Genomic DNA, 112623 nt, shown 5'->3' with positions numbered 1-112623 from the left:
CGCTCGGTGAAGGGCGAGGTCGTGTCATCGACCTTCGACGAGCCGGCGGTGCGTCACGTCCAGGTCGCCGAGATGGTGATCGAAAAGGCCAAGCGCCTCGTCGAGCACGGCCGCGACGTCGTCATCCTGCTCGATTCGATCACGCGCTTGGGGCGCGCCTACAACACCGTGGTGCCGTCTTCCGGCAAGGTGCTGACCGGTGGTGTCGACGCCAACGCGCTGCAGCGCCCGAAGCGCTTCTTCGGTGCCGCCCGCAATATCGAGGAGGGCGGCTCGCTGACCATTATCGCGACCGCGCTGGTCGATACCGGCAGCCGCATGGACGAAGTCATTTTCGAAGAGTTCAAGGGCACCGGTAACTCGGAACTGATCCTGGACCGCAAGGTCTCGGACAAGCGCACCTTCCCGGCGATCGACATCTCGCGCTCCGGCACCCGCAAGGAGGAGCTCATCACCGATCCGCAGGTGCTCAAGAAGATGTACGTGCTCCGCCGTATCCTCAACCCGATGGGCACGATGGACGCGATCGACTTCCTGCTCGACAAGTTGCGCTCGACCAAGAGCAATTCGGAGTTCTTCGACTCCATGAACACCTGAGTGCAATGCAGCATGATCTCAAGGGGCGCCTTCGGGCGCCCTTTTTGTTTTGCGGCTTTGCTGCAGGAAAATCGCAACATCGGGAGTGGCCTCTGGTCGGCCTTCTAATATTCTATAAGCTGTTGGTAATTATTGAAGATACTTGATTTTTAGTTTGCGGCCTGAAGCCGCGAGGAACTTTTTTGCAGCAAACAAGCAGTTTATATTGCGATGCAATATTCGTGATTGCTGCAGAATTTTGTGCAGCAAAACAGGGTCGGATGTTGCCAAAAACAGGTGTTTGCCTTTTCCCCGCCAGCCGGACAAATAGGCCATGCACCCGAGAGACCAGACCATCTTCGCGCTGTCGTCCGGCCGTCCACCCAGCGCGATCGCTCTGGTGCGCGTCTCGGGCCCGCAAGCCAGGCGCGTGCTGACGTCGCTTGCAGGCAAGCTGCCGGCGCCACGGCAAGCGAGCCGCCGGCTGCTTCATGACGCCGCGGGTCAACCGATCGACGATGCGGTCGTGCTCTGGTTTCCAGGCCCGGCCAGCGCCACCGGGGAGGACGTCGCCGAATTCCACGTCCATGGCGGCCGCGCGGTGCTCGCCACGCTCTTCAATACAATTTCGATAATTCCGAATACACGCGCGGCCGAGCCCGGCGAGTTCACGCGGCGCGCGTTCGAGAACGGCAAGCTGGATCTCACCGAAGCCGAGGGCCTCGACGATCTCATCCATGCCGACACCGACCGTCAGCGTCGCCAGGCGCTGCGCCAGTTGCAGGGCTTGCTGGGTCACCGCGCGCGTGACTGGCGCGAGCGTATCATCGAAGCGTCGGCACTGATCGAGGCCGGAATCGATTTTTCCGATGAAGGCGATGTGCCCGCGGAATTGCTGGCGCCGGCGGTCGACGCGATCAAAACGCTGCACGACGAAATTACAAAAGTCCTCGCGGCACAGGGACATTCTGAACGACTGCGCGACGGACTGGTGGTCGCGATCGCAGGCGAGCCGAATGTCGGCAAGTCGACGCTGATGAACCAGCTCGCCCGCCGCGAGGTCGCAATCGTCTCGCCGCACGCCGGCACCACGCGCGACGTGATCGAGGTGCAGCTCGATCTCGACGGCTACCCCGTCACGATGATCGACACCGCCGGCATTCGTGAGACCGATGATCCCGTCGAGCAGGAAGGCGTGCGCCGCGCGCGGGCCCGGGCCGACGACGCTGACCTGGTGCTGTGGCTGGTTGAGGGAGAGCGCGCCGCCGATCCCGACGCGGTGCGGCTGCTTCGGAAGTCCGGAGAGGGCGATCGTCCGGAAGGACCGGTCTGGATGGTCCGCAACAAGATCGATCTCGGCGCCGCCGGGCCGCGCGGCGAATTCGCAATCTCGGCAAGCCGCGGCGATGGCATTGCCGAGCTGGTCGATGCCCTCGTTAAATTCGCCTCCGATTTCTTTGGGACCACCGAGGGCGCGTTGGTGACCCGCGCCCGCCAGCGGGATCTGTTGAGCCAGGCCTTGAACAGCTTGCGCCGGAGTCTGGAGCTTGTAGAAGAGGGCGAGGAGCTGGCCGCTGAAGAGTTGCGTGCGGCCGCCCATGCCTTGGGCCGGCTGCTCGGCCGAGTGGACGTCGAGGACGTGCTCGGGGCCATCTTCCAGAAATTCTGTATCGGAAAGTAGTGCTAGTTCTTCAATATAGAACTAGCACTTGTTCCATTGCTTGTGTTTCACGTGAAACGAGGAGTGGGCTGGTTCCGGATTGTTTCACGTGAAACGTCCCCCGTCATTGCGAGGGGTTCTCGGGATGAAGCAATCCAGGATTTCTCCGCGGGGCAGTCTGGATTGCTTCGCTTCGCTCGCAATGACGGAGCGCAGAGCGGCCACTTGGAACTCTTCTCCGTCCCCCACGAGGTCGCCCATTTGTTTCACGTGAAACAGCGGCTGCGACGTTGCATGTCTTACTGTGCATGGGGTTGCTTTCGCGAAATCGCTCGGGCCTTCGGACGCACCTGTTTCACGTGAAACCCCCGCCTCGCCCAGTTTCCACTTCCGGCTTTTCCCCCGCTGAGCTAGAAGTCCGCCCATGCGACAGGAGCGAGAGAGTTTCGACGTCATCGTCATTGGCGGCGGCCACGCCGGCTGTGAGGCCGCGGCTGCGGCTGCCCGGATGGGTGCGGTGACCGCTCTGGTGACGCACCGTTTCTCGACGATCGGCGCGATGTCCTGCAATCCCGCCATCGGTGGTCTCGGCAAGGGCCATCTGGTCCGCGAAGTCGATGCCCTCGATGGTCTGATGGGTCGGGTCGGCGATGCCGGCGGCATCCAGTTTCGGGTGCTGAACCGCCGCAAGGGTCCTGCCGTCCGGGGTCCACGGGCCCAGGCCGACCGAAAACTCTATGCCGCAGCGATGCAGGCCGCGATCCGGGCGACCGCAGGCCTGTCCGTCGTCGAGGGCGAGGCCGACGAGCTGATCGTGGTTGATGGCCGCGTCACGGGACTGCGTCTGGCTGACGGCCGGGAGCTCCGGGCAGGGGCCGTCGTGGTCACGACAGGCACCTTTCTGCGCGGTCTGATCCATCTCGGTGAGAAGAATTGGCCGGCAGGCCGGGTCGGTGAGGCGCCGGCGATGGGTCTTTCGACATCCTTTGAGCGCGCCGGTTTCACTCTCGGACGTCTCAAGACCGGGACTCCGCCACGTCTGGACGGTTCGACAATCGACTGGTCCGGCGTCGAGATGCAGCCCGGAGACGAACCGCCGGAGCCGTTCTCGGTGATGACCGAGCGGATCACGACGCCGCAGATTCAATGCGGTATCACCCGGACGACCTCGGCCACCCATGAGGTGATCCGAGCCAATGTCCATCGCTCCCCGATGTACTCCGGCCAGATCAAAAGCTCCGGTCCGCGCTATTGCCCGTCGATCGAGGACAAGATCGTCCGCTTCGGTGACCGCGATGGTCATCAAATCTTCCTGGAGCCGGAGGGGCTCGACGATACGACGGTCTACCCCAACGGCATCTCGACCTCGCTGCCAGAGGAGGTCCAGCTCGCGATCCTCGCAAGCATCCCCGGCCTTGAGCGGGTGAAGATGGTCCGTCCAGGCTACGCTATCGAATACGATCACATCGATCCCCGCGAGCTGGATCCGACCCTGCAGACCAAGCGCCTGCGTGGTCTGTTCCTGGCCGGGCAGATCAACGGCACCACGGGATACGAGGAAGCCGCGGGCCAGGGCATCGTCGCCGGTCTCAATGCGGCACTCGCCGCCAGCGGCGCCGCGCTGACCGTGTTCGACCGTGCAGACGGCTATCTGGGCGTGATGATCGACGACCTCGTTACCCGAGGGATCACCGAGCCCTATCGCATGTTCACCTCGCGGGCCGAGTACCGGCTGACCTTGCGGGCCGACAATGCCGATCAACGTCTGACCGAGAAGGGGATCGCGCTGGGCTGTGTCGGCAGTGCCCGGATCCGGCATCATCGGGCCAAGATGGACGCCCTGAACGCCGCCAAGATTCTCTCGAAGTCCCTGACCATCACCCCGAACGAGGCGATCAAGCACGGGCTCTCTCTCAACCGGGACGGTCAGCGCCGCTCGGCGTTTGAGCTGATGGCCTATCCCGAGATTGGCTGGAGCCAGGTCCGTGCGATCTGGCCGGAGCTGTCCGCCATCGATCCCGCTATCGCCACCCACCTCGAGATCGACGCCAAGTACGATGTCTATCTGGAGCGCCAAAGCGCCGACGTCGAAGCCTTCCGGCGCGACGAGGGCATGGTGCTATCGGACGTCGACTACAGCCAGGTCCCCGGTCTCTCCAATGAAGTGCGCGCCAAGCTGGAGAAGGCGCGACCGTTCACGGTGGGCCAGGCCGGCCGGATCGACGGCATGACGCCGGCGGCACTCGGCATCCTCGCGGCCTATCTTCGCCGCGAAGCGCGCAAGACATCCAAGGCAATCGCATAGGCGTTTCACGTGAAACAGCGCGGACCGGGCGGCGACAGACCGCTAACGCGACGAACCGGAGCAGGTGAGGGCACCGCCCGTCGATCCGACCCAGCACCAGCCAAACCGAAGATCGACAAGGCCAGCGCCAATGATCAGGCGCTCGACTCCATCATCGCTGCCGACAAGCGCGCGGCGCTGAAGCTCGCGCCCGTTTCACATGAAACGGAAGCGCGGCTCGACCGCTACATCGCGCTGCTTCGGGAGTGGCAGGCCAAGACCAATCTGGTCGCGCCCTCGACCTTGCCGCATCTCTGGACCCGGCACATCGCCGATTCTCTTCAGCTCGTCGATCTCGCGCGATCAGCAAAACGCTGGGCCGACCTCGGCAGCGGCGGTGGATTTCCTGGTGTCGTCCTGGCCTGCGCCATGGCCGGGACGCCGGACGCGAAGGTCCATCTCGTCGAGCGAATCGCCAAGAAGGCCGCCTTTTTGCGCGAAGCTGTTCGCGTCACTACATCTCCGGGAGTCGTACATCTCGCTGAGATCGGGGATAATGTGGATAGAATCACTGGCCCCGTCGATTGCGTCACCGCACGCGCGCTGGCTCCGCTACATCAACTCATCGGCTTTGCGGAGCCGCTGATGCGCCAGGGCGCAAAGGCGTTATTTCTCAAGGGTCAAGATGTAGAGGCTGAATTGACCGAAGCCGCTAAATATTGGAATATTCAGCCGCAACTCCACCGAAGCCGGACGGGTAACGGTTGGATCGTCGAGCTGACTTCAGTTGAACGGCGCGGGTGAGGCGCTCAGGGGTTGAGTTGGGGAATTTCGATGACCGTGATTGACGAGCCGCAGCAAGACCAGGGCGCCCAAGAAGCTGACCAAGAAGCTGACCGAGAAAAAGCTGAAGTGCCCCATGGTCACCCGCGCATCCTGGCGCTAGCGAATCAAAAGGGTGGCGTGGGAAAAACAACCACAGCGATCAACCTTGGCACCGCGCTCGCTGCGATTGGCGAGCGCGTCCTGATCGTCGACCTCGATCCGCAGGGCAACGCCTCGACCGGGCTCGGCATCGACCGCCGCAACCGCTCCTGCTCGACCTACGACGTGCTGATCGGCGAGGCTCCTTTGCGTGAGGCCGTTGTCTCGACTGCGGTGCCGCGGCTGCACATCGCGCCCTCGACCATGGATCTCTCCGGCCTCGAGCTCGAGCTTGGCACCACGGCCGGCCGTGCCTTCAAGCTGCGCGATGCGATCGCCTCGCTCAACAACAACGTCTCGCCGGATGCCGACTACACCTATGTGCTGATTGACTGCCCGCCTTCGCTCAACCTGCTCACGGTGAATGCGATGGCCGCATCGGACGCGATCCTGGTGCCGCTGCAGTGCGAGTTCTTCGCGCTCGAAGGTCTGTCGCAATTGCTGCAGACGGTGGAGCAGGTGCGCTCGACGCTCAATCCGAACCTGTCGATCCACGGCATCGTGCTGACCATGTTCGACTCGCGCAACAACCTCTCGAACCAGGTCGTCGCCGACGTCCGCCAGTTCATGGGCGAGAAGGTCTACAAGACCATGATCCCGCGTAACGTGCGCATCTCGGAAGCACCGTCCTACGGCAAGCCGGTGCTGGTCTACGATCTCAAATGCGTCGGCAGTGAAGCTTACTTGCGGCTCGCCACCGAAGTGATCCAGCGCGAGCGCGAGCTGCGCGTCACGCATTAGCGGTGCCGTAGCTTGGGTTAGCCGAAGGCGTAACCCACCAATGTCTACCTCCGCGGAAAACAGAAGAGGTGGGTTACGCCTTCGGCTAACCCACCCTACGATTCGAAAATTCAGTTCTGGAGTGCTGCAGCGTGAATCCAAGGGAGCTGGCGATGGCTGACGAAGCGCGTTCGCGACTGGGCCGGGGTCTTGCAAGTCTGATCGGTGACGTCGGCGGCGAGGCCCAGCACGTCGACCGTCCGCGCGCGCAGCGCAAGGTGCCGATCGAATTCATCAAGGCCAATCCGCGCAACCCGCGCCGTACGTTTTCGGACACCGAGCTCAAGGAGCTCTCGGAGTCGATCAAGCAGCACGGCGTGATCCAGCCGATCGTGGTCCGTCCCGTCAAGGGCGCGCAGGATCGCTTCGAGATCATCGCTGGCGAGCGGCGCTGGCGCGCGTCGCAGATGGCGGGTCTGCACGAAGTGCCGATCGTGCCGGTCGACATCAGCGACAGCGATGCGCTGGAATTCGCGATCGTCGAGAACGTACAGCGCGAAGACCTCAATCCGATGGAAGAGGCGCAGGGCTATCACGCGCTCGCCAACGAGTTCAAACGCAGCCAGGAGGACATCGCCAAGGTCGTCGGCAAGAGCCGCAGCCACGTCGCCAACATGATGCGGCTGACCAAGCTGCCGGCCGAAGTGCAAGCCTTCATCGCAACCGGTGAGCTGACCGCCGGTCACGCCCGCGCGCTGATCGGCGTGCCCGATCCGCTCGCTGCCGCCAAGCGGATCGTTGCGGAAGGTCTCAACGTCCGCCAGGCCGAAGCGCTCGCGCACGAAGAGGGCGTACCGGAGCGCAAGCCGCAAAAGCCGCGCGCCACCGGGGCCAAGGAAAAGGACCCTGATACGATCGATCTCGAAAAGCGCGTCAGCGACGCGCTCGGCCTCAAGGTCACCGTCAATCACCGCGACCCCGGCGGCTCGGTCCAGATCAACTACCGCAACCTCGATCAGCTCGACGAGGTGATGAAGCGGCTCGCGAAGGGCGGGCTGTAGGCGTCGGTGTCGTCCTGGTGAAAGCCAGCTCTATCCGCTTGTCATTGCGAGCGAAGCGAAGCAATCCAGGATCGTTCCGCGGAAAGACTCTGGATTGCTTCGTCGCGCGAGCTCCTCGCAATGCCGTGGTGAGAGTGGAAGCCTATCCCCGCCGCCTTGCATTCACGGCGATCGCCATTAGCGTGCGCTGAGCAATCGCGGCGGCGAGCGTGGATTGCTTGCGGGTGTCGAGCGCGGCCGTTGCAAGCTGTTCGATGATAGCGGCGAGCCGTGCCACGCTGAAATTGCGCAGCGCCGTTTCGACCATGGGCTTTCGTGAAAAATGTAGGCGCGGAAAGCCGCCGTCGAGCACCGCGGAGGCCGGTTGGCCGTCGGCGATGGCCAGCGCGGATTTGTGCAGCCACGCGGCCTGGCGCTGCGCGGCCGAGAGGATCACGCCGGGATAGGTGCCGGCGATCATGGCCTTTGCGAATTCGGTCTCGACGATGTCGGGCCGGCCGGCAAAAGCGCCGTCGACGATCGGATCGAGCTTGAGCTCGGACGCATCCGCGACGACGGACATCACGTCGTCCAGCGTGATCTCGCCCTTGCCGTGGGCGTAGAGCGTGAGCTTGCGCAGCTCGTTGCGTGAGGCCTGCCGGTCACCGCCGAGAAACGACATCAATGCGGCACGGGCATCCTGCGTGATGCGCAAGTTGGCGATGCGGAGCTCGTCGTCCATCAATTTCGCGAGGTCGCGCTCGGTGTCGGGATAGCAACCGATCGCAACGGCGGTCTTGGCTTTTTCGCAGGCCTTGCGCAGCGGCGATTCCGGGCGCAGCTCGCCGGCTTCGATCACGATGCGGCAATCTTTCACCGACATTTCGGCCAGGGTATCGACACCGGCGGCAAAGCTGCGCGAGCCGGCGCGGATGCGAATGGCGCGGCGGCCCCCGAACAAGGGCACGGTCATGGCCTCGTCGACCAGGCGCGACGGCTCGGCGGAGAGCTCGTCACCGTCGAGCTTCACCAGCGAGAAGGGATCATTGGGATCGTCGACGGCGGACGCAATCAGCGCGTCGGCGCGCTCACGCACGAGGCCGGCATCGGGACCATGAAGCAGGATGATCGGGCGGCCCGCATCTGGACGTGCGAGGAAGGCATCGACCTCTTTTCCGCGCAACGCGACCATCGGGCCCTCAAGCGGGAAACGAACTACGAGCCTGCGGTGAAAAACGCGGCGAGCCTCGTGTTGATATTCTCGGCAATCTCGTTGGCAGCACGATCCTCTGCGTCGCGTATCGCGCGGTTGCGGGCGAAGCGCTGATACGAGCCGGGCATGTCGTAGGACACGCGCGAGAAGGTCGAGCCGGTCATCACCGACTTGCCGCTCACCACCTCGATCAAATTGTACTGGCAGTCGATGCCGTAATTCTCACTGGTCGGCAGGCCGGTCAGGGCAGAGACGATCAGCGACGATTTGCTGGTGGTGAAGCGGATATCGAGCCGGTGTGTCGGCGGCATGCCGGTCGCCGAGCCGTAGAGCTTGAAGGCGAGGGCGTTGCGGATCTCGACGCCGACGCGGGCCTCGCGCGAGGCGTTCGCCTTCGAGATCGGCGGCAGATCGACCCCCATCAGCTTCTCACGCAAGCCGGGGGTGCCGTCGGTATGCTCGGCATACATCGGCTGGAAGCAGCCGGCCGTCAGCCCCGCCAGTGTGGCAACCGCCAGCAAGCGGGCTGCGATACGGATCCTAGCCGACAACATTCACGATCCTCTTGGGAACGATGATCACCTTGCGGACGGGTTTGCCGTCCAGCGCCAATTTTACAGCATCAAGCGCCAAAGCGGCAGCCTCGATTTCCGGATTCTGGGCCGCTGTTGCAACCGTGACCTCACCCCGCTTCTTGCCGTTGACCTGGACCACCAGCGTCACGCTGTCTTCAACCAGCAAATCGCGTTCGATTTGCGGCCAATTGGCCTCGGAAACCAGTCCGGATTGGCCCAAAACCTGCCAGCACTCCTCGGCCAGATGCGGCATCATCGGAGAGAACAGCTGGACCAGGATCTGGCTGGCCTCCTGGATCGCCCAGGCCAAGTCGGCCGCGGGCTGGCCGGGGCGCTGGAGCACCTCCGAGAACGTATTGGTGAATTCGCGGATATGGGCGAGGCAGACGTTGAAATGCAGCCGCTCGACGCCCGATGTGACCTTGTCCAGCGCGCCGTGGGCCGCCTTGCGCAGCAGGAGCGCGTCGTCGCCAAAGGACGCCGGGCGGGCAGCCGGAGCAGCCTTGCTGGCCTCCACGGCATCGTTGACCAGCCGCCACAGCCGCTGCACGAAGCGCGAGGCGCCCTGGACGCGTTCATCGCTCCAGATCACGTCGCGGTCAGGCGGGGAGTCCGACAGCATGAACCAGCGGGCGACGTCGGCGCCATAGGTCGCGATGATGTCGTCGGGGTCGACCGTGTTCTTCTTCGACTTCGACATCTTTTCGATCGGGCCGATCGCGACGTCTTCGCCGGTCGCGAGCAGCGTCGCACGGCGTCCGTTGCCGCCGACCTCGATCTTCACCTCGGCCGGCTGCACCCAGCTGCCGTCGGCCTTCTGGTAGGTCTCGTGCACCACCATGCCCTGCGTGAACATGCCGGCAAACGGCTCATCCAGCGCGAGGTGCCCGGTCGCCTTCATGGCGCGGGTGAAGAAGCGGCTGTAGAGCAGATGCAGGATCGCGTGCTCGACGCCGCCGATATACTGGTCGACCGGCAGCATGCGGTTGGCGACGGTCGGCGTCGTCGGCGCGCTCGCGTTCCAGGGATCGGTGAAGCGCGCGAAATACCAGGACGAATCCACGAAGGTGTCCATGGTGTCGGTCTCACGCTGCGCCTTGCCGCCGCATGTGGGGCAGGTGACGTGCTTCCAGGTCGGATGATGGTCGAGCGCGTTGCCCGGCTTGTCGAAGCTGACATCCTCCGGCAGCACCACCGGCAACTGGTCGTCCGGCACCGGCACCACGTCGCACTTCGGACAATGGATCACCGGAATCGGGCAGCCCCAATAGCGCTGGCGTGAAATGCCCCAGTCGCGCAGGCGGAAATTGACCTGACGCTCGCCGACAGGCGCATTGCCGCGCAGCTCGTTTTCCAGGCGCTTGGCAACCTCTTCCTTGGCTTGCTCGATGGTCATGCCGTCGAGGAAACGCGAATTGATCATGCGGCCGTCACCGTCATAGGCGGTGTCGGTGATGACGAAGGATTTGGGATCCTGGCCCTCGGGACAGACGACCGGCGTATTGCCGAGCGCGTATTTGTTGACGAAGTCGAGGTCGCGCTGGTCATGCGCGGGGCAGCCGAAGATCGCGCCCGTGCCGTATTCCATCAGCACGAAGTTGGCGACATAGACCGGCAGCTTCCAGCTGGGATCGAACGGATGCACCGCGCGGATGCCGGTGTCGAAACCCTGCTTTTCCGCGGTGTCGATGATCGACTGCGCGGTGCCGATCTTCTTGATGTCGGAGATGAACTCCGCAAGAGCAGGGTTCTTGGCCGCGGCCGCCTGCGCCAGCGGATGATCCGCAGAGATCGCCATGAACTTCGCGCCGAACAGCGTGTCGGGGCGCGTGGTGAAAATCTTCAGCTCGCTTTCGCCGGCAGGCGTGGTCGCCGCATCAAGCGCGAAACGGATTAACAGGCCCTCGGACCGGCCGATCCAGTTGCGCTGCATCAGCCTGACCTTGTCGGGCCAGCGGTCGAGCCCATCCAGTGCCGACAGCAATTCCTGCGAGTACTTCGTGATCTTGAAGACCCACTGGCTCATTTCCCGTTGTTCAACAACGGCGCCCGAGCGCCAGCCACGGCCGTCGATCACCTGCTCGTTGGCGAGCACGGTCATGTCGACGGGATCCCAGTTCAGCTTGCGCTTCTCGCGCTCGGCAAGGCCGGCGGCGAGCATGTCCAAAAACATCTTCTGCTGATGCTTGTAGTAGCTGGGGTCGCAGGTCGCGAATTCGCGGCTCCAGTCCAGCGATAGCCCGATCGAGCGGAGCTGCTTCTTCATCGCGGCGATGTTGTCGTAGGTCCAGGCCTTGGGCGCGACCTTGCGCTCGATGGCGGCGTTCTCGGCCGGCAGGCCGAACGCATCCCAGCCCATCGGGTGCAGCACGTTGAACCCCTTGGCGCGCATGAAGCGGGCCAGCACATCGCCGAGCGTGTAGTTGCGGACATGGCCGATATGGATGCGCCCGGAGGGGTAGGGGAACATCTCCAGCACATAATATTTCGGCCGCGAATCGTCGTTCTTCGAGACGAAGATCGCCTGTTCGTCCCATTTGCGTTGCCAGCGCGGTTCGGCGTCGCGGGCGTTGTAGCGTTCGGAGGTCATGGAATCGTTGCGTTTTCGTGGTTTCGGCGGCCTGAAGAGGCCGGACTAGGCCATAGAAGTCCTCGGGGGGTCAATGGGTTGCCGTGACGAGCGGCCCCTCGCAATGCTGCTCCGCAAAAGTACGGACAAGGGTATTGGGATCGGATTAAGGGGTCGGGTGCGAGGTTGGGCCAACAGCACCCCGCGTCAGGCCATGGCCTCATATTTCGACGATCCCGACTACGACTATGCCGCGTCCATCGCCGGGCGGGCGGTGCGGAGCATGGCAGAGCAGCGGATTCCGCCGACACCGACCAATTTTGCGATCTGGTTCCAGTATTACGCCGGCAGCCATAACGACCTGCGCAACGCCATTGACCTCCTGATCGACCACAACCGTCCCTTCGACAGCAGGACCAACCAAGACCTGTTCGAGACCTATATCGCGCCCCAGGTGAGCGCCGTCGTGGTCGAGACGTCCGAGCGGCTGCAGGCCCTGATGGGTGCGGCAAAGGAATTTCTGGCGACCGCGATCGCCGACAACCATTCCCAGATGCAGGCGATCAATGAGGTTGCCGACCAGGGCAAGGCCGGCGTGGATCCGAAGGCGCTGGTCGCCCAGCTCATGAACGAGCTGGCGCGGGCCGCCACCCGTGCGACGCGGCTCGAAGCCGGCTTTGAGGAAAAGACCCGCGAGCTTGACGTTATCAGGGATTCGCTGACCAAATCCGAACAGCGCGCTTTGACCGATACGCTGACCGGACTGCCCAACCGGCGGGCGCTCGACGAATTCCTGCGCAAGGCGCAAACAATGGCGGATTGGGGCGAGCCGCTCAGCGTGCTGCTGCTCGACATCGACCACTTCAAGACCTTCAACGACAATTTCGGTCACGGCGTCGGCGACCAGGTGCTGCGCTTGATGGCGAAGGTGTTGCGCGAAAAGGTCCGCCCGCAGGATCTGCCGGCGCGGTACGGCGGCGAGGAGCTGATCGCAGTGCTGCCGGATGCCGATCTTGCGGCGTGCACTGATATCGCCGAGCGCATCAGGCGCGCGATCGGCGAGTGCACCATCACGCGCCGTTCGACCGGCGAGGTTCTGCCGACCATCACGGTTTCAATCGGCGTTGCGCAGTATCGGCCCGGCGAACCCACCGCGGATTTGATCGAGCGCTGCGATCGCGCGCTCTATCTCGCCAAGGGCGGCGGCCGCAATCGCGTGGTGACGGAAAACGAGCTCGATCGCGCCGAGGCTGCCGGCTAGCGTTTTCGAGCGAAGCGAACGTCGGTTCGCGCAAGAAAGCGTCAAAACCAGAATCTAGGCGCTCGCCGCAATCATCATGCCCGCTTTGCCTTTCTCGATCGCCTGCACGCCGTGCTCGACGACATTGTTGCGGCCGCGATGTTTGGCGGCGTAGAGCGCAGCGTCAGCGGCTTCGATCAGATCGCCGGGACGCAGGGCCTCGTTCGGCCGCGTCGCCGCAACGCCGATTGAAACGGTGACGATCATGTGGGCCGAGGTAATGTGCGGCAGGCAAAGCTTCAGCACGGCCGCGCGCACCTGTTCGCCGATCGCGACGGCGCGCATCACGTCGGTGTTCGGCAGCAAGAGACAGAATTCCTCGCCGCCATAGCGCGCGGCAAAGCCCATCGTGTCGGCCGCGATGCCGGACAGCGACTCGCCGAGGCGCGTCAGGCAGGAATCGCCTTCGAGATGGCCGTAGGTGTCGTTGAACAGCTTGAAATGGTCGACGTCGATCATCAGCAGCGCGAGCTCGCTGCCATATTGCTGCGCGCGCATCCATTCGAAATCGAGCCGGCTCTGGAAGCCGCGGCGGTTGGCGAGCCCCGACAGCATGTCGATCGACGCCATCACCGTGAGGCGATCATTGGTCGCGATCAGCTCGCGTTCGCGCTGGCTGAGCTGCGCCGCCATCGCGTTGAAGGCGCGCGCCAGCGGCACGAATTCGGAGGGCAGGCTCTTGCGCGCGGCGCGGGCCGACAGATCGCCCTCGCCGAGACGCTTGGCCATGTCGGCGAGCATTTCGATCGGCTTGATCACGAGCTTCTCGGCGGCGATCAGCGCACCGAGCAGCACGAACACCACGACGAAAGCGAGCTGGAGATAGGCGGTGCGGATGTCGCGGCTCACTGCGGCGGACACCTTGTCTTCGTCGATGCTGGCGATCAGGCGGGCATTGGTGCCGGCGATGCGGATGAAGCTGACCGCGCGCTGCGAGCCGTCAGCAGCGAGGAAGGACAACGAGCCTTCGTCCTGGTCGGAGCGCAAGGCAAGATCGGCGATCGCCGACATCAGCGGCATGTCGTCGAGGGGCCGTCCGACCACGCTGTGCTGGTCGGCGGGTGCGGCCAGCACGGTGCCGGTGCTGTCGACCAGCACCGCGGTGATGCCGACGCGGCCACCAAGATTGTTCATCACCTTCGACATCCAGTCGAGATTGACGGTTGCCAGCACGACGGCGTCGGCGACGCCGCTGAACGCGGAGACCGGATAGACCGCCATGACGGTCGGTGCCTGCACGGGACGCGACAGGATGAAGTCGGACAGCACGAACCGGCCGGTCTCCTGCGCCTGCTGGAAATAAGGTCGGTCGGAGAGGTCGAGACCGACATACATGTTGTTGGTCGCACACTGGATGCGGCCATCCCGGCCGGCGATCAGGAGTGTGCGAATCCAGGGCAGGCTCGTCGGCAGGCTCGCGCGCAGCACATCGCAACTCTTGCTGACGCCGCCGGCGGAGGCGCGGATGAAGGCTTCCGATTTCAGGATGGTCTCGACCGACGAGATCACCTCGCGCTGCGCATCGGCGCTGTGCCGTGCGACGGTGGTGAATTCGGCGGTGGCCTGGGCGATCTGCTTGGTGCGGGTATCTTCCAGCGAGCGGATCCGCTCGAGCATCAGGGGCGCGACCAGAATCACCGCGAGCAATGCAAGCCGGGCCCTGATGCCGAGGACCTGCTTGAGTTTTGCGCGCTTGCGGTTGAAACTGACGTTTGCCATCTTCGTTACCCACCCCGCGCGCAAGGTAAAGCGAAGGGTTCAAAAACCCTTGCTTGAACTCGGTAAAATTGGAACTACCTCCGTTAAGGTCACGGCCCAACCGACATCATGACAGACAACGACGCCGCGCCGGTAACCGGCGATTCATCAAATGCGCTGGCCGCGGTCGAGGCGGAGATTGTGCGCGCCTGCAAGGATGCGCGGCGCGATCGCGCCTCCGTGACGCTGATCGCGGTGTCGAAGACGTTCTCGGCGGATGCGATCATGCCTGTTATCGGCGCCGGACAGCGCGTGTTCGGAGAGAATCGCGTGCAGGAGGCCAAGGGCAAGTGGCCGGCGTTAACGTCTGCTTACCCTGATATCGCGCTGCATCTCATCGGACCGCTGCAATCCAACAAGGCGAAAGAGGCGGTCGCGCTGTTCGATGCGATCCATTCGGTCGACCGTCCGAGCATTTGCCAAGCGTTAGCCAAAGAAATCGAATCCCAGAACAAGCACCCGCAACTCTTCGTCCAGATCAATGTCGGCGAGGAGCCGCAGAAGGCCGGCGTCGCGCCCGGCGAGGCCGACGCCTTCCTCAAGAGCTGCCGCGACACCTATGGCCTGACGATATCAGGCCTGATGTGCATCCCGCCGGTGGACGAGCCGCCCGCGGCGCATTTCGCGCTGACCGCCAAGATCGCCGCGCGCAATGGACTTACGAACCTGTCGATGGGCATGAGCGCGGATTATGCGACCGCCATCATGCTGGGCGCCACGCATGTGCGCGTGGGGAGTGCGATCTTCGGGCATCGGTGATTTGCCGTTTGCAACGGCCGTGCCCGGCAAAGGCTCTCGATTTCGTCGTTGCGAGCGTAGCGAAGCAATCCAGGATCTTTCCACGGAGAGACTCTGGATTGCTTCGCTACGCTCGCAATGACGCGTGGAGAGAGTTTCGCTCGCCACGACGACGGTGATTACACGAACCTCACCGACACCTTCCCCAGTGCACCAAAGTCCGCCGCAAAGAGATCGCCGGCCTGAATCGGCAGCGGCGGATGGCAGGTGCCTGTCGTCACCACCTGCCCTGCCCGCAAGGTGATGCCGAGCTCGCGCAGCTCATTCGCGAGCCAGGTCAGCGCCATCAGGGGATCGCCGAGCACATTCTTGCCGTGACCGATATAGCGCTCGCCGCGCAGCGTGATCACGGGCCGCTCCTCGATGAGATCGATCGCGCGCCAATTCGCAGTCGTTGCCGGCCCCAGCACGAACAGATGCGCGCAGGCATTGTCGGCGATCAGCTGCGCTTCGCCGGCGCTGGTGAAATCGGTGAAGCGTGAATCCGGAATCTCGATGGCGGGGTGCAAGGTGTCGACGGCGGCAAGGACTTCATCGACGCCAAAGGGCGAAGACCGCGGTGCCAGGTCGCGTCCCATGCGGAAGCAGAATTCCGGCTCGCCGACGCGCATCGCGTTACCTTTCATCGAGGCGGTGCCGCCGTCGGCGATGACGGTGTCGCTCATGATGCGACCGGCCAGCGGTCCTGAGACATTGATGTGCTTCTGCCCGGCTTCGCTCGTGGCCGCGATCTTCCAGCCGAACAAATTTCCCAGCGACTGGTTTTCGAGAACGGCCTGCACCGCGTAAGCCTCGCCGCGGCTCTGCGGCCGTAACGGCGCCTCAAGAGCGTCGAATTTGCTGCCGTCGCGCCAATGTTGAACGAGAACTCGCGAAGCCGCGACGATCTGATCCTTGTCGAGCATGCGTCCTCACCCGATGATGATTCTTGTTCTTGGTCCTATCCGCCGCAGCAGCTGTAGCATCGCGGCCTTGGTCATGGAGACGCAGCCTGCAGTCGGGCCGAAATTGTCGCGCGCCAGGTGCAGGAACACCGCACTGCCGCGGCCGGCAATGCGCGGGCGCGTGTTGTGATCGATCTCGATGATGAAGTCATAGAGATGGTCCGCGCGCTTCAGCCGGTCGCCGCCCTCGCCCTGCCCGCGCCGAATCCGCTGGTTGTAATGGCGGTCGCCGGGATCCTCGCACCAGGCGTCCGTGTCGGTGATGATGCGCGCCGGCAGAAACGTCCTGGGGCGGCGGTGCCGGTCGCCCCGCCACCACAATTGCCGGGGCCGAAAGCTGCCCTTGGGGGTGCCGCCATCGCCCTCGCGCTTGTTGGCCAGAATGCCGCCGCGCCCCAGCGCCACTGGAATGGTCAGGTGGCCTGCCGTCAGCCAGCCCCGGCGCGGATTCCCGGCGGCAGGCTTAACGCGGATCGCGGATAGCGGTCCGTTGCCTCGATTCCCGGTGTAACTGACTGACACGGCTTTGTTTTTCATGTGAAATCGCGATGTCGAATTCATTACAGGACATTCATCAAACCGTCCTGCTATTCTAGGTTAGAGTGCTTCCGGCTTGTGAATCGGTAACAGCCCACTACTTCAACACGAACAACAATAAGAATGACGACCCCTAAACTTTCCCATCACGGCTGGGTGCGGCATGCATGCGCGCCTCGCCGGACTCCAAAAGGATGATCCCCTATGGCCAATGCCCGCAAGATCCTGATCGTGGATGACGATACCGATCTGCGCGATACGTTGGTGGAGCAATTATCGCTACACGAAGAATTTGAAGCCTCCGCCGTCGATACCGGCGCCAAGGGCGCCAGCGCCGCAAAGGCCAATGCCCCCGATCTTGTCCTGATGGATGTCGGCCTCCCCGACACTGATGGCCGCGAAGTGGTCCGCTCCCTGCGTAAAGGCGGCTTCAAGGCGCCGATCATCATGCTGACGGGGCACGACACCGATTCCGACACGATTTTGGGCCTGGAATCCGGGGCCAACGACTATGTCGCAAAGCCCTTCCGCTTCGCCGTGCTGCTCGCCCGCATCCGCGCCCAGCTGCGCCAGCACGAGGCCAGCGAGGACGCGGTGTTCTCGGTCGGCCCCTACTCCTTCCGTCCCGGCTCCAAGATGCTGACCGCGGCCAATGCCCGCAAGGTCCGCCTCACCGAGAAGGAAACGGCCATCCTGCGCTTCCTCTACCGGGCCGGCCAGATGCCGGTGTCGCGCGAGACCCTGCTCCAGGAGGTCTGGGGCTACAATTCCGGCGTCACCACCCACACGCTGGAAACCCACATCTACCGCCTCCGCCAGAAGATCGAGAAGGATGCCGCCAACCCGGAAATCCTGGTGACGGAAGCCGGTGGCTACAAGCTGGTGCCGTGATACGTTCCAGGAACGCGCGATTCGTCGTAAATTAGCGCGTTCCTCGAGCCTCGGACCGGAATGTCAATCGACGATGACGTAGCGCTGCTTGAGCGTGTCCCGACACTGCGCTTGTTGGGAGACGCCTCGTTGCGCATGTTGGCGATCGGCTCCGAGCAACGTGACTTCGTCCGCGGCGACATCCTGTTCAATCTCGGTGACGACGCCGACGCCGGCTTCGTGGTCCAGCGCGGCGCCTTTCGCGTCGATGACGGCGCCGGCGCCGAGATGATCGCCGGTCCCGGCACGCTGATTGGCGAGCTTGCGCTGGTGGTGCCGATGAAGCGGCCGTCCGGCGCGGTGGCGCTGGAGCATTCCTCCGTCATCCGTGTCGCGCGCAGCCTGTTTCAGCGCGTGCTCGAGAGCGATCCTGCCGCCGCGGTCCGCCTGCGTGACGAATTCGCCATCCGCTCCAGCCAGATCGCCAGCGATATCCTGATGGCGGGTTCGAAGCTCAGCACCTAAGTCCCCTTTCTGGCGAAAGGGCGACGTCAGATCTCCAGCGTCACCGTCACGGGCACGTGGTCCGACGGCCGCTCCCAGCTGCGGGCATCGCGCAAAATCTTGAAATCCTGCACCGCGTCCTTCAGCGCGCGCGAGACCCAGATGTGGTCGAGCCGCCGGCCGCGGTCGCCGACGGTCCAGTCGGCGGAGCGATAGCTCCACCAGGTGTAGACCTTTTCCGACATCGGAATGCGGTCGCGTGCGACGTCGACCCATTCGCCGGCTTCCAGCGCGGCCTTCAGCTTCTCGGTTTCGACAGGTGTGTGCGAGACGACCTTGAGAAGCTGCTTGTGCGACCACACGTCGTTCTCGTGCGGCGCGACGTTGAGGTCGCCGACCAGGATGTGGCGATCTTCGCCGCGCGGGTGCAGCGGCTCGCAGGCTTTCATCTCGTCGAGGAAGCGCAGCTTGTGGTCGAACTTTTCGTTCAGCGCGGGATCGGGAATGTCGCCGCCGGCGGGCACGTAGAAATTATGCAGCACCAGCGGCTTTGCGATTGCAGCCTTCTCGCCGAACGACACCGAGATATGGCGCGAATCCACCTTGTCGCAGAAGGTGCGGATGTCAGTGGACTCGAACGGAATCTTCGAGACGATGGCGACGCCGTGGTAGCCCTTCTGTCCGTTCAACGCGACATGCTCATAGCCGAGCCGCTTGAAACGCTTCAGCGGAAAGGCATCGTCGATGCATTTGGTCTCCTGGAGACACAGCACGTCCGGCCGCGCGCTCTTGAGGAATTTCGCGACCAGGTCGATGCGCAGCCGCACCGAGTTGATGTTCCAGGTTGTCAGGGAAAGACGCATGGGAGTTGCGTCTTAGCATGGATTGGCATGGGCGAAATGCCTGTCCACAGGGTCGCTGCCGTGGGGTGGGGTTAGCCGAAGGCTAACCCACCCTACGGCACCGTCAGCCCGGCGATGGCACGTTGTAATTGGTGAAGTCGATCTTGAACATGTTTGGATCGAGCTTCTTGGTCGTGTCCAGATTATAAACCGCGAATGTGGTGTCGTAACCTTGCGGATCGGTCACCGTCCATTGCTTCAACTGGCCGTCCTTGGCGCCGAGCATCAGCAGGAGCCGGCTGGTGCCGACCAGCGCCTGCTTCTCCTCGATGGTGACGCTGATGAAGAGGTCGTCGGCGGAGACGTTGACGACATTGGTGTCCTTCATCAGGTCGATGCGATCGGACAGCAGGAAGCGGAGCGGCGTCTGCGACAGCGGATAGACGTCTTGCGTGGCGAGCTTGCGATCGCGCACCACGACGGAGGATCCGTCGGCGACGATATCGATCGGGCTCGGCGGATCATATTCGACGCGCATCTTGCCCGGCTTCTGGATGTAGAAATCGCCTTGCGTCTTGCTGCCGTCGGGGCCGACCTGGACGAAGTTTCCGACCAGCGTCGACAGCGACGACAGATAGGCGCTGACCTTGGCCGCCTGCGCCTTCTGCTTGTCGTCGAAGGTCTGGAAGATGCTGCTCGGAACGTTACGGCGCGGATCGGGAATGATCGGATTGGGCGGCGCTTGCGTTGCCCCCGTGATGGCCGGTCCGCCCGACGGCGGAGCAGCGTCGCGCGCTTTCGGTGCCGGCTTCGGCACGGGGACCGTCTGCGCGACTGACGCTACGGTCATCGTTACGGCGGTGACGAGAAGCACGCCTGCCACGAGCGCGCTGCGCGCGGCGAAAGAGGCTGCGAATCCAAGGTCCGGATGTCTGGTCAACGCGTCGTCCTGTGTGGCTGGGCGCCGTTTTAGCGTGATTTCGGGCAAAAGCGGAGATCGAATTTGCGTGAGAATAGCATTCCGAGGCGGGTCAGTAGCTCCTTGCCTCACATATGACTGTCTTCTTCCTCGACCAAAATCTCGCGCTTGCCGGCATGATTGGCGGGTCCGACAATGCCTTCCAGTTCCATGCGCTCCATCAAGGATGCCGCACGATTGTAGCCGATTTGCAGGCGGCGCTGGATGTAGCTGGTCGAGGCCTTGCGGTCGCGCTTGACGATCGCAACGGCCTGCTGGAACAGATCGCCGCCACCATCCGCGCCCATTCCGCTGGCGTCGAACACGGCGCCGCCATCTTCGTCCTCGGTCGGCTCTTCCGCCGTGACCGCTTCCAGATATTCCGGTTGGCCCTGCGTCTTGAGATGGCGCACCACCTTCTCGACTTCCTCATCCGAGGCAAACGGTCCGTGCACGCGGCTGATGCGGCCGCCGCCGGCCATATAGAGCATGTCGCCCTGGCCGAGCAGCTGCTCGGCGCCCATCTCGCCGAGGATGGTGCGGCTGTCGATCTTGGAGGTGACCTGGAAGGCGATGCGGGTCGGGAAGTTCGCCTTGATGGTACCGGTGATGACGTCCACCGACGGACGCTGTGTCGCCAGAATCACATGCAGACCGGCGGCGCGCGCCATCTGCGCGAGGCGCTGCACCGCGCCTTCGATGTCCTTGCCGGCGACCATCATCAAGTCGGCCATTTCGTCGACGATGATGACGATGTAGGGCAGCGGATCGAGCGAGAGCTTCTCTTCCTCGTAGATCGCCTTGCCGGTTTCCTTGTCGAAGCCGGTGTGCACCGTGCGCGTGGGCTCTTCGCCCTTGGCTTTCAGCTCCAGCAGGCGCGTGTTGTAGCCGTCGATGTTGCGCACACCGAGCTTGGCCATGTTCTTGTAGCGCTCTTCCATCTCGCGCACGGCCCATTTCAGCGCGACCACCGCCTTCTTCGGATCGGTCACGACAGGCGTGAGCAGATGGGGAATGCCGTCATAGACGGAGAGCTCGAGCATCTTCGGATCGACCATGATCAGCCGGCACTGGTCCGGGCGCAGCCGGTAGACCAGGCTGAGGATCATGGTGTTGATCGCAACCGATTTGCCCGAGCCGGTGGTGCCGGCGATCAGCATGTGCGGCGTGCGGGCGAGATCGATGATGACGGGATCGCCGCCGATGGTCTTGCCGAGGCAGAGCGGCAGTTTCGCGACCGTGTCGACGGTTTCCTTGGCGACCAGCAGCTCGCGCAGATAGACCTTTTCACGATGCGCGTTCGGCAGCTCGATGCCGATGGCATTGCGGCCGGGAACGACGGCGACGCGCGCCGACAGCGCACTCATCGAACGCGCGATGTCGTCGGCAAGCCCGATCACGCGCGACGACTTGATGCCGGGAGCTGGTTCGAGTTCGTACAGCGTGACGACAGGGCCCGGATTGGCCTTCACGATCTCGCCGCGCACGCCGAAATCCTGGAGGACGCCTTCGAGCGAACGCGAATTGGCTTCCAGCTCGGCCTTGCTGAGCGGCTGGCGATCGCCGGCCTTGGGCGCAGCCAGCACGGACACGGATGGAAGCTCGAACTTGTCGGAGGATTTCTTGGAAGCGGCTTTCGGTGCGGCCTTCTTGCGTGGAGCACGCGCGGCCGGCTGCTCTTCCTCCTCTTCGTCTTCCTCTTCTTCCTCGTGCTCGTCCTCGTAATCCTCGTCCTCGGACTGCGGCGAGATCGAAGGGGCGGCGCGGCCGCCGAGATTGGGCTCTTGCCGGCTGAACGAAACTGCCTTGGTCTTCGATCCGCTCGAGACCAGCGAGCGGTAGGCCGCGCCGAACAGCCAAATCAACCGCGCCTTGGTGCTCATCAGCGCGTGGAATAGCCAGCCCAGCGACACCGAACCACGATCGCTGTCCTCGTCGTCATCGAGCGGCTTGTCATCATCCTCGATTTCCGCGAGCTCATCGTCATGCTCGCGTGCGCCGAGGCCGCAGGCAATCAGGAAGGTTGCGGCCAGCGCGACGAACAGGATGGCGCCGAGCACGATGCGATAGATCGCGCCGGGCGGCCCGAAGATCACCGCAGGCGCGCGCACTAGCGCATCGCCAACCACGCCGCCGAGCCCCGTCGGCAGCGGCCAGGCGCCGCCATGCGGCCAGCAACTGACGAAGCCAGCCGCGATCACCGTGCAGAGAATCCAGGAGCCGAGCCGCAGCGCCTCGCGATCGAACGGGCGGTGGGTCATCATGCGCCAGCCCCACACCGCAACCGTCAGGATCAGCATGATGGCGCCGAGCCCGAGGATCTGCATCGCGAGGTCAGCGCCGATGGCGCCGGCATAACCGAGGACATTGTGGATCGGCCGCGAGGTCGCGTGGCTGAGGCTCGGGTCCTGGACGGACCAGGTCATCAGCGCGGCGGAGGCGACGCCCGAGAGTGTGACGAGGCCAAAGCCTGTCAACTCGCGCAGGCGGCGGCTCAGCGCATCGCGGATCGAGGGCGGCAGATGGCCGACCAGGGGAATGACACGTTCGATTGCCGACATGCTCATGGGCCCCGCCTAACCCAGAGTTTCAACCAGCCGGTGCAGCGCCTGCGCCGTGGTCTCACTATCCTGCACCAGCGCCAGGCGGATGTAGCCGGCACCGGGATTGAAGCCATCGGGCTGAAGCCGCGCCAGATAGGAGCCGGGCACCACGCGTACGCCGGCTTCCTTGAAGAGCTTCAGAGTCACCGAGACGTCGTCGCCGATCTCTGACGTGTTGAGCCAGACGCAGAAGCCGGCATCGGGCCGGCGGTAGCCGTAACGATTGCCGATGATCTGGTCGGCGAGATCGAACTTGATCCGGTAGAGCCTGCGGTTCTCCTCGACATGCGCCTCGTCGCCATAGGCAACGGTCGCGACATGCTGGAGCGGCACCGGCACCTGCGGTGCGGCGATGTTGCGCAGCTCCAGGAACTTGCCGATGAACGTCTTGTCGCCGGCGGCGAAGCCGACACGCAGGCCCGGCAGGTTGGAGCGCTTGGACAACGACTGGAACGCAGCCACGCGGGTGAAATCGGGCCCTGCGCATTCGAGCGCGCTGCCCGGTGCTTCGCGCGTGTAGATCTCCGAATAGCACTCGTCGCTGAGGATCATGAAGTTGTGGCGATCGGCGAGGCTTTTCAGGCGGGTGAAATAAGCGCGCGAGGCGACCGAGCCCTGCGGATTGGCGGGCGAGGCCAGATAGAATGCAACGGTGCGCGCAAGCGTTGCCTCGTCTATGGCATCGAGATCGGGCAGGAAGCCGTTTTCGACCGTGGTCGGCAGATAAACCGGTTCGCAAGCCGCTGCGCCGGCGCCGGCCCCATAGACCGGATAGAACGGGTTCGGCATCAGGATCGCGGGCTTGCCGGGCTTCGGCCCGACATAGCGAGCCGCTGCGATCGCGGCGAGGAACAGCCCCTCGCGGCTGCCATTGAGCACGAGAATCTCGCTCTTGGAGTCGAGCGCGCGCGGCAGCTTGAAACGCGACGACAGCCAGGCGCTCGCAGCGTTGCGGAACGGCTCGGTGCCCTGGTTCATCGGGTAACGGCCGAAATCGGCGATGTGCTTGGCCAGCACCGGGCCGACGAAGTCAGGTACCGGATGTTGCGGTTCGCCGACAGCCAGCGAAATCAAGGGTTTGCCGGGCTGATGCGGCGCCAGCAGCTCGTTCAGCCGGACGAAGGGCGAGCGGTGGTTGTCGGAGCTTCCACTGGCCTGCGGCGCACGGGATGAAGCGGTCATGACCATTCTGGGCGCCAGTACTCTCGGAACGGCCGGTCGCGCGCGGGCGCCGGCGGGAAAGCGGTTCAGTTCACCATAGATAGGGCGAGGTTAAGACGCGATTAACCATCGGCCGGCCGGTCCGTCCAGAGCCGGAAAAATGAGGCCGGATAACAACGGGATGGCGGGGTGAAGTCGAAATTGAGTTCGGTCGAGAGCAGCGCTCTCTCCGTTCCCTCCCCCACAAGGGAGGAGGGAACGCACCTCTAGCCGAGTTCCATCCTTTAGTGTCCCGGCAGCTTCTCGAATGTCGGCATGCCCGCAGGGATCGTGTGGAACTCCTGCTTGTCGCAAGTGTAGATCGCCAACTGGGGATGGAATTGCTCGGGCTCGTCCAGCGTGCCGACCTTGACCACGACGGCAGGCAGGCCGGGTATTTTCGTGACGAGATGGGTGCCGCATTCGGCGCAGAATTCGCGGGTAACGGCGCGTTCGAGATCCTTGCGGGTGAACTGCTTGGGGTGGCCGATGATGTAGGTGAAGCCGTCTGCCGGCATCGCGATGAAGGCGTTGGGTGCGCCGCCCGAGATGTACTGGCACTCGCGGCAGTGACATTGGCCCTGCATCATCGGATCGCCCTCGGCCACGTAGCGCACCTCGCCGCAATAGCATCCGCCTTCCAAACGCATGACGACCTCCATTGTTGTTGTTCGTTGTGGTCGATATCTCTGCGCCGGCAATCAGGAATGGCAATCCTTTTTTCGGTCCCACACCAAAAAGGAATCTTGCAAAAAGAAAGGGGCTCCAACTTGCGCTGGAGCCCCTCAACGGTCGGGGCATTGCCGGGTATGTGCCCAAACCGTAGGAGTGGCCGCGATCTCCGGAGGAGATCGCGGCCGGGAGGAGGACGTTACATGTTGTAGGCGCGCTCGGTGTGCTCGGTGATGTCGAGGCCCTCACGCTCGGTCTCGACATTGGCGCGGAGGCCAACGATCACATCGACGACCTTGTAGAGGATCGCCGAACCGATGCCCGACCACACCAGCGTGGTGCAGACGGCTTCGATCTGCGAGATCATCTGCGCGGCGAAGTCGTAATCGGCAACCTTCGGCGGGATCGCGGTGTAGTCGATGATGCCGGCGCCACCGAGGGCCGGGTTCACCAGGATGCCGGTGCCGAGGGCGCCGACGATGCCGCCGATGCAGTGCACGCCGAACACGTCGAGCGAGTCATCGTAGCCGAGCGCGTTCTTCACCACGGTGCAGAAGAACAGGCAGACCACGCCGACCACGAGACCGAGGACGATCGCACCCATCACGCCGGAGAAGCCGGCGGCAGGCGTGACGGCCACGAGGCCCGCGACAGCGCCGGAGATGACGCCGAGCACCGACGGATGGCCCTTCACGATCCACTCCGCGAACATCCACGACAGCGCGGCGGCTGCGGTGGCGACGAAGGAGTTGGTCATGGCGAGCGCAGCGCCGCCGTTGGCTTCGAGGTTGGAGCCGGCGTTGAAGCCGAACCAGCCGACCCAGAGCAGCGAGGCGCCGATCATCGACATGGTCAGCGAGTGCGGAGCCATCAACTCCTTGCCGTAGCCGACGCGCTTGCCGATCAGCAGAGCGCCGACGAGGCCTGCGATGCCGGCATTGATGTGCACCACCGTGCCGCCAGCGAAGTCGATCGCGCCCTTCTTGAAGATCCAGCCGGCGTCGGCATTGATCTCGTCGAGCTTGGCCTGAGCCGCGGTCTTCGCCGCCGCATCACCCGCAGCAGCCAGAGCCTTGGCAGCGTCCTGGATCGCGTCCGGGCCGGGCCAGTACCAAACCATGTGCGCGATCGGGAAGTAGATCAGCGTGACCCAGAGCGGGATGAAGAGCGCGATGGCCGCGAACTTCATGCGCTCGGCGAAGGCGCCGACGATGAGGGCGGGCGTGATCGCCGCGAAGGTCATCTGGAAGCACACATAGACGAGCTCCGAGATGTTGGCGTCGACCGAGAAGGTCGCGGCCTTCGAGTCGGTGGTGACGCCCATCATGAAGGCCTTGGAGAAGCCGCCGATGAAGTCGGAACCGCCGGTGAAGGCGAGGCTGTAGCCATACACGGCCCAGATCACGGTGACGACGCAGACGGTGTAGAACACCTGCATCAGGACCGAGAGCATGTTCTTGGAACGAACGAGGCCGCCGTAGAACAGCGCGAGACCCGGGATCGTCATCAACAGCACGAGGACTGTCGATGTCAGCATCCAGGCGTTATCTCCCTTGTTGACCGTTGGCTCGGCATAGGCTGCGGTCGCAGCGAAAAGGCCGACTGCGAGAGCCGCCAATCCCGCGCCATAGGGACGCTTAAACGTCATTTCATTTACTCCTGATTGAATTTTGGTTGAGCGCGAAATCAAAGGGCCGCGGCGTCGGCCTCGCCGGTGCGGATGCGGACCGCATGGTCGAGGTTGATGACGAAGATCTTGCCGTCGCCGATCTGTCCGGTTTTCGCAGCCGACGTGATGGCGTCGATGGTCTTGTCGACCTGCTCGGAGGCGACAGCGACTTCGATCTTGATCTTGGGCAGGAAGCTCACGGCATATTCGGCACCGCGATAGATTTCCGTATGGCCCTTCTGACGGCCATATCCCTTGACTTCCGTCACCGTGAGACCGTGAACGCCAATGGCGGTCAGGGCGTCACGGACTTCTTCCAGCTTGAATGGCTTGATAATCGCCATAACAATTTTCATGGGTCCTATCCCCGCTTGGGCCCGGTCCGGACGTGGCCGGGCGTTTCTCGACTGGTTCGCCACGAGGGAGAAGTTTCACTACGCGGGCACAGCCACGCCCCCTAGAATCAAATGCCGTGCCAGATCGGGCGCGTTGCCTAACGGACTATGAAAACGGGTGTTTTCGCGCTCAGCTTGCATCGCGCTGCACTGCGCTAATACGTCGCGCTCAAAAGGTGGTCATGGCTGATCAAAATGCAGGCACGACAGGCTGCCGACACAATGTTGCTCATGTGTCGGGCAGCAGAAAGGTATCGTATTACAGCGAAGGCTCGCCGAAGGGCGCCGCTGCGGTGCAAAAGATAGAGCATGACCCTCGGCTGCTCACACGATGGTCGCAACCGACCGTGACCCTCCTCAGGCCGCGTCGCGTTCCACGAACACCCGGTCGACCAGGCCCCATTCGACCCCCTGCTGCGCAGTCATGAAGTGGTCGCGGTCCAGGGTCCGTTCGACCTCCGCTTCCGTCCGTCCGCAATGCTGCGCATAGAGGCGGATGATGCGCCGCTTGGTTTCCTGCATCTCGTTGGCGTGGATCAGGATGTCGGACGCCTGGCCCTGGAAGCCGCCGAGCGGCTGATGCACGTGAAGGCTGGCATTGGGCAGCGCGGCGCGGTGACCGGGCTCGCCGGCCATCAGCAGGAACGAACCCATCGAGCGCGCGGTGCCCATGCACAGCGTATGCACCGGCGCCTTGATGAACTGCATGGTGTCGTACATCGCGAGACCAGAGGTGACCACGCCGCCGTAGGAGTTGATGTAGAGGTTGATCGGCCGGTTCGGATTCTCTGCTTCCAGGAACAACAGCTGGGCGCAGACGAGGCCGGACATCGCATCGTTGACCTCGCCATTGAGGAAGATGATGCGCTCGCGCAGCAGGCGCGAATAGATGTCGAAGGATCGCTCTCCGCGCGCGGATTGTTCGACGACCATAGGGACGAGCTGAAGCATGTCGCGCATCGGCGACCTCCATGTCTGCAGGTGATGAAGTCGTGTGGGTGCTCTTACGTGAGCATGATCTCCGCGCAAACGCGTTCCGCGTTTGTCGCGAGGGAAAACCGCTTCACATTTTTCCGGATCATGCTCTAGGCCGCCGCGCGCATCACGCTGCAATTGCTGTTGGCGGGCTGCGGCAGCTTCACGCAGGCTTGCTGGATGATGCGAAAGCGCGTGCCGCCCGACACGTTCGGCTCGATCCTGAAGATGACCTGGCTCTCGCGGAAAGGTGGTTCGGAATCGCGCATCCGGTAGCGCACCTCTTCGCCGGGGATCGATGTCTCAGGCTCGGCGCCGGCTAGGTCGCAATCCGGCAACCAGCGCTCGCGCAATTCAGGAATGGTCACTGCGCGCCAGACTTTTGCAGGCGGCGCATCGAATTCAAATTCGAGCACCAAAGGTTCTTCGACCATTAAGGGTTCATTGGAGGGATCAGGCTTCGCGGCGTCGTTCATTGATCCATCTCCTTCAGGAGGTCGGCGAGTGCGTCCATGCGCTTCGGCCAATAGGCGCGGTAGCGCGCAAGCCAAGTCCCGATGGCAACGATTCCTTCGGGATCGACTTCGTAATTCACAAAGCGGCCCTGCCGCTGCTCGCGCACGAGACCTGCCTCGCGCAGCACCGACAGATGCTGCGACATCGCCGGCTGGCTGATCTCCAAGCCGTCGCGCAAGGCGCTTGCATTCAGGCTGCCGCCGGCAAGCTTTTCAAAGACCTTGCGGCGGGTCGGGTCGGCGAGCGCCTTGAAGATGTCGGCTTCGATCATGGCAACACATAAGCATGTACTTATGTGTTGCGCAAGCCCCTCCCGACAAGCCCCGATTACTGAAGCGCCTCGCCATGCTGCGAGATATCGAGGCCCTCGAGCTCGTGCTCCCGCGAGACGCGCAACGGCACGAACAGGCCGACCAGCTTGAGCAGGATGAAGCTCACCCCCGCCGACCAGACGAAGGTGACGGCGACGCCGTAAAGCTGGATCAGCAATTGCCGCGGATGGCCCTCGAGCAGGCCGGCAGTGCCGCCGATCGCGCTGGTTGCGAACACGCCCGCGAGCAGCGTGCCGGTCAGTCCGCCGATGCCGTGGACGCCGAACACGTCGAGCGAGTCGTCGTAGTTGAAGCGGTGCTTCAGCCAAGTGCAGGCCCAGTAGCAGATTGCGCCGGCGGCGATGCCGATAACGATGCCGTGCCACGGTGCGACGAAGCCCGAGGCCGGCGTGATGGTGCCAAGGCCAGCCACTGCGCCCGAGATCATGCCGAGCACGGAGGGCTTGCGCCGCGCATACCATTCGATCGCGCCCCAGGTCAGCGCGCCGGAGCAGGCTGCCAGATGCGTTGCGATGATCGCCATCACCGCGCGCGAATTGGCCGCGCCTGCCGAGCCACCGTTGAAGCCGAACCAGCCGACCCACAACAGTCCGGTGCCCATCACCGCGAGCGACAGATCGAACGGCGAGAGATTTTCGGTGCCGTAGCCATGACGGCGCCCCATCACCTTTGCGGCGACGAGGCCGCCGGTGCCGGCCGAGAGGTGCACGACGAGGCCGCCGGCGAAATCCAGCACGCCCATGCTGTTGAGGAAGCCGCCGCCCCACACCCAATGCGCCAGCGGAATGTAGACGAAAATGAACCACGCGACGGAGAACAGGAGATAAGCGGAGAACCGCATTCGGTCCGCGACCGAGCCCGCGACCAGCGCCACCGTGATGATCGCAAACGTCATCTGGTACAGCATGAACAGCGCTTCGGGGATCGTCTTCGCCGCCGGGTTGACGCTGTCCATGGTCATGCCGGCGAGGAACCAGCGGTCGAGCGTGCCGAGCCACGGGCCGTCGCCGACGAAACACAGCGAATACCCGAACGCGACCCAGAGAATGGAGATCAGCGTCACCGCGGCAAGGCTCTGCGCCATGGTCGCGAGCACATTCTTCTTGCGCACCATGCCGGAGTAGAACAGCGCCAGTCCCGGGATCGTCATCATCAGCACCAGCGCGGTGGCGACGATCATCCAGGCGGTATCGGCGGTGTTGATCTCGCTCGTCGCGGCATGCGCCGGCGCAGTCACGCCCAACGCAACTCCAATCGGCGCAGCCATAGCGGCTACGCGGCGCAACAATCCCGCCATGTCATTTCCCCCCGGCATAGTGATGGCGTCGCACGCGATGGCGTCGTTGCCCGGTGCGATCTACGAAGTGGAGTTTAGAGAGCGTCGCTGTCGGTTTCGCCGGTGCGGATGCGTAGCGCGTGGTCGATCGGCGTGACGAAGATCTTGCCGTCGCCGATCTGGCCGGTGCGGGCGGTCGCGGTGATCACGCTGACCGCCTTGTCGGCGACGTCGGAGGCCACCGCGATCTCGATCCGCAGCTTGGGCAGGAAATTCACGACATATTCCGCACCGCGATAGATCTCGGTGTGACCCTTCTGGCGGCCGTAGCCCTTCACCTCGGTCACGGTCATGCCGTGGACACCGATCGCCGTCAGGGCCTGACGGACTTCATCGAGCTTGAAGGGTTTGATGATGGCGACGACGAGTTTCATGATTAGGCCTGTTCCCCGGGGACGCGCCCGCCGTGTGTCCCCGGCGCTGCGTCAATCTGGCATCTTTCCGGGCAAATGGCACAAAAAACTTGCACATTGAAGCGGAAAAACGTTTGGCCAAGGGCGATCATGTGAACGGCCGCCTCTGTACAGGGCATCCGTTCATCCCTCACAATGCATTTTTGGCATGGATGCGGTGAACCCGCGACGGCCGAGCGGTACATAAGTATTTTGGGGGACGCGTCATGGCGAGTTGGTTCTACGCAGCCGAGGGCAAGCAGCAGGGGCCTTATCCGGACGGGCAATTCCGCGACCTGATCGCGCAAGGTGTCGTGCGCGGGGACACGCTGGTGTGGTCCGAGGGCATGGCCGGCTGGCAGAAGGCCGCCGAAATTCCCGGACTGATCTCGGGCGGCGGGGCGCCGCCGATCATTCCAGCCGGGGGCCCGCCGATGATGGGCGGTGGCGCCTATACCGGCGCCGGCAGCGCGGCCGGCGGATCGCTGTCGGTCGATTTCGGCATTCTCGACTTCACCTGGCGCACGCTGGTGATGCTGATCCTCTCGGTCCTCGTCATCCCGGTGCCGTGGGTGTTCGTCTGGTACACGAAATGGATCGTGTCCTGTGTCAAGGTCCCCGGGCGGCCGAACCTGTCCTTCACCGGCAATGCGATGACGATGGTGCCCTGGTTCTTCGGCTTCATCGTTCTGGCCGTCGTCGTCGGTTACTCCGGCGTCCAGGTGCTGAACCTTGCGCTCTTCATTGTCGAGATCGTCCTCTACTGGATGCTGATCAAGTGGATGATTGCCAACCTCGCCTCCAACGGGCAGCCGCTCGGCCTCAGCTTCAACGGCTCGATCGTGGGCTATATCGGCTGGAACCTGTTGTTCGCGGTCTCCATGATCACCATCATCGGATGGGCCTGGGTTGCCGCCGCCCAGTTGCGCTGGATCTATCGCAACATCGAGGGCACGCGCCGCGAGATCATCTTCAGAGGCACCGGGCTCGGAATCCTCTGGCGCGGAATCGTGGCGGCGATCCTGTGCAGTTTCCTGATCCCGATCCCGTGGGTCTATCGCTGGATCATGAACTGGTTCGCTTCGCAGACCGAGCTCGCGCCGCGCCGCGCGATGTAAGCACGATCAGAACATCTCAAGCGCGATGAACTCGCGCTTGGGATATCAGCTCCTCCGCTCGCGCACGGAGCCTTCCTGCGCGACGGAGGCGATCAGCGTCCCGTCCGGCTTGAAGATCGAGCCGCGGGTCAGGCCGCGGCCGCCTTGCGCGCTCGGCGAATCCTGCGAGTAGAGCAGCCATTCGTCGGCGCGGAACGGGCGGTGAAACCACATCGCGTGGTCGAGGCTTGCCGGCATCATGCGCTTGTCGAACAGCGTGCGGCCATAGCGCGCCATGATCGCATCCAGCAGCGAGAAGTCCGAGGCATAGGCCAGCGCGCACATGTGCAGTGCCGGATCATCGGGCAGCTTCGCCGCGGTCCTGATCCAGACGTGAATGCGGCCGTCCTCGATCTTCTGGCCGAAATAGCGGCCGAGCTCGACCGGGCGCAGCTCGATCGGCCGATCGGATTCGTAGTAGCGGCGGATGAACTCAGGCATCTCGCGGAACATCGGCTGCTTCGCCACCTCCTCCGCGGTCAGCTTGTCCGGCGGCGGCACGTCAGGCATCTTGTCCTGGTGGTCGAAGGCGCTCTCTTCCTCGGCATGGAACGACACCATGATCGAGAAGATTGCATTGCCATGCTGGATCGCGGTGACCCGGCGCGTCGAATAGCTCTTGCCGTCGCGCAAGCGTTCGACCTGGTAGATGATCGGGATCTGCGGATCGCCGGGCAGGATGAAATAGCAATGCAGCGAATGCGGCAGCCGGCCCTCGACGGTGCGGCAGGCCGCGACCATCGCTTGCCCGATCACCTGCCCGCCGAACACCCGTTGCCAGCTCGTCTTCGGGCTGTTGCCGCGGAACAAATTCACCTCGAGCTGCTCGAGATCGAGGATCGAAATCAGGTCGATCAGGCTTTTGGACATGGTGGTGCTTTCTTGCCGTCACGTCGGCGCGAACAATCGCCCCGGAATGACACATCAGGCAGTTTTTTGCGGGCCGTTCCGCCCTTGTTTCACCGCACTGTTTCGCCCAGCTCAAGTCTGCTAGCAAGACCCAGAGTTAGACGGGAATTTTGGTATGTCGGTACAGGGTCACATTGTCATCGGTGGCGGCGCGTTTGCGGGCCTGGCGCTCGCGCTGGCGCTGCGCCAGGGGCTCGGCCCCGAGATTCCCGTCATCGTCGCCGATCCCGCGCTCAGCTCGCGGCCGAGCCGCGATCCCCGTGCGACCGCGATCGTAGCCGCCTGCCGACGCCTGTTCGAGGCGCTCGGCGTCTGGGACGATGTCAGGGCCGAGGCGCAGCCGATCCTCGACATGGTTGTCACGGATTCGAAGCTCGAGGACGCCACGCGTCCGACGTTCCTGAATTTCGCCGGCGATGTCGCACCGGGCGAGCCCTTCGCGCATATGATCGAGAACCGCCGCCTGATCGATGCGCTGGTCGTCCGTGCCGAGGCTGCCGGCATCGAGCTGCGTGCCACCACCGTGTCGTCTTACGACGCGCGTGCCGAGGGGATCGATGTGACGCTCGGCGATGGCAGCGTCATTGCGGCGAGCCTGCTGGTCGCTGCCGATGGCGCGCGGTCGAAGTTGCGCGAGCGCGCCGGCATCGCCACCCATGGCTGGGAATACGATCAGTCCGGCATCGTCGTCACCGTCGGCCACGAGCGTGATCACGAAGGCCGCGCCGAAGAGCACTTCTTGCCCGCGGGGCCGTTCGCGATTTTGCCGCTGACCGGAAAGCGCTCGTCGCTGGTGTGGACCGAGCGCCGCACTGAAGCCGCGCGCATCATTGCGCTCAGCGACGAGGACTTTCACGCCGAGCTCGAGCAGCGCTTTGGTTTGCATCTCGGCGAGATCAAGGCGCTCGACAGGCCGCGCGCGTTTCCGCTGTCGTATTTCGTGGCGCGCTCCTTCGTCGCCGAGCGCCTCGCGCTGGTCGGCGATTCCGCGCACGTCATTCACCCGATCGCGGGGCAAGGCCTCAACATGGGGCTGAAGGATGTCGCCGCCTTGGCCGAGGTCGTGGTCGATGCCGCGCGGCTCGGCATGGATCTCGGCGGCGCCGACGTGCTCGAGCGCTACCAGCGCTGGCGCCGCTTCGACACCATGGCGATGGGCGTTGCCACCAATTCGCTGAACTTCCTGTTCTCGAACCAGTCGAGCCTACTGCGCACCGTCCGCGACATCGGCCTCGGCATCGTCGACCGCACCCCGCCGCTGAAGAACCTCTTCATCCGCCAGGCGGCCGGCCTCACCGGCGAGATCCCGCGGCTGCTAAAGGGCGAGGCGTTGTAGGGAAAGGCGCTGCTGCAAACTCCGTTCGCCGGGACGACACGGGGTGTGTCGCACGGTCATCGCGCAGCAACAGCCACCCTCAATCGATCTTCCTCGCCTCTTCCGGCAGCATGATCGGAATGCCGTCGCGGATCGGATAAGCGAGTTTTGCAGACCGCGAGATCAGCTCCTGCTTGGCCGAGTCGAACTCCAGCGGTCCCTTGGTCAGCGGGCAGACCAGGATCTCCAGCAGTTTCGGATCGACGCTGTTTTCGGGGCGTTCGGTGGGCGCGTTCATTGGGGTCTCCGGCATTCGTTTGCCTCTATCATAGAAATTCGCGGTCGCCCATCAACTCTAGCCCGAGACCATCTGCTGGATCTCGTCGAGCAGGCCCTGGAGCCGTGCGGTCGGTACCGGTGCGGCTGATAGCGCAAAGCCGAGAAACGTCCAGTACAGGATCTGCGCGCGCGCCTGTGCCGTTGCGGCGTCGAGCCCCCGCTTCTCCAGCAGTGCCTCGATATAATCGAGCCTGCGGCGGTCGATGGCGCGGACCGCCGCCTGCGCCGCCGGATCGAATGCGGCCCAGTTGCGCACAGCGCGCTCCAGATCGAGCCGGGCGCCAAAGGTCCTGCGCAGCAGCGCCTTCAATGGCTCGTCGCTGTCGGCCTCGACGCGCGCGATGATCTCCTCGGCTGCGATCTCGCGCCAGCGCCTCAGCACGGCGGCGTGGAACGCGCCGAGATCGGCAAAATGCCAGTAGAAACTGCCGCGCGAGACGCCCATGGCCCTTGCCAATGGATCGGCCTTCAGCGCGGTAAAGCCGCTTTTGGTCAGCGCCTTGATGCCCTGGCTGATCCAGTCGTCGGCGGTGAGCTGCTCGGTCATGTCGGGTTCCGCTCTCGGACCATACACTAGTGTATTGACAGCCGGCAGGCCAGCCTCTATCTCACCATACACAGATGTATGGAGGCCTTGATGCGTGATCTGTTGCTCCAGTGTGCCGGCGTCGGCGCCATCATCGTGGCGCTCATCCATGGCCTGCTCGGCGAAACCAAGGTCTTTCCCCGCGCCACCATCGAGCCACCGCGGCTGCGCACCTTGATCCGCCTGGTCTGGCAGGCTTCGACGGTGGCCTGGATCGGCTGCGGTGTGCTGCTGGTTGCTACGCCCTGGATGGACTCGGCCTCGGCGCGCCGCTGGATCGTGCTCACCATGATCGGCGTGTTCGGCTTGTCCGCCTGCGCCAACGCATGGGCGACGCGTGGCCGCCACTTTGGCTGGATGGCGCTCACTGCAGTCGTGGTCATGGCAGCGGCCGGTTACTGATCGTCGAAACGACAGGCCACGCATTCAAGCGGAGTGACGCCATGGAAGGTCGTGTTCGGTTGACCATCGCAGACGGCGTAGCCCATGTCCGTCTCAATCGCCCCGACAAGATGAATGCCCTCGACCCCGCCATGTTCGAGGCGCTCATCGCCGCCGGCACAAGACTCGGTGCGCGCAGGGATGTTCGCGTCGTCATTCTCTCCGGCGAAGGACGGGCGTTCTGTGCCGGCCTCGATCTGGATCGCCTTCTCGCGACGACCCGAGGCGAATCGCTGATTCCGTCGGTCGACCTCATGCAGCGAAGCCATGACATGGCAAACTATGCGCAGCACCTGGTCTGGCTCTGGCGCGAGTTGCCGGTGCCCGTCATCGCCGCAGTCCATGGCGTCGCCTTCGGTGGAGGCTTCCAGCTCGCGCTTGGTGCGGACCTTCGCTATCTGGCGCCGGCGACGAAGCTTGGCGTCATCGAGGCCAAATGGGGTTTAGTGCCCGACATGGCCGGCACGTTATTGATGCGCCACCTTGCACGCGAGGACGTCGTGCGCGAGCTGACCTATACCGGCCGCGTGTTCTCGGCCAGCGAAGCGCTGGCCTATGGCTTTGCGACGGGATTGGCCGACGATCCACTGGCGGCGGCGCAGTCGATAGCCCACCAGATCGCCACCCGCAGCCCGGATGCAGTTCGTGCCGGCAAGCGTCTGCTCAATCTCGCCGCGACCTCTGACGTCGCCACGGGTCTTGCCGCCGAGACCGCCGAGCAGGCCGCACTGCTTGGCACCCCCAATCATATCGAGGCCGTGAGCAGCAATCTCGAAAACCGCACACCGCGATGGAGCCAGGCATGAGCGCCCAAAGCTACAGTGTCCAAGGCTTCAGCGTCCAAGGCTTCGATCTCCAGGCTCTCCGGGCAGTCAATTCGTCTGCCGCCTTCAATCGCATGGCGGAGTTTGATGTCGCTGCGGCCGGTCATGGCGAGGTAGCGATCCGAATGACATGGCGCGACGATTTCGCCCAATATTCCGGACACCTCCACGCCGGCATCATCGCAGCCCTTCTCGACACCGCCTGCGGCTTTGCCGCCGCGACGCTGGTCGGCTCGGTTACTGCATCGCATTTTGCGATGAACTGTCTTAGGCCGGCGATCGGCCGTCACTTCATCGCCAAGGGGACAACAGTGCGCGCCGGGCGCCGGCAGGTGTTCGCACGTGCCGAGTTGTTGGCCGCCGATGAGCAGGACCAACTGTCCCTCGTCGCAACCGGAGAAACCGTGCTCGTTCCTACCGGCGGACCATCGCGCAAGGCCGACGGGAGCTGAAGCATGGCGTTGACGCTCGTCACCGGAGGCACCGGCCATCTCGGCCGCGACATCGTCGATCGTCTCGTCGGCGACGGCCATCACGTCCGGTTGCTTGCGAGATCTCGGGGCACGCGCGCGGATGTCGAATGGGCCGTCGGCGATCTCGCCACAGGCGCCGGCTTGCGGGAGGCCTTGCACGATGTCGACACGGTCATCAACGCGGCGACATATTCGCCGATCGCGCGGCGCGGCGGCGTTCGGCCGGTCGATTTCCTCAGGTCGCCTTCGGCGGTGGACGTCGAGGGAACGGAACGTCTGCTGTCGCTCTGCGAGCAGCAATCCGTCCGGCATTTTCTGCATGTGTCGATCGTCGGTCTCGATGACGCGACATTGCCTTATGCACGGGTCAAGCTCGCCGGGGAAAGGCTGGTTCGCGCCTCCGCACTGTCCTGGTCCGTCGTTCGCGCGATGCCGTTCTATTATCTGCTCGACAAGATGCTTGCGGGCTTGGCCTGGCTTCCGCTGTGGCCAATGCCGACGACGTCCTTCAATCCCGTCGATACCAGCGATGTCGCCGATCACATCGTGGCCTGCGCCTTTGACGGGATCTTTGGCGAGCGCGCCGAGATTGGCGGTCCCCAAGACATTAGCATTGCCGCGCTTGCCGGCCAGTATCGGGATGCGCGAGGGCTGCATCGAAAGATCCTTCCGATAGCGATGTCGGAGGCCAAGGCGCGCGGCATGGGCTTTGTCGTCAGCCGCGGCGTGCGTGGACGTCTAGCCTGGGCGGATTGGCTGCAGCGCCGGTATTCCGTCACACGCCAGGTGGCGTAGCATTCGCGACGCTCGCGGACGAATCCGGCCGTGAGGCTTAAGGCCGCAGCGTGCCGCCAAACATGCGTTGCGCACGGAGCGCGCTGATGTTTTGGCGGCGGCTAGAATATCTCTAACGCCACGCTGATCCGAACCACGATTGACTTCGCCTCGCCCTTGGCTTCCTTCGGCCCGCGCTTCGCGCGCACGACAGAGGAGAGATATCAGTGAGAGTGATTCGTGTTCTTGCCATCGCAATGACGGTCGGGATCGGCATGGGGTCGACGGCAATGGCCGATGGTTTCAAGGATTGCACCAAGCTCGACAAGGCCTCGTGGAAGCCGGCGGGCGATGCCGAAGCAAAGGCCAAGGCGGCAGGCTATGAGGTGCGCCGCTCCAAGATCGAAGGCTCGTGCTATGAGGTTTACGGCGTCAAGGAAGGCAAGCTCTACGAGCTGTTCTACAGCCCGGAAGATCTCAGCCTGAAGCACACGATCGCCAAATAAATTTGCCAAGTAGGGCTTTTGCCTTGAAAGTGGTCCCGGCTTGAGCGGCAACGCGGTATCAGACGCGCGCGGGGTATCCGTCAGACGCCCCGTTGATCGGACGGTCGCGGTCTGGGATCTTCCGCTGCGGCTCTGGCACTGGGTCCTCGCGGCGTGCGTCCTGGCCGCGTGGTTCACCCCCACCGTTTACGACAGGCTTCACCGCATCGTTGGCTATGCGGTGATCGCGCTTCTTGTCTTCCGCCTGGTCTGGGGCTTCCGGGGCAGCCGCTATTCGCGCTTTCGCATGATCGGCGTCAGGCTGCGTGTGGCGCCCTCCTACCTCTGGAATCTCCGCCGCGGCATCACCGGCCGCTATATCGGGCTCAATCCTGCCGGCACGTTGATGCTGGTGGCGCTGCTGCTGTCGCTCGCCGTCTCGGCGATCACGGGTGCGCTGTCGGTAACCGTCACCTTCTTCGGCGTCTGGTGGATCGAGGATACGCATGCCGTCGCATCGGACGCCGTCATGATCCTGGTCGTGCTGCACGTCGCGGGTGTGATCGGAATGGGCTGGCTTCAGCGCGAGAACCTGATCCGCGCCATGATCACCGGCCGCAAGCGCATCCGGTCTCACACCTCTCCCGAAGGGAGAGGTGAACAACAACGCGGCGATGGCTCGGGCTTTTACCTGACTTCGACCGACTGATCGGAGGGCTTCGCGCCCCCTCACTGCAACGGCGGATCGCCGCTGGTGCGCTTCTTGGCGAGGTCCATCTCGGTGACCGCGATCAGGATCTCGGCGCGGGTCTTCAGGTCGGGCGCTTCCAGCATCGCCTGCTTCTCGGCGGGGCCATAGGGCGACATCATCGCCAGCGCATTGACCAGCGCCTCGTTGGGCGCGCTCTCGACGCCTTCCCAGTCGACCTTGAGATTGTTGGCCTTCAGAAAATCCGCCAGCGCCACCAGCAGCGCCTCGCGGTTGACCGCCTCCTCCCCGAGGCGCGCCTTGAAATCGTCGGCGAAGGCGAAGAAATCGACCTTGCACTGCCGGTAGGCGGTCAGCACATCGAGCTCCTCGAGCACCCTGAAGCGGGCAACGCCGGTCAGCTCGAGGATGTAGCGGCCGTCGCCGGATTCGGCGAGCTGGGTGATGCGGCCGACGCAGCCGACGCGGAACAGCGCCGGCTTGTCGGAATTTTTCGGCGAATGCGCCACGTCAGGCTGGATCATGCCGATCAGGCGATGGCCATCGCGAAAACTGTCGTCGACCATCGCCAGATAGCGCGGCTCGAAGATGTTGAGCGGCATCTGGCCGCGCGGCAGCAGCAGCGCACCCGGCAGCGGAAACACCGGAATGATTTCGGGGAGGTCCGCTGGGCCGCGATATTCGATGTTGATCGGCATCTGCTCCCCGCGGCGATTTTGCGACCTGCGCTTACGAAAACAGGATCGTAGACAAGCGCTTGCGTCCCTCGACGGTTGCATCGTCCGCACCGCCCCAGGCTTCGAAGAACTGCACCAGCTGCTTGCGGGCGCCGTCGTCGTTCCATTTGCGATCGCGCCTGACGATCGCGAGCAGCTGCTCGGTCGCGGCTGCCCGGTCGCCCTTCGCATTCAGCGCGGTGGCAAGGTCGAAGCGGGCCTGATGATCGAGCGGGTTTGCGGCGACTTTCTGTTCCAATTCAGCAATCGGCCCGAGCTGCTCCGCCTGCTCGGCGAGATCGATCGCGGTCTGCACCGCCTTCACGGCCGGGTCGTTGCGCTTGGACTCCGGCACCATGGCCAGCGTCTGCTTGGCCTGCTCCATCGCACCCGACGCGGCGTAGCACTTGGCGAGGCCGGCAAGTGCGGGGATATTGGTCGAATCATACTGCAGCACTTCGGCATAGATCTGCGCGGCCGCAGCAGTGTCGCCCTCGGCGAGCACGGCCTCGGCCTCCTGCAGGATCTCGGCGATGTTGGGCTCGCCCGGCGCAGTCACGCCCTTGGTCAGCTTCTCGATGAAGGCGTTGACCTGGCTCTCGGGCACCGCGCCCATGAAGCCGTCGGCGGGCTGGCCGTTGATGAAGGCGATCACGGCCGGGATCGACTGGATGCCCATCTGGCCGGGGATCGCCGGATGCTGGTCGATGTTCATCTTGACCAGCTTGACCTTGCCCTTGGCCGCCTTGACGGCCTTTTCCAGCACGGGGGTGAGCTGCTTGCAGGGACCGCACCACTCCGCCCAGAAGTCGATCAGCACCGGCTGGCGCTTCGATTCCTCGATGACGTCCTTCACGAAGGTCTGGGTGGTGGTGTCCTTGATCAGATCGGCCGCAGCCGGGCCCGCTCCGTTACCCTGGTCGATGATCGTCACGGGATCCCCTCGTCAGATGTCTGGAATGGCGGCTCTTTAGCACGTCGCCGCCACATGTGCTTCGTTTCAGGCCCTAAAATTGGGCCGGGGCGGCCGAATTTCAATCCGTCGCAGCCGATTCGACAGTTCCGGGCCATTTTCGGTCGATTCGGCGGTTTGAGGGCTCCATATTGGGGCTCTGAATGCGCATCTATGCTGCCGGTAGCTGTTGCATTCGCCTCCCGCTTTTGGCATACGACAGCCGTTGCCGGCGCGTCACGCGACCGACACAGGATGCGGGTGTAGCTCAGTGGTAGAGCACGACCTTGCCAAGGTCGGGGTCGAGGGTTCGAGCCCCTTCGCCCGCTCCAATTTTTCCCAGCCAGTTTGATGGCCTACGGAAATGTCCGCTCCTGTCAACGCTGTCGAGCAAATACTAGGAAAACCATCTTTCACTTTTCGCTACCATTCCGGGAGCTTTTGCCTTGGAGCCGATATGTTTCGTGAGCTGTGCCTGCGCGGCCTCGATAAGGTTTAGGGGGTACTCGGCCGCGTTAGAACAAATTTTCCTCGCGGTCGGCAAGGGAATCTGCACCTGTGCATGTCCATGCGCGAAAAGCGAGTACGGAGCATTGAGGCCTCGGCTATAGGCATGGCGCAGCCTGGGCAAATAGGAGCTCCATCTTGTTGGATTCTCCAGAACAAGAGTGGCTCCCCGTTCGAGACCAAATCTCAAGATACGGCGGTCGTCACCTTGATACTCCGCGAGCTTAGTCGTCGCAATTTGAGTTGCCATTTCATCAGGAAGGCGCATTCCCAAAGCGACCGCAATTCGCAGGTCACAGCCCGCCAAGGCACTCTTAATTGATTGCTCAGGAATAAACTTGTCTACAAAATTGGATCGCTCCAACCGCGAAGATAGAACTTCCCAGTGACTCTCGCTGAGCATCTCTAGACGGGGGGAAATCGACGCGGCCAACGCGAGTACCGTTCGCGGAGTAGCCCATACGAGGAAGACCGTAAGGACGAAGTAAAGCAGGTCATCGTCCTCACCTGCTTGAGCGAACTGTGTCTCCCACCATGATGGAGATCCTGATCTCAAGCGAGCGTAGCGAATCCGTTGGCATAAAGGAACGCTATTATCGAGCAGCCCTTCTCCAATTTGGCCACTTTCGGTTTTCGAGATAATGCCCGCTGCCACTAGAGCGATATCAAAAAATACGGTCCTTCTTCCAAAAAGACCAACCCCCGAATCCACAAGCTCAGACCACGGCTCCAGACTTGATTTCCAATTCCGAATGTCTCGATCCGATACCTTCAAAAAGATCTTTAACAACGCCTCACAACGCTCCAAGAATTCGCCGTCCACTCTATCCCTTAAGTATGCAGAACCCTTGAATAGCATTGGATTGAGGGGGTTGCGGTACGTTAAAGCCTCCTTGAGAGATAGGCCTCGCTCCAGCGCGCGCTGTGTTCCAGGGAAGTCTCGGAAGATGGATTGAAAATTGCCTATGTCGAGAGAGAACCCAAAGATCGAAACGAACGAAGGGTTCTCTGTGGGTGGCGATCTGGTGTGCAACAAATGCCCGTTGCCACGGAGCACAAAATCGATCGTCGCGGAAAAAGTTGCCTGATTTGCCTCCAAAGTCTCGAAACAATTCGCCATCGCAAGTTCTAGAACAGCCGGTCGTCCAAAATCACTCAGTAAAGTTTCGACGGAAGGGATGTCGAGCGTGGGAAGCAGCCCAAGTATTCGTCCAGTTCTCAACCAATCGGTCGGCGACATGGCAATCCTGAGCGAACTCCAGATCCGTTGAAGTTCAGAATTTGGGAGAGCCGCTTGGAGCGCGAACGCGATCGCAGCCAATACGTCGTACTTGGGGGAATTGGCGAGGATCGTCTTACATCCTTCCAAGATTTCTGAACGTCCGCATCGCTCTGGCGCAATCAGCGCGGTCGAATCGTCCCTCTGCAGACCTGAGAGCAAAATCTTGAGGCCGGACTCATCAAGTAGCATTTTTACAAGGCGCTCGATCGTAAGGGGTTGTTGCGCAAAGACCCAATCGCCGAGCAGCATTAGTGTTAGCAATCGTGGATAGCTAGTTTCTCTGTAATTGTCAGACTCAGCGAGTTCGATAAGTCCGTCCGCCAAAGAGGATAGCTCGCCGCGGCTGTAGCACCCGCAGAAAAATCGGGTAACGTTGAGCCAATAGAAATTCCGCGAAAGAACCTCGAAACGTTCGGGATTAGTACCTCGTTTCTCACGGCCTGGTGGAGAATATGGTGCAGTCTCATAAAGATACCGAGCGGCAAAATATTCGCGCAGTGGCTGAACTTCAAATTCGAATGTTCCCTGTACTCGCGAAACGAGCGCAACGACTCGCTCAATCATTCCGACGAAGAGATCATCGACAAGAGACGGTCTGTGCCCCTGCTTAGCCAGATACTCGCGAAGAACTAATTTCAACTTTTCTTCTGTGATACTGCCTTTACTGTTTATCTCTTCGGCCTCAGTCTGAATGATCCAGGCCAGATATTGATGCAGTGTAATTAGCAAATCACGGTGCTCTCGAACAATCGCACTCTTCTCTCCTTCTCTGTTGAAGAAGAGCTCCATGTAACTATCGTATAGTGCTGTCCGCTTATCGGGCAGGGATAGCCCCCTTGTTTGAATTAAGCTTAGCAAGATGGCTAACTGCATAGGATTTCTCGCCAAATCGCGCATATGCGGTTGATCGAGTTTCTGTCCAAGCACCTTTAGAAGTTCGGAGCGTTCCTGTGGTAGGAGATAACGAGCCCGCATCCAGTTTTCTGCATACTCGTTGATCTGGCTCGATTCCATCGATTGGAGTGACAAGTACGTCCAGTCTCGATGGGGGAAACCCGGTGACTTCGCGAACGCGGCGGGTCGGCTCGTAACGAGCACTTGCAAAGAGCGGGCGGCCAACCGGTTCGACGCTTTGGTAATCTCTCTTACGATCTGTTCCCGCGTCGGAATGTCCGCCACTTCGTCAAAGCCATCTAAGACAATCAAGATGTGACTCGCTTTGGCGAACAACGTGAGATCCGCTACCGAAAAGGTGTGACCTCCTGAAACGTGAGAAATCTGGAATGCGAGAAAACTCTCAAGGGAGTTTTGCGCGTCATTCGGTCTCACTGCGTTTGGATCGGCGGCGTAAGGATTCTTCCCTGCAATCCAGCTAGCGTAATCTCGGAGGTCAACTCGCATGGGGAAACGTAGCAACCCTTCCAGATGTTCCGAGGGAATCCGGTCGAGGGGCTTATCGAGTAACCTCATTCGGTGGATTGGCAGATATACTGAGAAATCGTCGATTTACCTTGGCCGGGAGCACCCTCAAGAACGGATTTCAGAAATGGGCTTGTGACGTCGGACTTAAGGAAGAAATGTGCTGCGAGCACGTTTCCTGAATGTCGGGCCGTATAGTGGTTGAAAATTGCGTGGCGATCGTAAGAAGCATGTCGAATAATCTTCTCGTCATTTTCCGTAAAAGAGAGCGAGGTATCGACAAAAAGGTCGAGCAGACTATGCGATAGATCGACCTGCTTGAATTTTACTTCCTTGTCGTCGTTGAACTGCGCTGCAAGATATGCGTGCAGAGCATTGTCCCGGCGGCGACTATCTTCGCCAAGAGCCCCTTCAAACAAGGCTTGAAGTAAATCACTACCCCGAATGATTTCTGGGTAACTCCATTTGATGTCGGCATGGCCGTCTACTCTGCGATCCAGGTCGTCGCGCCACCAACAGAAGGCCGGTACGTCCAGATGCGACTTTAGTAGCTCGTTCATTTTGTCGATCGAGCCAACATCGAGGTGCGCGGAACCGGCTACGTTGGTCAGCAAATAATAAGCGCTCAGGCCTTTCTGCTTTAGAAGTTCGACCTTCGGAAGTTCTAAGTCCGCAATAACTTGCAGAAATTCTGAATCCGCCTTTTGTGGAGATCTACTGAACTTTACTTGAAAAACGATCAGGTCCTCAGCGCGTCCTTTCGGGCCTTGTACGGACCAAAGATAAGCGTCACGGCCACCATCTGGCTGCGCTACGGGTAGGCATTGAGCATTGGGGAACTGGGCGGCCAAAAGAGATTGGCAGAATTGCTGAAACCTATCCGGGGTCAACTGCTCGTATAAATATGTCATGTGCAATTCCGAACATTGAAAATTGGGATACTGCCGGTAGTTCGAAATGAACTTCAATCTTAACGAGCATCGGTGGCCCCGTGAATCCCCATTAAGTTGCTGGTGCACTGCAGCAAGGCTGCAAAGATGACAATCCTCGTCACCGGCAGCGCCGGCCACCTCGGCGAAGCCCTCCTCCGCACCCTCCGGCGCCGCGGCTCGCCCGCGCGCGGGCTCGATCTGAAGCCGTCGCCCTTCACCGATGCCGTAGGCTCGATCGTCGATCCCACCTTCGTCCGCGCACAGATGGACGGCGTCACCGCCGTGATCCACACCGCGACGCTGCACAAGCCGCATGTGGCGACCCACAGCAAGCAGGCGTTTGTCGACACCAACGTCACCGGGACGCTCAATCTGCTCGAGGCGGCGCTGGCTGCCGGCGTGAACAGTTTTGTCTTCACCAGCACCACCAGCGCGTTCGGCGCGCAGCTCCGGCCCGAGGCGGGACAGGCGGCGGTGTGGGTGACCGAAGAGCTGGCGTCGGTGCCCAAGAACATCTACGGCACCACAAAGCTGATGGCGGAGAATCTGTGCGAGCTGTTCTTTCGCGAGCGGGGCGTGCCGGTCGTCATCTTGCGGACCTCGCGGTTCTTTCCGGAGGATGATGACGATCCCGCCATGCGGTCGGCCTACGCGCTGGACAACGCGCAAGCCAACGAGCTGCTCCATCGACGGCTTGATATAGCGGACGCGGTCAGCGCCCATCTGCTCGCCGTCGCGTGCGCGCCCGAGATTGGCTTCGGCCGTTACATCGTATCCGCGACCAGCCCGTTCGCGCAACATCACCTCGCCGCGCTCGCCCGCAATGCTGCCGGTGTCGTGCGCGAGCTCTACCCTGAATGCGCCGACCTCTATGCCGCGCGCGGTTGGCGGCTGTTCCCCGAGATCGACCGCGTCTATGTCAACGAGCGCGCACGGCGCGAGCTCGGATGGCATCCCGAGTTCGATTTCGCCCATGTGCTGCGCAGCCTTGGCGCTGGCTCGGATTTCCGCAGTGCCCTGGCGCGCGAGGTGGGGTCGAAGGGCTATCACGACACACCGTTTGACGACGGGCCGTACCCGGTCACCCCTTAGTTACCTCTTTTGTCAAATTGCACGATCTTTCAAACGTGTGGCCGGTGCCGCCGCGCGCGATCCGCACCTCGCCGTTCTACTGTGCATGGGGTTGTTTTCACGCTCTTGGATCGGCCGGCTTCCTCCTGCTGCTCGTAAATGAGGCGGCGCCATCCCGATTCCGCGTTGCAGCGAGAACGTTGTCGTCGTCGCTTGCGACGATGTGAGATGATCCGTCTCAATTTTGATTGAGCGCAACTGCCGCGCACGCGACGCGCTTCTCACCGCCCGCAGATGTGCTAACCTTTTTGCGTCTGCCTCTCGGGCAGACTTCGAACTTCGCCTACTCACACAGCAAAACAAAGAACGTGCAGCCCCGACGGCTGCCTTAGGGGAGTGACGCGATGAAATCGATCATCCATCGATCCGTGTTGGCGCTTGCAGCGGTTGCCCTTCTTGCCGGGACCAGCGTTGTCAGTGCACAACAACAGCAGGACAAGAACCGTGCGTTGAAGAAGTACGAATCCGGCACCAAGGAATTCTGGACACATCCGCCGGATGACTGGTTCCTTGGCGATGAGACCGAAGCGCAGAAGGGCCTCGCGCCGCCCTCGGGTCCGCCGACCGGCGCCTCCGATGCCGAGCTCGCCAACATCATCAAGAAGGTGAAGCTGCCGGCGGGCTTCAAGATGGAGGTCTACGCCTCAGGCGTGCTGGCCGCGCGGCAGATGGCCTGGGGTGACAAGGGTACGCTGTTCGTCGGCTCGTTCGGCCTCGGCAACGTCTATGCCATCAAGGACAATGGCGGGAAGAAAGAGGTCAAGACCATTCTCAAGGGGCTGAACATGCCCACGGGTCTCGCCGTCAAGGATGGCGCGCTCTACGTCATCGCGGTCGACAAGCTGATCCGCTACGACGACATCGAAAACAAGCTCGACAATCCCGGTGAGGGCAAGGTCGTCTATGACGACATGCCGTCCTACGCCGCGCATGGCTGGAAATATCTCGCCGCCGACAAGGACGGCTGGTTCTACATTCCGTTCGGACCGCCCTTCAACGTCGGCATTCCCCCGACCAGCGTTTCGCAGATCCGGCGCGTCGATCCCAAGACTGGCAACGCCGAAGTCTATGCGCTCGGCGTTCGCAACTCGGTCGGTGGCGACGTCGATCCGCGCACCGGCAAGTACTGGTTCACCGAGAACGCTCGCGATTGGGTCAGCGATGACCTGCCCTCAGACAAGCTGAACATGATCAGCAAGCTCGGCGAGCATTTCGGCTATCCCTACTGCCACCAGGGCGATCTTCCCGATCCGAAGTTCGCAATGGGCCACAAATGCTCCGAGTTCACGCCGCCCGTGCTGAACCTCGGCGCGCATGTCGCTCCGCTCGGCATGAAGTTCTATACCGGCGACCAGTTCCCCGCCGAGTACAAGAACAACATCCTGATCGCCGAGCACGGCTCCTGGAATCGTCACAAGTACCAGGGCGGCCGCATCATGCGCGTGATCGTCGGGCCCGACGGCAAGAACCCCAAGCAGGAGGTGTTCGCCTCCGGCTGGATCGAGGGTGACCAGGGCTATCTCGGCCGTCCCGATGACATCGTTCTCGCCAAGGACGGCTCGATCCTCGTCGCCGACGACTGGGCTGGCGCGATCTACCGCATCAGCTACAGCAAGAAGTAGCGCGATCTGACCAGGAGGCTGCGGTGGCCGAGAGGCACCGCAGCCTCTTTCATTTGCAAGCGTCAATGTCGTTCCGGATTGTGCGCCTCTTGCGCGCAAGTCCGGAACCCATCACCCCGACCCGTGGTTATGGATTCTCAGATGCGCAATTGCGCATCATAGCTCGTGCTCCGCACGCCCCCGAATGACGAGTTCGATAGATCGGAATTCCCACCATGCGCCGGCAGTTCATCTCGCACGCAATCAGCGCGGCTGCGCTCCTCGCGCTCGGCGCGCTCTCCGCCAGCGCCGCCGACAATGCCGCCGTCCAGGAGAAGGCTGCCGTCTGCTCCGGCTGCCACGGCGAGAACGGCATCTCGCAGACCGAGAACATCCCGTCGCTGGCCGGCCAGCCCGATCAATTCCTGCAATGGCAGCTCGTGTTCTTTCGCGCCGGCTCGCGCAAGAACGAGCAGATGCAGCCGATCGCCGAAGAGATCACCAATGAGGACGTCCGCAGTCTCGGCGCCTATTTCGCGGCGATGACGCCGCCAAAGCCCGCCGAGGACGGGGATCCGGATCTGTCGAAGAAAGGCGCGCAGGTTGCCGTCGGCCGCCGCTGCGCCTCATGTCACACGGATAGCTTTACCGGCACCAAGGCCGTCGCGCGGCTCGCAGGTCAGCGCGAGGAATATCTGATCAAGGCGCTGCACGACTACAAAGCGGGCCGGCGCGTCGGCGGCGGCGTCGCCGCGATGGCTGACGTCGCCTATCACATGAGCGATGAGGAAATCACGGCGGTGGCGCACTATCTGGCGTATTTCAAATAGCGCTACCTACCCCGCCCGCTGCTTCTCATACGCCTTCAGATGCGTATACGCGATGCGCAGCTTCGGCACCGGCACCTTGGCCGCGTCGGCGCGCGCGATGAGGTCGCCGATCACGTGATCGGCTTCGACAGGCAAACCCGCGTTGATGTCGCGGAACATCGAGGCCGTCATCGGCGAGCCCTCGGTGGTCAGGTTGCCCTTCACGCGATCGAAGAACGGACCGCCCGGCGGATAGCCGGATGCAGTCGCGATCGCGCTAGTCTCGTCGAGCATGCCGAGCAGAAAGTCGCGGCCGCCGGGCGCGGCGAGAATGTTGCCGACGGACGTGCGCATCAGGCTGGTGGAAGCCGCGAGCGAAGACAGGAACACCCACTTCTCCCACATGTCCTGCATGATGTTCTGGCTGGCCGTGGCACCCTTGATGCCGCTCTTGAAGGCTTCGTCGATCGCCTTGACGCGATCCGACATCGTGCCGTCTCGCTCACCGTAATTGATCGACTGCATTGGCTGGAGCTGCACCACTTCGCGCTTCTCGTTCAAGGTTGCGGCGATGGCACAGAGACCGCCGAGCACGCGCTCCTTGCCGAAGACGGCATCGAGCGTGTCGAGATGTTTCATGCCGTTGAGCATCGGGATGATCGCGGTGTCAGGCCCGACCGCCGGTGCAAACGACTTGATGGCATCGTCGAGATCGAACGCCTTGCAGCTGAGCAGCACGACATCGAACTTGTCCCTGATGGCGTCGGCCTGAACGGTCGGCGGATTCTTCAATGTCACATCGCCATTCGGACTCCTGATGACGAGGCCCGCGCTCGCAAGCTCGCTGGCGCGCTTGGCGCGGACCAGGAAGGTGACGTCGCGGCCGGCCTGCAACAGCCTGCCACCAAAATAGCCTCCGATGGCGCCGGCGCCGACCACGAGGATACGCATGGGAAAGTCCTTATTGTTGTTTCTTCCGTTGTCCCGGAGCATGCCAGAACGACCTCAAGGAGACCACCCGGTTTCTGGAGGATGCCGGATCACTTCCCAAGCACCATCTCCTCGACCTCGCGCAGCTGTTCCTTGCCGAAGAACATCTCATTGCCGACGAAAAAGGTCGGCGAGCCGAAGGCGCCGCGGGCGACCGCCTCCTCCGTGTTCTTGATCAGCTTGCCCTTCACCTCGGGCTCCTGGGCGCGTGCGAACAGCTTTTGGGCATCAAGGCCTGAAGACGCCAGCGCCTTCGCCGCGATTTCGGGGTCATCCATCTTCTTCGGCTCGCGCCACATGTGGTGGAAGGCGGCATCGACATATTTTTCGAACACGCCCTCGAGTTGCGCCGCGATCGCAGTGCGCATCAGGTTCAGCGTGTTGACGGGAAAGTGTGGATTCCAGACATAGGGCTGAACCTTGAAGCGCTTGAGGAAGCGTTCGGTCTCGACCTGCTGGAATTCGCGCTTGTTCTTGATGCCGGCCAGCGTCTCGGCAGGCGACTTGTTGTTGGTCGACTTGAAGATGCCGCCGAGCAGGATCGGCACATATTCGAATTTGACGCCGATCCGCTGTTCGATCGCCGGGATCGCGAGATGGCTGAGATAGGCGTTCGGGCTGCCGAAATCGAACAGGAATTGCGGAGCTGTGCGGGTCAAATTCGTTCTCCCTGACGTCACTTTTGGCCCATTGTGGCGCAGGGTGCGCCACAGGTCCACCGTTTAATGATGGTCATAATATCTTGATGATCAGACCATGCGTCGGATCGCCTGCTTGCGCCACACCAGGATGTAATAGCCCATCTGCAAGAGGAACATGGTGCAGAACACGATCGGATAGGCGGCCCATACGCCTTGGAGGCCGATCGCGCGGCTGAGGATCACCGCCGACGGCAGCTCGATCGCGACGATGGCAAAGATCGACAGCAGCATCGGCGTCAGCGCCACACCGGCAGCACGCATCGCGCCGGAGAACGTGGTCGCAAGGCCGAACGGCACCGAGCTCCACAAGGCGACGAAGAGCAGCCCCTTCGCCAAATCGAGCACGGTGCCGTCGGTGATGAAAATGCCGAGCACGGCGCGCGGCACCATATAGATCAACGCCACCAGCCCGCCGGTCAGAACGAGATTGAACGCAAGACCGGTGCGGACGATGCCGTCGAGCCGCGCCCGGTCGCCGCCGCCGACGGCCTGCGCGCCGAGGATCGAGACCGCGATCGAAATCGACATCGCCGTGAACTGCGTGTAGCCCATCACTTGATTGACGGCACCATAAGCAGCTGTCGCATCAGATCCAAAGCTGTTGACGAGGCCGAGCAAGACCAGCTCGGCGATCGCCATCACGACCATACCGACCGCACTGGGCAATCCAATGCCGAGGATTTGCCCGATCACGGCGCGGTTGAGCCTGATATGGCGCAGCAGTGCGGCATCAGGCGCGAGCGCGTGCTTCCTCCGCAGCAGGTAGGCGCCGAGCGCGAGCAGCGTCACGGCATTGCAGATCGCACCCGCCCAGGCCGGGCTGGTGATGCCGAGCGCCGGCAGGCCGAAGGCGCCGTGGATCAGCATCGGTGTCAGGATCAAGCCGATCGTGGTCGACAACGCCAGCGCCAGCAGCGGTGTCACGGCATCACCGACGCCGCGGATCATCGCCGTCATCAGCAGGAAGGTGAAGCCGAGCGGCATCGTCAGCAGCATGATGCGCGCATAAGCGCTGGCAGGAGCGAGAATATCCGCAGGCGTTGCGAGCGCCAGCATCAATTGCCGGCTGAAGAGGCCGCCGATCAGCGCCACCGAAATCGAGAGCAGCAGGCCGACCGCGAGCGTCGTGCCTGCGACAATCTTGATCCTGTCGTGCTTGCCCGCGCCGAAGGCCTGGCCGATCAGCACGGTGGCGCCCGTGCTCAGGCCCATGACGAAGGCGAACAGGAAGAAGAACACCGGAAAGAACGTCGAGACCGCTGCGAGTGCGTCAACGCCCATCATCTGGCCGAGATAGACGTTGCTGACGGTGCCGAACAGCGATTGCAACGCGTTCCCCAGCATCAACGGCGCGAGGAAGCGCAGGAAGTTTTTCCAGAGAGGCGCTGGGACGGACATGAGTTTGCCTTTCATCATGGCGAGCAAAGCCGTTGCCGCGCATGGCGCGGCTCGGCCGTTGATGGGGTGGTTGGAGAACGGTGCGCGGCTTAGGCGCGGTCGCCGTAGGCGAGCTTGACGATGTGGTCGCGGATGTCGGCCGGCCAGTCGGCAATCAGTTCGGTGAAGCGCCGCCGGTCATCTGCGAACAGTGCGCGCGACGCTTCCTCGAACTGTGCGAGATTGCCGGCCATGGTCGACATGAAGTGATAGGCGGCATCGCGCGCCTGCCGCTCGCGGTCCTTGTCGCCGCTCGCGCGCCTGGCTTCCTCGACGAGTTTTCGCAACGCGACCGATGCGCCGCCGGGCTGTGCATTGAGCCATTCCCAATGTCGCGGCAGCAGCGTCACCTCGCGCGCGACCACGCCGAGCTTCGGCCGGCCGCGCCCGCGCGGCTCGGCCGGTGCGGAGGCTTCCTCGATCGGCGGCGGGATCTGCTTGGCCAGCCGCGCCAACACCTCGCGATCCCCGCCGCGCAGATCGAAGTCGATCGATCGCCCCGTGGCGTCCGAGAAGATGATGATGGCCTCGTCCGGCCGCGGCGCGACCCGCTTGACGACCAGCGCGACCTCTCCAGCCGGCCCGGACACCAGGCGACGCTGCCCCTGGAAGGCGGTGAAAATCTTCTGCATTGAAATCATTGCCATATTGACCATGTTGGCGCCTTAATACCCGGGTAAATAGCTGTCGTCAATATACCCGGGTGAAAATATCGGACGAGCCGGCTCGACATTGTGTTCCCGGGCTGGCAGGTACACGGCCGACCGATCACCCGCTCCTTAAGGATTTCGCGATGCTGACCGTCCACCACCTCAACAATTCGCGCTCGCAGCGGGTGCTGTGGCTGCTCGAAGAGTTGGACGTGCCCTACGAGATCGTGCGCTATCAACGTCAGCCTGACATGCGCGCGCCGAAGGAGTTGCGTGCGATCCATCCGCTCGGCAAGTCGCCCGTCATCACCGACAACGGCAACACCATCGCCGAGTCAGGTGCGATCATCGAATATCTCGTCGCGACCTACGGCAATGGCCGGCTGATCCCCCCGCCAAACACGCCGGAGCGGCTGCGCTTTGCCTACTGGCTGCATTACGCGGAAGGCTCTGCGATGACGCCGCTGCTGCTCAAACTGCTGTTCACGCTGATGCCGAAGCGCGCACCCGCGCTGCTGCGTCCGCTGGTACGCAAAGTCTCGAACCAGGCGCTGACCGCGCTGGTCAATCCGCAGCTCAAGCAGCACATGGATTATTGGGAAGGCGAGCTTGCGAAGAGCGAATGGTTCGCCGGCAACGAATTCACTGCCGCCGACATTCAAATGAGCTTTCCGCTGGAAGCCGCGCAAGCGCGCGGCGGGCTCGAACAGGGCCATCCCAAGGCGATGGCGTTCCTCGAGCGCATCCACGCGCGGCCGGCCTATGCGCGAGCCCTCGAGAAGGGCGGGCCGTATCAGGTGGGGCGGTAAATTTCCTCACCGCCCGCCATGATCTGTCAGTTAGCGTGCAGCACGCGCCCGCGTGTCTCCGGCAATGCGAACGCCGCGATGAAGAACAGCGCGTAAGCCACCACCGCGAAGATCGCGATCGCATTGGCCAGCGACGTTGACGCCGACAGCGCGCCGACGAGGAACGGAAACAGCGCGCCGATACCGCGGCCGAAATTGTAGCAAAAGCCCTGGCCCGAGCCGCGCAGCCGCGTCGGATAAAGCTCGGTCAGGAACGCGCCGACACCGGAGAAATAGCCCGAGGCGAAGAAGCCGAGCGGAAAGCCGAGCACCCACAGGATCTCGTTGGTGAGCGGCAGCTGCGTGTAGAGCAGCACCACGGCGATCGCGCCGATCGAGAAGATCAGGAACAGATTGCGCCGTCCGATCCGGTCGGCAAGCCAGGCGCCGGTGAGATAGCCGATGAACGAGCCGATGATCAGCGTCGAGAGATAACCGGTCGAACCGACAACCGAGAGGTGCCGCTCCTTGGTCAGGAACTGCGGCACCCAGAACGTGATCGCGTAATAGCCGCCCTGGCAGCCTGTCGCCATCAGGGATGCCAGCACCGTGGTCTTCACGATCGGGAATGTGAAGATTTCCCAGAGTTTCGGATGACTGCCCGTCTCCGCGTGCCTGGCACGCGCCTCTGCCGCGATTTCCGGCTCCGTAACGGAGCGGCGGATGTAGAACACCAGCAAAGCCGGCAAGGCGCCGATCACGAACATCCAGCGCCACGCTGTCTCAGCCGGCATCAACGAAAACAGGATCGCCTGGGACAGCACCGCAAGACCCCAGCCGACGGCCCAGCCCGATTGCACCGAGCCGACCGCGCGGCCGCGATATTGCGGACGGATCGCTTCGCCCATCAGCACGGCGCCCGCGGCCCATTCGCCGCCGAAGCCGAGGCCGAGCACGGCGCGTGCGATCAGGAGCTGCTCGAAATTCTGCACGACTGCGCAAACCAGCGAGAACACCGAGAACCAGATGATGGTGATCTGGAGCGTCTTGACCCGGCCGATATGGTCGGAGAGATAGCCGCCGAGCCAGCCGCCGATAGCGGAGGCGAGCAGCGTCACCGTGCCGGCAAGACCGGCCGAGGCTGCATCAACCTTCCACAGCGCGATGATCGTGCCGATCACCAGCGGGTAGATCATGAAGTCCATGCCGTCGAGCGCCCAGCCGGCCGCGCAGGCCCAGAAGGTTCGGCGCTCGGCGACGTTCATGTCGCGATAGAAAGCGAGAAGGCTGGTGTCCTCGATCTCAGCACGTTCGATGCGCTGGAGCGGATCGGCTGTCGTCATGTGCGTTCCCGGGCAAATTCTTGTGGCTCGCCGGTGGTAGCACGCGCGGCGGTCGGCGCAAGCCGGCGCGCGCCCTCTTGCCCTGCAGCGTCAGGGTTACTGTCCAGCCGCCTCCGCCCCACGCGTTCGCGGATCGGGCGCTCCGAGGGGGCCGTTCGGCGTCACGGCAATCGAATTGGCCGACGTCTGTCCCATCGGCTCGACGATCAGATGGTCCATTGCCTTCAGCTCGAACAGCACGTCGTCGGGAAAGCCGCGCTCGACGCGCACTTCATCCGGGAGCCATTGATGATGCAGCCGCGGCGCAGCCACGGCGGCCGCGACATCCATCTTGTAGTCGAGCACATCAACGATCACCTGGAGCACGGTCGAGATGATGCGGCTGCCGCCGGGCGAGCCCGTCACCAACACCGGCTTGCCGTCCTTCAGGACGATGGTCGGCGACATCGAGGACAGCGGCCGCTTGCCGGGCCCGGGTAAATTGGCCTCATAGCCGACGAGACCGTAGGCATTGGAGGCGCCGACGGCAGCCGTGAAATCGTCGAGCTCGTTGTTGAGCAGCACGCCGGTGCCGTCGGCAACGAGGCCGACGCCGTAGCTGAAGTTCAGCGTGTAGGTGTTGCTGACGGCGTTGCCGCGGCTGTCGACGACAGAGTAGTGAGTGGTGTTGCTGCCTTCGCGCGGCGCGGGCAGAGCGGAAACGATCTGCTTCGACGGCGTGGCGCGATCAGCGGATATGCTTGCGCGCAGCTTGGCGGCGTAGTCTTTCGCAATGAGCGTATCGATCGGTGCGTTGACAAAGGCCGGATCGCCGAGATAGCGCGCACGGTCCGCGTAGGCGCGCTTCATGGCCTCGATCAGGAGATGCAGCGATGCCGGCGAACCCTGCTTCAGATCAGCCAGCTGGAAGCCTTCGAGAATGTTGAGCGTCTCGACCAGTACCACTCCGCCGGAGGACGGCAGTGGCATCGAAACGATGTCGTAGCCTCGGTAAGTGCCGTGCACCGGAGTGCGGATCACCGGTTGATAGGCCTTCAAATCGGCCGGCGTCATGATGCCGCCGGCATCGGAGAGGGCCTTGGCGATCTTCTCCGCCACCGGGCCTTCATAGAATCCGCGTGGGCCTTGCGCCGCGACACTCGCCAGCGTGTCGGCGAGGTCGCGCTGCACCAGCCTGTCGCCTTCGCCAAGCGGCGTGCCATCAGCCTTTGCGAAAATCCTGGCTGAAGATGGAAAGCGTGCCAATCGCGGATACCAACCCGGCAGCGTATCGGCGATGTCGTCGGTGACGATGAATCCATCGCGGGCGAGTGCGATCGCGGGTTCGAGCAATTGTGCGAGCGTGAATTGTCCGGAGCCGTATTTTTCGAGTGCAAGCGCCAGGCCTGCGACGGTGCCTGGCACGCCGGTGCCGAGTCCGGAATCGCGCGACTTGGCGGCATCGGGCTTGCCGTCGGGGCCGAGGAAAACTTGCGCCGTCGTCGCCGCAGGTGCGGTCTCGCGATAGTCGATTGCGACGTCCTCATTGCGTTCGGCGGAATGGATCACCATGAAGCCGCCACCGCCGATATTGCCGGCGCGCGGATAGGTTACCGCCATCGCAAAGCCGGTTGCGACGGCTGCGTCGACGGCATTGCCGCCGCGCCGCAAGATGTCGGCGCCGACTTGCGCCGATATCTTCTCTTGCGCCACCACCATGCCATGCTCGGCGGGGACGGCGTGAACGGTGTCGAGCGCGGGCGGCACATAAGCCCGCCGCGCATCCTGAGCGGTTGCCGACGCGAGGCCAAACGCCAGAGTGGCGATCAGTGCGAAAAAAGCACGCCGTGTCGAAAATGACGCCATCATCAAATTTCCGCCAAGCCTTCAGGCCAATTCAAACGCGTCGCAACAATGCTATACGGTTTGCGCCAAGACAGGCAAAACTGTTTGTGATGAGGATTGCGTGATGACGACGATCGCCCCGGCTGCGCGCTTGGCCGGCGCCCCGCGGACTTATCCGCCGCGCGCCGCCGTCATCAGCTGGATCTTCTTCGATTGGGCCGCGCAGCCCTATTTCACGCTGATCACGACCTTCGTGTTCGCGCCCTATTTTGCCACCAGCATCGCACCGGATCCCGCCACAGGGCAGTCGTTGTGGGGGTTTGCGATGGCAGCGGCTGGCATGGCGATTGCGCTGTTGTCCCCGGTACTTGGCGCCATCGCCGATGCTTCGGGCCGCCGCAAGCCGTGGATCGCTGCGTTCGGCGCAGTCCTGGTGGTGGCTTCGTGTACGCTGTGGATCGGCAAGCCCGGCGATCATGCCATCATTCCGCCGTTGCTGATTGCGGTTGCGCTCGCCAGTGTCGGTGCCGAGTTCGCGACCGTCTTCAACAATGCGATGATGCCGACGCTGGTGCCGCCCGAGCGCATCGGCCGGCTCTCCGGCACCGGTTGGGCCACGGGTTACATCGGCGGCATCGTCAGCCTGATCATCGTGCTCGGCTTCCTCGCCGCCAATCCCGAGACCGGTCGCACGCTGCTTGGCTTCACGCCGCTGTTCGGGCTCGATCCCGTCACCCACGAAGGCGATCGCGCTGCGGGACCATTGACCGCACTTTGGTTCATCGTCTTCGTGACGCCGATGTTCCTGTTCACGCCGGATTATCCGGCAAAGCGTCCGGTCCGAGAGGCGCTGCACGAAGGACTGGCTGATCTGAAGCAATCGCTGAAGGATCTGCCGCAGCAGAAATCGCTTGCCGCGTTTCTGCTGGCCAACATGATCTACACGGATGGGCTCGTTTCGCTGTTCGCCTTCGGCGGCATCTATGCGGCCGGCACCTTCGGCTGGCACACAATCCAGATCGGCACGTTCGGCATCATCCTCGCCATCGCCGGCACCTTTGGCGCCTGGCTTGGCGGCAAGCTCGATGATTACCTCGGTCCGAAGCGCGTTATCGCGGGGAGCATGCTGATCCTGCTGCTATCGGTGGCGGCGATCCTGCTGGTCGACAAGGACAGCGTGTTGTTCGTCAAGGTCGCGCCGCCGGTGCCGGGCGGGCCACTGTTCGGCGCTGCCGCGGAGCGTGCCTATATCGTGCTCGGCTGCCTGATCGGCGCCGCCGGCGGTCCGCTTCAGGCGGCGTCACGCACGCTGCTCATCCGCCTCGCGCCGAAGGATCGCATCGCGCAGTATTTTGGCCTGTTCGCGCTGACCGGGAAGGTGACGTCCTTCATCGGCCCGCTGCTGATCGGCGTGATCACCGCGGTCACCGCGAGCCAGAAGGCCGGCATGGCCGTGCTCGTCGTGTTTTTCGTGACGGGGTTTGCGCTGTTGATGCGGGTGCGGGAATAGCATCTCCACCGTCATTCCGGGACATCGCGGAGCGATGAACCCGGAATCTAGAGGTTGTCGAGCGAGATTCCGGGTTCGCGCTGTGCGCGCCCCGGAATGACGGCAAACTCAGTGCCTGAAGTGCCTTGTCCCCGTGAACACCATGGCGATGCCGTGCTCGTCGGCAGCCTTGATCACCTCGTCGTCGCGCATCGAGCCGCCGGGCTGCACCACGGCGGTGGCGCCGGCTTCGATGCAGGCGAGCATGCCGTCCGCGAACGGGAAGAACGCATCCGACGCCACGACAGAACCCTTGGTCAGCGGCTCCGCGAGCTTCAGCTCGTTTGCCGCGTCCTGCGCCTTGCGCGCCGCGATCCGCGCTGAATCCACGCGGCTCATCTGGCCCGCGCCGATGCCGACGGTGGCGAGATCCTTGGCGTAGATGATGGTGTTGGACTTGACGTGCTTTGCCACGCGGAACGCGAATTTCAGGTCGCGCATTTCAGCATCATCAGGCGCGCGCTTGGTGACGACCTTGAATGTCATGTCGTCGACCACGGCATTGTCGCGGCTCTGCACCAGAAGGCCGCCCGCGACCGTCTTGGCGGTCAGGCCCGGCGCACGCGGATCGGGCAGGCTGCCGGCGAGCAGCAGGCGGAGATTCTTGCGTGCGCCGATGATGGAGATCGCTTCCTCGCTCGCGTCGGGTGCGATGATCACCTCGGTGAAGATCTTCGTGATCTCACGTGCGGTATCGGCATCGAGCGGCCGGTTCATCGCGATGATACCGCCGAAGGCGGAGGTGGAATCGCAGGCCAGCGCCTTGCGATAGGCCTCGACCAGATTCGTGCCTTCGGCGACGCCGCAAGGGTTCGCGTGCTTGACGATCACACAGGCGGCGGTGCGCTTCGCATCGAACTCGCCGATGCATTCGTAGGCCGCATCGGTGTCGTTGATGTTGTTATAGGAGAGCTCCTTGCCCTGGAGCTGCCGTGCGGTCGAAACGCCCGGACGCTTGTCGGGCGTGGCGTAGAACGCCGCGGTCTGGTGCGGGTTCTCGCCATAGCGCAGCGACTGGATCAGTCTGCCGCCGAAGGCGCGGAAGTCGGGTGCGTCGATCTCGAGCTGCCGGTTGAACCAGTTCGAGATCGCGGCGTCATAGGCTGCGGTGCGTGCATAGGCCTTGGCGGCAAGCCGCCGGCGCAGCTTCAGCGTGGTCGCGCCGTTGTTGGCGGCGAGCTCGTCGAGCACGGCCTTGTAGTCGTCGGCCTCAACCACGACAGCAACGTCGTCATGGTTCTTCGCCGCGGCGCGGATCATCGCGGGGCCGCCGATGTCGATATTCTCGATGCAGTCCTCAAAGCCCGCGCCTTTGTCGACGGTCGCTTCGAACGGATAAAGATTGACGACGAGGAGGTCGATCGGCGCGATGCCGTGCGCCCTCATCGCCTCCGTGTGCTCCTTGTTATCGCGGATCGCGAGCAGGCCGCCATGCACCTTCGGGTGCAGCGTCTTGACGCGGCCGTCCATCATCTCAGGGAAGCCGGTCAGCTCCGAAACGTCCTTCACCTTGAGGCCGGCCGCGGCGATCGCCTTCGCGGTGCCGCCGGTGGAGACCAGCTCGACATCATGCGCGGCAAGCGCCTTGGCGAACTCGATCAGGCCTGATTTGTCGGAGACGGAGAGAAGCGCGCGGGTAACGCGGCGGGGATGGTCAGTCATGAGCAAGATCCTCTGTTCAGGGAGTGTCTATGCCCAGGCGCGCGGCGGATATGTGTCGCGCTTCCCGATGGTGCTCCATCCAAGGTCGCCAGTCGCGCGAACGAGCGCTCGATAGCAGCTTTCAGCCGATTTCACAACGACGAGATAGGGCCGGATCACGCCTGTTTACAGCGGAAGTTCCGGCTCGCGCCGCGCATTGCGGCGGGCGTTGGTGACCGCCGGCGAGGCGGTGGAACGCACAAAGCTCCAGCGGATCGAGGGTGCCTGGCGCGCATCCTGGCGGATCACGATCTGGGCGGTGCGGCGGGGGCCGTCATTGCCGGCCAGGAACACGCTGTCCTCGAGGTCGACCTTGTCATCGAGGGCCTCGAAGGTCCAGACGTCGCGGTTCGGCAGCACCAGCATCACGCCGCGCGCATCCGACAGCCGGCTCGCCTTCACTGCCGGATGCAGATGGAAGCGCAGCGCGAAATCGGCATCGGTGCCCTTGAGCCGCGCCCCTTGCGGCGGCGACAGCGAGTCCTCGCCGTCGATCCGTGCGCCGTCATTGGCGACCATCAGCACGCGGCGATGGATCACGCCGAACTTGGCGAGATAGCCGTCATGTGAGGTCGTCAGCAGCGTGCCGCCCTCGACCACCTCGCGATAGCTCTCGACCTCATGAGGACCGCTGATGATCGGTGCACCGTGCAGCAGCCGCTTCATCGCCGACATCTCGACGAACTGGCAGGACGAGGTGTCGTGATAGGTCAGCGTCGAATGCGCCGCGGTGCTGCGCGCGAACGGCCGCCAATTGTCGCGGCCCGTGGTCGGCATGCCGCAATTGGTGACGATACGGCTGATCCCGGAGGACAGCTCGAACGACAGGCAGCCGGCATGCGCGTCATGGCTGACGCCGGGCGGCGGCGGCGGGCCGGTGTCGATGATCACGGTGGTCGGCCCGGCGTCGAGGCGCTGGAAGCCGGTATGCGGCATGTTCGCCATCGGCGCGCCATGTGCATCGTCATAGGCAAGCAGCGTCGCGAGCAGGTCCGATGACGTCGCGCTCATGCCGTTGAACAAAGCGAAATTGCCGTCGCCGTGGCGGAAGAAGCGCAGCATCGGCATCATGCGGTCGATCGCATTGAGCAGCGCGGGCGGCGGCGCGATGTTGCGCGCGGCAAAGGTCTGCCGCAGCGGCAACAGGTCGATCAAGAGCTCGATCAGCGCACCGGGATTGCGCGAGATGTGGCCGCCGTCGGGGAGAATCTGCCGCTGCAATTCCTCGGAGAGCTTTTTCGAGGCGCTGCGGATATGGCGCGCCTGGTTGGCGAGGCAGAGCGTGGTGTAGCACAGCGCGATCTGCACCTGGAGCTTCGGCACCCCGTCGGGGATGTTGACCATGGTGAAGCGCAGGAAGCGGATTTCGCGCGCGAGTGCGCGCAGGTAACGGCGGTAGAATTTGTTGTCGGTGTCGTTGAGCACCAGCGGTGCTTGCGACAGCAGCGAGATCACGCGTCGCGCCAGCACGTCGGCGCGGCGCGCCAAGGGGCGGCGCTTGTTGGCGGGGTTGCTGATCCAGTCCTCGACCAGCGCGCGCGCATTCGCCCGGGTCAGCGCGGTGTCGGCGGCGCGCAGGTGCCGCAGCCAGCCGAAGCCGAGCAGCGCGACCTCCCAATCCTCCGACGGCGGATCGAGATCGAAGATCGAGCGGCCATGGCAGTTGACGATCTTGCCGGCGAAGACGAAGCGGCCGGCATAGATCTCGGCGGCGCGCGTCGCATCCGCGGTGCGCAAATCATGCGGCGCGATGATCAACCGATCGGTCCGGCCCGGCCAGACCCTCGACAGCGCAACGGAACCGCCGCTCGCGCGCGCGAGCATGTTCCGCGCGAAGCGGTTCATGACCAGCGTCGAGATACGTCTGCGTTGAGCGACCGACACGCCTTGCCTTGAAGGGGGAGAGGATTCCGACGAATCCTTATTAATCCCAAAATCGGACGGCCGACACCACCTTGAAAGGCCTCGAATCAGGGTGGCGGTAGCAAAATCCGGTGCAAAATCAGGATTTAACGAGCCGGGCCGCAAAAAATCCGTCGAGCCCGCCGAGCTTCGGGTCGGCATGCGGCAAGTGGCTCGGCAGGGTCCGGAGATCGCCGTCGGCCGTGATGATCTCGCTGAGCCCGGAGACCTCGCTGGCGTCGATCGGAACACGGCGCAATGCAGGCTCCGCGGCCAGCAACGTGGCCACGGCTTGCTCGCCTTCTTCGGGTTCCAGCGAACAGGTGCAATAGACCAGCGTTCCGCCCGGCTTGAGCAGCGAGACGGATTTCTGCAGCAGCCGCTGCTGGAGAATGGTCATCGCGGCGACGTCGGACTCCTGCCGCAGCCAGGCGACGTCAGGATGCCGGCGGATCGTCCCTGTCGAGGTGCAGGGCGCATCGACCAGGATTCCGTCGAAGCCGTCCGCCGGCCCCGTCCATTCCACGGCGTCAGCAACGACAGTCTCGGCCTGAAGCGACAGGCGGTTCAGATTTTCGCGCAGGCGCGCCACCCGGGCGGGCGAGCGGTCGAGCGCGGTGACGCGAGCGCCCGATAGCGCCAGCTGTGCGGTCTTGCCGCCGGGCGCCGCACAGAGGTCGGCGACGGATTTGCCCTTGATATCGCCGAACAGCCGGACCGGCAGCGCGGCGGCTGCGTCCTGTACCCACCATTGTCCTTCGGCGAAACCCGGCAGCATGGTCACCGAGCCGTGCAGCAGCGTGCGCACGGAGCCGGTCGGCAGCACTTCACCATGCAGACGGCTCGCCCATTGCGCGGCATCGGACTTCACCGTCAGGTCGAGCGACGGTTCGTGGCCGAGAGCGAGCGCCATGTCCCGCGCGGTCGCCTCGCCGTAATGCGCACTCCAGCGCGCCAGCAACCAGGGCGGCAGGTCGAGCGATTGCGATGCGACCTCCTCGACCAGCGCCTGGCCCTCGCGCGCGCAGCGGCGCAGCACCGCGTTGACGAGGCCGGCATAACGCGCGGCGCGCCGGTCGGATTGCACCAGGCGAACCGAGAGATCGACCGCGGCGTGATCGGGCACGTCCATCCAGAGAATCTGGGCGGCGCCAATCAGCAGAGCGCTTTGCGCGCGTGGTGCGTCGGAGGGAATGCCCTTGTCGAGCAGGCGCGAGAGCACGTGGCCGAGCGTGCCGAGACGGCGCAAAATGGTTGCGACCAGACGCCGCATCAGTGCGCGGTCGCGGTCAGCGAGCGTCTTCAGTCCGGGATGGGCACCAGAGCCGTCGAGCTGGTCATCGAGCGTGCGGTGCTTGTGCAGGACGCCGTCGACGATATCGGCAGCGATCCGCCGCGCCGCAAGACCGGGCACTTCGGACGGAGGGGCAAAACGTTGAGATGGCATGCGGACGTAAGGTTCTGAGCGAGGCGGCAGTTCCGCCGTTATGGGCGCATGCCTTGAGAACACATTCTTTGGCATGCGAATATGCCAAATGTAAGAATGCCTCTGGCGATTTCAGCCCTTAGCTGCCATTTCAGCAATGCGCTATTGGACGTCGCGCGCGTGACGATCCTGCGCTAGGACCCCGAACGATGAACGACCAACCTCCCGCCCCCGATCGCAAGCCGTTGCCACCGGCGGCCCAGCGCGCGCTGGCCGAAGCCGAGGCACGCCGGCGGGCCGCGGCCGCCGCGGCCGCGCATGCTGAAGCGGCGCCGAAGGAGTTACAGGGACCGAAAGGACCTGAGCCCACGCGCTTTGGTGATTGGGAGCGCAAAGGTATCGCCTCGGACTTTTGACGCTCTCTTGCGGGCTCCGCCGACTCAGCCCTAGCCTGCGCGGATGTCGCGCTTCGACCCCGGTCATCCATATCGTCCATCCTACAGTGGCTCGCCATTTGGCCGCCGCTTCGCCGGCGTCTTGCCGTGGATGTTCGTGATCGGCGTCGCCGTCGTTGTCGTGCTCACCTTCCGGCACGGGAAGAACTGGCCGGTTCCGCATCCGGCCGATGAGCGCGCGCAGGACGCCGAGATCATCCTGCAGCACTCAGGCAATCCCGACGATCGCCTGCAAGTCGATGTCGTCCGCACCATCGATGGCGACACTTTCCTGGCGCGTGTGCGTCAGCGCGACGGACGCGATCTCGTCGCGCGGATTCGCCTGCGCGGCATCGACGCACCCGAGATGAAGGCATCCTGCCAGGACGAGCTGAACAAGGCTGAAGCGGCCACCGATGCACTGCGCAACTTGCTCGGCCAGGGCGGTGTCACGATCTACAATCTCGGCTCGGAAAAATACGGGCGCGTCCTCGCCGATGTCGGGACCAGGCGCACAGCCAATGTGTCAGCCGCGATGCTCGCGGGTGGCTATGCGCGCAGCTACAATGGCGGCCATCGCGATGGCTGGTGCACGCGCGGCTGGCGCTTCTGGTAACAAAAAAGCCGCGTCTGACGGCGCGGCTTTTTCAATCTCTGTTTTGATCTGTTCGATCAGCGCGTCACGACCACCGTCGTGCCGACCGAGACGCGGCTATAGAGATCGGTGATGTCGTCGTTGAGCATGCGGATGCAGCCATAGGAAACGAAGCCGCCGACCGAGCCCGGCACATTGGTGCCGTGGATGGCATATTCGCCACCGGCCAGCGTCATCGCCGCCACGCCCATCGGGTTGCGCGGCGAGCCGCCCGGGATCACGTCGGGAAGCTGCGGCTTGTCGCGCTTCACTTCGGCGGGCGGCGACCAGGCCGGGTTGCGATACTTGCCATCGATGCGGGTGGTGCCGGCCCACTGCTTGCCTGATTTGCCGACCCCGACGGGGTACCGCACGGCGTGGCCGTCATCGAGGATCAGATAGAGCCGACGCTCGTTGGTTTTGACCACGATGGTGCCGGGCGAATAATTGGCGACGTGCGTTCCAACCATCTCCGGCCGCGCCTCGGCCGCCGTCGACATCAGGGCCCCTGCCCCGACGGTGGCGGCCAGCGCCAGTGCAATCTTCATCGACATCGATTTTCCCCTCAGCCCAAAACGGATCGTCCAAATTCACGCAAAACCGGCAATCGCTGCCTGCCCAGACATTCTTAACCGCGCTTGTTAACCGGACAGTTTCCACGCGCGACCGCAAAAGGCGAGCCAGCAGGGGGAAGAAAGGAAATGTTCGAAATAAAGTAAATGACCTGAAAACAACACTTGGCGGGAAAGATGCGGGCACGGCCGCTCGCCCGCTGACAAGCGCGTGAGGGTGTGAACAGGGGTTGTTTTAGGCAACGTTGGCGCAGAAGCCGGTCTTGTGTCCCCGACGCGCTGCAGCGTGCAACGCTGCTGCGCAGAGCCGGGACCCAGAAAGCCGGAGGGTGCGTTGCGGATGGGTAGGCCCCGGCTCTGCAGCGCACCGCCAACAGAGGCGCTGCGCTGCGTCCGGGGCACGAGAGCTCAGGCCGACTTCTTGTTCTGCCGGTTCTTGACGAGATCGTCGACGACGGCGGGATCGGCCAAGGTCGAGGTGTCGCCGAGACTACCCGGCTCGTCCTCGGCGATCTTGCGCAGGATGCGGCGCATGATCTTGCCGGAGCGGGTCTTGGGCAGGCCGGGTGCGAACTGGATCTGGTCGGGCGATGCGATCGGTCCGATCTCCTTGCGCACCCAGGTGACGAGTTCCTTGCGCAGATCCTCGGTCGGCTCGATGCCGGCCATCAGGGTCACATAGGCATAGATGCCCTGGCCCTTGATGTCGTGCGGGAAGCCGACGACGGCGGCTTCCGACACCTTCTCATGTGCGACCAGCGCGCTCTCGACTTCGGCGGTGCCCATGCGGTGGCCGGAGACGTTGATGACGTCGTCGACGCGGCCGGTGATCCAGTAATAGCCGTCGGCGTCGCGGCGGCAGCCGTCGCCGGTGAAGTACTTGCCCTTGTAGGTCGAGAAGTAGGTCTGCTCGAAGCGGGCGTGATCGCCATAGACGGTACGCATCTGACCGGGCCAGGAGCGCGTCAGACAGAGATTGCCAGATGTCTCACCCTCCAACACCTTGCCGTCGGCATCGACGATCTCGGGCGCCACGCCGAAGAACGGCTGTGTCGCCGAGCCCGGCTTGAGCTTGGTCGCGCCCGGCAGCGGCGTGATCAAAATGCCGCCGGTCTCGGTCTGCCACCAGGTGTCGACGATCGGGCAGCGGTCGTCGCCGACGACGCGGTGATACCATTCCCAGGCTTCCGGATTGATGGGCTCGCCGACCGAGCCGAGCAGACGAAGCGAGGCCCGCGAGGTCTTCTTCACCGGCTCGTCGCCGCCCTGCATCAGCGCGCGGATTGCGGTCGGCGCGGTGTAGAAGATGTTGACCTTGTGCTTGTCGATGACGCTCCAGAAGCGCGAATTGTCAGGGTAGTTCGGCACGCCTTCGAACATCAGCGTGGTCGCGCCATTGGCGAGCGGTCCGTAGAGAATGTAGCTGTGGCCGGTCACCCAGCCGACGTCGGCGGTGCACCAGTAGATGTCGCCGTCGTGATAGTCGAACACGAGTTGATGCGTCATCGACGCGAACACGAGATAGCCCCCCGAGGTGTGCAGCACGCCCTTGGGCTGGCCGGTCGAGCCCGACGTATAGAGGATGAACAGCGGATCCTCGGCATGCATGTGCTCGACCGGGCATTCCGTCGTCACCATCGCCGCGGCCTCGTGGTACCAGAGGTCGCGCGTCGGGTTCATGTCGATCTTGCCGCCGGTGCGTTTGACCACGACGACCCAGTCGACGCCGTCGGCCTTGGCGAGGGCCGCGTCGACATTGGCCTTCAGCGGCACCTTCTTGCCGCCGCGCAGGCCTTCATCCGCGGTGATGATGACCTTGGACTGGCAGTCGTTGATACGTTGCGCGAGTGAATCCGGCGAGAAGCCCGCGAACACCACGGAATGGATCGCGCCGATCCGCGCGCAGGCCAGCATCGCATAGGCCGCTTCCGGAATCATCGGCAGATAGATGGTGACGCGATCGCCCTTCTTGACGTTGCGGGTGCGCAGGATGTTGGCCATCCGGCAGACCTCGTCGTGCAACTCCTTGTAGGTGATGTGCTTGGACTGCGAGGGATCGTCGCCTTCCCAAATGATCGCGGTCTGGTTGCCGCGCTTGGCGAGATGGCGGTCGATGCAGTTATGGGCGACGTTGAGGATTCCATCCTCGAACCATTTGATCGAGATATTGCCGGGCGCGAAGGAGACGTTCTCGATCTTGGTCGGCGCGTGCATCCAGTCGATGCGCTTGGCCTGCTCGGCCCAGAAGGCGTTCGGGTCCGCGATCGAGCGGGCGTACATGTCCTTGTACTTGGCCTGGTCGACCCAGGCGCGCTTGGCCCATTCCGCGGGGACGTCGTAGATCTTCTCGGACATGCTTCCCTTCCCTCCACATCCGGCAAGCCGAGCACAGCTGACTGGCGAGCCGACTTCATCGTTGAACGATTATGCGTCGGGCTAACCGCCCGCGACAAGGATCACAAGCTGGACCTTCGGTGAGCGGCAGGCCATGCGGAAGATCAAGCTGCAAAGGCCTGATGTCGCAAATCTGAAACAGGCCGGGGCAGCGGTGTTTGGCTCTTTACCCAAATCCCGGGAAGAGGCTCGTGCAGGGCGCCCATGCGCCGCAGGAGGTATTTAGTAACCTCTTCTCACTGATTCGGGACTCGCAATGCCGTTCGGAACACCCTAAGTGGCTAACCCGGGTCCCAAGAGACCCTCCAGGCGACGCTTGGAACAAAAATCAGAACAGCGGCATTGAACGGTAACAGACAGGGCCAAGGCATAAGACTATGATGGATCAGCAGAATCTCGGGACGATGCGGCCTGCCGCGGCGGATCCTGCTGCCATTGCGCTGGCCAAAGCCCTCGGACAATGGCCGAAACCGGCAGGTTCCACCCGTCCCAGCCCCAAGAAAGTGTTCGATCAGGCGTCCCTGGCGACGGTCGAGGCCCTTGCGAAGGAGCTGGGCCTGCGGCTCGGCGATCAGAACGAGCTGACCATCCGCCGTATCCGCCGCGGCAAGGGCTATTCATTCGTCCGCCCCAACGGCGCCCATATCCGCGACGCCCGCACCATCCGCCGGCTGCACGCCATGGCGGTGCCGCCCGCCTATCGTGAGGTGCGCTACTCGGCCGATCCGAGCTCGCATCTCCAGGCCGTGGGCCGCGATGCCGCCGGCCGGCTGCAATATCGCTATCACGCCGATTGGGAGAAGGTCCGCGAGCACCGCAAGGCGCATCGCCTGGAAAAGCTCGTCGGTGCGCTGCCAAAGATCAGGCGGAAGGTCTCGGCGTTCCTGTCGGGCGAGGAGCCGACGCGCGAATTCGCGCTCTCGGCCGTGATCGAGCTGATCGCGCGCACGGCGATCCGTCCCGGCAATGAATCCTATGCACGTCTCAACGGCACGCGCGGTGCCACCACGCTGCTGAAGTCCAATGTCACGCTGGAAGACGACTGCTTCGTGCTGACCTTCAAGGCGAAGGGCGGCAAGGCCGTGCGCAAGGAGTGCGATGCGGCCAAGCTGGTGCGCGCTATCGGCATTTTGCAGGGTGTTCCCGGCAAGCGCATGTTCCAGTATCGCGACGCCTACGGCATCGTGCGCGCCGTCAGCACGACCCAGGTGAACGCGTTCCTCCGCGAGATCGCCGGCATCAAGATCTCGCTGAAGGATTTCCGCACGCTGATGGCGTCCGCCGTCGTGGTGGAATCGCTGTCGCGGATCACGCCGGCGACCAGCCAGCGCGGCCGCAAGAAGCAGGTGCTGGACGCGATCCGCGCCGCGGCCGACAAGCTCTCCAACACGCCGGCGATCTGCCGTAAGAGCTACGTCCACGATACCATCGTCACTGCGTTCGAGGACGGCATTTTGGAGCGCTTCGCGGCGACCATGAAGGGCCAGCGCTCGCAGGCAAGGCGCGAGCAGCTGCTGGCGCAGGTGGTGGCGACCGCGGCGGTGTAACCCGCCGCATCGCTACATATTGTCTGAAAGACCCCTGTCCGGACCAGGATCGCGGCCTGCGGCGGCGCTCGTGAGCCGGCTCAGATAATGCGCCCAGCCTTTGGCGTGCGCGGCCATCTGTTCCTCCGTCGGCAGTCCGCTATGCGTCATGCGCATCAACGTGCCTCCGTCGCGTTCGATCAGGTCGATCTCGATCAGGCTCGAGCCGGGCGGCACTTCCTGACCGCCCTCCCAGCCGAACGTATAAGCCAGGCGATGCACCGGCACGACCTCACGGAAGGCGCCGCGGGCGACACTGCCGCGTGGACCGATACCCTTGAGCAAATAGAGCCCGCCGGGATGCGGCTCGGTGGTCGCATCCGATCCCATCCAGCTCAGGATTTTCTCAGGGTCGGTCAAATAGGCGAACACGGTGGCGCGCGGGGCGGCGATCTGGGTCTCGCGACGCAATACGAATGGCTCGGTCATCGGCGATCATCCCTGGGGTTCATGGGCAGATGGCGGCACCAAAGCGGCTCGTCAAGGATTGCCCGTGACAAAGGCGGCTCTCCTTCGCCATCATCGGATCATGCAACTCTCCCCGACCCTCGCCTGGCTTGTCGATGCCGCCTCAGACAGTGCCGGCGCCGATCGCCTGCTTGCGGAACTCGGTGCGCATCTGCTCGCCGATGGCGTGCCGCTTGCGGCAGGCGCGCTAACCCTGGAGGTGCCCCACCCGCTGATCGCAAAGCGGACATGGCTGTGGCGTGCGGACAATGGCCGGGTGATCGAGGCGCTCGGCTTTGCGCCAGGCGGGCTGGCGCCCGATTTGCCTGACGATAGCGGTCGCCGCTGGTTGCGCGGCTTCGCTGATGGCAACGTGCACGAGGATGTAGTCGGGCGCGATGGGCCGCTGCTCGGCTGGATCGGGCCGCGTCCGTTCACACCAGACGACATCGAGCAACTGCGCCAGGCCGCACGCTTTGCAGCGACACCGCTCGCCGCGCTCGCGGCGCGCGCCACGTTGCGGGCGACACTGGAGGCCTATCTCGGCAAGCGCAGCGCCGAGCGAGTGCTGGCGGCACCCCTGCGGCGCGACCTCGGTGAGACCATTCAGGCAGCGCTGCTCTATGCCGACCTGCGCGGCTTCACCACCTTGTCGGAAACCAGTCCGCCGGCTGACATCATCGCAGCACTCGACGCCTGGTTCGATCGCATCGCCGGTGCTGTTCATGCCTTCGGCGGTGAGGTGCTGAAATTCATCGGCGACGGCGTGCTGGCGATCTTTCCGGTGGTCGAGGGGTCGCCGCGTCGTGCTTGCGAGGCAGCTCTCCGCGCCGCAGGCGCAGCTGAAGCTGGGATGGCGTATCTCAACGCCGAGCGCGCTGCGCAAGGATTGCCGCCGCTGGCGTTCGGTGCCGCGCTCCATCTCGGCGAGATGCTCTGGGGCAATATCGGCGCCGCTAATCGGCTCGACTTCACCGCGATCGGCCCCGCCGTCAATCTCGCCAGCCGGCTCGAAGGCCTGTGCAAGCCCCTCGGCAGGACCGTGCTGGTGTCCGGCGCGCTCGCGGCAGAGACAGACATGCCCCTGGTCGCACTCGGACTGCACAAGCTGCGCGGCATTGCCTCGCCCTGCGAGGTCCTCACGCTGCCGGAGGCGCCAGGACCAGCCTCTTAGCGCCTACATCCCGCCCATCTTGCAGACGAGCTTCCACTCCTCCGCGGTCACCGGCTGCACCGACAGGCGTGAATATTTCACCAGTGCCATGTCGGCGAGCTTCTTCTCGGCCTTGATGGCCACCATCGTCACTGGCGTCTTCAAGGGCTTGTCGGCCTTGATGTCGACGCAGACGAACTTTTCAGTCTTGTCGGTCGGATCCGGATAGGCCTCCTTGATAACCTCCGCGATGCCGACGATCTCCTTGCCTTCGTTGGAATGGTAGAAGAACGCCTTGTCTCCCTTTTTCATGGCGACGAGGTTTTGGCGCGCGGTGTAGTTACGCACGCCGGTCCAGGCTTCGCCCTTGGCGCCCTTTGCGACCTGCTGGTCCCAGGACCACACCGACGGTTCGGATTTCACCAGCCAGTACGCCATGTTCATTCCTCTGCCTTGAAGGGGCGGGTCAAGAGCCCGGAGATCGCTGCGTCGATCGTGCTTCGGCCGGCCAGGATCGAAGCGACCGCTTCTGATACCGGCATCTCGATGCCTTGCGAAGCTGCGAGTTCGATCAGCACCGGCGCGGTGAACTCGCCCTCGGCCAGCTTGCCGGCAGGTGGCTGCTCGCCACGGCCGAGCGCGAGCCCGAGCGCGAAATTGCGCGATTGCGGGCTCGAGCAGGTCAAGATCAGATCGCCGAGACCGGACAGGCCGGTGAGCGTCTCGCTGCGCGCGCCGAGCGCGCGGCCGAGACGTGTCAGCTCGGCGAAGCCGCGGGTCGTGAGCGCAGCCTGCGCGGAAGCACCGAGCTTCCGCCCGACCGCAATTCCGACCGCGATCGCCAGCACGTTCTTGGCCGCGCCGCCGATCTCGACGCCGCGGATGTCGGTGGAGTGATAGGGACGGAATGTCGGGGAGCCCAGCGCCTGCACAAGTCCGCTCGCGAGCGCATCATCCCTGGCCGCGAGTGTCACGGCCGTCGGCAATCCGCGCGCGACGTCGTCGGCAAAGCTCGGACCCGACAGGATCGCAGGCTGCGCGCGGGGCGCGGCTTCTGCGATCACATCGGTCATGAATCTGTGAGTGCCGTGCTCGATGCCCTTGGCGCAGGCGATGATGGGCACGGGCGTCGTGAGGTGCGAGGCCAGCATGTTGACCACGCCGCGCAGATGCTGCGCCGGCGTCGCGATCAGCAGCATCTTCGCGCGCGACGCCGCCGCAAGATCGCTTGTCACCACGATGTCAGATGCCAGACGCACGCCCGGCAGCCGCGGATTGTCGCGGGTCGATTGGATGCGCGCGGCGTGCTCGGCGTTGCGCGCCCACAGCGTCACGTTCCGTCCGGCGCGCGCGGCCACCGTCGCCAGCGCCGTGCCCCAGGCCCCGGCACCGATCACCGCGACGGAGCGGAACGCAGTCATGGTCAGTACCCCGCCCGCGTCTTGCCGTAGCCATCAGGCGCCGTGGCGTTGGCATCGAGCAGCCATCGCGCGCGCGGCTGCGCCTCCAGCGTATCGGTGATACCGAGGGCGAGGCGTTCGGCGCCGGCCCATGCGATCATCGCGCCATTGTCGGTGCAGAGCGCGGGCGGCGGCATGATCAGCCGCGTTCCAGCTTGCCGCGCGACATCAAACAGCGCGCCGCGGATCGCCTGATTGGCGGCGACACCGCCGGCCGCGACCAGTGCGCGCGGCGCGCCGAACTGTTCGCGGAATAGTTTCAAGCCAACGTTCAAACGATCGGCCGTCGAGTCCAGCACCGCAGCCTGAAAGCTCGCGCAGAGATCGCTGATATCCTGCGGCGTGATCTCGGTGAGCCGGCTCGCCTCGGTGCGCACGGCCGTCTTCAATCCCGATAGCGAGAAATTGGCATCGGGACGATGCTGCATCGGTCGCGGGAAAGCGAAGCGCGTGGCATCGCCATTCGCGGCGGCGCGCTCGACCTCGGGGCCGCCGGGATAGGGCAGGCCCAGCATCTTCGCGACCTTGTCAAAGGCCTCGCCGATCGCGTCGTCGACCGTGGTGCCGAGCCGCACATATTGGCCGACGCCGGTGACCGCGACGATCTGGGTGTGGCCGCCGGAGGCGAGGAACAGGCAATAAGGAAATTCGACGCCGTCGGTCAGGCGTGGCGTCAGCGCGTGCGCCTCGAGATGATTGACCGCGATCAGCGGCGTGTCGTGCACCATCGCAATCGCCTTTGCGGTGGTGAGCCCGACGATGACGCCGCCGATCAGGCCCGGCCCTGCAGCGGCCGCGACACCGTCGAGCTGGGCGAAGCCGATGCCGGCATCGGTCATGGCGCGATCGATGATGCCGTCGAGCAGGTCGACATGGGCACGCGCCGCGATCTCCGGCACGACGCCGCCGAAGCGGGCATGTTCCTCGACTTGCGATCGCACGACATTGGACAGGATCCTGCCGCTGCCGTCAGGCGCGCGCTCGATCACGGCCGCCGCGGTCTCGTCGCAGGTGGTCTCGATACCCAGTACCAGCATTGGCGAATTGTTATCCAATTTGCGCCCTTGCGCTCATTCGCAAAGCAGAGTTCTGCTAACGCGGTAGCATTCCGGGGTTGGCTTATGCAATCGTCACGCGCTGCCATCCCGCGCGAATGCATCACCGCCAAATGGTTCGGGAACAGCAGCGATGTCCATTCTTGTCACACGGCCGCATCCCGACAACGTGGCGACGGCGGAGAATCTGCGCGCGCGGGGACATGTGGTGCTGCTCGCGCCGTCGCTCAAGTTCGAGCCGGTCGCTTTCCATGACGAGAGCGAGGCCGGCTACGGCGCCATCATCGTCACATCGGCCAATGCGATCCGTGCCGTCGCGCCGCAATTGCGCGACCTTGGACTCGTCGAGGTGCCGCTATTCGCGGTCGGCGAGCACACGGCTGCCGTGGCGCGCGAATTCGGCTTCACGGATGTGATCGTCGCCGGCGGCGATGCGGCATCCTTGCGCGACAAGGTAATGCAGGGTGTCCGTGACAAGATCCTGAAGAAGAAGAGCACGCTGCTCTATCTTGCGGGAGCGGATCTGTCGCGAGATCTCGGCGGCGAGCTCGGCGCAGAAGGGTTTAACGTGGTCACGCTGACGACCTATCGCATGGCTCCGGTCAAGATTCTGCCGCGCGAGGTCTGCGAAGGTTTCGCCGCACATGGCATCGAGGCGGTGCTGCATTACTCCAGGCGCAGCGCACGGGCCTTCCTGGACGCGGCCCGGGACGAGGGTGTCGAAATTTCGGCGCTGGCGGTCCCGCAATGCTGCCTGTCCGAGACGGTCGCAAGCGTGCTGCGCGATGCCGGTGCGTCGCGGGTCCTGGTCGCCGCGACCCCGGACGAAAATGCCCTATTCGACGCCTTGGAGCGTGCTTTGCGGACCCGTTTGGCGTAAGAGGACGGGCCGAATCCGACGCAATCGGGCTCGGCCCAAGGATTTGCGCAAGGTATGCAAGTGTGAGGAACCGTCACGATGGCCGACGACAAGCCTGAAGACGCAGGCAAGCCTGAAGACGGAGGAATGCCTCCCGAGTCCGGCCGTGCCAAGCGCACCCCACCGACCATCGACCTCGAGGCGACCGAAGTCTCCACGCAGCCCCAGGATGTGGCGGTCGAGCCGGAGGCGGCGCCATCGGTCGAGCAGACCAACGCCGGGCAGGCCAGTGCCGAGGACGCCAAGGTCGAAACCACCAAGGCGGAGCCGGAGCGCGATGAGGCTCAGCCCGCGGCTGCGTCGGCCGCCATTTCTCCCTGGGTCATCGCGCCATTTTCCGGCGCCGTTGCAGCCGCGGTCGTGATTGCGGTCGGCTGGGTGCTGGGCTGGCCCGCGGTGCAGGCGCCACCGGCCGCGCCGCAGGTGACGAGTGCGACAGTCGATGCGCTGAGCGGACGTGTCGCCGCGGTCGAAGCCAAGGCGGGCAAGCCCGCTGCCGATCCGGCTGTTGTCGCGCGGCTCGATGCGCTGGAAAAATCCGTCGGCACCTTGCGCGGCGACATCGCCAATTTGCGCGCGCAGTCCGACAAGACCGCGAGCGCATTGAACGATGCCAAATCCACGCCGCGCGATACGACAGCTTCGTCCGGCCTCGCCGCTCTCGACGCGCGCATTTCCCAGCTCGAGCGTGCCAGCACGACTGCCCGCGCCGAGCTCGCGCAGCAGGGCGAAAAGATCGCCGACGCGAAGGTGATGGACGACCAGCCTTTGCGCCATGTGGTTGCCGCCACGCTGCTCGACGTTGCCGTTCGACATAACGATCCCTATGAGGCGCAGCTCAAGGCTGCTCGGTCATTTGCGGCGAAGCCTGACGTGCTGAAGCCGCTCGATGCTTTTGCCGCGTCGGGCATTCCGACGCCGGTCGCGCTGACCCGCGAGCTCCTCAACATCGTGCCGAAGCTGTCGCCGCCGCCTGAGGCGCCAGCCGCTGGTGCCGGCATCGTCGAGCGCCTTCAGGCGGGCGCGTCGAAGCTCGTTCGCATCGAGCGCACCGACGGGGTCGGCAACGACCGCGGCGCTGTCGTTGCGCGGGTCACGGCGGCCGCGCTGCGCAATGATTTCGCCGAGGCGCGCCGCGAATTGAAGGCACTGCCCGAAGCCGATCGCGCGCCGGCGCAGGCCTGGCTCGACAAGGCCGACGCCCGCGACGCCGCGCTCGCGGCCTCCCGGAAATTCGCCGACGACGCTCTGGCTGGTCTCACCAAGCCTGCTCAATAAGACTCGCGCAACACTCCGCGCGTATAGGGATAGAAATGCTTCGCATCGTCCTCTTCCTCGTTCTGATTGCGCTTGCAGGCGCCGGCGCGGCCTGGGTCGCCGATCAGCCCGGCAATGTCGTGCTGACCTGGGGCGGCTGGCGAGCCTCGCCGAGCATTCCGGTGTTCGTGCTCTGCCTCGGCATCTTCGCGGTCCTGATCGTGTTCCTCTGGAGCATCCTGACCATGATCGGGCGTATGCCGGGACGGGTGCGCCGCCGAAGGCATGAGAAGCGTCAGGCGCGGGGGCGCCACGCCATCACCCATGGCCTGCTCGCGATCGGCCATGGCGACACCGCGCTGGCTCGCCGTCATGCCGAAGCGGCGCGCCGGCATGCGCCCAATGATCCGCTCGCGCTGCTGCTGCACGCGCAGTCGGCCCAGCTCGACGGCAATCGCGACGAGGCGCAGCGCGCTTTCCGCGCCATGGCCGAGCGCGAGGATACCCGGCTGCTCGGCCTACGCGGCCTGTTCATCGAGGCGCAGCGCGCCGACGATGCGGTCGGTGCTGTCATGATCGCGGAGGAAGCGATCAAGCTGTCGCCGTCCTCGACCTGGGCCTCGCATGCAGTGCTCGGCTTCCGCTGCGCGCGCGGCGACTGGAGCGGCGCGCTCGCGATCCTGGATTCCAATCTGTCGGCGGGCCTGATCGACAAGCAGGCCTATCGCCGCCAGCGCGGCGTGCTGCTCACGGCGCGCGCGCTGGAACTGGAGACCATGGACCGCGACGTCGCGCGCGAAAGCGTGATGGAAGCGGTCAAGCTGGCGCCGACGCTGGTGCCGGCCGCCGTGCTCGCCGCGAAATTCGAGAGCGAGGCGCATCAGGTGCGCCGTGCCATGAAGCTGGTTGAGGCCGCCTGGCTCGCCAATCCGCATCCGGATCTCGCCGATGCCTACGCGCATGTGAAGCTCGGTGATGCCGCGCGGCAGCGCCTGCAGCGGGTCGAGACGCTCGCGGCCAAGACGCCCGCCGACAAGGCCGGCCATGTCGAGGGCCAGCTTGCGATCGCGCGCGCCGCGATCGATGCCTCCGAATTCGCCCGTGCGCGCGAGGTGCTGTCGCCTTACGTCAACGATCCGACCCAGCGCGTGGCGCTGCTGATGGCCGAGCTCGAGCGCGCCGAGCACGGCGACAGCGGCCGTGCCCGCGCCTGGACCTTGCGTGCGGTGCGCGCCCGCCACGATCCGGTCTGGACCGCGGATGGCTATGTCAGCGACCGCTGGCGTCCGGTCTCGCCGGTCACCGGCCGCCTCGACGCTTTCCAATGGCAGACACCGGTGGCGAGCCTGCCTTCGGACAAGGGCACGACGATCGAATCCTCGGCCTTCGAGGAAGCCATGCTCGCTGCCCCGCCGCCAAAGCGGGTGACGGTAGCCAATGAGGCGCCTGGGGAATCGGTCGTGATCGCGCAGGCCTCAACCCCGGCCTCTGCTCCGGCCGCGCAGGACAACGCACCGCCGGTGGCCAAGGAAGAGCCGGCAGTGGCGCCTGCGGAGCCGGTCAAACCGGCCCCGGAAGCTGCCGAATCATCGCCAGTGGCGGAAACCCCGGTGTTCCGCACCCGCGCCGATCTCGGCAAGCCCGCGCAGGCGCCGATCCAGACCGTCATCCCGATCGTTCGTGCGCCCGATGATCCCGGCATCGATGACGAGGGTCCGAGCGATGAATTTACGGAACAAATCGGCACGCCAAAGGCCCAGGCCGGCGGCTGGCGGGGATTCTGGTCCCGCTGGGGGGCTTGAGCCGCATTTCGCCCGCCGCTTGTCCTTGCCAATTCGGGCCATGCCCGATATCAGGAGCGCGTGTATCGGGGCCGGCTTTGTCCTGGCTCCGGCAGGGTTCGCCGCAATAGCTCAGTCGGTAGAGCACGTCATTCGTAATGACGGGGTCGGGGGTTCGAATCCCTCTTGCGGCACCAGCCTTCGCAGGCTGCGCCTGCTTCGGCTCGGCAAGCCGCTTCGTAGTGAAGGCTGCCACGCCATAGCCCGAAGGGCGACGGCGGGCTCCCCCGTTTTGCTCGATTGGTACAGGCCAGCTTCAAGGCCGTGCTTAAGCTCCACGTGATTCTCCTCACATAATCTCGCGCGTCTCTCCCCTAGTGTCCCCTCACGCAAACACGGGGAGATTTCACATGCGCAAGATCATTCTGGTTGCGGCCATGGTTCTGGTCTCTGCATCGGCCCAGGCGGGCGGCGCACGCAGCCTCTCGCTGGCCTCGGCCAACGATCAGGCCCCGGCACCGCAAGGCACTGTCGCGCCGCCGGCCAACACCACGCAGGTGAGCGAAGTCGCTCCGGTGGCTACGGCTCCGACCTATGTCGATCGTCCGACGGCGGTTTCGACCACCGCGCCAGCTGCGACCACAACCACATCGACATCATCGCCTGCTGCGGCCCAGCCTGCGCCGAAGACGACGAAGGTGGACAAGCCCAGGCATCACAAGACCTGGACCGAAGGCCGGATCATCAGCGAACTGCATCGCCACGGCATCTACTGGTAAGCGACGGCGCTCCTCCCAAAACAAAATGGCCGGGCTGAGCCCGGCCATCGCATTCTCGACGAACCTCAAAACGCCTAGCGTTGCGAGACGGTCTGCACCACGCTCGACACCGGGCGCGCATTGGTCGCACTGCTGGACCCCGGCACCTTCAGCTCCTTGAGGATGGCTTCGTCATACTCAGGAAGCGATTCGAACGTCGTCTTCGCCTTGATCTGCACGACCTTGTAGCCACCGGCCTTGAGGCGCGCGAGCAGCGTCGGCAGTGCTTCGCCGGTGCGCTTCTGGAAATCGTGCATCAGGATGATGCCCTTGCCGAGCTTGTCGAGCTTGGTCATCACGTTGCTGATGATCTTGTCCGGCGTGCTCTCCTTGCGGAAGTCGAAGGAGTCGAGGTCGGTCGAGAAGATCCCGACATTGCGGGTGCCGAGATAGCTCACCAGCGCCGGATTTTGCGACAGCTGCGGGAAGCGGAAGAACGGCGACGGATTGGTGCCGAGCGCCCATTTCACGGCGCTGAAGCCCTTCTCGATCTCATCCTTGGCCTGCTGCTCCGTCATCTTCTTGCCGGCGAGATTGACGTGCGACCAGGTGTGCGTGCCGACCGTGTGGCCCTGGGCCAGAACCTGGCGCAGGATTTCCGGATGCCAGCTGGCGTGCTTGCCGACCGAGAAGAACAGGCCCTTGGTGCATTCATCGGCCAGAGCCTTCAGCACCGCCGGCGTGTTATGCGGCCAGGGGCTGTCGTCGAAGGTCAGCACGACCTCCTTGTCGGCGAGGAAATCAAACTGCTTGTACTGTTCGAAGCCGAAACCCGGGCCGCCGGTGGTGTCGATCTCGACCACGCGCGAGACGCCGAGTGCATTGGGATTGGTGCAAGTCGTGTCCTGAACTGGTGCCACCGCCGGTGCCGGCGCGGGAGCAGGCGCTGCGGCAGGAACGGCAGGCTTGCCCGCGATCGCCGCGGTGGTCTCGACATCATCCTTGGCGGCAAGCTTGACCGGCGCCGGCAGAGGATCGGCGGCACGGGCGGCTGTTGTTTTGGGGGCGCCCTGGTCGGCGCGCGCGGAATAAAAGTACCAACCTCCGGCGATCACGATCGCCGCAACCACACTGGCCAGCATCAGGCCCAACGCATTACGCATCGCTACTCTTTCCAATTACGCAACCAAACCAGCGGAATTTCCCGCGTCGCGAGCCATTAATGCGAAGGAACAGTTAACGTGACACCAACACGACAGCGGTTGCAGAGGAATTTCAGGCGGGTGCGCCAAAGTGACCGAGGTCACAGTGGGTGGGCCGCCCGTGACCGTCATCACAGTGGAAACTGTTTTGCTGGAGCATCGTAGTTCCCATCGACAACGGGCCCGCCGCGGCGGCGCCAATGGGAGCTGCAAATGACCAAGTCGTTCACTGCCAAGATCACTGCAAAGATCCGCGACACCAGCCTGGCTCTGGGCTTTGCCGCCATCGTCTCGATCGTCTCGACGACCTCGAGCTTCGCCTTCTCGGCCGAGGCGCAGCAGATGTGCACCGGCGACGCCTTCCGCCTGTGCTCGTCAGAGATCCCCAACATTCCGAAGATCACGGCGTGCATGATGAAGCATCGCACGGACCTGAGCGCCGGCTGCCGCGCGGTGATGGACAAGGACCTCGCCAAGGGCGCGTCACGCAAGGTTGCTGACGCTCAGGACGGTCAGTAAGCGCGCAGCGATCGCGACGTTTGCGTCGTTAGCTCCCTGCCGATGTGCCCCGGCGCCATGCCGGGGCCACGCGGTGGTGCCAGTCGACCTGCGCCATCCGTCTGCCAATAAAGCCGTTGCGGCCTTGGGATCGTCGCACTAGCTTCGCCCGCACATCTTGAGGGTATGAGGCATTCCGCGATGGCCAGATTTCTTTTCATCATTCCTTTGGTCCTGTGCGCTTCCGGCGCCTCGGCGCAGCAGCAGCCCGGTCACGATGCCTGCGCGCGCGACGTCACGCGCCATTGCCGCGCCGTGATGAGCAATGGCGATAGCGCCGTGCTCGCCTGCCTGAAAGAGCACCGCGCGCGCCTCAGCAAGGCCTGCGACAAGATGCTGACGGATCACGGTCAGTAGCGATCGGGGCTACGAAGCGTCTAGCGACTGATGCTGCTCCCCGCAGCGGTCGCGACAACGGGCAGCACTTCGCTTGCCGCGCGATCCGGCGTCTCTTCCTTCCAGCGTACCGAGCCGAATGGCCGCTCCAGCATGCGGCGGATCCGCACCGGATCAGGGCCGATGTGGAAATCGATCGCCTGCTGATGCAGCGCGCGTTCGGACTGGGTCGAGCGGTTGCGCTGGCGCAGATAATCGAACCAGGTCGGGCAGTGATAGCGCTCGGTCCACAATTCGGGATCGGCAATGTCGCGCGCGATCGACCAGCCATAGGCGCCGTTGCGCTGCCGGGAGAGCTGCACGTCCTGCATCACATTGTGGAAGGCGCGCGCGTTTTCCTGGGCGACGCGATATTCGATCTCGACCACCAGCGGGCCGCTGCGCCCGGTGAGCGACAGCTTGACTTCAGGATCGGCCAGCACGTCGGCATCCTCGTTGCGGGCGCCGACGCGCGGCATTGCAAGCCAGATCCCCAGGAGCGGCGAGACCAGCATCAGGCTGGCGGCCGTGAGCAGCGCGACCTCGACGCCGGCATAGTCGGTGAGATGGCCCCAGCCCCAGGCGCCGATCGCGATGCCACCGGAAATCGAGGCCTGAAACGCGGCGAGCGATCGACCGGCGACCCAGCGCGGCGCCGAGAGCTGCACACCGATGTTGAACAGCGCCACCGCCGCCATCCAGACCGCGCCGGCCAGCACCAGCGCGGCCGCGGTCAGCACCGGCTCGGTGCTCAAGGCAATCGCAGCCATCGCAAAGGCCATGGAGATCGTGCAGGCGCGGATCGCAGCCTCGCCGCTCATGCGCTTGCGCAGCTCGTGGATGTTGAGCGCGCCGACCACCGCGCCCATGCCGAATGCGCCCAGCATGATGCCGTAGGTTTGCGCGCCGCCATGCAACAGATCGCGCGCGACCAGTGGCATCAACGCCATGATCGCGCCGCCGATCAGTCCCATCACCAGTGTGCGCAACAGCACGATCTTGATCGGCGGCGAGTTGGTGATGTAGCGGAAGCCCGAAACCATCGCGCGGTTGAGCTTCTCCCGCGGCAGCCGCGATGGCTCGGTGGTGCGCCGCCAGAGCAGCAGCACCACCAGCAGCGGCAGATAGAGGATCGCGTTGCAGGCGAAAGCCGCGACCGAGCCGGCTGCGGCCACGATGACGCCGCCGACCGCGGGACCGAAGCTGCGCGCGATGTTGTAGCTGATGCCGTTCAGTGCCACCGCCGACGGCAGTGCGTCCGGCGGCACCTGCTCGCTGACCGAGGACTGCCAGGCCGGGCCGAACAGCGCATTGCCGCTGCCGACCACGAAGCAGAAGGCGAGCAGCGATTCCGGGGCGATGAGCTTGAGCCCGGCCAGGATCGTGAGGGCGGACGCGCCCGTCAGCGCGATCATGAGGGCCACCAGCGTCACGATGCGGCGGTCATACATGTCGGCGATGGCGCCGGCCGGCATCGAGATCAGCATGATCGGCAGCATCAAGGCGGTCTGGACCAATGCCACCTTGTCGGCGGAGGCCGCCATCTGCGTCATCGCCCAGGCCGCGCCCACGCCCTGGATCAGGAGGCCGAGATTGGAGAGCAGGCTGGCGAGCCAGATGCGCCGGAATACGGTGTACCGCAGGGGGGCGGTGATGCCGTCGGCGGAACGTCTCTGACGGTTCGTCTGCTCGGTCATATACCCTTCCAAGTCGTCTGGCAGAAATGGCTTGAATAATTCCGGCAGGCCCAGTGATGCCTGCGAAAGTCCTTCGCTGTCCAGTGGTTAGGCCGCTATAAGCAGTGCAAAGACATGGTTTTATCGGGGAGGATCGGATGAGGCTGTCACGACGGACAATTCTGCAAGGTGCGGCTAGCGTGCCTTTCGCGGTTGCGAGCTTGCGGATGGGGGCACTGGCGCAAACATCGTCCACGACCAGCAGTTCTGAAGTGCCGCCGATCCTGTTCGTCCATGGCAATGGCGATTACGACGCGCTCTGGATCACGACGTTGTGGCGGATGGAATCCAACGGCATCGCGCGCGACCGCATGATGGCGATCAATTTCAACAGCCCCAGCGCGCGTGCCGATGACACGGTCGAGCAGGCCAACCGGTCCTCGACCGAGGACCAGCGCCGGGAGCTTGCCGCTGCCATCGCTGAACTGAAACGCCGCACCGGTGCGGCGCGCGTGGCGCTGGTCGGCAATTCGCGCGGCGGCAATTCGATCCGCAACGTCATCAAGAATGGCGGCGCCGGCGATGTCAGTCACGCGGTGCTGTGCGGCACGCCCAATCACGGCGTGTTTGCGCTCGACGCGCTGCTCGGCAGCGAGTTCAACGGACGGGGGGCCTTCCTGCGCGGCTTGAACGAGGGCGAGAGCGAGGTGACGCCGGGTGTCGCCTTCCTGACCTTGCGCAGCGACGGCATGGACAAATATGCGCAGCCCGACGGCCGCTTCATGGGCAAGCCGGGCGTGCCGACCAATGTCACCGCCGAGGGGCCGGAGCTGAAGGGCGCGACCAATCTCGTGCTCGGCACGATCGATCATCGCGAGACGGCGTATCATCCGCGGGCGTTCCGCGAGATCTACAAATTCATCGCCGGTCGCGAGCCCGCGCGCATCGCGATCACACCGGAGCGGACGGTCCATATCGGTGGACTGGTCACGGGCGCCGCGGATGGTGCGCCGACCAATCGCCCGGTGGCCGGCGCAACTGTCGAGATCTATCATGTCGACCGCGAGAGCGGGGAGCGCAAAGGCGAATTGCTGTATCGCTTGATCACGGCGGCCGACGGCCGCTGGGGGCCGGCCGAGGTCGATCCCGCCTCTCCGCTCGAGATCGTCCTGACCTCGCCGGACGCCCCGACGACGCACTTCTACCGCTCGCCTTTCCCGCGTTCCTCCAATGTCGTGCATTTGCGCGCCGCGCGGCCCTTCCTTCCGGCAGAGAAGGATGCCGGCGCGGTCGTGATCATGTCGCGCCCGCGCGGCTATTTCGGGCTGCCGCGCGACACCGTCCTGCTTGATGGCCGCGAGCCTGCCGATGTCACGCCGGGCGTGCCCACGGATGCGACAGCAACCCTGCGCCTTTCGGCCAGCGAGGTTGGACGTAACATCGTGGCCCAGTTCAACGAAGAACGAATCGTGGCGCGCGCCTGGCCGGCCTCCGAGAACAGGATTGCGGTTGCCGAGCTGACTTACTAGCTATTTGCTTGCGTCAGGTCTGCGGGAGAGAGCCATGAACATCGCCAGCGTGCGCCGGCCCATCATCCCGCCGACCCCGCCGCGCGCGCCCGACAACATGTCGTTGTTCGGCCGTATCGCGGTGATCAAGCAGAACATGATCGCGACCTGGGGGCAGCGTGCCTATGAGGAAGAAGTCATCCAGGGCCGCTTCTTCCTGCACAAGAGTTTCATCCTGAACCAGCCGGACGCAATCCGGCACGTCCTGCTCAGCAACTACCAGAATTACACGCGGACGCCGGCGGGCATCCGCATGCTGCGTCCGGTGCTCGGCGAGGGTCTCCTGCTCGCCGAAGGCCACGCCTGGACATTTCAGCGGCGTACGCTGTCGCCGGCCTTCACGCCGCGTGCTACCGCCAATCTCGTGCCACACATGACGGCGGTGCTCGACGAGACCATCGCGAAGCTGGAGGCACGCACCAGTGAGCCGGTCGATCTGCGCGAAATCATGCAGCGCATGACGCTCGAGATTGCCGGCCGCACGATGTTCTCGTTCGGGATGGATCAGCACGGTCCGACCTTGCGCAACTTCGTCATGGAATATGGCGAGCGGCTCGGGCGGGCCCACTTCCTCGACATGGTTCTGCCGGTGTCATGGCCGACGCCGATGGATCGGGCCCGCGCCCGCTTCCGCAAGCGCTGGGTCGAATTCGTCGCGATGCTGATCGCCGAACGGCGTGCGGTGGGCAAGAAGGACGGCGCGCCGCCGCGCGATCTGTTCGATCTCATGGACGAGGCGCGCGATCCTGAAACGAGCAAGGGCTTTTCCGACGGGCAACTGGTCGACGAGGTCGCGACCATGATCCTGGCGGGCCATGAGACGACCGCGACTGCGCTGTTCTGGGCGCTCTATCTGCTGGCGCTCGACCCCGACACGCAGGAGGAGGTCGCGTCCGAGACGCGCGGCGAGCATCTCGACAGCATGGCCGATATCGACCGGCAGAAATTCACCCGCGCGGTGATCGACGAGACCATGCGGCTCTATCCGCCGGCCTTCCTCGTTGCGCGCGCCGCGCGCGACAAGGACATCGTGGCCGGGGCCGAGGTCAGCAAGGGCGACATCATCATGATCGCCCCCTGGCTGCTGCACCGGCACGAGAAGCTGTGGGATCAGCCCAACGCGTTCATCCCGAAGCGCTTCATGTCGAAAGAGCCGCCCGATCGCTTTGCCTATCTGCCATTCGGTGCCGGCCCGCGCGTCTGCATCGGTGCGCCGTTCGCGCAGGCCGAATCCGTGCTGGCGCTGGCGCGGTTGATCGGGGCGTTCCGCATCGAGCTGGCGGACGCAACGCCGGTCATTCCATTCGGCGTCGTCACGACCCAGCCGGACCACTCACCCATGTTCCGCATCACGCGCCGGTGACAGGCCCGCGTCTGGCCGCCGGCGTGATCCACCCCACATAGAGTTGCACCATGAGCAACATCCAGGCCCAGATTTCCGTTCTGAAGCAGACCGCAGATCCTGCCGTCGTCGAGGCCATCGCGCAGCTGATCGCGAGTGGTCCCGATCGCGACCTCAACCGCATCAACGCATTGGATTTTGCCGATCGTACCGGGCTCGATCAGGAAAAGGTCATTTCCGGATTCCTGCATGCCTCGCGGCTCGGCCTGTTCGACATCGGCTGGAACGTGCTGTGTCCGGGCTGCGGAGGTGTTCTGGGTGCACACACGACTCTGAAATCACTGAAGCACGAAGACTACAATTGTGCGCTTTGCGCGGCCGGATACGAGGCGTCGGTCGACGAGATGGTCGAGGTCGCTTTCACCGTCAGCCCGCAAGTCCGCCGCATCGGCGCTCACGATCCCGACACATTGCCGATCTGGGAATATACGCGACAGATGTTCTGGAGTTCCGGCGTCGACATCAACGAAGAGGCTTTTTCGCGCCTGATCAACGAAGTGACGTTGGAAGCGTTGGAATTGCCTGCCGGCGAAAAGGCGATCCTCTCGCTCAATCTGCCGAGCCAGTTCATCATCGTCTTCGAGCCGGTCACCCATTCCGCCCATTTCCTGGATGTCCAAGGCGAGCCGACCAGCGAACGCCAGCAGTTCTCGATCATGTTCAACAATCTGGAAGCGCCGACGGGGACCACAGTGATGCGCCCCGGGCCGTTGCGACTGACACTCGAAAATCAATCGAGCAATCGCGTGTTGCCCTCGGTCTGGATTGCCGCCGACGCGCTGCACGAGATAATCGGCAAGCGCAAGCCGATCCTGACCGCCAAGAGAATGTTGTCGAACCAGACGTTCCGCGACGTCTTCAAGGCCGACAATCTCAATGTCGATCAGCGATTGAAGATCACGTCGCTGACGTTCCTGTTCACCGACCTGAAGGGTTCGACGGCATTGTACGAGCGGGTCGGCGACCTCAGCGCGTTTGATCTCGTGCGCGCGCACTTTCGGGCGATACTGGAGATCATCGCCGCCGAGAAAGGCGCCGTCGTGAAGACGATCGGCGATGCCGTCATGGCGACCTTCGTCAGGCCCGAGCACGCGATCGCTGCGGGTCTGCGCATGCGCGCGGCCATGGATGATCTGAACAAGCAGCGCGGCGCCAACGATCTCATTCTCAAGATCGGCATCCATGAAGGCCCGTGCCTTGCCGTGATGCTCAACGAGCGGCAGGATTATTTCGGCCAGACCGTCAACATCGCCGCCCGCGTGCAGAGCCTGTCGACCGCGCAGGAGATCCACATCACCGGTCCGGTGCTGGATGCGCCGGCGGTTGCCGAGATCCTTCAGCGGCGCGAGATCAAGCCGATCCAGAAGCAGGCGGCTCTGCGCGGCATCGCCGACAAGATGGTGGTGTATGAGATACCGTGAGGCAACCGCGCGTTAACGCCGCCCACATTGCCGAAACGTAATGCAGCGCGCGGAACTGACGCACGTTGCGCCGGTTGAGTTTCCCGCTCATATAATGCTGGTAGCGGCCCCGCTTCCCCGCGACGTCATCGATTTCGGTAGGACCTTATGCTCGACGGCTTGCGTCAATTCATCGCCGACATTATTGCCCCTCATGCCGGGGATCGCGCCTTTGGCGACAGCGATTACCGGCTGGCGGCAACCGCACTGCTCGTTCACGTAGTTTCGCTGGACGGCCAGCCGACGCAGACCGAGCAGCGCAAGCTGCACAGCCTGATCGAAAGCCATTTCGGGCTTGACCGTGGCACGGCTGACCGGTTGATCGCGGATGCGACGGAGGTCGAGGGCGAAGCGGTCGATCTCTACCACTTCACCAGCGTGATCATGCGCTCGCTCAACGAAGACGCCCGCAGGCGCATCGTCCAGATGATGTGGGAGCTGGTCTATGCCGACGGCCAGGTCACCGAGTTCGAGGACAACGTCGTCTGGCGCGCCTCCGACCTGCTCGGGATATCCCAGCGCGACCGGATCGATCTCAAGCACGCCGTCGCGGAGCGTGCCGGCGGTCAAGTCAAGGACGGTGTGCTCGGCGGCTGAGGGGTCGCCGGCGCGGCGTGATTGCTGGTTGTATCGATCACATGACGAAACTTTAATGTAGCCGCCGGAGCGTCCCGGTTCCGGATGTCCCTGTAAATTCGGGGTTTTCTCGCCCTCCCTGTTAGCTGCTCAGGCAGCCATGCTACGAGCGCCGCTTGCTTGTCGCGCGTAGCCTATGCTCCAGTTCCGCTGTTTCGGGGCCAAAAAACTTCAATTCAAGAGACTGCGATCGTGACTGAGCGGGTAACGTTGATCACCGGTGCGTCGGCGGGCATCGGCACCGAGCTGGCGCGTGTGTTTGCCGCGAACGGACATCGTCTCGCGCTGACGGCGCGACGCGCGGACCGGCTCGAGGCGCTCGCGAACGAGCTCGCTACGACATGCGGCAAGAAGCCGATCGTGATCGCCTGCGATCTCCAGCAAGCCGATGCCGGCGAGCGGATCGCCGCCGCGCTTGCCGCGGAAGAGGTCGAGCTCGACAACCTCGTCAACAATGCCGGTTTCGGTGTATTCGGTGATGCGATCGAACGCGACCGCGACGAGCAGGTCGGCATTGTCGACGTCAACGTCCGCGCGCTGACCGATCTGTCGCTGCGCTTTGCCGACCAGCTCGTCAGGAACAAGGGCGGCCTGCTCAATGTCGGCTCGGTCGCGGGCTTCCTGCCCGGTCCCGGCATGGCCGTCTATTACGCGTCGAAGGCCTATGTGATTTCGCTCACCGAGGCATTGCGGGCAGAGCTCGCGCCGCGCGGCGTGCGCGTGACCGTGCTGTGCCCGGGTCCGGTGCAGACTGAATTCCAGGGGCGCGCCGGCGTCGGCTCCGGGCATGACACGGCGATGCTCAACGTCCCTGCCGCCGACGTTGCGCGGCAGGCTTATCGTGGGCTGATGGCGAACAAGCGGGCAGTGCTGCCGGGTCTCGGCATCAAGATTGTGCCGTTCGCGCTACGCTTCTTCCCGCGCGGCTTCATCCTGTCCGCTACCAGCCGATTCCAGCGGCAGCGGCACTGAAGCAAGCCCGAAGCACCCGTGGTGGCCCGGAGCTTGCTTAGTAGGGCTGCGTGTGTGCGCAAACTCACACGATGTTAACCTACGCTTAGCTATGCTGGCGGCTTGAACCGATAGCACTCGTAAAAGGCCATGTCGTTTCGGACGGACAGGTTTGGTGGCGCAGAAGTGGTGCCCTTCCCCGGAAGGACGCCAGGCGCGGCCGCCTCCGAGCCGCTCCGGCCGGTTCTGATCGTGCTGCACCAGGAATCCTCGACACCCGGCCGAATCGGCAATGCGCTGCGCGCGCTCGGCCATCGCCTCGATATCCGCCGTCCGCGATTCGGCGATCCCCTGCCCGACACACTCGACCAGCATGCCGGTGCAGTCGTGTTCGGCGGTCCGATGAGCGCAAATGATTCGGAAGATTACGTCAGGCGCGAAATCGACTGGATCGAAGTTCCGCTTCGCGAGCAGCGGCCGTTCCTCGGCATTTGCCTGGGCGCGCAGATGCTGGCGAAGCAGCTTGGCGCGCGGGTCGCACCGCATGCGCAGGCGCTGACCCAGATCGGCTATTACCCGATCCGCCCGACCGCGGCAGGTCGCGCGCTCTGTCCTGACTGGCCGGCGCAGGTCTATCATTGGCATCGCGAAGGCTTCGAGCTGCCTGACGGCACCGAGCTGCTTGCCGAGTGCGATGACTTTCCCAACCAGGCATTCCGTGCCGGCAACGCCTTCGGCGTGCAGTTTCATCCTGACGTGACCTACGCCATGATGCATTGCTGGACCACGCGTGGCTATGACGGTCTCAGCGCGCCGGGCGCCCGCGAGCGGCATCATCACTTCGCGGACCGTGCCGTTTACGATGCCGCGGAACGCGCCTGGCTCGATCATTTCGTCGACGGCTGGCTGGCGCGCCGGCCGCTTCTGGCGCAAGCCGCCGAGTAATCGCGCCTCCACGCAAGCCCTCGCCTCATCCCTGACTATGCTAGGCTCGCTGCCGTTGAGCGCGCGCCAACGCGTGCCGGCCAATACAGGGAGAGCGCGATGGCCTATGAGCACATTCTCTATGAGGTGAGCGATAGAATCGCGACCATCACGCTCAATCGCCCCGACCGCATGAATGCGTGGACGCCGACCATGGAGCGCGACGTGCGTCACGCGATGGAGGCGTCGAGCACTGATGACAATGTCCGCGTCATCGTGCTGACAGGTGCAGGCCGGGCCTTCTGCGCCGGCGCCGACATGGATGCGCTGAAAGGGCTCGATCCCAACGATGTCAGGCGCGCTTCGAATCTGCCGCCCTTCGACATGAACCGCCGGCCGGATTGGCAGACGCGCTACGGCTTCTATCCGTCGATCGGCAAGCCTGTCATCGCCATGCTCAACGGCGCGACAGCCGGCATCGGCCTCGTCCATGCGCTCTATTGCGACCTGCGCTTTGCCGCCGACAACACCGTGTTCACCACGGCCTTCGCGCGGCGCGGCCTGATTGCCGAGCACGGCATCAGCTGGATGCTGCCGCGCATCGTCGGTCACGCCAACGCGATGGACCTCTTGCTCTCGGCACGGCGCGTGGGAAGCGACGAGGCGCTGCGAATCGGGCTGGTCAACCGGCTCTGCTCGCCGGACAAGCTGCGCGAGGAAACCTACGCCTATGCCCGCGATCTCGCCGATCTCGTCTCGCCGAGCGCGATGGCCGTGATCAAGCGCCAGCTCTGCGAGGTGCCGTTCCAGACGCTGGCCGAGGCGACGATCGAGGCGAACAGGGAGATGATGGTGGCGCTCAACGGCAGCGATTTCCGCGAGGGGGTCGCGAGCTTCATGGAGAAGCGGCCGCCGAGGTTTACGGGGAAGTAGGGGAAATGGTCCGCCGTCGCCCTTCGGGCTATGGCGGGACAGCCTTCGCTCACTTCGCTACGAGAGAGCACGGCTGGCTTGCCTAGCCGAAGCTCGCGAAGCGGGCGAAGGCTGGTGGAGCCAGGCGGGATCGAACCGCCGACCTCGTCATTGCGAACGACGCGCTCTCCCAGCTGAGCTATGGCCCCTTTGCTGGCCGCTCTGGTCAAACGCGGCCGACAACCGGGCGCCATTTAAGTCCCCGCCAAGGTCAAGTCAAGGACGGGTGTAAGGGGGTTTTAGCGCCGACTTCCCTTGTTTGGGCCGGGGGGAACCGATATCTAGCCAAGAGAACCGCAACACCACCCCAAACACTGCCCAACGACACTGGCCCGGAGAGTGTTTCGCTGATGCGCCCGATAGTCTTCATTCTGATCCAGATCATCAATCTCTACATCTATCTGCTGATCGCATCGGCAATCCTGTCCTGGTTGATCGCGTTCAACGTCGTGAATACCCGCAACCAGTTCGTTGGCGCGATCGCGGAGTTTCTCTATCGGATTACCGAACCGGTCCTGGGGCCCATCAGGCGCCGGCTGCCCAGCATGGGCGGGCTCGACATCTCCCCGATCGTCGCCTTTTTCATACTCTGGTTGATCCAGCTTTATCTCGCCGAATACGTTTACCCGAACGTACCTTAAGGTCGGTGGAACCGTGATGGAGCTTTGACGGCGCCTTGACCGAACCATGGCGCATCTCCACCACGGGGGTCAGCATCGCGCTGCGGGTGACGCCGCGCGGCGGGCGTGACGGCATCGACGGGATCGAGCAGCTATCCGACGGCCGCAGCGTGCTGAAGGTGCGTGTGCGGGCCGTCGCCGATGGCGGCGAGGCCAATCGTGCGGTGCTGGCGCTGCTGGCGAAATCGCTCGGCGTGCCCAAGGCCAGCGTCAGTCTCCTGTCGGGAGCGACGTCGCGGTTGAAGCAGGTCGCCGTCGAAGGGGATCCGGCGAGGCTTGCCCAGGCGTTGCGCGAGCTCGCGCCAGTCAAATCGACAGACGAGGGGAACTGACATGACGGCCAAGATCATCGACGGAAAAGTCATCGCAGCCGACCTTCGCGCCCGCGTCGCCGACGAGGTCGCCCGCGTCAAGCGCGAGCACAATCTGGTGCCTGGCCTTGCCGTGGTCCTGGTCGGCAACGATCCCGCCAGCGAAGTCTATGTCCGCTCCAAGCATACGCAGACCCAGGCTGCGGGCATGGCCTCGTTCGAGCACAAGCTGCCCGCGGACGTCTCGCAAGCCGAACTGATGGCGGTCGTTGCCAAGCTCAACCGCGATCCCGCCGTTCACGGCATTCTCGTGCAATTGCCGCTGCCCAAGGGGCTGAACACCGAGGCCGTAATCAACGCCATCGATCCCGCCAAGGATGTCGATGGCCTGCATCCGAACAATGCCGGCCGGCTCGCCGGCGGCTTCGAGGCGCTGTCACCCTGCACGCCGCTCGGCTGCATCATCCTGACCAAGAGCGTGCACCCGTCCCTCGAAGGCATGAACGCCGTCGTGATCGGCCGCTCCAATCTGGTCGGCCGCCCGCTGGTGCAATTGCTGTTGAACGAGAACGCGACGGTGACGATCGCGCATTCGCGCTCGCGCGATTTGCCTGGAATCGTGAAGCGGGCCGACCTCGTCTATGCCGCGGTCGGCAGGCCCGAGATGGTGCGCGGCGATTGGCTGAAGCCGGGTGCGACCGTGATCGACATCGGCATCAACCGTATTCCGAAGGAAGACGGCAAGACCCGTCTCGTCGGCGACGTCGCCTATCAGGAAGCGCTTGGTGTTGCCGGTGCGGTCACGCCGGTGCCCGGCGGCGTCGGCCAGATGACGGTCGCCTGCCTGCTGGTGAATACGCTGCGCGCGGCTTGCGGGATCGCAGGTTTGCCGAAGCCGGCGGTGTAGTTGTCATTCCGGGGCGATGCGCAGCATCGAACCCGGAATCTCGCGCCATAACTTCTGGATTCCGGGTTCGCGCCAAGGCGCGCCCCGGAATGACGATCACGCCTTCTTTTTCTTCTCGCGCTCGATGCCTTCGAGGATCAACTTCTGCGCGTCCTCCGGGCCGCCCCAGCGCAGGATCTTCACCCACTTGCCCTTCTCGAGATCCTTGTAGTGCTCGAAGAAGTGCTGGATCTGCTGCAGCGTGATGTCCGGCAGGTCGGCATAGGACTTCACCTTGTCGTAGCGCTGCGTCAGCTTCGACGACGGCACCGCCAGAATCTTCTCGTCGCCGCCGGCCTCGTCTTCCATGAACAGCACGCCGACCGGGCGCACGCTCATGACGGCGCCGGGAATGATGGCGCGGGTGTTGACGATCAGCACGTCGCAGGGATCGCCGTCGTCGGACAAAGTGTGCGGGATGAAGCCGTAGTTACCGGGGTAACGCATTGGCGTGTACAGGAAGCGATCGACCACCAGCGTGCCCGCCTCCTTGTCCATCTCGTACTTGATCGGTTCGCCGCCCACGGGGACTTCGATGACGACGTTGACGTCATGGGGTACGTTTTTTCCGATCGAGATAGCATCGATACGCATTAGGCAGGCTCCGTTGTCGCCGAGGTTAAATCGCGCCCGGCAGCGATTTTGGCGCTGTCATACGCGGGCTTGGCCCCCCGATCCATCGTGTTTTTACGAAATAATGAATCCCGCGATCACCGGCTCAAACGCTGGCGGTATCGACGGGTGGAAAGGCTGCCGGCTAAGATTTCAGCAGCTCAATTGGTCCAGGCGAAGGCAACCTTGTCGAGCGACTTCGGCCCGAACCGCTCCGAGGAGCGCGCCACCATGCGGCCGCCCAAGGCCCGATAGAACTCGGTCGCCGGATCGTTGTCCGAGAGCGCCCACACCACCATGCTCTTCAGATTGCTCTGCATGAGGTCGCGGCGGGCAGCGGCGAACAGGCGGCGGCCGAAGCCGAGGCCCTGAAATTCGGGGCGCAGGTAAAGCTCGTAGATCTCGCCGTCGAAATGCAGGCTGCGGGCGCGGTTGCGGCCATAGTTCGCATAACCTGCGATCTTGTCGCCGAACACGAGCACGCTGACGCGACTGCCCTTGCGGATCGCACTGTCCCACCACTGCGGACCGCGGCGGTTGATCAGCTTCTCCAGCTCGGCGCCGGGAATGATGCCCTGATAGGCGGAACGCCAGGCTTCGTCATGGGTGGACGCCACTGCAGTTGCATCTGCAGCTTTGGCCGGCCGAACCTCGATCAGGGTTGTGCTCATGAATGCGATCAAACCAAGTCGCCGCGCCGGCGGCAAGACCTATCGTTAATTATCAGTTAACCTGTGGACTTTCTGCATCAGTATTTTAACCATGTTGTGCCGAAAAAAGACAAGACGCCACTTCGAACGGCACCGGCGTGCCATGCGTCGGTGCAAAATTGCTTCGCGGCAACGAATGAACGGGAATGGCAGCGCAAAAAGTCCGCCCCGAATGATTCGTTCCTACTAGTGTTGCCATCGCCGTCCCTGCTCGCTCCCGGCAACTCATGCGACTGTTCAACATCCTTGCACGCTTACCTCTGCTGGTTCTGCTGACCGCGTCGCCTGTGTGCGCGCAGGTCACGTTCGGGGCATCGGGACCGGAAGGCGAGCCGTTTCGCCGACAAGAGTGGCGCGTGCCGTCGCCGGATACCGATATTGCTGCGCGCGCGCTCTTGTTTCGCCCCTCGGGCGCCGGTCCGTTCCGGCTTGCGGTGATCGCACATGCCTCGACGCAGAACGTGCTACGTCGTGCGCAAATGCCGCAGCCGGAATATCGCGCACTCGCAGCCTTTCTCGTCGCGCGCGGCTTTGCCGTGCTGGTGCCGGAGCGGCTCGGCCATGGCGCGACCGGCGGTCACTATGTTGAAGACCAGGGCGGCTGTGACGAAGCGGATTACGCGCGCGCCGGTCGTGCCACTGCGGAGGAAATCTCGGTCGCGCTGGACTATCTGCAGAAGCAGGATTTTATTCGCAGGGATGCCGCGGTCGTGATCGGGCATTCCGCGGGCGGCTGGGGTGCGCTGGCGCTTGCGAATGCCGATCCGAAAGCGATTGCCGCGATTGTCGCTTTTGCACCGGGGCGCGGCGGTCACGCCAATGACGAACCGAACAAGATCTGCGCACCGCACACGTTGCTTAGCTCCGCGGCCGAATTCGGCAAAGCGGCGCGCATTCCCGTGACATCGCTGGTCGCAGCCAATGACAGCTATTTTACGCTGGCATTTTCGAAGGCTTTGGCCGATGCGTTTCGCAGCGGCGGCGGCAAGGATGATTTTCGCGCGTTGCCCGCCGTGGGCAGCGAGGGTCACTGGATGATCGAGACCGAAGCCGGCGTCCAGGCCGCAAGCAGCGAGCTTGCGCGTGCGCTGAACCTGCCAAAGCCCGTGGCGACCAAGAAGCCATGATGCTGTATTTCCTGGTCAAGTATCTGCACGTGCTCGGCGCCATCACTATCCTCGGCACCGGAACCGGCATCGCCTTCTTCATGCTGATGGCGCATCGCACTGACAATGCGGAGTTCATCGCACGCACGGCATCCGTGGTGGTGATTGCGGACGCGATCTTCACGCTGTCGGCCGTGGTCCTGCAACCGGTCACGGGCGGCCTGCTGATGATGCTCTCGTCCACGTCGATCATGGAGCGCTGGATCCTCGCCTCGCTCGTGCTCTATGCGATCGCAGGCCTGTTCTGGATTCCCGTTGTCTTCATCCAGATCGAGATGCGCGACCTCGCGCGCAAGGCCGCTGAGCGACACGCCGCACTGCCGGAACGTTACTTCGTTCTGTTTCGCCGCTGGTTCGCGTTTGGCTTTCCCGGCTTCGGTGCGACGATGGCGATCCTCTGGCTGATGATCGCAAAGCCGTTCTGAGGAATCCGATGAACCAGCGAACCATTTTGGTGCTCGGCGCCTCCGGCCTGATCGGCCGCTTCGTGACAGACGATCTGCGCACACGAGGCTTTCGCGTGGTCGGCATCGCGCGAAGCCTGTCGCCGGCGCAGAGGATGAGCGCGCTCGATCTTGAGCTGCCGATCATGTCGCTCGATGTGGCCGCGCTGACGCGCCTGCTGAGCGCGCACGAAGTAGACGTTGTCGTGAATTGCCTCGGCGTGCTCCAGGATGGCCCGGGCAGCGACACCAATGCCGTGCATCGCGATTTTGTCGCGCGCTTGCTCCAAGCGATTGCCGATAGCGGTCGTGCGATCCGTCTCGTCCACATCTCGATTCCCGGCACCGCTGAAACCGATCGCACCGCCTTCGCCACGACCAAGCGCGAGGCCGAGCGGCTGATCGCAGCCTCCGGCATTCCCCACGCCATCCTGCGGCCCGGCTTCGTGGTCGCGCCGTCGGCCTATGGCGGCAGCGCCATGCTGCGTGCGCTCGCTGCTTTTCCCATCAATCTCCCTGTCAAGGTGATGGCAACGCCGTTCCAGCCGGTTGCGGTCGATGATATCGCCGCTACCATCGCCTGCCTCGCCGCGCGCGAGATCGACGATGCATTCGTGAGAGCGGTGAGCTGGGACCTCATGCAATCCGAGCCGGTCACGATCGCCGGCGTCATCAAGCAGTTCCGGCTCGTATTCGGCACGGCCGGCTGGCCTGATATCGCGATGCCGTCCTTCATGCTCGATCTCGGCGCAAGACTTGGCGATCTCGCCAACATGCTGGGCTGGATGCCGCCGATGCGCTCCACGGCCATCGCCGAGCTTCGCCGCGGCGTGCGGGGCGATCCCTCCGCATGGATCGCCGCGACCGGTATCGCGCCGAAGACCCTGACGGATACGATCGGACGTCATCCCGCCACCATCCAGGACGTCTGGTTCGCGCGGCTGTTCCTGATCAAGGCGTTGATCTTCGCGAGTCTGGTCGCGTTCTGGCTCGTCTCCGGCTTCATCGCCTTGTTCGTGTCCTACCGCGCCGCCGCCGGCATTTTGACGGCGCACAATTTTCCGCCGGCGCTGGTCGATCCGGTCACCATCGGCACCAGCCTGATGGATATGAGCATCGGTGTGCTAATCGCCTTCCGCCGCACCGCTGCGTTTGGCCTGGTGGCAGGCATCATCGCCTCGCTCGGCTACATGTTCGGCGCGGCGATCCTGACGCCTGATCTCTGGATCGAGCCGCTCGGCGCGCTGGTCAAGACAGGGCCGGCGATCGTGCTGATGCTGGTTGCGCTTCTGATACTGGATAACCGCTAATGCCCAAATGGCCTGACGATGATGTGATCCTGTTCGACGGCGTCTGCATCTTCTGTTCGCGCTGGGTGAGGTTCGTCGCAGAGCGCGACACCGCGAAGCGGTTTCGCTTCACGCCAATCCAGTCGGATTATGGCGCGAAGCTCGCGCGGACCTTCGGCATTGATCCCGAGGATCCCGACACCAATGCCGTCGTCCACGGCGGCGAGGCATTTCTCAAGTCAGATGCCGCACTGACGGTGTTGTCGCATCTCCCCGGCTGGGGCTGGGTGCGCGTTCTGTTCGTCGTGCCGAAGCCGTTGCGGAACGCGGTCTACAGCCTCATCGCGCGCAACCGCTACCGCATTTTCGGCAAGTACGACACTTGCTTCGTGCCGGATGCCGATTTGCGGGCGCGGGTGATTGAGTGACTCGTCATTGCGAGCGCAGCGAAGCAATCCAGAATCTTTCTGCAGCGGCAATCTGGATTGCTTCGCTGCGCTCGCAATGACGGAGTGTGCGGTTACGGCTCTCCAATTGCCGCAAGCACTTCCTTTGCCGCCCGCTCCCCACTATCCCGAGCCCCATGCGCCGTCGTGAAGAAATTCGGCGACGTCGCTTCTCCCGCAAAGAACAGGCGTCCATCCACCGGCGCGGCAAGCACGGCGCGGTCGCCGGCATGCCCCGGAAGCGCGTGCGAATAGGAGCCTCGCGCAAACGGATCATGCCCCCAGCGCGACTCGTATAACGGCTTCAGCTTGCGGCGGATGTCGTTGCCGAGGAAGCCTGATATCTCGTCGATGCTGTGTGCAGCGATGGCGCCATCGCCGGCTGCTTCCAGCGCGCGGGCGAAGCTGCCGCCGAAAAAACCTTCAATGCAGGGCTGGCCGAACGGGCGGATGTGATAGGTGCCCATCTCGGTTTTCATGGTGGCGCCGCGCAGATTTCCTTCCCTCGGAAAGGCCTCGGCGCCGTCGAGCGCGAGCGTCACCTTGTCGTCGACGCCGAGCGGCAGGCCGGCCGCGGCATCGACCTTGGTTGGCAACGGCGGCGAGAAGCGGATCGCCTCATCTGCGATCAGATTGGTCGGCACGGTGACGATCACCTTGTCTGCGGTCAGCGTGCCCAGCGATGTCTCGATGCGGACACGCTTGCCGGAATGATCGATCAGCGTGACGTTGCAGTTCAGCGCCACAGGGCAGGGCGCGCCATAGGCCGCGATCAGCGCACCATAGCCGCGGCGGACGCGCCAGTTGAGCTCGCTGTCCTCATAGGCGTCCCAGTCGAGCGTCGACATGTCCTTGAGCTCGCAGCCGTTGATGTAGGTCGAGATCGCGTCGATCATCGGGTTCCAGCGATTGCCGGGCTCGAGGCTCAGGCTCGCGGGCTCGTCCTTGCCCTTCTGCGCGGCCTGCCACAGCCGGTCATAGAAGGCGTCCATCGCGCGCATGAAATCGTCGCGCTCGGCTTGCGGAAAGGCATTGCCATAGGCGCGCTCGCGCCAGGGCGGCAGATCCTTGTTGAGCTCAAAGTTGAGTTGCCGCGCGATCGGCACGAAGGAATTCTTGTCGGCAGAATGCAGCCAGCCGCACCCGACGTCGAAGGTGACCTCAGGCGAGGCCTGCACCGTCCAGGCGCGGCCGCCGAGCCGGTTGCGCGCCTCCAGCACGATCACCGAGAGGCCAGAGTCTCCCAGCGCATGCGCCGCGCCGAGGCCGGCGGCACCGGCCCCGATGATTGCGACGTCGACGGAGGAGGGGAAGGACATGAGCGCGAATAGTGAGTGGCGAATGGCGAGTAGGGTACAGTAATCCGTCGTCGGGGCCAAAGGCCCCTATTCGCTACTCGCCATTTCCTATTCGCAGCCTTACGCCACCGCTTCCTTGGCCTTTTCCGCGCGCTTGCGCTCGTTGGGGTCGAGGTGCTTCTTGCGCAGGCGGATCGACTTCGGGGTGACCTCGACGAGCTCGTCGTCCTCGATATAGGCGAGCGCCTTTTCGAGAGTCATACGGATCGGCGGGGTCAGGCGCACGGCTTCGTCCTTCGAGGTCGTGCGGATGTTGGTGAGCTGCTTGCCCTTGAGCACGTTGATCTCGAGGTCGTTGTCGCGGGTGTGCTCGCCGACGATCATGCCCTTGTAGACCTTCCAGCCCGGCTCGATCATCATCGGGCCGCGGTCTTCCAGCTTGAACATGGCGTAGGCCACCGCCTCGCCCTGGTCGTTGGAGATCAGGACGCCGTTGCGGCGACCCTGGATCTCGCCCTTGTACGGGGCATAGCCGTGGAACAGGCGGTTCATGATCGCGGTGCCGCGGGTGTCGGTGAGCAGTTCGCCCTGATAGCCGATCAGGCCGCGGGTCGGCGCGTAGAACACCAGGCGCAAGCGGTTGCCGCCGGACGGCTTCATCTCGACCAGCTCGGACTTGCGCTCGCTCATCTTCTGCACGACGACGCCGGAATGCTCCTCGTCGACGTCGATCACGACCTCCTCGATCGGCTCCAAGGCGCCGCCGGTGGCTTCGTCCTTCTGGAACACGACGCGCGGGCGCGACACCGAGAGCTCAAAACCCTCGCGGCGCATGGTCTCGATCAGGATCGCGAGCTGCAATTCGCCGCGGCCGGAGACTTCCATCGCATCCTTGTCGGCGGCCTCGACGACGCGCAGCGCAACGTTACCCTCGGCTTCGCGCAACAGACGGTCGCGGATCATGCGGCTCGTCACCTTGTCGCCTTCGGTGCCGGCGAGTGGCGAGTTGTTGACGATGAACGACATCGACACGGTCGGCGGATCGATCGGCTGGGCCGGCAGCGGCACCTCGACGGTCGGATCGCAGAAGGTGTCGGCGACGGTGCCCTTGGTGAGGCCCGCAATCGCGACGATGTCGCCGGCTTCGGCTTCCTCGAGCGGCGTGCGCTCGAGGCCGCGGAAGGCCAGGATCTTGGTGATGCGCCCGGTTTCGACCAGCTTGCCGTCGGCATGCAGCACCTTCACCTGCTGGTTCGGCTTGAGCACGCCCGACGAGATGCGGCCGGTGATGATGCGGCCGAGATAGGGGTTGGCCTCGAGGATGGTGCCGATCATGCGGAACGGACCTTCCTCGACCTTCGGCGGCGCGACGTGGCGCAGCACCAGGTCGAACAGCGGCTCCATGCCCTTGTCCTGCGGACCCTCGGGGCTCTCGGCCATCCAGCCCTGCTTGGCTGATCCATAAAGAATGGGGAAGTCGAGCTGCTCCTCGCTGGCGTCGAGCGCCGCGAACAGGTCGAACACCTCGTTGATGACTTCGGTCGGACGTGCGTCGGGACGGTCGACCTTGTTGATGACGACGATCGGCTTGAGGCCGACCTTGAGCGCCTTGGAGACCACGAACTTGGTCTGCGGCAGCGGGCCTTCGGCGGCGTCGACCAGCACCAGGGCGCCGTCCACCATGTTCAGGATGCGCTCGACCTCACCGCCGAAATCGGCGTGGCCTGGCGTGTCGACGATGTTGATGCGGGTGTCTTTCCACTGCACCGAGGCCGCCTTGGCCAGAATGGTGATGCCGCGCTCGCGCTCCAGATCGTTGGAGTCCATGGCGCGATCCGTCACCTTCTGGTTCTCGCGGAACGTGCCGGACTGCTGGAGGAGCTTGTCGACGAGGGTCGTCTTGCCGTGGTCGACGTGGGCGATGATGGCGACGTTGCGGAGATTCATGAGTGAGCTTCTTTGCGGTCGGACAATGGGTTAAGCGCGATCTCGCCGGTCAAGCCGGGACCTGTTCACGGACAACGCTGGAAACGTGGAAAACGGGGCCTGCTACGCCCAAAAAGGAAACCCGGCCATATCGACCGGGTAGCCTATGCGTTTGCGCCGCAATATAGGCAAAAAACGCCAAAAAACAATGCGTTCTTTCAGGGTTGGTTGATTGAATTTTGCCCGGGAATCCCCGGGGCTTAGGGGTATCCCGGGCCAAACCGGCCCTTGTCCGCGAGCCGGCCGTCCCGATCAGCTTGCGCGGCTCTCCGGCTCCTCGGTCGGATAGACGCCGCGCAGCACCTCCTCGAAGTGCAGCTTCACGGCATCGTTGCAGAGGCAGGCGCGCAGGCGCAGGCCATCATGATTGCGGACCAGGATCGCGCCGCGCCGCGTGTCGAGCACGCCTTCGGCCTTGAACGATTGCAGCACGCGGCTGGCATAGCTTCGGCCGACGCCGAGCAATGTGGCGAGCTGCTCATGTGTCAACGGCACGCTGTGCTCGTCGCCGGTTCGCTCCATCGCCGCCACGATCCATTTCGCCGTGCGCTGCTCGATCGAGTGGATCGCGTTGCAGGCGGTCGACTGGAAGATCTGTGCCAGCATGCAGTCGGCGTAGCGGGCAAAGATGTTGCGCAGCGACGGCGAGCGCGCCTTGGCCGCCTCGATCTTGCCGACGTGAACACGTGCGAATGGTCCGCCGAATTTCACGCAGATGCGGGTATAGGCCGGCAGAAATCCTTCGCTGACGATGCCGCCGACGGCGCCTTCGCGGCCGACCAAAATGGTCTCGACGTCGCGGCCGTCCTCGTTCGGAACGAGGAACGTCGCGAGCGATGGTCCGCACGGAAAGTGCACGACCTGGACATCGTCGCCCGGGCTGTAGAGCAGATGGTTCGGGCCGACCTCGTCAACGGTGACATGTGGTGCGAGCAGCGCATAGTCCGCCGCATTCAAGCGCCGCAGCAGATTGTTGGCTGGGCGGCTGTCGATCTCGCTCGTCTTGCTGATGCGTGCATCCATCGTGAAATCCCCCGTCCTCCTCTCCACACTAGCGATCTCCGTCCACGGCCTGTGTGCACATGTGGACAGACGTCAAAACTGTTCTGTGGTGAGTTTCGTTCCGGGAACCCTCCGATGCGCTGGGCGCAGGCGTCGGCCAGAGGCTGTCCAGATCGGTAGAAAAATGCAGCCCTCGATAGCCAGGATCATGATACCTGTTACCCCGGCCGGCGCGGCCGACACCCCCGCTGATGTGCTGATCGTCGAGGACGATCCGATCATCGCGATCGATTTCGAGGATCGCCTGTTCGGATTCGGCGTGACAAGCGTGCGCACCGTGGGCTCGGTCGCGCAGGCGCTCGATGCAATCGCAAGGCGCGCGCCCGATTTCGCACTGCTTGATGTCGAGCTGATCCGCGAGAAGAGCTTTGCGATCGCCGAGCGGCTCGCCGCGCTGGACATTCCATTCGTCTTCGTCACCGGCTACGGCGCCGAGACAAGCATTCCCGCGCAGTTCGCTGCGCGTCCGCGACTGCAAAAGCCGTGCTCCAGCGATGCGCTGGAGGCGGCGTTACGGGCCCGCGGCAGCTAAATCAGCTTCAGGCGAGCCTCGGATCGAGCGTGGTCGACCACAGCGCGACGTCGGCGCGGTCGCGCAACGTGACTGTCATCTGGCCGGAGGCGCCGTCGATCTTGACGTGACCGAAGAACTGCATGCCGGCGGATGGCGGCAGGTTCTGCCTGTCGAGACCGGGCGCCTTGACGAAGCGCACCTCGGGTCCAAACGTGTTGTCCATCTCGCCAGGCCCGAACGTTCCCGCATGTAGCGGACCCGACACGAATTCCCAGAATGGCTCGAACTCCTGGAACTGCGCCTTGTCCGGGTTGTAATAGTGCGCGGCGGCGTAATGCACGTCGGCGGTCAGCCAGACCGTGTTGTTGATCGGCGCCATCTTGATGAAGCGCAGGATGTCGGCGATCTCGAACTCTCTCCCGCGCACCGGGCCGTCGCCCTGCGCGAAAGCTTCCGACCCCTTCTTGTTCGCCGCATCGTCGTAAACGAGGATGCTGAGCGGCATGTCGGAGGCGATCACCTTCCATGTCGCGCGCGAGTTGAGCAGGCCGCGCTTCAGCCAAGCCATTTGCTCCGGCCCGAGGAAATAGCTGGCCGGACCGTACTCGGTCTCGAGATTGGCGCCGTTCGGGCCGCGATAGCTGCGCTCGTCGAGCACGAACACGTCGAGATGCGGACCGTAGGAGATCTTGCGATAGACCCGGCCCGGCTCAACGATGCTCTCGCGCATCGGATACATTTCGTGGAAGGCGCGGCCGGCGCGCGCGGCGAGCAGCGAGATGTCACGCACCTTGTAAGTCGACGGCAAGTCCTTCGACAGCGACCAGTTGTTGGTCACTTCGTGATCGTCCCACTGCACGAAGATCGGGACTGCGGCATTGAAGGCGCGGACATTGTCGTCGGTGAAATTGTATTTGTGCGCGGCACGGAACTCGTCCAGCGTCTCCGCGACCTTGGCCTTCTCGGGGATGGTGACGTTCTTCCAGGTCTTGCCGTCGGCAAGCTTGACCTCGGAGGGGATCACGCCGTCGGCATAGATCGTATCGCCGGAATGCAGGAAGAAGTCCGGGCGGTGCTTGTGCATCGCCGAGAAGGTGAGCATGCCGCCGTCATCGGGATTGATGCCCCAGCCCTGGCCGGCAACGTCGCCACCCCAGACGAAGCTGACGTCGCGGCGGTCGGCCGGCGCGGTGCGGAAGCGGCCGACCACCGGCTCGCCCTCGATCGCAGTATGGGAGAGGTCGCGGAAACGGACGCGGTAGAAGATGTCCTGTCCGCCGGGAAGATCGTCCACCAGCATCTTCGCGGTGAAGTCGCTCTCGGGCAGCGCCGCGATCGGCGGCAGCGCGCGGGCGTCCTTGAAGGTATCAGTCGTCGCCACCTCGACCAGCATCTGCGAGGGCCGATCGGACCGTGCCCAGATCACGCCGCCGTCGACGGTGACGTCGCCGGACTGCACGCCATGGGTGACCGCGGGCCGGTCGGCCGCGCGCGACAGATGCGGCATCGCGATCGCGCCAAGCGCACCGGCGCTGGTGGTGAGAAATTTGCGACGGGAGAATTTGATCTTCATGGCGATGCTCTCGATATCGCGCGGCGCCGCCGAGGCGGCGGTCACGTGGATGAAGTCAGAGGCTATATTGAGACAATGTGACGCGACAATTACGCGCGCAAGCCGCTTATGCGTTGCCGGCGGCCCGGAATTGCGCACCCGCGCGTTGCAGGTTCTGCGGCAGGCTGGACAACACGGCTTTGCGATCGGCGACCGCGGCGTGGAATTGGTCGAGCGCGATATTGAAGGCGGCGAGTGCGCCCTCCTCGATGGCGCCGTGATCGTAGCAGCGCAAGGTGTCGCGCAGGATCCCGTCGGCCTCGGCCTGCATCTGGTCAAGTTCGTCGATCGTCTCGCTCTTGCGGGCCGCGGTGAGCATGTCGAGCAGACGTTCGCGTAAGTGACTGTTGTTGTCGCGCTCGTCCTTCTTCAGATAGCCCGCGAACCAGGCGCCGAGCGAGCCCGTCGCCGAAAGCGCCATCAGGCTCCACCAGATGTAATCGCTGTATTTGTCGAGGAAGGTCTTCTCCTCGCCGTCGACGAAGGCGGCGGCGCCCGGATGCACGGGGATCACCGCGTCCTTGTCGGTGTCGGGCGTCTCGATCTTCGCGGCCTGCGGGAAGTCGGTCAGCAATTGCTGGCGCACGGCGAAGAGCTGCCGGGTGAAGGCCGCAACCGTGGTTTCGGACAGGCCTTTGCGCGCCACGACGTGGTGCGAGAAGCTGATGGTCTTGACCTCGTCCTCGGGACGATCGGGTGAGCCGCCATAGGTGCCGGCGGGAATTTCCGAGGCTTCATAGACCGGATGGTTCTGCGCGATGGCGTCCGCCGAATCGATCGCGAGGAAGGTCGGCGAGCCGCCGTCCTTGGCGGAGGCGGCGATCGCATCCGCTGTGATCTTGCTGTTGACGGGGCCGGCCGCGAGATAGACGTCCGCCTTCTGCGCCTTGATCGCCTCGGCGACTTCGCTCGCCGGGAATTGCACGATCTCGACCTTGGCAGGATCGACGCCGTATTGCTGCAGGATCACCTTGAGCAGATTGACGTTGGCCGCCGTGCGACCGACCACGCCGACGCGGTGACCGGCGAGCTGCGAGATCTTGGTGATCTTCGCGCCCTTCTTCTTGCCCTTGCCGGGCACCGACCACAGCACCACGACGTTCTTGCGCAGCGTTGCGACGGCTTGCGCGTTCTTGGGCACATCGAGATCGCCGCGCACGATGGCAAGATCGACCTTGCTTTCGGCGAGCTGGTCCGCACTGGCGGTGGCGCCGTCGGTCTGGACCGGCCGCAGCCGCACAAAACCTTTGCTCTGCGCGAAGGCCTGCGTCAGCGCCTGCACCACCTTGACGTCGTCGCTGTTGGCGGGGCCGACCGCGATCCTCAAGGTCACCGGTCGCATCGCGAAATAATAGCCGCCGGCGAGCGCACCGACGATGGCGAGCACCAGCGCCAGAGACACGAGCGCTGTCTTCCGCGCCGCGGATCGCGGCGAAGGCGGAGGGGGCGCTTCGGCCAGGTTTGAATCCCCGGTCATCGATCTCCCAAACAGGCGCTTCAGGCTCAGCTTCATCTTGGCCAGCGATTTACGCCCGCAATTGTAGCAAATTTCTTGTCCGCCGGGGTTACATCTCCGTCATGGTTAGCGGATCGGCCAAACCCGAGGGTGAACCCCGACGTAAGCACGGTGTTAGGGTAAAGTTCCCCTGAAATGGAGGTCATCATGGCAGAACGTCTATTGGCGGACGCACGCAAGCAGGCGCTGGGCACCCTCCCCGGCTGGGCCGAGGTCCAGGACGGCAAAGGGATCGGGAGGACCTTTGTCTTCAGGGATTTCAACGAGGCCTTCGGCTTCATGACCCGGGCGGCGCTGGTCGCCGAGAAAATGGATCACCACCCGGAATGGCGCAATGTCTACAAGACGGTGGAGGTGGTGCTGTCGACCCATGATGCCGGCGGTGTCACCAAGCTCGACATCGAGCTTGCCACCACGATGAACGCAATTGCCAAGCTGACGCAGGGCTGACGTCTTGCGGGTCCGGGCCGCATCCCCATCTTGTGATCGTCACCGGATGCGGCCTTCGGTCGCGCCGCCCTAAGCGGGAGTTCTGAGAGATGGCTGCCGAACACAGCGTCGGCTTCGAGCCGGCCGATCGGCTCGCGGAAGATCGTGAAAGCGTGCGCCGCCGGTTCTGGCGCAAGCTGAAGCGCGTCGCTGCGCATCTGCCGTTTACGGAAGATCTGCTCGCCGCCTATTACTGCGCGTTCGACCGCCAGACCCCGCGCCATGTCCAGGCGTCGCTGTTGGGTGCCATCGCCTATTTCATCCTGCCGTTCGATTTCATTCCGGACGTAATGCCCGTCCTCGGCTTCACCGATGACGCCGCCATTCTGGCCACCGCCATCCGCATGGTCGCCAGCCACATCACATCAGAGCATCGCAAAGCCGCGCGTGCGGCGCTGAAGCGCGGCGTGGATGAGGCGGAGGAGAAGGCGGAAGCGGCGTAGCAGCCGCCCTCACTCCGGCGTCGTCCTGGCTTTCGCCAGGACGACCCGTTGATAGAGTCTGCGATCTCACGTCACGGATGCAGGATCACCTTGCCCATGGCCTGGCGTCCCGCCAGCACCTTCAGTGCGTCGGCGGTCTGGGCCAGCGGGAAGGTGCGGTCGACATGCGATGAGATCTTGCCTTCCGCCGTCCACTTCACCAGCTTCTCGAGATTGGCGCGGTTCTTTTCCGGATTCTGCCGGGTCCATGCGCCCCAGAACACGCCTCTGATATCGCAGCCTTTCAGCAGCGCGAGGTTCAGCGGCATCTTCGGAATGTCGCCGGCGGCAAAGCCGATGACGAGGAAGCGTCCTTCCCAGGCGATCGAGCGCAACGCCTGTTCGGCATACGCGCCGCCCACCGGATCGAAGATGATGTCGACGCCCTTGCCGCCGGTAAGCTTGCGCAAACCTTCCTTGAGATCTTCCTTGGCGTAGTTCAGCGTCAGCTCGGCACCGTGCGCTTTGGCGAATTCGAGCTTCTCCTCGGACGAGGCGCAGGCGATCACCTTGAGGCCCATCAGCTTGCCGAGCTCGCATGCGGCAAGACCGGTGCCGCCGGCCGCGCCCAACACTGCGAGGGTCTCACCCGGCTTCGGGCTCGCGCGGTCTTCCAGCGCATGCAGCGCCGTGCCGTAGATGATGATGATGCCGGCCGCGCGGTCGTAATCGAGATTGTCGGGAATCTTCACGATCCCTGCCGCCGGCAGCGCGATCTTTTCGCGCGCGCCGTTATGACCGCAGGAGGCGACCACGCGATCGCCGACCTTCAGATCGGTGACGCCGGGGCCGATGCTCTCGATCACGCCGGCAACTTCGGCGGCCGGTGAGAACGGGAACGGCGGCTTGATCTGGTACTTGCCCTGGATCATCAGGATGTCGAAGAAGTTAAGCGCCGCTGCCTTGATCGCGATCACGGCTTCGCCGGGACCAGCCACCGGATCCGGCACATCGGCGAGCACGAGATCGTCGGGCTGGCAATATTGCGAGCAGAGGATGGCTTTCATGGCGACACCTTGGGGCGTTCGGGGTGGAATGAATGTTGGGCCGTTTCTGCCGGATTTAATGCAACCGGACAATCCGGATTCTTTGTCTCGGATGGCGCGACGTCCTATCCTCGCGTCATTGCGAGCGCAGCGAAGCAATCCGGAGTCCGTGCCGCGGAAATAGTCTTGATTGCTTCGCTGCGCTCGCAATGACGAAACCCGCGGAGAAAGGGATTCAAACGATGTTTGAAACAGGTCTGCTTAGGGGCAAGCGCATCCTCGTCACTGGCGGCGGCTCGGGCCTTGGCGCTGCGATGGGACGCCGCTTCCTCGCGCTCGGCGCCGAACTCGTGATCTGCGGCCGCAAGCTCGACCGTCTCGAAACGACCGCAGCTGAGATGCGCAAGGAGACTGGCGGGAAGGTTACGACATCAGCATGCGATGTTCGCGATGGTGCCGCGGTCGATGCGATGATGGATGCGATCTGGCGCGAAGCGCCACTCGATATTCTCGTCAACAACGCTGCCGCGACCTTCATCGCGCAAAGTGAGCATCTGTCGTTCCGCGCCGCCGATGCGATCCTGGCGCCGACGCTGCATGGCGCGATGTACTGCACGCTCGCTGCCGGCAAGCGCTGGATCGAGGGCAGGCACAAGGGTGTCGTGCTATCGATCCTCTCGACCTCGACCATCACCGGCCGCGCCTTCACGGTTCCCTCGGCCATGGCGAAATCGGCGGTGCTGGCGATGACCAGGAGTCTCGCGGTGGAGTGGGGCCCGAAGGGCATCCGCACCGTCGCGATCGCGCCGGGGCCGTTCCCCACCGCCGGCGCATCGGGGCAACTGCGACCCGAGGGCCGGGACGAAGGCTGGACCACCCGCAACCCGTTGGGACGCGTCGGCGAGCACAGCGAGCTTGCCGACCTCGCCAGCTTCCTGGTCTCGGACCGTGCCGGATATATCAACGGCGAGATGGTGGTGATCGACGGCGGCGCGCATTTGCGCAGTTCCGGCGCCGAGGATCTGTTGCGATGGACTGATGCGCAATGGGCGGAACAGCGCGCCGCGCGGTCGAAAAGCTAACCGTGATTGCCCGTTAACTGCCTTCCCAAACTGGACTTTCCCGGTTATCCCTGCACGGGGACAAATCGCCGCCGGGCCATCTTCCAGTCACAATATTGAGGGAACCACTCCAGCATGTGGCGGGCGCTCTTTTTGGCTTTGATGACTGGCGTGGCGGCGTGGGGATTGAGTGAGTCCGCGCGCGCCCAGACGACGCAACCGGCGCCGAAGGCAGCGGCAAAGCCGGCCGCGACGGCCGCCAAGACGGCAACCAAAACGGCAGCCAAGCCCGAGAGCAAGCCGGCGACCCCCGCCGCGGCCGTTGCGGGTGGCGCGGAGCCGACGCTGATCGGCCAGTTCGGCACCTGGGGCGCCTATGCGGCGACACCCAATGGCAAGAAGGTCTGCTTTGCGCTGGCAAAGCCCTCCTCGTCGAAGACAAATCCGCCGAACCGGCCGCGCGATCCCGCCTATGCCTTTGTCTCGACCCGGCCGGCCGAGAAGGTGAACAACGAAGTGTCTGTCATGATCGGCTACGCGCTGAAGCCGGGCTCGGAATCGACGGTCGAGGTCGGCGGCGCCTCCTTCGCGATGTACACGCAGGGCGACGGCCTCTGGATCAAGAATGCGGCCGAAGAGGAGCGGATGGTGGAAGCCATGCGCAAATCCGCCGATCTCGTGGTCAAGGGCACCTCGGCCAAGGGCACGGAGACGACCGATACGTTCTCGCTGAAGGGTCTCGCCCAGGCCCTGGACAAGATTGCGCAGGATTGCCGGCATTAAGGCTGCGGGCGGGAAGGTCGCAATCGGCGGACCCGGTTGCTATATAAGGCCGGTTCCAGATTTTCTTTCGTCATTCCGGGACGATGCGCAGCATCGAGCTCGGAATCTCGAGGTTCCGGGTTCGACGCTTCGCGCCGCCCCGGAACGACAACATCATCAGGCCTATTCAATGCAACCGACGACCGAGCCGCGCGACGCAATCCTGGTGGAGAAGACTCCGCTCGAAACCTATGTGCCGCCGGCCAAGCCGTCGCTGATCGGGCTGTCGCGCGCCGAGCTTGCCGATCGCCTCGGCGAGATCGGCGTCGCACCGGCGCAGCGCAAGATGCGCGTGCAGCAGCTCTGGCACTGGCTCTATTTCCGCGGCGCCCAGAGCTTCGACGACATGACCTCGATCTCGAAGGGCATTCGCGCCGAACTCGCCCAGCATTTCACCGTCGATCGACCCGAAGTCGTGGCCGAGCAGATCTCCAACGACGGCACCCGCAAATGGCTGCTGCGGCTGCCGAGCGGCGACAATGTCGAGAAGGCGCATGAAGTCGAGTGCGTCTACATCCCCGAGACCGATCGCGGCACGCTCTGCGTCTCCTCGCAGGTCGGCTGCACGCTGAACTGCTCGTTCTGCCATACCGGCACGCAGCGCCTGGTGCGCAACCTCACCGCCGGCGAGATCGTCGGCCAGATCATGGTCGCGCGCGATCGCCTGAACGATTGGGCTGACCGCGAGGACGGCACGCGCCGCGTCACCAACATCGTGATGATGGGGATGGGCGAGCCGCTCTACAATTTCGACGCGGTGCGCGATGCGCTTTTGATCGTCGGCGACAACGAGGGCATCGGCATTTCCCGCCGCCGCATCACGCTGTCGACCTCCGGCGTGGTTCCGAACATCGTGCGAGCCGGCGAGGAGATCGGTGTGATGCTCGCGATCTCGCTGCATGCGGTGCGCGATGAGCTGCGCAACGAGCTGGTGCCGCTCAACCGCAAATATCCGATCAAGGAATTGCTGCAGGCCTGCCGCGATTATCCCGGCGCCTCGAACGCCCGCCGCATCACGTTCGAATATGTGATGCTCAAGGGCGTCAACGATTCGCTCGACGATGCAAAGCTCTTGGTGAAGCTGCTCAAGGGCATTCACGCCAAGATCAACCTGATTCCGTTCAATCCCTGGCCCGGCACGGCCTATGAATGCTCGGACTGGGACCAGATTGAAAAATTCTCCGAATACATCTTCAACGCCGGCTATTCCTCGCCGGTGCGCACCCCGCGCGGCCGCGACATCCTCGCCGCCTGCGGCCAGCTCAAGTCGGAGACGGAGAAGCTCAGTGCACGCGAGCGCCAGGCGCTACGCGCCATGGCGATGACGGATTGAGGATGACCGTCCGCGTTCTCGCATCCCTGTCATTGCGAGCGCAGCGAAGCAATCCAGAGTCTTTCCGCGGCGGCAGTCTGGATTGCTTCGCTGCGCTCGCAATGACGACTACGGTGGCTTTCCCCGCATGTCCCTGATCGGCCGCCTCATCGTTATCTTCATCGCCTTTCTCGCCGCCTGTTTCGTCGGCGGCATGATCGTCGTCGGTGCGCTGCTGTTTCCGGAGTTTTCCGATCTTGGCGCGGGTCCGGTCGATCAGGGCACGATCGACATCCTGCTCGGCTTCGGCTTCATCTTCGTCTCGGGTTTCGCGCTGGTGCCGGCGGCGGTGATCGTTGCGATCACCGAGGCGCTCTACATCCGCAGTGCGCTTGCCTATGCGGTCGGCGGTGGCCTTGTCGGGCTCGCTTGCTATCTCGGTCTCATCCCGTTCCATACCGATACGTTTCAGTTCGAAGGCGTCGTGCGCCGCCATCTGGAGATCATGACCGGTGCCGGCATCGTTGCCGGCGCCGTTTATTGGTTGATCGCCGGCCGCAATGCCGGCGCCTGGCGCATCCCGCCGGCCCCGCGCCGCCCGCCTCCGCCACTGCCGTCGCATTCAAGGCCGGATGCGCGGTGAGTTTAAGCGACCGTGCCTGAGTGGCGCAGAGCTGCGCCACTCATTCAGTGTCGTTCCGGCCTTCGCCGGGGCGACATTGTTGAAGCATTGCGTTTCGACGGCATCGTGATCGCCCGCGTCCCCGGCCGAATCCAGGGTTTCCATCCCCCTCCCACTCCGCTAAACCGCGCGTCATGAACCGGACTGGACTCTTCATCGCCCTGGCGCTGTGGCTCGTGATCGGCGTGGTTTTCGGCCTCTATCCCGAGCTTGATCTCAAGCTCGCCGCGTTGTTCTTCGACCCCGCGACAAAAACCTTTCCGCTCAAGCTGAACGACTGGGCCGGGATCGCGCGAGATGCTGCGATGTGGGTGTCCTGGGCGTTCGTGCTGCCGTCGCTGGTCGCGCTCGTGGTCAAGATGATCAGGCCCGACCGTCCCCTGATAGTGTCGGGACGCGCGATCGTGTTCCTGCTGGTTACGATCACACTGTCGGCGGGCATTCTCACCAACCTCACCTTCAAGTCCTATTGGGGCCGGCCGCGACCGGTGGTGGTGACCGAGTTTGCCGGCGATCAGCAGTTCGTGGCGTGGTGGGATCCGCGCGGCGATTGCGAACGCAATTGCTCGTTCTTCTCCGGCGAAGGCGCGACCGCGTTCTGGACGCTGGCGCCCGCTGCCCTGGCACCGCCGGCGTGGCGGCCGCTCGCCTATGCGGGCGCGGTGGTGTTCGGTCTCACGACCAGCGGGCTCCGCATGGCCTTCGGCGGCCACTTCTTCACCGATGTCGCAACCGCCGGCCTCGTCACCTTCGTCGTGATCTGGTTGGGTTTCGCGCTGATCTACCGCTGGCCGCGGACCCGGTTTTCGGACGAGGCGGTCGATGCGGCCCTGACCCGGCTGAACATGCCCGCCTATAGGCTCCGCAAGCGCCTGTTCGGCCGCAAGACCGGTCCCGCACCCTCGATTTGAGCCATTAAATGGGTGCCGAGGCGTGCGAAATTTGATATTCGCGCGGTCACGCCACACCAGCCAATAGCCCCCTGAGACCCGATTGGAAGCCCCATGACCACGATCCTGAAAAGCCTGCCCAAGGGCGAGAAAGTCGGCATCGCTTTTTCGGGCGGCCTCGACACGTCGGCGGCGCTGCTCTGGATGAAGCAGAAGGGCGCGCGCTGCTACGCCTATACCGCCAATCTCGGCCAGCCCGATGAGGCCGACTACAACGAGATCCCGCGTAAGGCCGAAGCGTTCGGCGCCGAGAAGGCCGTGCTGGTCGATTGCCGCACGCAGCTGGTGCACGAAGGCATCGCCGCGATCCAGTCCGGTGCCTTCCACATCTCGACCGGCGGCATCACCTATTTCAACACCACGCCACTGGGACGCGCGGTGACCGGCACGATGCTGGTCGCGGCGATGAAGGAAGACGGCGTCAACATCTGGGGCGACGGTTCGACCTTCAAGGGTAACGACATCGAGCGCTTCTATCGCTACGGCCTGCTGACCAATCCAAGCTTGCGCATCTACAAGCCCTGGCTCGACCAGCAGTTCATCGACGAGCTCGGCGGCCGCGCCGAGATGTCGGCGTTCATGACCGCGCAGGGCTTCGCCTACAAGATGAGCGCCGAGAAGGCGTATTCGACCGACAGCAATCTGCTTGGCGCCACGCACGAGGCCAAGGATCTCGAAAGCCTCGACAGCGGCATCAAGATCGTCAACCCGATCATGGGCGTGCCGTTCTGGCGCGACGATTGCGTCGTCAAGGCCGAGAAGGTCGTCGTGCGTTTCGAGGAAGGCCAGCCGACGGCGCTGAACGGCAAGACCTTCTCCGATCCCGTTGCGCTGTTCCTCGAAGCCAATGCCATCGGCGGCCGCCACGGCCTCGGCATGAGCGACCAGATCGAGAACCGCATCATCGAAGCCAAGAGCCGCGGCATCTACGAGGCGCCCGGCATGGCGCTGCTGCACATTGCCTATGAGCGTCTCGTCACCGGCATCCATAACGAGGACACGATCGAGCAGTACCGCATCAGCGGCATGCGCCTCGGCCGCCTGCTCTATCAGGGCCGCTGGTTCGATCCGCAAGCCTTGATGCTGCGCGAGACCGCGCAGCGCTATGTCGCTAGCGCCGTCACCGGCGAAGTCACGCTGGAGCTGCGCCGCGGTAACGACTACTCCATCCTCAACACCGAGAGCCCGAACCTGACCTACGCACCTGAAAGGCTCAGCATGGAGAAGGTCGAGGACGCCGCCTTCACGCCGGCCGATCGCATCGGTCAGCTCACCATGCGCAATCTCGACATCGCGGATACCCGCACCAAGCTCGGCCTCTATTCGAAGACCGGCCTGCTGTCGGGCAGCGAAGGCTCGCAGATCTTCAAGCTCGAGAGCGACAAGGGCTGAGGCCCACCCCACGAATGCACGACGTGTCGCGCCATCGCGTGCAACAACCAAAACAAAAATGGCCGGGATCGCTCCCGGCCATTTTCTTTTTTCGATGTTCTTACTGGCGCGGCGGAGGCGGCGGCGCTGCGTTGGCCTGGCCGCCATTGAGCAGCGGCGTGATGCGGCGGACGGTGACGCGCCGGTTGATCAGGCTCGGGCCGTCGGTCTGCTCCTTCAGGTACTGCTTGCCGTAGCCCTGTGAGGTCAGGTTTTCCGCGGGCACATTGAACTGCTGCGTCAGCAATTCGGCCGCCGCCTGCGCCCGGCGATCCGACAGCGACAGATTGTCGACGTCGTTGCCGACCGCGTCGGTGTGGCCCTCGATCAGGAACACCTCCTGCGGGTTGGCCTGGATCGCCTGGTTGATACCGTCGGCGATCACCTGCAACCGCGCCGCCTGGTCCGGCGGAATGGTCCACGATCCCGTCGCGAAGTTGATCGTGTTGACGTCGATGCTCGGCATCTGCATGCGAACGTTCGGCGAGTAGCGGATCTCGTCGAGCGAGTAGCGGCGATCGATCCGCTGCACCGGCGGGGCCCGCATGGTCTCGTAGATCACGTCCGGCGACGCTTCCTGGGCGTCGACGATGTAGCGATCATAGGGGATGCTGACCACCGGCGGCGGCACGTCGACATAGAAGCCGCCGACCGCGCGCGGATCGCGGTAGGTGTTGTCGATGATCACGATCTCACGCCCGCGCTGATCCCTGCGGATACGGCGCATCAGGCTGCCGTCCGGACCGACCACCGTGATGATTTCGGTGCCATCAGGACGGATCACGACGGTGCGGGTTTCGCCGCCGATCGTCTCGGTGCGGATATCGCGGGCGCCGTAGCGGAAGCGATAGAGATCGTTGCCACGGACATATTCCTGCCCGCCCGGGTCGCGGATGATGATGCGATCCGGCTCGGTGTAGATGGTGCGGCCGCCTTCGACGACCTCCTGCCGCTGGTTGCGGTAGTCGGCGATGGTGGCGCCGATCACGGCACCGGCCACGACGCCCGCACCGATGGCCAGCGGCGTCAGGTCACGCTGCGGCGGACGCGGCGGCGGCGGCAGTGGCGTGGTGGTCGTCGGTGCCGCGCGGAAGGCCGAACTGACTGTCGGCGGAGCGTTCTGCGCCTTGTTGGGCGGGACCGTGGCGGCCGCCGAACCAGGGACGATAGACGGCGCTGCTGCGCCAGCGGGTGGCGCGGGTGGTCGGGGCGGGACGCCTGCCTGCGGCGATGCAGGCGTTGTGCCGGCAGCAGGCGCGCCTGCGGGCGGCGCTCCACCCTGACGTCCGGGAAGCGGCGTCGCGCCGCCGGGCGCCGGCGTTGCTGTTGGAGTCGGGGTTGGAGCCGTTCCTGCAGCCGGCGGAGCGCCGGGACGTCCGGGCGGCGTTTTGCCAGGCGCTGGCGTTGCCCCCCCCCCCCCCCCCCCCCTGGGTGTGGCTGTCGGGGTCGGAGACGGCCGGGCCGCCGGTGCTGCAGGTGTCGGCGTCGGCGCAGGCGTGGCTGTCGGGGCCGGAGACATCGGCCGAGCCGCGGGCGTTGCGGGCGTCGGCGTTGGGGCAGGCGTAGCCGTCGGCGCAGGCGTTGCCATGGGCCGGGCCGCGGACGGCGGTGTGGTTGGGGGTGGCGGAGGTGTTGGTGTTGCGGCCGGACGAGCCGGGGTCGCGGTCGGCGCCGGGAGCGGTGCAACGGGAGCGTGCTGCTGCGGAGGCGGCGGGGGCGGCGTCGGGGCGTGCTGCTGCGGCGGTGGAG

Annotated in this window: 107 protein-coding genes, 3 tRNA genes and 1 riboswitch (1 of these 111 only partly in view); of the genes, 58 read left to right on the top strand and 52 right to left on the bottom strand. The window is 64.0% G+C overall.

From position 1 onward, the window contains the following. The 6 genes from rho to XI06_RS37750 form a co-directional block, all read left to right on the top strand. Window positions 1–597: the 3' end of a transcription termination factor Rho gene (rho, locus tag XI06_RS37775; RefSeq protein WP_008133567.1), read on the top strand. Its footprint begins 669 nt before the window's first position; 597 of the gene's 1266 nt are visible here — the last part of the coding sequence; its start codon lies off the left edge, out of view; the stop codon is at window positions 595–597. A 313-nt stretch (window positions 598–910) separates the two neighbouring features. Beyond that, a complete protein-coding gene (gene mnmE, locus XI06_RS37770) occupies window positions 911–2257 on the top strand; it encodes a tRNA uridine-5-carboxymethylaminomethyl(34) synthesis GTPase MnmE (protein ID WP_271607658.1) in 1347 nt (448 codons plus the stop codon). A gap of 403 nt (window positions 2258–2660) precedes the next feature. Then, window positions 2661–4541: a tRNA uridine-5-carboxymethylaminomethyl(34) synthesis enzyme MnmG gene (gene mnmG / locus XI06_RS37765; RefSeq protein WP_271607657.1), complete on the top strand. Its 1881-nt coding sequence runs from the start codon at window positions 2661–2663 to the stop codon at window positions 4539–4541. A gap of 9 nt (window positions 4542–4550) precedes the next feature. Continuing rightward, entirely contained in the window at window positions 4551–5324 is a 774-nt protein-coding gene (rsmG, locus tag XI06_RS37760; protein ID WP_377803037.1) for a 16S rRNA (guanine(527)-N(7))-methyltransferase RsmG, read from the top strand. A 108-nt stretch (window positions 5325–5432) separates the two neighbouring features. After that, on the top strand, window positions 5433–6245 hold the full coding sequence (locus XI06_RS37755; protein ID WP_271607817.1) for a ParA family protein: 813 nt from the start codon (window positions 5433–5435) through the stop codon (window positions 6243–6245). A gap of 152 nt (window positions 6246–6397) precedes the next feature. Then, entirely contained in the window at window positions 6398–7285 is an 888-nt protein-coding gene (locus tag XI06_RS37750) for a ParB/RepB/Spo0J family partition protein (protein WP_271607656.1), read from the top strand. Between the two features lie 142 nt (window positions 7286–7427). Here the strand turns inward: XI06_RS37750 and holA are convergent, their stop codons facing one another. From holA to leuS, 3 genes are read right to left on the bottom strand one after another with little or no spacing between them, the layout of a single operon-like run. Beyond that, complete coding sequence (gene holA / locus XI06_RS37745) at window positions 7428–8456, bottom strand: DNA polymerase III subunit delta (RefSeq protein WP_237860942.1); 1029 nt, start codon at window positions 8454–8456, stop codon at window positions 7428–7430. 23 nt (window positions 8457–8479) lie between these two features. Continuing rightward, window positions 8480–9031, bottom strand: a complete 552-nt coding sequence (locus tag XI06_RS37740; protein WP_237860944.1) for an LPS assembly lipoprotein LptE — start codon at window positions 9029–9031, stop codon at window positions 8480–8482. Next, entirely contained in the window at window positions 9018–11642 is a 2625-nt protein-coding gene (gene leuS, locus XI06_RS37735; RefSeq protein WP_271607655.1) for a leucine--tRNA ligase, read from the bottom strand. The genes XI06_RS37740 and leuS overlap by 14 nt, the downstream gene beginning before the upstream one ends. Before the next feature lie 262 nt (window positions 11643–11904). On the opposite strand from leuS, the gene XI06_RS37730 reads away from it, so the two are divergent. Beyond that, window positions 11905–12882: a GGDEF domain-containing protein gene (locus XI06_RS37730; protein WP_237861312.1), complete on the top strand. Its 978-nt coding sequence runs from the start codon at window positions 11905–11907 to the stop codon at window positions 12880–12882. Window positions 12883–12936: 54 nt separating this feature from the next. On the opposite strand, the gene XI06_RS37725 is transcribed toward XI06_RS37730, so the two are convergent. Then, a complete protein-coding gene (locus tag XI06_RS37725; protein WP_237860948.1) occupies window positions 12937–14640 on the bottom strand; it encodes a sensor domain-containing diguanylate cyclase in 1704 nt (567 codons plus the stop codon). A 108-nt stretch (window positions 14641–14748) separates the two neighbouring features. On the opposite strand from XI06_RS37725, the gene XI06_RS37720 reads away from it, so the two are divergent. After that, window positions 14749–15438 (top strand): YggS family pyridoxal phosphate-dependent enzyme, encoded by a 690-nt coding sequence (locus XI06_RS37720; RefSeq protein ID WP_237860950.1) that lies wholly within the window; start codon window positions 14749–14751, stop codon window positions 15436–15438. A gap of 158 nt (window positions 15439–15596) precedes the next feature. Here XI06_RS37720 and XI06_RS37715 read toward each other — a convergent pair whose 3' ends face one another. Next, on the bottom strand, window positions 15597–16382 hold the full coding sequence (locus XI06_RS37715) for a 2-keto-4-pentenoate hydratase (protein WP_271607654.1): 786 nt from the start codon (window positions 16380–16382) through the stop codon (window positions 15597–15599). Window positions 16383–16388: 6 nt separating this feature from the next. Next, complete coding sequence (locus XI06_RS37710; protein WP_237860955.1) at window positions 16389–16958, bottom strand: L,D-transpeptidase family protein; 570 nt, start codon at window positions 16956–16958, stop codon at window positions 16389–16391. A gap of 204 nt (window positions 16959–17162) precedes the next feature. Here XI06_RS37710 and XI06_RS37705 point away from each other — a divergent pair, with 204 nt between their 5' ends. Next, window positions 17163–17849 carry a response regulator transcription factor gene (locus tag XI06_RS37705; RefSeq protein ID WP_007598630.1) on the top strand — a complete coding sequence of 229 codons (687 nt, stop codon included), beginning with the start codon at window positions 17163–17165 and terminating at the stop codon, window positions 17847–17849. A 60-nt stretch (window positions 17850–17909) separates the two neighbouring features. Further along, complete coding sequence (locus XI06_RS37700; RefSeq protein ID WP_188107196.1) at window positions 17910–18353, top strand: cyclic nucleotide-binding domain-containing protein; 444 nt, start codon at window positions 17910–17912, stop codon at window positions 18351–18353. A 26-nt stretch (window positions 18354–18379) separates the two neighbouring features. Here XI06_RS37700 and xth read toward each other — a convergent pair whose 3' ends face one another. From xth to XI06_RS37640, 12 genes are all read right to left on the bottom strand, one after another. Next, window positions 18380–19195, bottom strand: coding sequence for an exodeoxyribonuclease III (gene xth / locus XI06_RS37695; RefSeq protein ID WP_237860958.1), 816 nt, complete (start codon window positions 19193–19195; stop codon window positions 18380–18382). 103 nt (window positions 19196–19298) lie between these two features. Next, window positions 19299–20057: an outer-membrane lipoprotein carrier protein LolA gene (locus XI06_RS37690; protein WP_237861313.1), complete on the bottom strand. Its 759-nt coding sequence runs from the start codon at window positions 20055–20057 to the stop codon at window positions 19299–19301. Window positions 20058–20221: 164 nt separating this feature from the next. Next, window positions 20222–22699: a DNA translocase FtsK gene (locus XI06_RS37685; RefSeq protein WP_237860960.1), complete on the bottom strand. Its 2478-nt coding sequence runs from the start codon at window positions 22697–22699 to the stop codon at window positions 20222–20224. Between the two features lie 9 nt (window positions 22700–22708). Then, complete coding sequence (locus tag XI06_RS37680) at window positions 22709–23923, bottom strand: aminotransferase class I/II-fold pyridoxal phosphate-dependent enzyme (RefSeq protein WP_271607653.1); 1215 nt, start codon at window positions 23921–23923, stop codon at window positions 22709–22711. Between the two features lie 257 nt (window positions 23924–24180). Continuing rightward, window positions 24181–24585, bottom strand: a complete 405-nt coding sequence (locus tag XI06_RS37675; RefSeq protein ID WP_237860964.1) for a GFA family protein — start codon at window positions 24583–24585, stop codon at window positions 24181–24183. A gap of 221 nt (window positions 24586–24806) precedes the next feature. Continuing rightward, the gene (locus tag XI06_RS37670) at window positions 24807–26255 is read right to left on the bottom strand and encodes an ammonium transporter (protein WP_271607652.1); all 1449 of its coding nucleotides are present in this window, start codon (window positions 26253–26255) and stop codon (window positions 24807–24809) included. Between the two features lie 38 nt (window positions 26256–26293). Next, a complete protein-coding gene (locus XI06_RS37665) occupies window positions 26294–26632 on the bottom strand; it encodes a P-II family nitrogen regulator (RefSeq protein ID WP_027535364.1) in 339 nt (112 codons plus the stop codon). A 396-nt stretch (window positions 26633–27028) separates the two neighbouring features. Beyond that, entirely contained in the window at window positions 27029–27631 is a 603-nt protein-coding gene (locus XI06_RS37660) for an ATP-dependent Clp protease proteolytic subunit (protein ID WP_271607651.1), read from the bottom strand. A gap of 125 nt (window positions 27632–27756) precedes the next feature. Beyond that, entirely contained in the window at window positions 27757–28122 is a 366-nt protein-coding gene (locus XI06_RS37655) for an SRPBCC family protein (RefSeq protein ID WP_271607650.1), read from the bottom strand. Continuing rightward, window positions 28119–28433 carry an ArsR/SmtB family transcription factor gene (locus XI06_RS37650; protein WP_271607649.1) on the bottom strand — a complete coding sequence of 105 codons (315 nt, stop codon included), beginning with the start codon at window positions 28431–28433 and terminating at the stop codon, window positions 28119–28121. Before XI06_RS37650 ends, XI06_RS37655 begins: the two co-directional genes overlap by 4 nt. Before the next feature lie 56 nt (window positions 28434–28489). After that, the gene (locus XI06_RS37645; RefSeq protein ID WP_271607648.1) at window positions 28490–29791 is read right to left on the bottom strand and encodes an ammonium transporter; all 1302 of its coding nucleotides are present in this window, start codon (window positions 29789–29791) and stop codon (window positions 28490–28492) included. A gap of 74 nt (window positions 29792–29865) precedes the next feature. Then, window positions 29866–30204 (bottom strand): P-II family nitrogen regulator, encoded by a 339-nt coding sequence (locus XI06_RS37640; RefSeq protein ID WP_028176997.1) that lies wholly within the window; start codon window positions 30202–30204, stop codon window positions 29866–29868. A 245-nt stretch (window positions 30205–30449) separates the two neighbouring features. Between XI06_RS37640 and XI06_RS37635 the strand changes: the two genes are divergently transcribed. Next, on the top strand, window positions 30450–31340 hold the full coding sequence (locus tag XI06_RS37635; protein ID WP_271607647.1) for a DUF4339 domain-containing protein: 891 nt from the start codon (window positions 30450–30452) through the stop codon (window positions 31338–31340). A 45-nt stretch (window positions 31341–31385) separates the two neighbouring features. Here the strand turns inward: XI06_RS37635 and tesB are convergent, their stop codons facing one another. After that, window positions 31386–32249 (bottom strand): acyl-CoA thioesterase II, encoded by an 864-nt coding sequence (gene tesB, locus XI06_RS37630; protein ID WP_237860979.1) that lies wholly within the window; start codon window positions 32247–32249, stop codon window positions 31386–31388. A gap of 154 nt (window positions 32250–32403) precedes the next feature. On the opposite strand from tesB, the gene XI06_RS37625 reads away from it, so the two are divergent. Next, a complete protein-coding gene (locus tag XI06_RS37625) occupies window positions 32404–33624 on the top strand; it encodes a ubiquinone biosynthesis hydroxylase (RefSeq protein ID WP_271607646.1) in 1221 nt (406 codons plus the stop codon). A gap of 79 nt (window positions 33625–33703) precedes the next feature. Here XI06_RS37625 and XI06_RS37620 read toward each other — a convergent pair whose 3' ends face one another. Both XI06_RS37620 and XI06_RS37615 read right to left on the bottom strand, forming a co-directional pair. Further along, window positions 33704–33901 (bottom strand): Trm112 family protein, encoded by a 198-nt coding sequence (locus XI06_RS37620; protein WP_092232493.1) that lies wholly within the window; start codon window positions 33899–33901, stop codon window positions 33704–33706. 57 nt (window positions 33902–33958) lie between these two features. Next, window positions 33959–34489, bottom strand: a complete 531-nt coding sequence (locus XI06_RS37615; RefSeq protein ID WP_271607645.1) for a TetR/AcrR family transcriptional regulator — start codon at window positions 34487–34489, stop codon at window positions 33959–33961. A 90-nt stretch (window positions 34490–34579) separates the two neighbouring features. On the opposite strand from XI06_RS37615, the gene XI06_RS37610 reads away from it, so the two are divergent. From XI06_RS37610 to XI06_RS37585, 6 genes are all read left to right on the top strand, one after another. Further along, complete coding sequence (locus tag XI06_RS37610) at window positions 34580–34930, top strand: hypothetical protein (RefSeq protein WP_271607644.1); 351 nt, start codon at window positions 34580–34582, stop codon at window positions 34928–34930. Between the two features lie 41 nt (window positions 34931–34971). Further along, window positions 34972–35775, top strand: coding sequence for a crotonase/enoyl-CoA hydratase family protein (locus XI06_RS37605; RefSeq protein WP_271607643.1), 804 nt, complete (start codon window positions 34972–34974; stop codon window positions 35773–35775). Beyond that, complete coding sequence (locus XI06_RS37600) at window positions 35772–36245, top strand: PaaI family thioesterase (protein WP_271607642.1); 474 nt, start codon at window positions 35772–35774, stop codon at window positions 36243–36245. The genes XI06_RS37605 and XI06_RS37600 overlap by 4 nt, the downstream gene beginning before the upstream one ends. A 3-nt stretch (window positions 36246–36248) precedes the next feature. Further along, window positions 36249–37061, top strand: a complete 813-nt coding sequence (locus tag XI06_RS37595; RefSeq protein WP_271607641.1) for an SDR family oxidoreductase — start codon at window positions 36249–36251, stop codon at window positions 37059–37061. 206 nt (window positions 37062–37267) lie between these two features. Next, complete coding sequence (locus tag XI06_RS37590) at window positions 37268–37546, top strand: PepSY domain-containing protein (RefSeq protein WP_237860992.1); 279 nt, start codon at window positions 37268–37270, stop codon at window positions 37544–37546. Between the two features lie 40 nt (window positions 37547–37586). Further along, a complete protein-coding gene (locus XI06_RS37585; RefSeq protein ID WP_271607640.1) occupies window positions 37587–38234 on the top strand; it encodes a cytochrome b/b6 domain-containing protein in 648 nt (215 codons plus the stop codon). Between the two features lie 20 nt (window positions 38235–38254). Here the strand turns inward: XI06_RS37585 and XI06_RS37580 are convergent, their stop codons facing one another. Continuing rightward, on the bottom strand, window positions 38255–38932 hold the full coding sequence (locus tag XI06_RS37580) for an LON peptidase substrate-binding domain-containing protein (protein ID WP_237861014.1): 678 nt from the start codon (window positions 38930–38932) through the stop codon (window positions 38255–38257). A gap of 31 nt (window positions 38933–38963) precedes the next feature. Beyond that, window positions 38964–39884 (bottom strand): thioredoxin, encoded by a 921-nt coding sequence (gene trxA, locus XI06_RS37575; RefSeq protein ID WP_237861016.1) that lies wholly within the window; start codon window positions 39882–39884, stop codon window positions 38964–38966. 275 nt (window positions 39885–40159) lie between these two features. On the opposite strand from trxA, the gene XI06_RS37570 reads away from it, so the two are divergent. Continuing rightward, window positions 40160–40234 (top strand) — tRNA-Gly (locus XI06_RS37570). A 65-nt stretch (window positions 40235–40299) separates the two neighbouring features. On the opposite strand, the gene XI06_RS37565 is transcribed toward XI06_RS37570, so the two are convergent. Together XI06_RS37565 and XI06_RS37560 are read right to left on the bottom strand one after the other, a co-directional pair. After that, window positions 40300–43161, bottom strand: coding sequence for an NACHT domain-containing protein (locus XI06_RS37565; protein ID WP_271607639.1), 2862 nt, complete (start codon window positions 43159–43161; stop codon window positions 40300–40302). After that, entirely contained in the window at window positions 43158–44021 is an 864-nt protein-coding gene (locus XI06_RS37560) for a hypothetical protein (RefSeq protein ID WP_271607638.1), read from the bottom strand. Before XI06_RS37560 ends, XI06_RS37565 begins: the two co-directional genes overlap by 4 nt. 126 nt (window positions 44022–44147) lie before the next feature. On the opposite strand from XI06_RS37560, the gene XI06_RS37555 reads away from it, so the two are divergent. From XI06_RS37555 to XI06_RS37545, 3 genes are all read left to right on the top strand, one after another. Beyond that, on the top strand, window positions 44148–45134 hold the full coding sequence (locus tag XI06_RS37555) for an NAD-dependent epimerase/dehydratase family protein (RefSeq protein WP_271607637.1): 987 nt from the start codon (window positions 44148–44150) through the stop codon (window positions 45132–45134). A gap of 383 nt (window positions 45135–45517) precedes the next feature. After that, window positions 45518–46795, top strand: coding sequence for a PQQ-dependent sugar dehydrogenase (locus XI06_RS37550; protein WP_271607636.1), 1278 nt, complete (start codon window positions 45518–45520; stop codon window positions 46793–46795). Window positions 46796–47010: 215 nt separating this feature from the next. Further along, window positions 47011–47604 (top strand): c-type cytochrome, encoded by a 594-nt coding sequence (locus XI06_RS37545; protein WP_271607635.1) that lies wholly within the window; start codon window positions 47011–47013, stop codon window positions 47602–47604. Between the two features lie 6 nt (window positions 47605–47610). Here the strand turns inward: XI06_RS37545 and panE are convergent, their stop codons facing one another. The 4 genes from panE to XI06_RS37525 all read right to left on the bottom strand — a co-directional run bounded on the left by panE (window position 47611) and on the right by XI06_RS37525 (window position 51358). Then, complete coding sequence (gene panE / locus XI06_RS37540) at window positions 47611–48534, bottom strand: 2-dehydropantoate 2-reductase (protein WP_237861024.1); 924 nt, start codon at window positions 48532–48534, stop codon at window positions 47611–47613. Window positions 48535–48623: 89 nt separating this feature from the next. Continuing rightward, on the bottom strand, window positions 48624–49232 hold the full coding sequence (locus XI06_RS37535) for a 2-hydroxychromene-2-carboxylate isomerase (protein WP_271607634.1): 609 nt from the start codon (window positions 49230–49232) through the stop codon (window positions 48624–48626). A gap of 90 nt (window positions 49233–49322) precedes the next feature. Further along, window positions 49323–50672, bottom strand: a complete 1350-nt coding sequence (locus tag XI06_RS37530) for an MATE family efflux transporter (protein WP_237861028.1) — start codon at window positions 50670–50672, stop codon at window positions 49323–49325. Window positions 50673–50761: 89 nt separating this feature from the next. After that, a complete protein-coding gene (locus tag XI06_RS37525) occupies window positions 50762–51358 on the bottom strand; it encodes a DUF2239 family protein (protein ID WP_271607633.1) in 597 nt (198 codons plus the stop codon). Between the two features lie 146 nt (window positions 51359–51504). On the opposite strand from XI06_RS37525, the gene XI06_RS37520 reads away from it, so the two are divergent. Next, window positions 51505–52170, top strand: coding sequence for a glutathione S-transferase family protein (locus tag XI06_RS37520; RefSeq protein WP_271607632.1), 666 nt, complete (start codon window positions 51505–51507; stop codon window positions 52168–52170). A gap of 26 nt (window positions 52171–52196) precedes the next feature. On the opposite strand, the gene XI06_RS37515 is transcribed toward XI06_RS37520, so the two are convergent. Next, window positions 52197–53492: an MFS transporter gene (locus tag XI06_RS37515; RefSeq protein ID WP_271607631.1), complete on the bottom strand. Its 1296-nt coding sequence runs from the start codon at window positions 53490–53492 to the stop codon at window positions 52197–52199. A gap of 96 nt (window positions 53493–53588) precedes the next feature. Further along, window positions 53589–55340 carry a gamma-glutamyltransferase gene (ggt, locus tag XI06_RS37510; RefSeq protein WP_271607630.1) on the bottom strand — a complete coding sequence of 584 codons (1752 nt, stop codon included), beginning with the start codon at window positions 55338–55340 and terminating at the stop codon, window positions 53589–53591. A gap of 100 nt (window positions 55341–55440) precedes the next feature. Between ggt and XI06_RS37505 the strand changes: the two genes are divergently transcribed. Beyond that, the gene (locus tag XI06_RS37505; RefSeq protein ID WP_271607629.1) at window positions 55441–56826 is read left to right on the top strand and encodes an MFS transporter; all 1386 of its coding nucleotides are present in this window, start codon (window positions 55441–55443) and stop codon (window positions 56824–56826) included. Window positions 56827–56934: 108 nt separating this feature from the next. Here the strand turns inward: XI06_RS37505 and purH are convergent, their stop codons facing one another. From purH to XI06_RS37490, 3 genes are all read right to left on the bottom strand, one after another. After that, on the bottom strand, window positions 56935–58527 hold the full coding sequence (gene purH, locus XI06_RS37500) for a bifunctional phosphoribosylaminoimidazolecarboxamide formyltransferase/IMP cyclohydrolase (RefSeq protein ID WP_271607628.1): 1593 nt from the start codon (window positions 58525–58527) through the stop codon (window positions 56935–56937). A gap of 24 nt (window positions 58528–58551) precedes the next feature. Then, a riboswitch (ZMP/ZTP riboswitch) is annotated at window positions 58552–58633 on the bottom strand. A gap of 59 nt (window positions 58634–58692) precedes the next feature. Next, window positions 58693–60411 (bottom strand): heparinase II/III family protein, encoded by a 1719-nt coding sequence (locus XI06_RS37495; RefSeq protein WP_271607627.1) that lies wholly within the window; start codon window positions 60409–60411, stop codon window positions 58693–58695. A gap of 157 nt (window positions 60412–60568) precedes the next feature. Further along, window positions 60569–61915: an RsmB/NOP family class I SAM-dependent RNA methyltransferase gene (locus XI06_RS37490; RefSeq protein ID WP_237861044.1), complete on the bottom strand. Its 1347-nt coding sequence runs from the start codon at window positions 61913–61915 to the stop codon at window positions 60569–60571. A 188-nt stretch (window positions 61916–62103) separates the two neighbouring features. Here XI06_RS37490 and XI06_RS37485 point away from each other — a divergent pair, with 188 nt between their 5' ends. Next, window positions 62104–62310 carry a DUF1674 domain-containing protein gene (locus XI06_RS37485; RefSeq protein WP_271607626.1) on the top strand — a complete coding sequence of 69 codons (207 nt, stop codon included), beginning with the start codon at window positions 62104–62106 and terminating at the stop codon, window positions 62308–62310. Window positions 62311–62353: 43 nt separating this feature from the next. Beyond that, window positions 62354–62944, top strand: a complete 591-nt coding sequence (locus XI06_RS37480) for a thermonuclease family protein (RefSeq protein WP_237861047.1) — start codon at window positions 62354–62356, stop codon at window positions 62942–62944. 56 nt (window positions 62945–63000) lie between these two features. Here XI06_RS37480 and XI06_RS37475 read toward each other — a convergent pair whose 3' ends face one another. Together XI06_RS37475 and acs are read right to left on the bottom strand one after the other, a co-directional pair. Further along, window positions 63001–63516, bottom strand: a complete 516-nt coding sequence (locus tag XI06_RS37475) for a L,D-transpeptidase (protein ID WP_237861049.1) — start codon at window positions 63514–63516, stop codon at window positions 63001–63003. 426 nt (window positions 63517–63942) lie between these two features. Next, entirely contained in the window at window positions 63943–65889 is a 1947-nt protein-coding gene (acs, locus tag XI06_RS37470; protein WP_237861051.1) for an acetate--CoA ligase, read from the bottom strand. 416 nt (window positions 65890–66305) lie between these two features. Here acs and XI06_RS37465 point away from each other — a divergent pair, with 416 nt between their 5' ends. Further along, a complete protein-coding gene (locus XI06_RS37465; RefSeq protein WP_237861052.1) occupies window positions 66306–67475 on the top strand; it encodes a DNA topoisomerase IB in 1170 nt (389 codons plus the stop codon). 12 nt (window positions 67476–67487) lie between these two features. Here the strand turns inward: XI06_RS37465 and XI06_RS37460 are convergent, their stop codons facing one another. Then, entirely contained in the window at window positions 67488–67943 is a 456-nt protein-coding gene (locus XI06_RS37460) for an SRPBCC family protein (protein ID WP_237861054.1), read from the bottom strand. Between the two features lie 100 nt (window positions 67944–68043). On the opposite strand from XI06_RS37460, the gene XI06_RS37455 reads away from it, so the two are divergent. Then, window positions 68044–69135, top strand: coding sequence for an adenylate/guanylate cyclase domain-containing protein (locus XI06_RS37455; protein ID WP_237861314.1), 1092 nt, complete (start codon window positions 68044–68046; stop codon window positions 69133–69135). Window positions 69136–69138: 3 nt separating this feature from the next. Here the strand turns inward: XI06_RS37455 and XI06_RS37450 are convergent, their stop codons facing one another. Genes XI06_RS37450 through tsaD form a run of 3 tightly spaced genes read right to left on the bottom strand, consistent with a single transcriptional unit; the run spans window position 69139 to window position 71611 of the window. Further along, window positions 69139–69552: an EVE domain-containing protein gene (locus XI06_RS37450; RefSeq protein ID WP_271607625.1), complete on the bottom strand. Its 414-nt coding sequence runs from the start codon at window positions 69550–69552 to the stop codon at window positions 69139–69141. Window positions 69553–69554: 2 nt separating this feature from the next. Then, complete coding sequence (locus XI06_RS37445) at window positions 69555–70535, bottom strand: NAD(P)H-dependent glycerol-3-phosphate dehydrogenase (RefSeq protein ID WP_237861058.1); 981 nt, start codon at window positions 70533–70535, stop codon at window positions 69555–69557. A 2-nt stretch (window positions 70536–70537) separates the two neighbouring features. After that, complete coding sequence (gene tsaD / locus XI06_RS37440) at window positions 70538–71611, bottom strand: tRNA (adenosine(37)-N6)-threonylcarbamoyltransferase complex transferase subunit TsaD (protein ID WP_271607624.1); 1074 nt, start codon at window positions 71609–71611, stop codon at window positions 70538–70540. A 151-nt stretch (window positions 71612–71762) separates the two neighbouring features. Here tsaD and XI06_RS37435 point away from each other — a divergent pair, with 151 nt between their 5' ends. The 5 genes from XI06_RS37435 (at window position 71763) to XI06_RS37415 (ending at window position 76365) form a co-directional block, all read left to right on the top strand. After that, on the top strand, window positions 71763–72509 hold the full coding sequence (locus XI06_RS37435) for a uroporphyrinogen-III synthase (protein ID WP_271607623.1): 747 nt from the start codon (window positions 71763–71765) through the stop codon (window positions 72507–72509). Window positions 72510–72587: 78 nt separating this feature from the next. Then, window positions 72588–73826: a COG4223 family protein gene (locus tag XI06_RS37430; RefSeq protein ID WP_237861064.1), complete on the top strand. Its 1239-nt coding sequence runs from the start codon at window positions 72588–72590 to the stop codon at window positions 73824–73826. 35 nt (window positions 73827–73861) lie between these two features. Further along, window positions 73862–75607: a heme biosynthesis protein HemY gene (locus tag XI06_RS37425; RefSeq protein WP_271607622.1), complete on the top strand. Its 1746-nt coding sequence runs from the start codon at window positions 73862–73864 to the stop codon at window positions 75605–75607. A gap of 100 nt (window positions 75608–75707) precedes the next feature. Beyond that, window positions 75708–75783 (top strand) — tRNA-Thr (locus XI06_RS37420). Window positions 75784–75996: 213 nt separating this feature from the next. After that, window positions 75997–76365 carry a hypothetical protein gene (locus XI06_RS37415; RefSeq protein WP_237861112.1) on the top strand — a complete coding sequence of 123 codons (369 nt, stop codon included), beginning with the start codon at window positions 75997–75999 and terminating at the stop codon, window positions 76363–76365. A 74-nt stretch (window positions 76366–76439) separates the two neighbouring features. On the opposite strand, the gene XI06_RS37410 is transcribed toward XI06_RS37415, so the two are convergent. Beyond that, window positions 76440–77507, bottom strand: coding sequence for a polysaccharide deacetylase family protein (locus tag XI06_RS37410; protein ID WP_237861113.1), 1068 nt, complete (start codon window positions 77505–77507; stop codon window positions 76440–76442). A gap of 252 nt (window positions 77508–77759) precedes the next feature. Between XI06_RS37410 and XI06_RS37405 the strand changes: the two genes are divergently transcribed. Further along, entirely contained in the window at window positions 77760–78065 is a 306-nt protein-coding gene (locus XI06_RS37405; RefSeq protein WP_237861115.1) for a hypothetical protein, read from the top strand. 180 nt (window positions 78066–78245) lie between these two features. Beyond that, window positions 78246–78461 carry a hypothetical protein gene (locus XI06_RS37400; RefSeq protein WP_237861117.1) on the top strand — a complete coding sequence of 72 codons (216 nt, stop codon included), beginning with the start codon at window positions 78246–78248 and terminating at the stop codon, window positions 78459–78461. Window positions 78462–78481: 20 nt separating this feature from the next. Here the strand turns inward: XI06_RS37400 and XI06_RS37395 are convergent, their stop codons facing one another. Beyond that, entirely contained in the window at window positions 78482–80176 is a 1695-nt protein-coding gene (locus XI06_RS37395; protein WP_271607621.1) for an MFS transporter, read from the bottom strand. A 137-nt stretch (window positions 80177–80313) separates the two neighbouring features. On the opposite strand from XI06_RS37395, the gene XI06_RS37390 reads away from it, so the two are divergent. From XI06_RS37390 to XI06_RS37360, 7 genes are all read left to right on the top strand, one after another. Next, on the top strand, window positions 80314–81684 hold the full coding sequence (locus tag XI06_RS37390) for a hydrolase (RefSeq protein ID WP_237861119.1): 1371 nt from the start codon (window positions 80314–80316) through the stop codon (window positions 81682–81684). 34 nt (window positions 81685–81718) lie between these two features. Further along, the gene (locus XI06_RS37385) at window positions 81719–83086 is read left to right on the top strand and encodes a cytochrome P450 (protein ID WP_271607620.1); all 1368 of its coding nucleotides are present in this window, start codon (window positions 81719–81721) and stop codon (window positions 83084–83086) included. Window positions 83087–83136: 50 nt separating this feature from the next. After that, window positions 83137–84546: an adenylate/guanylate cyclase domain-containing protein gene (locus XI06_RS37380; protein ID WP_237861123.1), complete on the top strand. Its 1410-nt coding sequence runs from the start codon at window positions 83137–83139 to the stop codon at window positions 84544–84546. A gap of 147 nt (window positions 84547–84693) precedes the next feature. Continuing rightward, complete coding sequence (locus XI06_RS37375) at window positions 84694–85182, top strand: tellurite resistance TerB family protein (protein ID WP_237861125.1); 489 nt, start codon at window positions 84694–84696, stop codon at window positions 85180–85182. 231 nt (window positions 85183–85413) lie between these two features. Then, window positions 85414–86193, top strand: a complete 780-nt coding sequence (locus tag XI06_RS37370; RefSeq protein ID WP_237861126.1) for an SDR family NAD(P)-dependent oxidoreductase — start codon at window positions 85414–85416, stop codon at window positions 86191–86193. A 129-nt stretch (window positions 86194–86322) separates the two neighbouring features. Then, complete coding sequence (locus XI06_RS37365) at window positions 86323–87117, top strand: glutamine amidotransferase (protein WP_271607619.1); 795 nt, start codon at window positions 86323–86325, stop codon at window positions 87115–87117. Window positions 87118–87216: 99 nt separating this feature from the next. Further along, window positions 87217–88029: an enoyl-CoA hydratase gene (locus tag XI06_RS37360; RefSeq protein ID WP_271607618.1), complete on the top strand. Its 813-nt coding sequence runs from the start codon at window positions 87217–87219 to the stop codon at window positions 88027–88029. A 112-nt stretch (window positions 88030–88141) separates the two neighbouring features. Here XI06_RS37360 and XI06_RS37355 read toward each other — a convergent pair. Continuing rightward, window positions 88142–88217, bottom strand: a tRNA-Ala gene (locus XI06_RS37355). A gap of 201 nt (window positions 88218–88418) precedes the next feature. Between XI06_RS37355 and XI06_RS37350 the strand changes: the two genes are divergently transcribed. The 3 genes from XI06_RS37350 to folD are packed head-to-tail and all read left to right on the top strand — an operon-like array spanning window position 88419 to window position 89966. Further along, window positions 88419–88709, top strand: a complete 291-nt coding sequence (locus XI06_RS37350) for a YggT family protein (protein ID WP_057740594.1) — start codon at window positions 88419–88421, stop codon at window positions 88707–88709. Between the two features lie 35 nt (window positions 88710–88744). Continuing rightward, window positions 88745–89080: a DUF167 domain-containing protein gene (locus XI06_RS37345; RefSeq protein WP_237861129.1), complete on the top strand. Its 336-nt coding sequence runs from the start codon at window positions 88745–88747 to the stop codon at window positions 89078–89080. 1 nt (window position 89081) lies between these two features. Further along, complete coding sequence (gene folD / locus XI06_RS37340; RefSeq protein ID WP_271607617.1) at window positions 89082–89966, top strand: bifunctional methylenetetrahydrofolate dehydrogenase/methenyltetrahydrofolate cyclohydrolase FolD; 885 nt, start codon at window positions 89082–89084, stop codon at window positions 89964–89966. Window positions 89967–90062: 96 nt separating this feature from the next. Here the strand turns inward: folD and ppa are convergent, their stop codons facing one another. Both ppa and XI06_RS37330 read right to left on the bottom strand, forming a co-directional pair. Continuing rightward, entirely contained in the window at window positions 90063–90599 is a 537-nt protein-coding gene (gene ppa, locus XI06_RS37335) for an inorganic diphosphatase (RefSeq protein WP_237861131.1), read from the bottom strand. A 179-nt stretch (window positions 90600–90778) separates the two neighbouring features. Next, window positions 90779–91288, bottom strand: coding sequence for a GNAT family N-acetyltransferase (locus XI06_RS37330; protein WP_027555342.1), 510 nt, complete (start codon window positions 91286–91288; stop codon window positions 90779–90781). A 266-nt stretch (window positions 91289–91554) separates the two neighbouring features. Between XI06_RS37330 and XI06_RS37325 the strand changes: the two genes are divergently transcribed. The 4 genes from XI06_RS37325 to XI06_RS37310 are packed head-to-tail and all read left to right on the top strand — an operon-like array spanning window position 91555 to window position 94653. Next, a complete protein-coding gene (locus tag XI06_RS37325; protein WP_271607616.1) occupies window positions 91555–92454 on the top strand; it encodes a dienelactone hydrolase family protein in 900 nt (299 codons plus the stop codon). Then, window positions 92451–92918 carry a DUF2269 family protein gene (locus XI06_RS37320; RefSeq protein ID WP_271607615.1) on the top strand — a complete coding sequence of 156 codons (468 nt, stop codon included), beginning with the start codon at window positions 92451–92453 and terminating at the stop codon, window positions 92916–92918. Before XI06_RS37325 ends, XI06_RS37320 begins: the two co-directional genes overlap by 4 nt. 8 nt (window positions 92919–92926) lie before the next feature. Then, window positions 92927–94246: an SDR family oxidoreductase gene (locus XI06_RS37315; protein WP_271607614.1), complete on the top strand. Its 1320-nt coding sequence runs from the start codon at window positions 92927–92929 to the stop codon at window positions 94244–94246. Next, window positions 94246–94653, top strand: coding sequence for a thiol-disulfide oxidoreductase DCC family protein (locus XI06_RS37310; protein WP_271607613.1), 408 nt, complete (start codon window positions 94246–94248; stop codon window positions 94651–94653). Before XI06_RS37315 ends, XI06_RS37310 begins: the two co-directional genes overlap by 1 nt. A gap of 92 nt (window positions 94654–94745) precedes the next feature. Here the strand turns inward: XI06_RS37310 and XI06_RS37305 are convergent, their stop codons facing one another. From XI06_RS37305 to XI06_RS37295, 3 genes are all read right to left on the bottom strand, one after another. Continuing rightward, window positions 94746–95990 carry a flavin monoamine oxidase family protein gene (locus XI06_RS37305; protein WP_271607612.1) on the bottom strand — a complete coding sequence of 415 codons (1245 nt, stop codon included), beginning with the start codon at window positions 95988–95990 and terminating at the stop codon, window positions 94746–94748. Between the two features lie 99 nt (window positions 95991–96089). Beyond that, window positions 96090–97916: a translational GTPase TypA gene (typA, locus tag XI06_RS37300; RefSeq protein ID WP_128949018.1), complete on the bottom strand. Its 1827-nt coding sequence runs from the start codon at window positions 97914–97916 to the stop codon at window positions 96090–96092. Window positions 97917–98207: 291 nt separating this feature from the next. Then, entirely contained in the window at window positions 98208–98978 is a 771-nt protein-coding gene (locus tag XI06_RS37295) for a Crp/Fnr family transcriptional regulator (protein WP_237861138.1), read from the bottom strand. Window positions 98979–99165: 187 nt separating this feature from the next. Between XI06_RS37295 and XI06_RS37290 the strand changes: the two genes are divergently transcribed. Next, window positions 99166–99549, top strand: coding sequence for a response regulator (locus XI06_RS37290; RefSeq protein WP_271607611.1), 384 nt, complete (start codon window positions 99166–99168; stop codon window positions 99547–99549). A gap of 7 nt (window positions 99550–99556) precedes the next feature. On the opposite strand, the gene XI06_RS37285 is transcribed toward XI06_RS37290, so the two are convergent. Together XI06_RS37285 and XI06_RS37280 are read right to left on the bottom strand one after the other, a co-directional pair. Then, window positions 99557–101104, bottom strand: coding sequence for an alkaline phosphatase D family protein (locus XI06_RS37285; RefSeq protein ID WP_271607816.1), 1548 nt, complete (start codon window positions 101102–101104; stop codon window positions 99557–99559). Window positions 101105–101210: 106 nt separating this feature from the next. Further along, a complete protein-coding gene (locus XI06_RS37280; RefSeq protein WP_271607610.1) occupies window positions 101211–102656 on the bottom strand; it encodes a TAXI family TRAP transporter solute-binding subunit in 1446 nt (481 codons plus the stop codon). 150 nt (window positions 102657–102806) lie between these two features. Between XI06_RS37280 and XI06_RS37275 the strand changes: the two genes are divergently transcribed. Together XI06_RS37275 and XI06_RS37270 are read left to right on the top strand one after the other, a co-directional pair. After that, entirely contained in the window at window positions 102807–103109 is a 303-nt protein-coding gene (locus XI06_RS37275) for a 4a-hydroxytetrahydrobiopterin dehydratase (protein WP_271607609.1), read from the top strand. 89 nt (window positions 103110–103198) lie between these two features. Next, window positions 103199–103591, top strand: coding sequence for a YkvA family protein (locus tag XI06_RS37270; RefSeq protein ID WP_271607608.1), 393 nt, complete (start codon window positions 103199–103201; stop codon window positions 103589–103591). Between the two features lie 71 nt (window positions 103592–103662). Here XI06_RS37270 and XI06_RS37265 read toward each other — a convergent pair whose 3' ends face one another. Then, on the bottom strand, window positions 103663–104637 hold the full coding sequence (locus XI06_RS37265) for an NADPH:quinone oxidoreductase family protein (protein WP_237861145.1): 975 nt from the start codon (window positions 104635–104637) through the stop codon (window positions 103663–103665). Window positions 104638–104858: 221 nt separating this feature from the next. Here XI06_RS37265 and XI06_RS37260 point away from each other — a divergent pair, with 221 nt between their 5' ends. From XI06_RS37260 to argG, 6 genes are all read left to right on the top strand, one after another. Beyond that, entirely contained in the window at window positions 104859–105698 is an 840-nt protein-coding gene (locus XI06_RS37260) for an SDR family oxidoreductase (RefSeq protein ID WP_271607607.1), read from the top strand. 114 nt (window positions 105699–105812) lie between these two features. Then, on the top strand, window positions 105813–106460 hold the full coding sequence (locus tag XI06_RS37255) for an invasion associated locus B family protein (protein ID WP_237861147.1): 648 nt from the start codon (window positions 105813–105815) through the stop codon (window positions 106458–106460). A gap of 169 nt (window positions 106461–106629) precedes the next feature. Then, complete coding sequence (gene rlmN, locus XI06_RS37250; protein ID WP_237861148.1) at window positions 106630–107832, top strand: 23S rRNA (adenine(2503)-C(2))-methyltransferase RlmN; 1203 nt, start codon at window positions 106630–106632, stop codon at window positions 107830–107832. Between the two features lie 127 nt (window positions 107833–107959). Next, window positions 107960–108454, top strand: a complete 495-nt coding sequence (locus XI06_RS37245; RefSeq protein WP_271607606.1) for a hypothetical protein — start codon at window positions 107960–107962, stop codon at window positions 108452–108454. A 173-nt stretch (window positions 108455–108627) separates the two neighbouring features. Then, on the top strand, window positions 108628–109404 hold the full coding sequence (locus tag XI06_RS37240) for a phosphatase PAP2 family protein (protein WP_271607605.1): 777 nt from the start codon (window positions 108628–108630) through the stop codon (window positions 109402–109404). A 93-nt stretch (window positions 109405–109497) separates the two neighbouring features. Beyond that, window positions 109498–110835: an argininosuccinate synthase gene (gene argG / locus XI06_RS37235; RefSeq protein WP_271607604.1), complete on the top strand. Its 1338-nt coding sequence runs from the start codon at window positions 109498–109500 to the stop codon at window positions 110833–110835. Window positions 110836–110935: 100 nt separating this feature from the next. Here argG and XI06_RS44030 read toward each other — a convergent pair. Then, window positions 110936–112623: OmpA family protein (locus XI06_RS44030; RefSeq protein WP_442869491.1), on the bottom strand; the 1688-nt coding region annotated here is incomplete at its 5' end.

Source organism: Bradyrhizobium sp. CCBAU 11434 (assembly GCF_028128895.1).
GTDB classification, from domain to species: Bacteria; Pseudomonadota; Alphaproteobacteria; order Rhizobiales; family Xanthobacteraceae; genus Bradyrhizobium; species Bradyrhizobium zhengyangense.
Note: the sequence above shows the minus strand (reverse complement) of the source record. Positions and strands in the feature narration are given on the sequence as shown.

Bases quoted from the DNA above. Each gene is read 5' to 3' on its own strand.
- mnmE (WP_271607658.1), top strand. From the start codon at position 911: ATGCACCCGAGAGACCAGACCATCTTCGCGCTGTCGTCCGGCCGTCCA.
- mnmG (WP_271607657.1), top strand. From the start codon at position 2,661: ATGCGACAGGAGCGAGAGAGTTTCGACGTCATCGTCATTGGCGGCGGC.
- XI06_RS37750 (WP_271607656.1), top strand. From the start codon at position 6,398: ATGGCTGACGAAGCGCGTTCGCGACTGGGCCGGGGTCTTGCAAGTCTG.
- holA (WP_237860942.1), bottom strand. From the start codon at position 8,456: ATGGTCGCGTTGCGCGGAAAAGAGGTCGATGCCTTCCTCGCACGTCCA.
- XI06_RS37740 (WP_237860944.1), bottom strand. From the start codon at position 9,031: ATGTTGTCGGCTAGGATCCGTATCGCAGCCCGCTTGCTGGCGGTTGCC.
- leuS (WP_271607655.1), bottom strand. From the start codon at position 11,642: ATGACCTCCGAACGCTACAACGCCCGCGACGCCGAACCGCGCTGGCAA.
- XI06_RS37730 (WP_237861312.1), top strand. From the start codon at position 11,905: ATGGCAGAGCAGCGGATTCCGCCGACACCGACCAATTTTGCGATCTGG.
- XI06_RS37725 (WP_237860948.1), bottom strand. From the start codon at position 14,640: ATGGCAAACGTCAGTTTCAACCGCAAGCGCGCAAAACTCAAGCAGGTC.
- XI06_RS37720 (WP_237860950.1), top strand. From the start codon at position 14,749: ATGACAGACAACGACGCCGCGCCGGTAACCGGCGATTCATCAAATGCG.
- XI06_RS37715 (WP_271607654.1), bottom strand. From the start codon at position 16,382: ATGCTCGACAAGGATCAGATCGTCGCGGCTTCGCGAGTTCTCGTTCAA.
- XI06_RS37710 (WP_237860955.1), bottom strand. From the start codon at position 16,958: ATGAAAAACAAAGCCGTGTCAGTCAGTTACACCGGGAATCGAGGCAAC.
- XI06_RS37705 (WP_007598630.1), top strand. From the start codon at position 17,163: ATGGCCAATGCCCGCAAGATCCTGATCGTGGATGACGATACCGATCTG.
- XI06_RS37700 (WP_188107196.1), top strand. From the start codon at position 17,910: ATGTCAATCGACGATGACGTAGCGCTGCTTGAGCGTGTCCCGACACTG.
- xth (WP_237860958.1), bottom strand. From the start codon at position 19,195: ATGCGTCTTTCCCTGACAACCTGGAACATCAACTCGGTGCGGCTGCGC.
- XI06_RS37685 (WP_237860960.1), bottom strand. From the start codon at position 22,699: ATGAGCATGTCGGCAATCGAACGTGTCATTCCCCTGGTCGGCCATCTG.
- XI06_RS37680 (WP_271607653.1), bottom strand. From the start codon at position 23,923: ATGGTCATGACCGCTTCATCCCGTGCGCCGCAGGCCAGTGGAAGCTCC.
- XI06_RS37675 (WP_237860964.1), bottom strand. From the start codon at position 24,585: ATGCGTTTGGAAGGCGGATGCTATTGCGGCGAGGTGCGCTACGTGGCC.
- XI06_RS37670 (WP_271607652.1), bottom strand. From the start codon at position 26,255: ATGACGTTTAAGCGTCCCTATGGCGCGGGATTGGCGGCTCTCGCAGTC.
- XI06_RS37665 (WP_027535364.1), bottom strand. From the start codon at position 26,632: ATGAAAATTGTTATGGCGATTATCAAGCCATTCAAGCTGGAAGAAGTC.
- XI06_RS37660 (WP_271607651.1), bottom strand. From the start codon at position 27,631: ATGCGCGACATGCTTCAGCTCGTCCCTATGGTCGTCGAACAATCCGCG.
- XI06_RS37655 (WP_271607650.1), bottom strand. From the start codon at position 28,122: ATGAACGACGCCGCGAAGCCTGATCCCTCCAATGAACCCTTAATGGTC.
- XI06_RS37650 (WP_271607649.1), bottom strand. From the start codon at position 28,433: ATGATCGAAGCCGACATCTTCAAGGCGCTCGCCGACCCGACCCGCCGC.
- XI06_RS37645 (WP_271607648.1), bottom strand. From the start codon at position 29,791: ATGGCGGGATTGTTGCGCCGCGTAGCCGCTATGGCTGCGCCGATTGGA.
- XI06_RS37640 (WP_028176997.1), bottom strand. From the start codon at position 30,204: ATGAAACTCGTCGTCGCCATCATCAAACCCTTCAAGCTCGATGAAGTC.
- XI06_RS37635 (WP_271607647.1), top strand. From the start codon at position 30,450: ATGGCGAGTTGGTTCTACGCAGCCGAGGGCAAGCAGCAGGGGCCTTAT.
- tesB (WP_237860979.1), bottom strand. From the start codon at position 32,249: ATGTCCAAAAGCCTGATCGACCTGATTTCGATCCTCGATCTCGAGCAG.
- XI06_RS37625 (WP_271607646.1), top strand. From the start codon at position 32,404: ATGTCGGTACAGGGTCACATTGTCATCGGTGGCGGCGCGTTTGCGGGC.
- XI06_RS37620 (WP_092232493.1), bottom strand. From the start codon at position 33,901: ATGAACGCGCCCACCGAACGCCCCGAAAACAGCGTCGATCCGAAACTG.
- XI06_RS37615 (WP_271607645.1), bottom strand. From the start codon at position 34,489: ATGACCGAGCAGCTCACCGCCGACGACTGGATCAGCCAGGGCATCAAG.
- XI06_RS37610 (WP_271607644.1), top strand. From the start codon at position 34,580: ATGCGTGATCTGTTGCTCCAGTGTGCCGGCGTCGGCGCCATCATCGTG.
- XI06_RS37605 (WP_271607643.1), top strand. From the start codon at position 34,972: ATGGAAGGTCGTGTTCGGTTGACCATCGCAGACGGCGTAGCCCATGTC.
- XI06_RS37600 (WP_271607642.1), top strand. From the start codon at position 35,772: ATGAGCGCCCAAAGCTACAGTGTCCAAGGCTTCAGCGTCCAAGGCTTC.
- XI06_RS37595 (WP_271607641.1), top strand. From the start codon at position 36,249: ATGGCGTTGACGCTCGTCACCGGAGGCACCGGCCATCTCGGCCGCGAC.
- XI06_RS37580 (WP_237861014.1), bottom strand. From the start codon at position 38,932: ATGCCGATCAACATCGAATATCGCGGCCCAGCGGACCTCCCCGAAATC.
- XI06_RS37565 (WP_271607639.1), bottom strand. From the start codon at position 43,161: ATGAGGTTACTCGATAAGCCCCTCGACCGGATTCCCTCGGAACATCTG.
- XI06_RS37560 (WP_271607638.1), bottom strand. From the start codon at position 44,021: ATGACATATTTATACGAGCAGTTGACCCCGGATAGGTTTCAGCAATTC.
- XI06_RS37555 (WP_271607637.1), top strand. From the start codon at position 44,148: ATGACAATCCTCGTCACCGGCAGCGCCGGCCACCTCGGCGAAGCCCTC.
- XI06_RS37550 (WP_271607636.1), top strand. From the start codon at position 45,518: ATGAAATCGATCATCCATCGATCCGTGTTGGCGCTTGCAGCGGTTGCC.
- XI06_RS37545 (WP_271607635.1), top strand. From the start codon at position 47,011: ATGCGCCGGCAGTTCATCTCGCACGCAATCAGCGCGGCTGCGCTCCTC.
- panE (WP_237861024.1), bottom strand. From the start codon at position 48,534: ATGCGTATCCTCGTGGTCGGCGCCGGCGCCATCGGAGGCTATTTTGGT.
- XI06_RS37530 (WP_237861028.1), bottom strand. From the start codon at position 50,672: ATGTCCGTCCCAGCGCCTCTCTGGAAAAACTTCCTGCGCTTCCTCGCG.
- XI06_RS37525 (WP_271607633.1), bottom strand. From the start codon at position 51,358: ATGGCAATGATTTCAATGCAGAAGATTTTCACCGCCTTCCAGGGGCAG.
- XI06_RS37520 (WP_271607632.1), top strand. From the start codon at position 51,505: ATGCTGACCGTCCACCACCTCAACAATTCGCGCTCGCAGCGGGTGCTG.
- XI06_RS37515 (WP_271607631.1), bottom strand. From the start codon at position 53,492: ATGACGACAGCCGATCCGCTCCAGCGCATCGAACGTGCTGAGATCGAG.
- ggt (WP_271607630.1), bottom strand. From the start codon at position 55,340: ATGATGGCGTCATTTTCGACACGGCGTGCTTTTTTCGCACTGATCGCC.
- XI06_RS37505 (WP_271607629.1), top strand. From the start codon at position 55,441: ATGACGACGATCGCCCCGGCTGCGCGCTTGGCCGGCGCCCCGCGGACT.
- purH (WP_271607628.1), bottom strand. From the start codon at position 58,527: ATGACTGACCATCCCCGCCGCGTTACCCGCGCGCTTCTCTCCGTCTCC.
- XI06_RS37495 (WP_271607627.1), bottom strand. From the start codon at position 60,411: ATGAACCGCTTCGCGCGGAACATGCTCGCGCGCGCGAGCGGCGGTTCC.
- XI06_RS37490 (WP_237861044.1), bottom strand. From the start codon at position 61,915: ATGCCATCTCAACGTTTTGCCCCTCCGTCCGAAGTGCCCGGTCTTGCG.
- XI06_RS37485 (WP_271607626.1), top strand. From the start codon at position 62,104: ATGAACGACCAACCTCCCGCCCCCGATCGCAAGCCGTTGCCACCGGCG.
- XI06_RS37480 (WP_237861047.1), top strand. From the start codon at position 62,354: ATGTCGCGCTTCGACCCCGGTCATCCATATCGTCCATCCTACAGTGGC.
- XI06_RS37475 (WP_237861049.1), bottom strand. From the start codon at position 63,516: ATGTCGATGAAGATTGCACTGGCGCTGGCCGCCACCGTCGGGGCAGGG.
- acs (WP_237861051.1), bottom strand. From the start codon at position 65,889: ATGTCCGAGAAGATCTACGACGTCCCCGCGGAATGGGCCAAGCGCGCC.
- XI06_RS37465 (WP_237861052.1), top strand. From the start codon at position 66,306: ATGATGGATCAGCAGAATCTCGGGACGATGCGGCCTGCCGCGGCGGAT.
- XI06_RS37460 (WP_237861054.1), bottom strand. From the start codon at position 67,943: ATGACCGAGCCATTCGTATTGCGTCGCGAGACCCAGATCGCCGCCCCG.
- XI06_RS37455 (WP_237861314.1), top strand. From the start codon at position 68,044: ATGCAACTCTCCCCGACCCTCGCCTGGCTTGTCGATGCCGCCTCAGAC.
- XI06_RS37450 (WP_271607625.1), bottom strand. From the start codon at position 69,552: ATGGCGTACTGGCTGGTGAAATCCGAACCGTCGGTGTGGTCCTGGGAC.
- XI06_RS37445 (WP_237861058.1), bottom strand. From the start codon at position 70,535: ATGACTGCGTTCCGCTCCGTCGCGGTGATCGGTGCCGGGGCCTGGGGC.
- tsaD (WP_271607624.1), bottom strand. From the start codon at position 71,611: ATGCTGGTACTGGGTATCGAGACCACCTGCGACGAGACCGCGGCGGCC.
- XI06_RS37435 (WP_271607623.1), top strand. From the start codon at position 71,763: ATGTCCATTCTTGTCACACGGCCGCATCCCGACAACGTGGCGACGGCG.
- XI06_RS37430 (WP_237861064.1), top strand. From the start codon at position 72,588: ATGGCCGACGACAAGCCTGAAGACGCAGGCAAGCCTGAAGACGGAGGA.
- XI06_RS37425 (WP_271607622.1), top strand. From the start codon at position 73,862: ATGCTTCGCATCGTCCTCTTCCTCGTTCTGATTGCGCTTGCAGGCGCC.
- XI06_RS37415 (WP_237861112.1), top strand. From the start codon at position 75,997: ATGCGCAAGATCATTCTGGTTGCGGCCATGGTTCTGGTCTCTGCATCG.
- XI06_RS37410 (WP_237861113.1), bottom strand. From the start codon at position 77,507: ATGCGTAATGCGTTGGGCCTGATGCTGGCCAGTGTGGTTGCGGCGATC.
- XI06_RS37405 (WP_237861115.1), top strand. From the start codon at position 77,760: ATGACCAAGTCGTTCACTGCCAAGATCACTGCAAAGATCCGCGACACC.
- XI06_RS37400 (WP_237861117.1), top strand. From the start codon at position 78,246: ATGGCCAGATTTCTTTTCATCATTCCTTTGGTCCTGTGCGCTTCCGGC.
- XI06_RS37395 (WP_271607621.1), bottom strand. From the start codon at position 80,176: ATGACCGAGCAGACGAACCGTCAGAGACGTTCCGCCGACGGCATCACC.
- XI06_RS37390 (WP_237861119.1), top strand. From the start codon at position 80,314: ATGAGGCTGTCACGACGGACAATTCTGCAAGGTGCGGCTAGCGTGCCT.
- XI06_RS37385 (WP_271607620.1), top strand. From the start codon at position 81,719: ATGAACATCGCCAGCGTGCGCCGGCCCATCATCCCGCCGACCCCGCCG.
- XI06_RS37380 (WP_237861123.1), top strand. From the start codon at position 83,137: ATGAGCAACATCCAGGCCCAGATTTCCGTTCTGAAGCAGACCGCAGAT.
- XI06_RS37375 (WP_237861125.1), top strand. From the start codon at position 84,694: ATGCTCGACGGCTTGCGTCAATTCATCGCCGACATTATTGCCCCTCAT.
- XI06_RS37365 (WP_271607619.1), top strand. From the start codon at position 86,323: ATGTCGTTTCGGACGGACAGGTTTGGTGGCGCAGAAGTGGTGCCCTTC.
- XI06_RS37360 (WP_271607618.1), top strand. From the start codon at position 87,217: ATGGCCTATGAGCACATTCTCTATGAGGTGAGCGATAGAATCGCGACC.
- XI06_RS37350 (WP_057740594.1), top strand. From the start codon at position 88,419: ATGCGCCCGATAGTCTTCATTCTGATCCAGATCATCAATCTCTACATC.
- folD (WP_271607617.1), top strand. From the start codon at position 89,082: ATGACGGCCAAGATCATCGACGGAAAAGTCATCGCAGCCGACCTTCGC.
- ppa (WP_237861131.1), bottom strand. From the start codon at position 90,599: ATGCGTATCGATGCTATCTCGATCGGAAAAAACGTACCCCATGACGTC.
- XI06_RS37330 (WP_027555342.1), bottom strand. From the start codon at position 91,288: ATGAGCACAACCCTGATCGAGGTTCGGCCGGCCAAAGCTGCAGATGCA.
- XI06_RS37325 (WP_271607616.1), top strand. From the start codon at position 91,555: ATGCGACTGTTCAACATCCTTGCACGCTTACCTCTGCTGGTTCTGCTG.
- XI06_RS37320 (WP_271607615.1), top strand. From the start codon at position 92,451: ATGATGCTGTATTTCCTGGTCAAGTATCTGCACGTGCTCGGCGCCATC.
- XI06_RS37315 (WP_271607614.1), top strand. From the start codon at position 92,927: ATGAACCAGCGAACCATTTTGGTGCTCGGCGCCTCCGGCCTGATCGGC.
- XI06_RS37310 (WP_271607613.1), top strand. From the start codon at position 94,246: ATGCCCAAATGGCCTGACGATGATGTGATCCTGTTCGACGGCGTCTGC.
- XI06_RS37305 (WP_271607612.1), bottom strand. From the start codon at position 95,990: ATGTCCTTCCCCTCCTCCGTCGACGTCGCAATCATCGGGGCCGGTGCC.
- typA (WP_128949018.1), bottom strand. From the start codon at position 97,916: ATGAATCTCCGCAACGTCGCCATCATCGCCCACGTCGACCACGGCAAG.
- XI06_RS37295 (WP_237861138.1), bottom strand. From the start codon at position 98,978: ATGGATGCACGCATCAGCAAGACGAGCGAGATCGACAGCCGCCCAGCC.
- XI06_RS37290 (WP_271607611.1), top strand. From the start codon at position 99,166: ATGATACCTGTTACCCCGGCCGGCGCGGCCGACACCCCCGCTGATGTG.
- XI06_RS37285 (WP_271607816.1), bottom strand. From the start codon at position 101,104: ATGAAGATCAAATTCTCCCGTCGCAAATTTCTCACCACCAGCGCCGGT.
- XI06_RS37280 (WP_271607610.1), bottom strand. From the start codon at position 102,656: ATGAAGCTGAGCCTGAAGCGCCTGTTTGGGAGATCGATGACCGGGGAT.
- XI06_RS37275 (WP_271607609.1), top strand. From the start codon at position 102,807: ATGGCAGAACGTCTATTGGCGGACGCACGCAAGCAGGCGCTGGGCACC.
- XI06_RS37270 (WP_271607608.1), top strand. From the start codon at position 103,199: ATGGCTGCCGAACACAGCGTCGGCTTCGAGCCGGCCGATCGGCTCGCG.
- XI06_RS37265 (WP_237861145.1), bottom strand. From the start codon at position 104,637: ATGAAAGCCATCCTCTGCTCGCAATATTGCCAGCCCGACGATCTCGTG.
- XI06_RS37260 (WP_271607607.1), top strand. From the start codon at position 104,859: ATGTTTGAAACAGGTCTGCTTAGGGGCAAGCGCATCCTCGTCACTGGC.
- XI06_RS37255 (WP_237861147.1), top strand. From the start codon at position 105,813: ATGTGGCGGGCGCTCTTTTTGGCTTTGATGACTGGCGTGGCGGCGTGG.
- rlmN (WP_237861148.1), top strand. From the start codon at position 106,630: ATGCAACCGACGACCGAGCCGCGCGACGCAATCCTGGTGGAGAAGACT.
- XI06_RS37245 (WP_271607606.1), top strand. From the start codon at position 107,960: ATGTCCCTGATCGGCCGCCTCATCGTTATCTTCATCGCCTTTCTCGCC.
- XI06_RS37240 (WP_271607605.1), top strand. From the start codon at position 108,628: ATGAACCGGACTGGACTCTTCATCGCCCTGGCGCTGTGGCTCGTGATC.
- argG (WP_271607604.1), top strand. From the start codon at position 109,498: ATGACCACGATCCTGAAAAGCCTGCCCAAGGGCGAGAAAGTCGGCATC.